The following is a 112,892-nucleotide window of genomic DNA, read 5'->3' on the forward strand; positions in this document are numbered from 1 at the left end:
CCTCTTACGCCCGAGATCGACCGCGCGATGGTCTGCGGCAACCTGGCCTTCAACCTCGAGATCAAGGAAATGCTGGAGGAATACGGCCTGCGCGAGGGTGCCAACTCCGATCCGAAGGAATACGTGGTCGAAAAAGCCTTTCTCGACTGAACCTCGTCAGCAAACACGAAAAAACCCGCGCTGATCGCAGCGCGGGTTTTCTTGTTTCAGCAGCCTGATACGATCAGATGTTCAGCGCTTCACGCACCGCGTCCAGCGCGCTGTCCAACATATCGGGATTGTCCCGCGCGGCTTCCAGGCTGGATTTCAGCCCTGTCTTCTGCACCGGGCCAAGGTCGGAATTGTCGATGTAGTCCGCAACCTTGTCGTAATCGAACCCCTCGGGCGTCAGCAACTGCTCGATGGAGGTCTCGGTCGCCTCGGCTGCGTCCCCGGCTTCGGTCGCGGCGTCTTCCGCGGCCTCTTCGGTAGCGCTCGCGGCGTCTTCTGCCGCGTTTTCGGTTGCAGCTGCCGCATCGCTCGTCGCATCCGCGGCCTCGTCAGCCGCATCCTCGGCGGTTGCTTCCGTCGCATCAGCCGCGTCGCTTGCAGTGTCGGCGGCGGCATCTGCGGCGTCCGAGGCGGCTTGCGTTGTTTCTTCGGCGACTTCCTCGGCTGTCTGCTCGGTCGCATCCGCGGCGTCGGCGGCGGCTTCCGCCGCATCATCCGCGGCTTCACTGGCCGTGTTGGCGGCATCCGACGCGGTGTCCTCGGCGAAATTGGCCGCATCGTCGCCGGCCTCGACCGCGTCCTGCGCCGCTTCATCGGCCGCGTCCCCGGCAGCATCGACAGCATCTTCTGCGGCCGCCGCGGCATCTTCGGCAGCCTCCTCGGTCGCCTCGGCAGCCTCGTCGAGCGCTTGGCCGGTGTCCTCGACGGCGTTCTCGACCGCTTCACCGGCGGCATCGCCGGCACTTCCCAGCTCCTCGGGTGTCGACACGGTCTCGGAGACCTCTTCCACGACCTCCTGCGGAGACTTGCCGGTGAACAGCATGTAGCCGCCGGCAAGAATGGCCAAGGCGACGATCAGCCACAAAATGTTTCTCATTGGTATTCCCCTCAACTGGCAGGTATCTAGAGACAGTCACAGCCTGCCTTAACGTTGCTTCGAGATGAAGCGTAAAATCGGCGTGCGCAAGGGGAAATTACCTTCGCTTGGGGCACTGACAGCCCATTTTGCCGCTTGAAACACCCCTTGGCCGCAGTTACCTTGCGACCTCAAACTTGTTGAACGATCGAAGGACAAAAACCATAGCCCGCAGACCACACAACGCGCCCCCGACGCGCGACACCGGCCCCCGCATCAACGATAAAATCCGCGTTCCGGAAATCCGCCTCATCGGCGCGGATGGCGAAAACGTTGGCGTTGTGACGCCAGAACGGGCCATGGGCATGGCGGAAGAGGCCGGTCTAGACCTCGTGGAAATCTCGCCGAACGCCAATCCGCCGGTCTGCAAGATCATGGATTACGGCAAGTACAAGTACGAACAGCAGAAGCGCGAGTCCGAGGCGCGCAAGAAGCAGAAGGTCATCGAGGTGAAGGAGGTGAAGTTCCGCCCCAACACCGATACGCACGACTATGACGTCAAGATGCGCAACGTCTTTCGGTTTCTTGAGAATGGCGACAAGGTGAAGATCACGCTGCGCTTCCGTGGCCGCGAAATGGCGCACCAGGACCTGGGCCGCGACCTGTTGCAACGCGTGGCCGAGGACATCAAGGAAATCGGCAAGGTCGAGAACATGCCGAAGATGGAAGGCCGCCAGATGATTATGATCATCGCGCCGGGCGCCAGGTAGATCCCATAATTTGCGCAGACAGGTTTTGTCGCGTCTTCGGTCTGCCCTGACCGGGCTGACCGCTTGATTTTCCGCCGGGCAAATGGTCAGATGCCGTCGTCATACGCCCGGACCCCGTCACTCACACGACCCAGGGGTTCACGACAGGCCATTGTCGGCGTCGTGGGAGGTGGCACGAACCAAAAGAGGACACGGGGATGCAGTGGGGACAGCTGACCGCGGCGGCGATGTTTGCATGTAGCGTCGCGCAGGTCTGCGCCGCGGAACGGGCAAGCGATGGACAGGTCAACGTTATCTTCTGGCAGGCCCCTTCGATCCTGAACCCCTATCTGACAGGCGGCATCAAGGACATCGAGTCCGCCAGCCTGGTCCTCGAGCCGCTGGCGCGCTACGACGAGACGGGCACGATGGTGCCGTGGCTGGTGGACGAGATCCCGACGCTGGAAAACGGCGGCGTCAGCGAAGACATGAAATCCGTCACCTGGACCCTGACCGACGGGCTGCTTTGGTCCGACGGCACGCCCGTCACCTCCAGCGATGTCCGTTTCACCTGGACATACTGCACCGCCGAGGGTGGCGGTTGCGCGCATGCCGACAAGTTCGCCGGGATCACAGGCATCGATACGCCGGATGACCGGACGGTCGTCATACGCTTCGACGAGGCAAAGCCGTTTCCCTACGACGCATTCGTGGGATCCTCGGCCCCGATCCTTCAGGCACGGCAATTCGCCGATTGCCTTGGCGACCGCGCGCCGACCTGCACAGACGCCAATTTCTATCCCATAGGCACCGGCCCGTTCGTGTTGGAGGAGTTCCGGGCGGGGGACATCGTCAAGATGTCCGCCAACCCGAATTTCCGGGAGCCCGAGAAGCCTGCCTTCGCCAGCTTGCTGATCAAGGGCGGTGGCACCGCCGAAAATGCGGGCCGGGCCGTGCTGGAAACCGCAGACTACGATTACGCCTGGAACCTGCAACTGCCGCCCGAGGTGCTGGACGGGATGCAGGCGGCAGGCAATGGCAGCATCGTCTCGGCGTTCGGGACGCTGGTTGAACGTGTCGTCCTCAATCTGACCGATCCCTCGGCCGCACTTGGGGACGAGCGTGCGACCCGGGCGCATGACCACCCGTTTCTGACCGATGTCGCCGTGCGCCAGGCCCTGAGCCTGGCGATCGACAGGGCGATCCTCGTCGAGATTGGCTATGGCGAAGCGGGTGCGATGACCTGCAACATCCTGCCTGCGCCGGAAATCTATGCCTCCGACGCCAACGAGGCCTGCAAGACCCAGGACATGGCAGGTGCGAAGTCGCTGCTGGACGCGGCCGGCTGGACCGACAGTGATGGCGATGGCATCCGCGACAAGGACGGGATCGATCTGCGCATTCTGTTTCAAACCTCCACCAACGCGGTCCGCCAGACCTTTCAGGCGGCGATCAAGAGCTGGTGGTCAGAGATCGGGGTCGAAACCGAGCTGCGCAGCATCGACGGGAACGTCTTTTTCGGAAGCGATCCCAACAGTCCGGACACTTATCAGAAGTTCTTTGCCGACGTGCAGATGTACGCCCAGATGTTCGATGGCACGGACCCCGAGGCGTATATGGCCAGCTGGACATGTGACCGCATTCCGACACCGGAAAACCAGTGGCAGGGCACCAACATGCCGCGCTATTGCAACGAGGCATACGACGCCCTGGTGCAAGAGTTTCGCGAAACCGCGGGCCTGGAAGCTCGTGCCGAACTGGCGCGGGCGCTCAACGACATGCTGATGCAGGATTTCGCGATTCTGCCGCTGGTACATCGCGGGCGGGTTTCGGCCCATGTAGACAGCCTGGGTGGTGTCGTCATGAACACCTGGGACAGCGAATTGTGGAACGCGGCGGACTGGTACCGCAAGTCGGCGGAGTGATCCCGAAAAGGCTACGATGGGGGCCGCCAATGGACATGGCTGAATGCTGACATTCGCTTTGCGCCGATTGCTGCTGTCGATACCGGCCCTGATCCTGATCGCGTTGATCATCTTTCTGTTGCTGGAGTTCGCGCCGGGCGACCCCATGGGCAACCTGCCCCAAACGATTTCGCCCGAGGTAAAGGCCCGGATGCGCGAGGCGCTCGGCCTTGGCGAGCCCGTGCATGTGCGGTTCTGGAAGTGGATGGTGCAATTCTTCTGGATCGAGCCGCAAGTGCTGTTGGATAGCGTGTTCGGAACATCCCTCGCCGACGGAAAGCTGCGTGTCCTGAGCTGGCAGAGCCGTGCGCCCGTCATGGCCGAGATCGCCCGCGCCCTGCCCCAGACCCTCTGGGTCGTCGGCACGGCCTATGTGGTCGGCATTCTCGTGGCGTTGCCGATCGGAATCTACTCGGCCTACCGGCAATACTCGGTCTTCGACAACGCCGGCACCTTCGTGACGATGCTGGGCTATTCCCTGCCACCGTTCCTGACCGGCCCCTTGGTCATCTATGTCTTCGCGGTTCAGCTCGACCTGCTGCCCTTCATCTACGAGACGACGCATAGCGTGAGGGATTGGGACAGCTTCATCTATCAGGTCCGGCAGATGGTCTTGCCGGTGCTGGTCTTGTCGGTGCAGACCACGGCGCAGATCAGCCGCTACCTGCGCTCTGCCATGCTGGACAACCTCGGCCAGGATTACGTGCGCACGGCGCGGGCCAAAGGGCTTGGAGAGTGGGCGGTGGTGATGGCGCACGTCCTGCGCAATTCGATGATCCCGGTCGTAACCGTCATTGCACTGGGCGCCCCGGCGGTGTTCGGCGGGGCCATCATCACCGAGCAGGTGTTCGCGATAAACGGCATCGGCGCGCAGCTGATCGGGGCGATCAAGGCCAACGACCTGCCCATGGTTCAGACGCTGACGTTCCTGTTCGCTGTCCTGATCGTCCTCGCCAACCTGGTTGCGGACCTGCTCTATGGTCTGCTCGATCCGAGAATCCGTTATGACTGACCGCGCGCCCGCGAAAACCGGCCTCTGGCGCGACGTCCGGCGCCAGTTCCTGCGCCACAAGGGCGCCGTCTTCGGCGCATATCTTTTTGCCGGTATCGTGCTGGCCGTACTGCTTGGCCCGGCCCTGTGGAGCATCGCGCCCGATGAGCTGGATTTCTCCGCCCGCAACGCGGCGCCGAGCCTGGCGCATCCCTTCGGCACCGATCAGCTGGGCCGGGACGTGCTGGCACAGGTGCTTCTGGGGGGACGCATCTCGCTGGCGGTCGGGTTGGCGGCCATGGTGCTGTCGGTATGTCTGGGCACGCTGGTGGGTGTGTCCGCCGGGTTCTTTCCCCGGCTCGACGGGCCGTTGATGCGGCTGACGGACCTGTTTCTGTCCCTGCCCCTTCTGCCGTTGCTGCTGGTCATCGTGATGCTGTTCCGCGAAGCGCTGAGTGCCGCGGTGGGGACGGAGATGGGAATTTTCCTTTTGGTCGTCGCCGCGATCGGACTGACCAGCTGGATGCCCGTGGCACGGATCGTGCGGGCCGACGTGCTGAGCGTGCGGGAGCGCGAATACATCCTGGCGGCACGCGCCGCGGGAACCACGCGCTTTCGCCAGATCACCCGGCACGTGCTGCCGAACGTCCTGTCGCCGGTGGTGGTTTCGGCCACGCTCGGGATTGCCAACGCGATCATAACCGAAAGCGCGCTGAGCTTTCTGGGCCTGGGTTTTCCATCCGATTTTCCCACCTGGGGGCGCCTACTGAGCGATGGCGTGGTCTATCTGGCAGAGTTCCCCTGGCGCGTGTTCTGGCCGGGTCTGATGATCTCGCTCACCGTCCTCAGCGTGAATTTCATGGGCGACGGGCTGCGCGATGCGCTCGACCCCAAGCTGCGCGCCCGAGCCGCGCGGCTTTGATCGCGATCAAGGCGGCACGGGCTTGGTTTGCGAATATGGAGCCCGCGAAAGGGAGGCCACCATGAAGCACGAAGCCCAGAAAATCGCGTTGTTAAAACGCCGAGAAACGCTGACCACGCATCTGAGCACCGTCGAACGCACGTTGGACGAGACACCACCCAAGGACTGGGAAGACCGCGCCTCGGAGCGGCAGGGTGACGAGGTGCTCGAGGCGCTGGGTTTGGCGGAACTGGAAGAGGTCCGCCGGATCGATGCCGCGCTGGAGCGGATCAAGGTGGGTACATATGGTATCTGCACTGCCTGCGGGGAGAGCATCCCGGAGGCCCGGCTGAAGTTCCTGCCGGACACACCGTTCTGCGCCCACTGCGCGGCCTGACCGAATCAGGCCGGCATCCGCTGTTCGATGATTTCGGCCCACCAGCTGCAGCCGGCGGGGATGACCTCGTCGTTGAAGTTGTACTCCGGATGATGAACCGGGGCCGAGGCGCCGTTGCCGACGAGGATATAGGCCCCGGGGCGTTCCTCGAGCATGAAGGCGAAATCCTCGCCGCCCATCACGAGCGGGGCCGTATCGCATTGACCTGACACCGATTTTGCCACCTCGGCGGCGAACTCCGTCTGTTCGTCATGGTTGGCCATGACCGGGTAATTGTACTCGTAATCAAGCGATATCTCGGCCCCGAAGGCCGCGCCGATATGGTCGCAGATGCCCTTCATCCGGGTCGCGGCCAGCTCTCGCGTCTCGTTGCTGAGAGTGCGCACGGTGCCCATCAGCGTGACGCGGGACGGAATCACGTTGAATGTATGCGACGAGGTTTCCATCGAGGTCACCGAGACAACGATTTGCTGGATCGGATCGGCATTGCGGCTGACGATGGTCTGAAGCGCGGTCACCAGGTGGCCCGTGACGACCGTGGGGTCGATGGTTTCATGCGGCTTGGCCGCGTGGCCGCCCTTGCCTTCGACCACGATATCGAACTTGTCGGTGGCGGCAAAGAACGGGCCGGGCCGGATGGCGAACTGGCCCGGTTCGACCCCCGGCCAGTTGTGCATTCCATAGACTTCCTGGATGCCGAAGCGTTCCATCAACCCGTCGTCGCACATCTCCTTGCCGCCGCCGCCGCCCTCTTCGGCAGGCTGGAAGATGATCACGGCGGTGCCGTTGAAATTGCGGGTCTCCGCAAGGTACCTGGCCGCGCCCAGCAGCATGGCGGTGTGCCCGTCATGGCCGCAGGCGTGCATCGCGCCGGGCGTCTTGGAGGCATAGTCGAGCCCCGTCGCCTCGTGAATCGGCAGCGCGTCCATGTCGGCGCGCAGGCCGATAGTGCGGCCTGAAGAGTTTTCGCGCCCTTTGATGACCGCCACGACGCCGGTGCGGCCCAGCCCGGTGACGACCTCGTCGCAGCCGAAACATTGCAATTTTTCGGCAACCAGGGCGCTGGTGCGGTGGGTATCGAAGAGGATTTCGGGGTTCTCGTGAATATCACGTCGCCATGCCGTAATCTCATCCTGCATTTCTGCAAAGCGGTTCTTGATGGGCATGGGCGGTCCTTTCAGTATCCACAATCCGAAGTCAGAACGACGTGATCCCGCGAAACCTCGCGATAGAGCGACGGGCCGGGGTCGTGATCCTTGGGGTGTATCGGAGACGGAATCTGTTTGGAACTCAAATCACTTATCTGCTGCCGTTGGGCCGGGTCGGCCACGGGGACAGCGCGCAGGAGCGCCCGCGTGTAAGGATGCCGGGGATTTTCCAACACGGCGGCACGGGGCCCGCGCTCGACGATGCGCCCGGCATACATGACCGCGACGTGATGGCTGACCCGCTCGACCACCGCCATGTCATGGCTGATGAAGAGGTAGGACAACCCCAGTTCGGCCTGCAATTCCATCAGCAGGTTCAGAACCTGCGCCTGCACACTCACATCGAGCGCCGAGACAGCTTCGTCGGCGACGATTAATTTCGGGTTAAGCGCAAGGGCGCGCGCGATTGCGACGCGCTGACGCTGGCCACCGGACAGCTCGTGCGGGTAGCGGTCGAGAAAGCTGCCTGGCAGACCGACCCGGTCGAACAGGGCTGTCACGCGGTCAGTGCGTTGCGCCTTGTTCTGATTGGTGAAATTGCGCAGGGGTTCGGCCACCTGCTCGGCCAGGCGCAGCACGGGATTGAGGCTGCCGTAAGGGTCCTGGAAGATCATCTGCATCTGCGCGCGTGCGCGGCGCAGGTCGGCGGCGGGCAAGGCGGTTATGTCCAGTCCGCCCAGCGAGATGCGGCCGCGATCGGGCTCGACCAGGCGCAGAAGAGAACGGCCCACGGTGGACTTGCCACAGCCGGATTCACCAACCAAGGCAAGGGTTTGACCGGCATTGATGCGGAAGGACACATCCTCGACCGCGTGAACACGGCCGACGATCTGCCGCAGAAGCCCACCCCTCACCGGAAACCGCGTGCTCAGGTGCTCGACCCGGAGAAGTTCGGTGCCCTGCCCCGGTATGGGCTTCGGCGACGCTTCGGGGTCGAGCGCGAACGGCTGTGGCGCAGGTTTTCCGCGCATGTCGCCCAGCCGCGGCACGGCGGCAAGAAGCCTGCGCGTGTAAGGATGCGAAGGCTCCGAAAAGACTTTCGAAACAGGGCCTTCCTCGACTTTTTCACCGTCCTTCAGGACCACGACGCGGTCGGCCACCTGGGCCACGACGGCCATGTCGTGGGTGATGAAAAGAACGGCGGTTCCGTGGTCGTGGCGGAGACGGTCGATGAGGGCGAGGATCTCGGCCTGGGTGGTGACGTCGAGGGCGGTGGTGGGCTCGTCGGCGATCAGGAGGCGCGGCTCGCAGGCCAGCGCCATGGCGATCATGACGCGCTGGCGCATGCCGCCGGAAAGTTCGTGGGGATATTGCGAGAGGCGGCGTTCGGGTTCGGACAGGCGGACTTCTTGCAGTAATTCCAAGGCCTTGGTGCGGGCGGCGGCGCGGCTGAGGTGCTTGTGCTTACGCAGACCTTCGGTCAGCTGACGGCCGATGGTGAAGACCGGGTTGAGGGCGGTCATGGGTTCCTGGAAGATCATGCCGATCCGGGCGCCGCGGAGGCTACGCATCTGTTTTTGCGTCAGTTTTCCGAGCTCGAGAGGCCCGGAACCGGCGTCGAACATCAACCGGCCGCCGGTGATCCGGCCCCCATCAAAGCCGACAAGACGCATCAGGGCGAGTGAGGTCACGGACTTGCCGGAGCCGGATTCCCCAACGATTGCAAGGGTTTCGCCGGGCAGAATGTCGAACGAGACGTCGCGCACGGCCACGGTGTCGCCGGCATCGGACCGGAACGTCACGCCGAGGTTTTCGATCTGGGCAAGAGGCATGTCGCGCATGTCAGGGAGTTAAGCAGCGGGTTCGGAAGAGGTCAATTTCACGATGCTCCTCGACACATTGCACGGCGAAAACCAGCGTCGGTATCGCGTCGGTATCCAAGTGGTATTGCGACGGTGCGATTTTCTGGATCACCGGAGCACCAGAGCGGCGCAGAATTTGCGCAAATTCTGCAACCGGAGAATATGTATTCTCCGGACCATTTTCTGCGCAGAAAATGGCGCGCGGACCATCAGGGGGCGGCGGGTGTCAGGCGGGTGATCCCGACCGACGCGGCGCGCGCGAGATCGGCGTCGAGCGACATCGGGATGTATTCCCCCCGGCGCCAGAGCTGGGCCATGTCGTCGTAGTGCCGGCTGAGAAAGTGGCCCGATTGCCCGGTCGCGGTGATGAACACGCTGCTGTCGGGATCGGCGAAATCGTAGACCCCGCGATAGCCCGCGCCGTGCACGTTCTGGAACGGGTCGGGTCCCTGCCCGCGCGTGCGCCCGCGCAGGAGCGTGTTGTCGCCGCCCGAGGTCGACTGGCGGATGTTGACGAAGTAGCGCAGCAGCGGCACCTCGCCCAGGACCTGATGATCGTGCGTGGCCTGGTGCGCGTCGCCCCAGCGCAGGCTTTCCAGCGCGCTGCCATAGCGTTCGTCGATCCAGATCAGCGCCGCGTCGAGCGCGATGCGGGCGACGTCGGAACAGGTTTCCTCGACCGTCGACTGTCGGATGTCACACCAGGCCGACGCGCCGTCGATATCGCGGTAGACACGCTCGATGAAGACCGGGTCGGGATGGGTGAACTCGTCCGCCAGGGGGCCGAGTTCGTCGACAATCAGGCGGCGCTGCAATTCGCGCAGCCAGGCGGCGTAGATCAGCGGCTCGGGCAGATGTTCGTTCATCTCGCCGTTCCATTCTGACAGGAGCGTGAGCGCGCGCTGGCGCTGGCGTTCGGGCGTGCCTTCGGGCGCGGCCTCGCCGGTGAACCACAGGTCCTTGCCGATGAGCGGCAGAAGCGAGCGGGCGGTGAAGCTGACCGTGTCGAGCTGCGCCTCGATGAAGCTGTCGCGGGTGTGCACCTCGCGGTTCTGCATCAGGCGGCGCCAGCGGAAGACGCGCTGCGTGTCGCCCCACTTGTAGCTGACATGGTTGGGAAAGGGGCGGTCCAGGGTCTTGTTGTTGGTGTTGCCCAGGATGCCACCGGCGGGGGCCGTGAACTCGGGGTTGGCGGAATAGGCCAGCGTGCCCTGCCAGCGGTTCTTGTCTTCCCATCCCCGCGAGGGGTAGCGGCCGCGGGTTTCATGATCGGCGTCGCGTCGGGGCATGGCGCCGATGGTCTTCATGGCGATGGTGGACTGGTCGACCAGCGTGAGGTTCTGCGAGGGAGCGATGTAGGATTCTCCCGCCGCGAGCGCCTCGTCCACCGAGGCGGCGCGCATCAGGGCCATGGCCGACGAGAGCGTCGTGTCGCTGTCGGAAAGCGCGGTCCAGCTGAGCGAGGCGACGTGCCCCGGGGGCGTCACGTCGGCGAGGTTGTAATGCGAGCCGGGCAGCACGGGGCCGTTCTCCGTCCAGCGCAGGGTCAGCGTGATTGGGGCGTTGTCCGAGATGCGGATGATGGTGCTTTCGGTACGGAAGGGCTTGTAGCCGTCGGGTGTGAGATATTCCTGCGGGTTGTCAGGATTTAGACGCTCGATGAAGAGGTCCTGATCGTCGAGATAGGAGGACGTGACCCCCCAGCCCAGATCGGCGCTGCGCCCGGCCATGACGATGGGCACGCCCGGGATGGTGGCACCGATGACGCCCCCCGTTTGAAGCTCCAGCCGGGCGAGATACCAGATAGCGGGCGCGGTCAGGCCCAGATGCGGATCGTTGGCCAGCAGCGTGCCGCCCGAGGCCGAGCGCTTGGGCGCGGCGGCCCACGCGTTGGAGGCGCCGGCGAAGGCCCGTTTCCTGAAGGGCGACAGCGGGTGGTCGGGGATTCCGGGGGCATTGTTATGGGCGAATTGCGTGCCCTCGGGGAAAAGGCTGGCATATTCGGGCAGCGCGGCGATGCCGGTGCCGGGCGCCAGCGGCATGATGTCGGCCAGGCGGTCGGCATCGTCCAGTTCGAGCGCTGCGTGGGCGTAGAGCACTTCCTCTTCCAGATGCGCGGAAAGCTGCACCGCCATGAGCTTGACGATGGCGATGGAATCGGCGGGCGTCCACGGGGCCACGGGGTTGTTGAAAAGGAACATCTCGGGCGCGCCGCGACCCAGGGCGGATTCGTTGATCTCCTTCAGCCGCGCGTTCACCCCGGCGGAATAGGCGCGGAGGGCGGCAAGCGTCTGGGTGTCCTGCGCCTCGACCGACCGCTGGGCGAGCGTGTAGAGGTCGAAGCGGCGCAGGATCTTGTCGATCTCGACAGTGCGGGGGCCGAACACCTCGGACAAGCGCCCCTGCACGGTGCGGCGCATCATCACCATCTGCCACAGCCGGTCCTGGGCATGGGCATATCCCAGCCCGTAGAACGTGTCGGGGTCGTTGGTGCCGAAGATATGCGGCACGTTGGCGTTGTCGCGGACGATCTCGACCGGCTCCAGGATGCCGATCACGTCGAGGTCCTTGGAATAGTCCGGCAGCGAGCGCGACAGCAGGAAATAGACGCCCAGCAGCGCGACCAGGCCGAGCAGGATCATCCCGCCCGCGATCCGCACCAGCCATTTGAACACTTGCGCCATGCCCCACCCACGTTAGGTTGCCATTCCGGTGGGGATAGTCACAAATCCCGGCATAGACAATGGGCCGCTCTTCACAATGCGGCGCGAAGGCACGAGGGAGATCAAGATGGCAAAGCTGGCATTTCTGGGACTGGGCGTGATGGGGTATCCGATGGCCGGGCACCTGGCCTCGGCGGGCCATGACGTGTGCGTTTACAACCGGACGGCGGCCAAGGCAGAGGCCTGGGTGAAGGCGCATGGCGGGCGTCATGCCCCCACCCCGCGCAAGGCCGCGGAGGGCGCGGAGTTCGTGATGTCCTGCGTGGGCAATGACGACGATCTGCGGTCGGTTTGCCTGGGCGATGATGGCGCGTTTGCGGGGATGGCGAAGGGGGCGACCTTTGTCGACCACACCACCGTATCGGCGCAGGTGACCGAGGAGCTTTATGCCGCCGCCAAGGAGGCCGGGATCGGCTATGTCGATGCGCCGATCTCGGGCGGTCAGGCGGGGGCCGAGAACGGGCAGTTGTCGATCATGTGCGGCGGCGATTCCGACGTTTATTCCAGGGCCGAGCCGGTGATGGAGACCTATGCAAAGCTCTGCCGCCGGATCGGCGAGAGCGGCGCGGGACAGATGACCAAGATGTGCAACCAGATCGCCATTGCCGGGCTGGTGCAGGGCCTGTCCGAGGCGCTGCATTTCGCCGAGAAGGCGGGGCTGGACGGGCGCGCGGTGGTCGAGGTGATCAGCCAGGGGGCGGCCGGAAGCTGGCAGATGGCGAACCGCTACGAGACGATGCTGGACGACCAGTTCGAGCACGGCTTTGCCGTGGACTGGATGCGCAAGGACCTGGGGATCTGCCTGAAGACCGGGGACGAGAACGGCGCGTCGCTGCCGGTGACGGCGCTGGTGGACCAATATTACAAGGACGTGCAGAACATGGGCGGCGGGCGTTGGGACACGTCGAGCCTGATCAAGCGGCTGCGCAAGCTGGGATAAGCGCGAGGCGGGGCCGGGATGCGTGGCCCCGCCTCGGGCTGTCTGTCGGGTGCGCCGCCGCGCGCCGTCATGCGCAACTTGGTGACGAAGCGGGCGGCTGGCCCGGCAGGGAGTGGTTTGAACCTAGGCGTCACAGCGGCGGACGTCGGTGACAAAGTCACGCAAGAGGCGGAAAGATGAGCGCGGACGGGACGACAGGCATCGCGGACTGGACCGAGCGGTTCCAAGGGACACGCGCCCTGCCCCGTGCCGTGCGCGACCGGCTGATCCGGGCGGCCCGGATCGTGCAGATCGACAAAGGCACCCAGGTTTTCGGGCCGGACAACGTGCCGGACCGGCTGTTCTTTCTCTACGATGGGCGCATTCGCGTGTCGCAAACCTCGGAAGGCGGACGCGAGATCGTGCTTTACCGGGTCGAGGCCGGGGACAGTTGCGTGCTGACGACCGCCTGCATGTTGGCCGAAGAAGCGTACAACGCCGAAGGGATTGCCGAGACGGACGTGACCGCCGTGGTGCTGCCGAAGCCCGAGTTCGACCGGCTGGTGGCCGAGGCGGAACCGTTTCGCAAGTTCGTCTTTGACGCCTATTCGCGGCGGCTGATCGACATGCTGCGCGTGGTGGACGACGTGGCGTTCGGGCGGATCGACGTGCGGCTGGCCGAACGGCTGCTGGCGCTGGCCGGCGACAGGAAGGAGGTCGCGGCCACGCACCAGGACCTGGCGAGCGAGTTGGGCACGGCGCGGGAGGTGATTTCGCGCGTGCTGGCGGATTTCCAGAAACGCGGGCTGGTGCAGCAGTCGCGGGGGCGGATCAGGCTGGAGGACAAGTCAGGTCTGAAGGCGCTGGCGGAGAGCGCGTGATGTACGCGTCGCTGCCCGTGCCAGCGCCCGGATTTGTGATATAGACGCCGAAACCTGCGCGATCTGTATGAAAGGATGCTGGCATGACGGCGTCGCACAAGGATTCCCGTATCGTCCGACTGGCCGGCGCGCTTTACCTTGTCATCATTTTGTGCGGGCTGACGGCCGAGCTGGTGCTACGCGGTCCGTTGTTGGAGGGATCCCCCGACGAGGTCACCCGTGCGTTACGTGCCGCTGTCGGGCAACTGCGTCTCAGTCTTGTTGCCGACACGGTGATGCTGTTGGCGGATGTGGCGCTTGCGCTGGTGTTCTTTGGCCTGCTGCGTCATATCTCGGCGCCGCTGGCTCTGGCGGCAATGGTGTTCCGATTGGGACAAGCGCTGCTGATCGGCGCGAGCCTGATGGCGCTTGGCAGCGTGCCGATGGTGCTGGCGGATGCGCCGCGCCTTGCGGTGCATATGACCGACCTGCACGCGATCGGATATGATGTCGGGCTGATCCTGTTCGCGGTGAACAGCGCGATCATGTCCGTGCTGCTGTGGCGGTCGGCGGTGCCGAACGTGATCGCGGGTGGCATCGCCGCGGCTGCCCTGGTTTACGCCGCGGGCAGCCTTGCGCGGCTTGTGGTGCCCGGTTGGGTGGACGTGATCGAACCCGCCTATGTGGTGCCGATGGTCGCCGAGAGCGCGCTGTGCCTGTGGTTGCTGGTCGCGGCGCGATTGTGAGGGGCGACGGCGTAGGTCGTTCGAAACTTGCCTCGTAATGAGGTTCGGAGTTCCGCAAGAGTGACTATGTCACTGACACGGGCGATGTCCGGCGGGCATGATCGGGGCATCATTTCCATGGAGGACACCATGACTGTAAATGTAGGCACCATCGACCGTATCCTGCGCGCCGCTTTGGGGGCCGTGCTGTTGTATCTTGCGTTCTTCAGCGGGTTGTCCGCGTTCGAGGCGCCGGTTTGGAAATACGGGGCCGCGATCGTCGGCGTCGTGATGCTGATCGTCGCAGCGGTCCGGGTTTGCCCCGTTTACTCCATCCTCGGCGTCCGGACCTGCGCGCGCTAGATGATGGAGACGGCGTTTACACCTTTCGCGTCGCTGGCCGGCGGCGTGCTGATCGGGCTGGCGGCGGTGATGTTGATGCTGGGGCTGGGGCGCATTTTCGGCGCGACCGGCATCCTGTCGGGGTTCGTCTTTGCCGAAGGGCGCGAAGAGGTGTCGTGGCGCGCGGCGCTGATCCTGGGGATGGTGCTGGTGCCGGGGCTGATGTTCCTTGTCACCGGGCGCTGGCCCCGGATCGACGTGCCAGTCAGCCCGGCGATGATTGTGATCGGCGGGATCGTCGTGGGATTCGGGGCGAGCCTTGGCTCGGGCTGTACCTCGGGGCATGGCGTCTGCGGGTTGTCGAGGTTGTCGCGCCGGTCCATCGTGGCGGTGCCGGTCTTCATGGGCACGGCGGTGGTCACGGTGTTCGTCCTCCGTCACGTGATGGGAGGCTGAGCGATGAGGCTTCTGTTCGCTGTCTTTACCGGCATGGTGTTCGGAGCGGGGATCACGCTGTCGGGGATGATCAACCCGGCGAAGGTTCTGAATTTTCTTGATATCGCAGGGACTTGGGACCCGAGCCTGATCTTCGTGATGGGGGGCGCCGTGGTGGTGACCTTTATCGGGTATCGGTTGGTCTGGCGGCGGTCTGCGCCGCTTTTCGCCGGGCGATTCCAAGTGCCCGGCTCGGCGGTGATCGACGGCAGGCTGGTGGGCGGATCGGCTCTGTTCGGGATCGGCTGGGGGATCGCGGGGTTCTGCCCCGGGGCGGCCATTCCGGCGCTTGGCACCGGCCGCTGGGAGGTTATCCTGTTCCTGGCCGCGGTGGGCGTGGGACTGGGGCTGGCGCGGCTGGCCAAGGGGTTGCCGCTGTGGCCAAGACGGGCGGAGACGTGAAGGGAGGCATGAGATGAACGATTATCCCGTGAACATGGGTGTGAGGCCTCAGGTGCAGGGCTTCTTCGACGCGGCGACCAACACGATCAGCTATATCGTCAAGGACCCCGGCAGCGACGCCTGTGCCATCGTCGACAGCGTGATGGACATTGATTACGCCGCCGGGCGGATCACCTATGACCATGCCGATGAACTGATCCGGCAGATCAAGGATCAGGGCCTGCGGCTGGACTGGATCATCGAGACGCATGTCCATGCCGACCACCTGTCCGCCGCGCCCTATATCCAGGAGAAGCTGGGCGGGAAGATCGGGATCGGGTCCAAGATCATGGTCGTGCAGGACACGTTCGGCAAGGTGTTCAACGAGGGCACCGAGTTTCAGCGCGACGGCTCGCAGTTCGATGCGCTGTTCGAGGATGGCGACACCTACCGGGTGGGCGAGATGGAATGTTTCGCCATGTACACGCCGGGCCACACGCCGGCCTGCATGGTGCATGTGATGGGCGACGCGGCCTTCGTGGGCGACACGCTGTTCATGCCCGATGGCGGCTCGGCCCGGGCAGATTTTCCGGGCGGCGACGCCGGGCAGCTGTATGACAGCATCCAGAAGGTGCTGACCCTGCCCGACGCGATGCGCCTGTTCATGTGTCACGACTATGGGCCGAATGGCCGGGATATCGCGTGGGAGACCAGCGTGGGCGACGAAAAGGCGCACAACATCCACGTTGGCGGCGGCAAGACGCGGGACGAGTTCGTCAAGTTCCGCACCGAGCGGGATGCGACGTTGGCGATGCCCAAGCTGATCATACCGTCCTTGCAGGTGAACATGCGCGCCGGAAAGGTGCCGACGGACGAACATGGGAACCCGGTGCTGAAAGTGCCGTTGAACGGGTTGTAGGGCCGCGTCAGTTCCACAGCATTCGGAAGGGAGAGGATGAGCGACGATATCCTGAGCAAGACATCCGCGTCGACCGGCGCCGGCAGCCCCGAGGTGATCGGGTTTTATGACGAGGATACAGGCAGTTGCCAGTATATCTGCATCTGCCCCGAAACCCGGAAGGCGGCACTGATCGACGTGGTGCAGACGCTGGACCCGAAATCTTTCTCCACCGGGTTCGCGCCGGCGCAATGGGCGCTGGACACTATCGCTGAACGCGGGCTGGAGCTGGAATGGATCCTCGACACGCATCCGCACGCCGATCACCTGATGGCGGGGGCCTGGCTGAAGGAGCAGACCGGCGCGCCGACGGGGATCGGCGAGAAGGTGCGCGAGATCGCGGCGCTATGGCGGGACTATTACAACGCGCCGCACGCCTTTCCGGTCGATCCGCATTTCGACCGCTTGTTTGCCGATGGCGACAGCTTCAACATCGGCAATCTGGACGTGAAGGTGATGCTGTCGCCGGGCCATACGCTGGGGTCCGTGACCTATATCGTGGGCGACGCGATCTTTGCCCATGACACGTTGATGATGCCGGACGCCGGAACGGCGCGCGCCGATTTCCCCGGTGGGACGGCGGCGGAACTTTATGACAGCATCATGCGGATCCTGGACCACCCGGACGGCTCCCGCGTCTTCATCGGGCACGATTACGGCACGGACAGCCGCGAAGAGCCTGCGTGGGAAAGCACGGTGGGGCAGCAGAAGCGCGAGAACATCCACCTGAAGGACGGGGCGAGCAAGGCCGAGTACGTGGCCCGGCGCGAGACCCGGGATGCGACGCTGGCCCTGCCCGACCGGATGCTGACGGCGTTGCAGGTCAACCTGCGCGGCGGGCGCCTGCCCGAGCCGGAGGAAGACGGCAGGAGCTATTTCAAGATCCCGGCGAACAGGTTCTAGCGATCCCCCGCGCGTGGGTTTTCACCCACCCTACGCGGATGTCTGCAGGGATGCGCGCCCTGCCCTTTTCCACGCAATGACCGCAATCGCGCCTCAAAATGGGGCGGCCCGCGTGGCATCCGACGCAGGCTGGAGATCACGGGGTTTGGCATGGACCGCATCGTAAACCGCATTTTCCTGGCCGTGACCGCGGCCATTCTTGCCTGGACCTGGGCCGCGCCGGCGGTCTCGTTGCGGCATTTCGCGGTGCCCTTGGTGCATTACACCGGGCTGGGCCTAAGCATGTGGGCGGCGGGGGCGCTGATCCTCTTGTGTTGCGGCCTGATCCGGCAGTCGGTACGCGGCCCGGCGCCTGTGGACCGGCTGGGGTTCGTGAAGGACTGGCTGGCGCATCAGCGGCGGGCCAGGTTTCTGAACGTGGTCGTGCCGCTGGTGGCGTTCATCGTGACGATGGCCAGTTTCACCGTGCACAAGACGGTTGTGCTGCCGAACTTTGGGTTCACGTGGGATGCGGATTTCATCGCGTGGGACCGAATGATGTTCATGGGGCATGACCCGTGGGTGCTGAGCCACGCGGTGTTCGGCAGCGCGGCGGCGACATGGTGGATCGACCAGTTCTACCACGCATGGTTCTATCCGATGATGATCGCCTATGTGATCTGCGGGCTGATGGTAACGGGGCCGCTGGCGCGGGCCTGTTACATCGGGACGTTCCTGATCAGCTGGTTCGTGATCGGCTGCGTGCTGGCGGGAATGTTTGCATCGGCGGGGCCGGTCTATGACGGGGCGCTGTTCGAGGCGGGCGTGTTCGAGCCGTTGAAAGTCCGGCTGGCGGAACAGGCGGCGGAGGTGCCGGGGATCGCCTCGCAGGTTTTCCAGGCGGAGTTGCTGGCGGGGTACAAGGCCGGGGCGATCGGGCTGGGATACGGAATCTCGGCGATGCCGTCGATGCATGTGGCGTTGGCGGCGATGTGGGCGCTGTTGTTCTTCGGGGTTGGCCGCTGGCTGGGGCTGGCGGGCGTCGTCTATACGCTCTTCATCTGGGTGGGGTCGGTGCACCTTGGGTGGCATTACGCGGTGGACGGGATTGTGTCCTCGGCGCTGGTTGTGGGGATCTGGGGGGCCTTGCGGGCGGTGATCCCCTGGTTGGCGTCGGACAAGGCGGTGGAGGACGGCGCTTTGCAGGGGGTGCCGGGGGAGTAGCCGGGGGATGCGTGGGTTTTCACCCACCCTACGCGGGGACGGCGAAACTGCGTTTGATTGCGCCAGATGAACGGCGAAACCGCGTCGGTTTCAGAGGCTGAGCTTGTCGCGCATGAAGGCGAGCGCCACGGACAGGCCATCGGGGGCGATGCCGTGGGCGGTGCCTTTCATCACATGGGCATAGACCTCTTTCCAGCCGGCGGATTGCAGCGCCTCGGCGGCTTCGGGTAGCGACTGTGGCGGCACCACGTCGTCGGCGTCGCCGTGGACCAGCAGGACCGGCGGGCGGCTGACCACCTCGTCGGCGAGGAGTTCGGGCTGTAGCAAGCGGCCGGAGAAACCGACGATGCCGGCGATCTCGTCCTCGCGCCGCGGGGCCACGTGCAGGGCCATCATCGTGCCTTGCGAGAAGCCGAAGAGCACGACCTGTTCGGGCAGCACGTCCTCGTCGACCATGAGCGCGTCGAGGAAGGCGTTGAGGTCTTCCGACGCCGCTTGCAGGCCGCGATGGGCCTCTTCCTCGCTCGATCCGTCGATCCAGGGGATCGGGAACCACTGGTAGCCGGTGGGCATCATCGGGATCGTCTCGGGCGCGTCGGGCGCGACGAAGAGCGTATCCGGCAGGTGTTCGACCAGCGGGTCGGCGAGGCCCAGAAGGTCGGCCCCATTGGCGCCGTAGCCATGCAGGAACACGACGACGGAGCGGGTCGTGCCAGAGAGAGGTTCCTTGCGGCCGGCCTGAAGTACGCGGGTCATCTGATGCCTTCCCTTTGTTTCGCCACACGGTAGTAGGCCCAGAGCTGGCGGGCTGCAACCGATCTCCATGGGCTCCAGGCGGTCGCCATGGCGCGCAGGGCGCGGTCGCGGGGGCGGTCGGGCAAGTCGTATAGGAGGCGCGCGGCCTCTTGCAGGGCAAGGTCGCCGGGGGCGAAGACGTCGGCGCGGCCGAGGCTGAACATGGCATAGATCTCGGCGGTCCAGGTGCCGATGCCGGGGACTTGCGTGAGGGTGGCGATAACCTCGTCCGTGGGAGTATCGCGGAGGGCCTTGAAGTTGATCCCGGCGTCCGAGAGCGCGCGGGCATAGCGGATCTTCTGGCGGCTGAGGCCGACGGCGCGGAGGTTGTCGTCACTGGCCCATTTGATCTTGCGCGGGCCAGTGAGACCTGCAGTTTTCATGCGGTCCCAGATGGCGGCGGCGGAGGCGGTGGAGACCTGCTGGCTGACGATGGCTGACAGAAGTTCCGCGAACCCGTCGAGTCTGCGGCGCAGGGGAAGCGGGCCGGTCTGGGCGTGGGCATGGGCCATGCGGGGGCAGATGGCGGTGAGATGCGCCACGCCTTCCGCCACGTCCGCATCGGTGCGGATGATGCGCCCCGTCACAGCGAACGCACCCATGCAAGGGCGTCCTCGACAGTTTCGACGCGGCGGGCGTCCGGCTGGGGCGGACGGTTGATCAGCGCGACGCGCAGCCCGAGGCGGCGGGCGGCGTCGAGCTTGGTGCGGGGTGTCGTGCCACCCGCGTTCTTGGCAATCAGCCAGTCGATGCCGAGGGATTTGAAAAGGTCGTATTCCTGGCGCTCCGAAAAGGGCGGATCGCCTTGCAGAAAGCGGCCGTTCGGGAAGGGAAAGGGCGTGTCGGGCACGTTGATCTGGCGGCTGATGACGGTGCAGGCGGACAGGTTGGCGAAACGGTGCAGCGTCTGGCGGCCGGTGGCGAGAAAGACGGTGGAGCCGGGCGGGATGTGGGCGGCGGCCTCTTCCTCGCGGTCCATCAGGGTCCAGTCGTCGCCCGGCCCCGGTGTCCAGGGCGGGCGCAGGACCTGGCAATAGGGAATCGATAGATCGTCGCAGACCCGGGCGGTGCGCTGCGAGATGCGATCGGCGAAGGGATGCGTGGCGTCGAGCACGGCAGTGATCGCCTGATCGCTCAGGTAGGTGCGGAACGCGGCCTCGCCCCCGAAGCCGCCGCTGCGCGTGGGCAGGGCCAGTGGTGCGGGCGCGCGGGAGGCGCCGGCGAGCGAGGCGGTGGCCGCGATGCCGCTTGCGTGCAGGCGGGCGGCGATGGTCTTGGCCTCGCCTGTGCCGGCGAGCAAAAGGAGCGTCACGGGCTGGGCCTTTGGTGTGAGGGAACGGGTCGTCCGGGCATGGTCGGGCGGACTATAGGGGGGCAAGCCCTTCGCGCCAATCGGGAATTTCGCATTGCGCGTTGCGCAATACGACCGATGCGAGGGGCGCTGCCCCTCGCGCTCCCCGGGATATTTCCGGCCAGAGGAAAAGCAGGGGCTGGGATTGATTTCGGGTCTTGTGGGCCTCTCGAGAGGGGTCTAGCAAGGCGGCATGACCGAGACCGCCCTGCCCCTTGAAGATGACCGCCGCGCGAAGCGTAACGTGATCGTGCTGGTACTGGCGCAGGCCCTCCTGGGGGCGCAGATGGCGATGATCTTCGTCGTCGGCGGGCTGGCCGGGCAGAGCCTTGCCAGCAACGTGTGTTTCGCCACGTTGCCGATTTCGCTGATCGTGCTGGGGTCGATGATTTCGGCCAACCCGTTGTCGATGGTGATGCAGCGGTTCGGGCGCAAGGCCGGTTTCCTGATTGGGGCCTTGGGCGGGGCCACCGGGGCGGCGATTGCGGGCTATGGCCTTTATCTGGCATCCTTTCCGGTTTACCTGACGGGCAGTTTCCTGACCGGCATCTACATGTCGGCGCAGGGCTTTTACCGCTTCGCCGCGGCGGACACGGCGAGCGACGAATTTCGGCCCAAGGCGATTTCCTATGTTCTGGCGGGCGGGCTGGCGAGTGCCATCATCGGACCCCAACTGGTGAAGGTGACGAGCCAGGCGATGGTCGTCCCTTTCCTGGGCACGTACCTGGCGGTGATCGCGATCAACCTTTTCGGCGCGCTGCTGTTCTTCTTCCTGGACATTCCGAAACCCCCGCCGCCCGCGCCGGACAGTCCCAGGGGGCGCACCCGGTGGGAACTGCTGACCACGCCGCGAATCGCGGTGGCGGTGATCTGCGCCATGGTGTCCTATGCGCTGATGAACCTGGTGATGACCTCGACACCGCTGGCGGTGGTGGGCTGCGGGTTCACCGAGAGCAACGCGGCGGACATCGTGACAGGCCACGTGCTGGCGATGTTCGCGCCTTCGTTCTTTACCGGGCATCTGATCGCGCGGTTCGGGGTGGAGCGAATCGTGGGCGCGGGCCTTGTGATCCTGGCCGCCGCGGGAATCGTGGCGCTGCAGGGGGTGGAGATCGAGAATTTCTTCATCGCCTTGATCCTGCTGGGGCTGGGCTGGAATTTCGGGTTCATCGGGGCGACGACCATGCTGGCGGGCGCTCATGACGTGCATGAGCGGGGTCGGATGCAGGGGATGAACGACCTGTTGGTCTTTGGCGGTGTCACGGTGGCGTCATTGGCCTCGGGCGGGCTGATGAACTGTTCGGGCAGCACGGCGGAGGCCGGATGGACAGCGGTGAACCTCGCGATGGTGCCACTTTTGACCTTGGCGGGTGGCGCGCTGATCTGGCTGGTGATGCGGCCGAAGACAGCCTGAGGCTTTTTCTTGCCGAAAATACTCCGGGGAGTTTGAGGGGCAGCGCCCCTCATTCCCCTATAGAGCGCGCCGCAGGCGCTCCGTTTACCAGCGTCCGGTCAGGGCCCGGTGCATCAGCCCGAGGCGGGAGCGGAAGGGCGGCAGGGTCAGGCGGTTTTCCGAGACGGCGGCGGGGTCGCGGCGGGCTTTTTTCAGGATCGCGTCGGTCTGCCAGAGGGCCAGCATGGCCGGACGTACTTCCGGCGCAGGGCGCGTGCGGCGGGCCTCTGCGAGGTCTGTCAGCGCATCGTCGGCCAGGGCGCGGATGGCGGCATGCGTGCCTTCGACGAGCGGGATGCGGCCCTGGCGTTCGAGTTCCGGCACGGCGCGCAGCCAGTTGGCGACGCCCTGAGCGTAGCCTGCTTTCAGGATCGGCTCTTCCGGCGCGTCGCCGAGGGTGCGGGCGGCGGCGAGCAGCAGCAGACCGGACGTGTTGGTGAGGTGGCCGCGGAAAGCGCTCATGTCCTCGAACGGGTCGCGGTAGATGTCCCAGCGGCGGGCCTCGACCAGCGCATCCAACCGTGCGGCCATGTCCGTGTCCAGCACCCTGGCAAGCGGCGTGGCGACCTCGTGGCGGCGGACCTCGGCGCCCGTGCGGATCTCTTCCAGCACGTCGCGCCACCATTGCAGGCGCATTTCGGCGATCATGCTCTCCTGCGTGACCCACGGAGCACGGGAAACCTCGACATTGAAGGCGTAGAGCGGAAAGAGCTTTTCGCGCGCGGGCACCGGGGCGGCCATGGTGGCGGCGAAACGCTCGGGGTCGCCGCGATGGACGAGGCCCGCGCAGGCCATGATGTCTGGGTCGAGCGCCATGACCGTCAGGTAGGCCCGAAACCGGGGCGCGCAAGGATGAGCGCGTAGGCGATATCGCCGGGGGCCTGCCGCCAGAGGGTGATTTCGCGCAGCGCGGTGTCGAGGACTTGGTCCAGCGCGGCGTCGGCATCGGGGCGTAGGGCGGCGATGCGGCCGCCGAGTTCGGCGTAATACTCCGCCCAGGCCCTGCCGGTGACAAGGCGGTGGTTCAGCACGTCGTAGCCGGCTGCCTCGACCCGCGCGGTGATGCCGTCAAGGTCGGAGATTGCCGGGTAGTCGGCCCAGAAATCGCGGGCGGCCTGCGGTGCCTCGGGGCTGAGGACGGGTTCGGAGAAGGCGATTGCGCCATCGGTCGTGAGGGCGCGCCTCCAGAGTGTCAGCCCTTCGGTGACGCCTAGGAAATAGAGCGCGCCGGCGCACCAGATGAGGTCGTAAAAGCCGGTGATCTGCGCCATGTCGCCGGTCGATACGGTGACGTTGGTGAAGCGGGCGGTGGCCGTGCGGGCCTCTTCGACAAGGTGGGGCAACTGGTCGATGCCTTCGATCTGCGCCCGGGGCAGACATTCGGCCAGGGTCACGAGATCCGCACCAGGACCGCAGGCGGCGTCGAGCACATTGGGCGCATCGGGCAGGTCAAGCTGGCTGAGGGCCCATCGGACATCCTCCGATGTGCCGGGGCCTTGACGCGTCATCTCGCGGTGGAGCGTCAGGAAGGCGTCGTCCACCGCTCAGGCCTCGCCGCCGTCGCGCAGGAGTTTCCAGTTTATCGCGTCGAGCAGCGCCTCGAACGACGCGTCGATTATGTTGGGCGACACGCCCACGGTGGACCAGCGCCGCCCCTGCCCGTCCTCACTGTCGATGATGACGCGGGTGACGGCCTCGGTTCCGCCTTGGGTGATGCGCACCTTGAAGTCCACCAGACGCATGTCGTCGATGGCGTCCTGGTAGCGGCCGAGATCCTTGGCCAGCGCCTGGGCGAGCGCGTTCACCGGGCCGCGGTCGGTGCCGGTTTCGTCCATCGACTCGCTGACCGACAGTTTCTTGATCCCGTCGACCTTGACCACCACGACGGCCTCGGACAGGGACACCATCTTGTTGTACTTGTTCTTGCGGCGCTCGACCGTGACCTTGTAGCGCTTGACTTCGAAGAATTCCGGCAGAAGGCCCAGTTCGCGGCGGGCGACCAGCTCGAAGCTGGCCTGGGCCATGTCGTAGGTGTAGCCGCGGTTTTCGCGGGTCTTGACCTCTTCGAGGATCCGCGGGAGCGCGGGATTGTCTTTTTCGATGTCCAGCCCGGCCTCGGCAAGGCGGTTGCGCAGGTTGGACTGGCCCGCCTGGTTGGACATGGGGATGATGCGGGCGTTGCCGACGGTGGCGGGGTCGATATGTTCGTAGGTGGTCGGGTCCTTGACGATGGCGCTGGCATGCAGCCCGGCCTTGTGGGCGAAGGCGGAGGCCCCCACGTAGGCGGATTGCTTCATCGGGACACGGTTGAGGATTTCGTCCAGTTGCCGCGAGGCCATGGTGATGCCTTCGAGAGCCTCTGGTGTGACGCCCGTCTGGTAGCGGCTGGCGTAGGGTTCTTTCAGCAGAAGTGTCGGGATGAGGGCGGTAAGGTTGGCGTTGCCGCAACGCTCGCCCAAGCCGTTGAGGGTACCCTGGATCTGGCGCGCGCCTGCGTCGACGGCGGCGAGGCTGCCCGCGACGGCGTTCTCGGTGTCGTTATGGGTATGGATGCCCAGCCGCTCGCCGGGGATGCCGGCGGCGATGACATCCGAGACCACGTCGGCGATGCGGTGCGGTAGCGTGCCGCCATTGGTGTCGCAGAGCACGATCCAGCGCGCGCCGGCGCCGCGCGCGGCCTTGAGGCAATCGAGCGCATAGGCGGGGTCGCGAGCGTAGCCGTCGAAGAAATGCTCGGCGTCCAAGAGCGCCTCGCGGCCCTGTTTGACGATATGGGCGATGGAGGCGGAGATGTTTTCGAGGTTTTCGTCGGGGGTGATCCCGAGGGCGGTTTCGACGTGGAAGATATCGGTCTTGCCGACAAGGCAGATCGAGGCGGTGCCGGCGTTCATGACCGCCGCCAGCACGTCGTCGTTTTCCGCGCTTCGTCCGGCCCGCTTGGTCATGCCGAAGGCGGTGAGGCGCGCGCGGGTCTCGGGGGCCGCGTCGAAGAAGGCGCTGTCGGTGGGGTTTGCCCCGGGCCAGCCGCCCTCGATATAGTCGACGCCGATCTGGTCGAGCGTGGTGGCGATGGCCTGTTTCTCGGACGTGGAGAATTGCACGCCTTGGGTTTGTTGGCCGTCGCGCAGCGTGGTGTCGTAGAGGCTGAGGCGGGTTTTGGTCATTGGGTGTTTCCCGTGGAGGGAAGGGCCGCGCCCGACCCTGGGAGGGCATGTGCAACAGGTGAGCGGCGCGAGGCGGGTGTCGCGCACACAACACTGGTTCGGAGCGTGACGTTACCCAAGCGCCCTCCCGGGGGGAGGGTCGGGCGCGGCCCGGCGTGCCGCCGGGCGAAACAGTTTGACGGCAGGATCATTTGAGGGCCTCCAGTTCGCGAATGATCTCTGAAGCCACTATTCCAACGTATCGATCTGCCGCCGCGCCCATGTCTAGCTCCCCTTTGGCGCCGAGCAAATCCCCAAATACTTCGCGCCTTTGCGCTTCCGACAGACTCTTCATGTAGGTGTCGACTTGATCAATCGAGGTTTTCGGCTGAACCATGCCATCCGGCATATCGACGATGGAAATACCTCTTTCGCTAAGGGCTTCTCTTATTCTGTCGGCAAGCTCATAATCTTTCGATTCCTTGGCCTTTTGACGCATTCGGAGCAAAAGCTTCAGTCGGTCGTGTGCTGCATAGTGTAGCTTTCTTTTAGAGTACCAAGCGCCATCTCCTTCCTGCAAAAGCCCTAGGAGGCGAGCATTAAACAAAAGCGCTCTCGGCTGGACTTCCAGCTTGTATAATTCGGAGATAGCAAGGGGCGTGTTAAGATCATCTGTTAGTGCCTCAAGGACTGTCTCTCGCGGCACGTTTGCTGATACAACGTCCTCGGTCAGCTTGCGCCATTTAAACAGGGTTTGTGCTGCTTCTTCTGCCTTCTCGGCCGTCCAGTCCATCGGCTTGCGGTAATGGGTGCTGAGAAAGACAAAGCGGATCACTTCGCCGGGAATGCCCTGATCGAGCAGATCTTTCACCGTAAAGAAATTCCCTAGTGACTTGGACATCTTCTTGCCCTCGACCTGAAGCATCTCGTTATGCATCCAGACCTGCGCGAAATTCCCCTCGGGGTGGGCGCAGCAGCTTTGGGCGATCTCGTTCTCGTGGTGGGGGAACATCAGGTCGTTGCCGCCGCCGTGGATGTCGAAGCTGTCGCCCAGAAGTTCATAGCTCATGGCCGAGCATTCGATGTGCCAGCCCGGACGGCCCCTGCCCCATGGGCTGTCCCATCCGGGCTGGGTGTCGTCCGAGGGTTTCCAGAGGACGAAGTCCATCGGGTCTTCCTTGAAGGGGGCGACCTCGACCCGGGCGCCGGCGATCATGTCGTCGACCGAGCGGCCGGAAAGCTTGCCGTAATCGGCGTATTTGCGGACGCGGAAGAGGACGTGGCCGTCCTTGGCGTAGGCGTATTCGTCCGCGATCAGTTTCTTGATCATCGCGACCATCTGCGGGATGTATTGCGTGGCCCGCGGCATCTCATCGGGTTCCAGCGCGCCCAAGCTGCCCATGTCGTCGAGAAACCATTGGGTCGTCTCGGCGGTGATGTCCCCGATATCCCGGCCCGTCTCGGCGGCGCGGGTGTTGATCTTGTCGTCCACGTCGGTGAAGTTGCGCACGTAGGTCACGTGATCGGCGCCATAGACATGCCGCAAGAGCCGGTAGAGCACGTCGAACACCACCACGGGGCGCGCGTTGCCCAGGTGGGCGCGGTCATAGACCGTGGGCCCGCAGACATACATGCGCACGTTTTCGGGGTCGATAGGCTCGAACACCTCTTTCTTCCGGGTGCGGGTGTTGTGGAGTTTTAGTGTTGTCATGGCGTCCTCGCGCGCGTGGTCCCGCGGCGGGCTTAGCAACTAACATTCAAGGATGGAATAGAAGACCGGCCCGCCTGACGATGTCAGCGGGTAATGCAGCAAATGGTGATGGGTGCAACGGTCATGGGGGCGACCATAGAAGGCCGCCCCCGCCCGGTCAAGCGCATCCCGCGGAGGGCGCCCGCCGGGGGACCTCCGGCGCCGGGGAGAGCTGCGCGCGGATGGTCAGGGCAATGCCGATGGCGACCACCGCCGCCCCGGCCCAGGTGAGCGGGGCATAGACCTCGCCCAGCAGCACCGTGCCGGCGGCCAGCCCCACGGCGGCGGCGACATAGCCGATCTGGCTGAGTAGGACCGGGCCGCCCGCGCGTTGCAGGGCGAAATAGGCCGGAAAGGTCAGGCCCGCGATCAGCATCTGCGGCAGGACGAGATGCGGCACGGCGTGAAGATGGTTGAGCGGCATCGTGCCGGTCAGTGCGATCTGCAAGGTCACGAGCGCCAGGAGCGCGAAGATATGGCTCCACGCCGCGAGGGCGGCGGGGTGTGCGCCCTCGGGCCAGTCGAGCGTGCGATAGACATTGCCGATGGCCAGGATCGCCGGAAGCGCGAAGCCCAGGACCGCCCAGCCCAGGCCCCCTGCCCCGTCCGTCCCAATCGCCCCGCCCCGCGTCAGCGCCACCAGCGCCGCACCGGCAAGGCCCAGACCGATGCCGATGATCCCCAGCCGGGGCGGCGTGGCAAGGCCTGCCATCGCCGTCACCGCCAGCGTCGCCACCGGCGAGAGGGCGAACATCAGCCCGGCATAGCCCGCGCCGACATGCGGGATCACCCAAAACAGAAGCGCGTTGACCGCAGCAAAGCTGAGCGTGCCGGATATGGCTGCATAGCGCAGCATCCGCCCCCGGGGCAGCGCGAAGCGCCGCTGGACCACCAGCACCGGCACCAGAACGCCGGCGGCCCCGGCGGAGATCACCATGGCCCAGACCAGCGGCGGCACCCCGGCCGCGGCGGCCAGCTTGCCCAGCGGCAGGCCGGCGCCCAGCAGCGCCCCGGTATAGAGCAAAAGGCCGATGGCGCGGGGGGTGTGGGCGCTGTCAGTCATAGGTCACCACCTCGAATTCGATCCCGTCGGGGCCGTCGAAATAGAAGCGCCGCCCCGGTTCGTAATCGGCGTGGTTGTGGGGCGTGTAGCCGGCGGCCTTGACCTTCGCCTCGGTTCCCCCGAGGTCGTCCACCGTGACGCCCACATGGTTCAGGCCGCCGATCCGTCCATAGGTCTCGCCCGTCGGCTGAAGGTCCTTGTCGGGCGCGTAGAGCGCGAGGTAGCTGTCGTCGTCGCCGACATGAACGGTAAAGCCGTTGTCCTTGGCCGCCCCCTGCCAGCGGACGTGCCAGCCGAAGAGATCGCACAGGATCGCGGCGCTGGCCCCGGGATCGGGGACGGTGATGTTGACATGTTCGAGTTTCATGGGGCGCTCCTTTGCAAGCTTGATTCCGTTGTGAAATCAGCGTAACTCTTCAAGTAAACTTGAAGCCAAGAGGGAAAATTCTCATGCCCGTCAGACCCTTGCCGGATCGCGGCCTGACGATCGGCTATGTCGCCGAGCGCACGGGCCTCGCGCCGTCGGCCATCCGGTACTACGAGGACGAGGGGCTGGTGCGCCCCGACCGCAACGACGCGGGGCACCGGCGCTATGCACGGTCGGACATCAGGCGGCTGAGCTTCGTGATGATCTCGCAAGGGCTGGGCTTCAGCCTGCCCGAGATCCGCGCGGCGCTGGCCGAGCTGCCCGAGCACCGCACGCCAGGCAAGGCGGACTGGGCGCGGATCTCGCGCCGGTTCGGGGCGGTGCTGGACCAACGGATCGCGCAGATGCAGGCGCTACGGGCCCGGCTTGACGGGTGCATCGGCTGCGGCTGCCTGTCGCTGAAGACATGCGCGCTTTACAATCCCAAGGACAAGGCGCGGGTGCGCGGGCCGGGGCCGCGCTATGTGATGGGCGACCGGTCGGACGAGATCTGAGAGGGCTGGCCACCTGCTTGACTTCGCGAAGGGTGCCGGGCCATGTGGCGGCGACCGAGCGAAGGAGGCTGGCATGGCATTGTCGAAGCGGATCACGGGGCTGACGGGCGGCGGATCGGACGGCTGGGACGTCTATTACAAGGCCAAGGACATGATGGACGCGGGCGAGGATGTCGCCATGCTGACCATCGGCGAGCACGATATCGGCACCGATGACAGCATCCTGGACGCGATGCATGCCGCCACCAAGGCGGGGCATGTGGGCTATTCGATGTTCAACGGCAACCTGAACCTGCGCGAGACCGTGGCCCGGCGGGTGACCGCGCGGACGGGTGTGGCGACCACGCCGGACAACGTCTTGGTCGTGCCGGGCGGCCAGGCGGGGCTCTTCGCGGCGCATCACGCGGCCTGTGACGAGGGTGACCGGGCGCTTTACATCGATCCGTTCTATGCCACCTACCCCGGCACGATCCGGGCGGTGGGCGCGAAGGATGTGGCGGTGGCCGCGCGGCCCGAGCGGATGTTCCAGCCCGATCCGGCGGATATCGCGGCAGCGGCGGCGCAGGGCGCGAAAAGCCTGCTGATCAACACGCCGAACAATCCCACCGGCGCGGTCTATGGCCGCGAGACGCTGGAGGGGATCGGTCGGGTTTGCCGGGAACACGACATGTGGCTGATCTCGGACGAGGTTTACGACACGCAGCTGTGGGAGGGCGACCACCTGAGCCTCCGGATGCTGGACGGGATGGCCGAGCGCACGCTGGTGATCGGGTCGCTGTCGAAAAGCCATGCGATGACCGGCAGCCGCATCGGCTGGGTCGTGGGACCGGAGGAGGCGATTTCGCATATGGGCAACCTGTCGACCCACACGACCTATGGCGTGGCCGGCTTCGTGCAGGAGGCGGCCTGCTACGCGCTCGGCAAGGGCGACGCGTTCGAGGCAGAGGTGGCCGCCCCCTTCCGGCGGCGGCGCGACCTGGTGCTGGGGCTGCTGGAAGGCCAGGACGTGGTGCGCCCGATCCCGGCGCAGGGGGCGATGTTCGTGATGCTGGACGTGCGGGCGACGGGGCTGTCGGGCGAGGACTTTGCGCTGCGCCTGCTGGAGCGGCACAAGGTGGCGGTGATGCCGGGCGAGAGTTTCGGCCGCGCCGCGGCGGGGCATGTGCGCGTGGCGCTGACGGTGGCGGATGACCGGCTGCGCGAGGCGTTGGCGCGGCTGGTGGAGATGGCGTCGGAGCTGGCGGGCGTGGCGGCCTGACGGAGGGGTGAGAGGTCCCGGATCAGGTCCGGGACGGCGGCGCTGCAAGACCGGCAAAACTGTTCCGGGAAACGGCGGGCATCGGCGTTTGCGCGCGGCCCCCTGCGACCGCCGGTCGCGTCGAAGCCCTTGGCGGAACGCACAAATCCAGCCTGTAACCTGGTTCAAGCGGAGGAAACACATGTTCAAGGGTCTGGGACTTTCGATGGCGATCATCCTTGGCGGCATGGTCGGGCTGCCCGCCGCGATCCTGGCGGCGCTGTAAGCGACCAAACAAACGACTTTGAGGCCCGCGAAACGCACGCGGGCCTTTTTCATGTTCGCTGCCCTGCGGCGTAAGATTCTGTCGTTTTTGGACCATGCGTCGCTTTCGGGACAGATCGGAGGCGAGCCTGCCGCCTTAAATCGGCCATTGGGCCCGGCGGTGCGGTCACGTGCGTGCGGGCTGGCGATGGAGGCCGCGCATGGCGCAGCGCTGCAAGATAGTTCTGAAGGTCCGCACCATCGGGGCGGAACGCGGACGGGCCGCACGGGGGCGGCCGGGACGGGGCTGAGACGCATCTCGCCTTCCCTTTTTCCCGCGATCCAAGGACCCAAGACATGAACAACCTTTCCCCCCGCCGTACCGGAGGCCGTGCCGCGCGCCGGGCCAGCCGGGCGGCCCCGCTCGATACCTTGATGCGCCCCGTACGCCCCGGACTGGAGGGCGGCACGCTGAAAGTGCTGAGCGACGCGCAGATTGCGCGCATTCACGAGGCGGCGCTTGATGCGCTGGACCGCATCGGGCTGTCGGGCGCGCCGGCAAGCGGGATCGCCTATCTGACCGCCGCCGGAGCCGTTCAGGGCGACGACGGGCGCATCCGCTTTCCCCGGGCGCTTGTGGAGGAGACCATTGCGCGCGCCAATCGCGAGATCACGCTTTACAGCCGCGACGGTCTGAACGACCTGCATCTGGGCGGTGCCCGTGTGCATTACGGCACCGCGGGGGCCGCGGTGAACATGGTGGATGTGGACGGGCGCAACTACCGCGAGAGCACGGTGCAGGACCTGCATGATGCGGCGCGGATCGTCGATGTGCTGGACAACGTGCATTTCTGCCAGCGGCCCATGGTGGCGCGGGACATTGCCGACAACATGGAGATGGAGCTGAACACCGTCTATGCCTGCTGCACGGGCACGACGAAGCATGTGGGCACGTCCTTTACCGAGCCGCATCACGTGGGTCCGGCGATGGAGATGCTCTATATGATCGCGGGCGGCGAGGAGAAATTTCGCGCGCAGCCTTTCGTGAGCAATTCCAACTGCTTCGTGGTGCCGCCGATGCGGTTCGCGACCGAGTCCTGCGAGGTGATGGAGCGCTGCATCGAGGGCGGGATGCCTGTGCTGCTGCTGTCGGCCGGGATGGCCGGGGCCACCGCGCCCTCGACCATCGCGGGGGCGATTATGCAGGCGACGGCAGAGTGCCTGGCCGGGCTGGTTTACGTGAACGCGGTGAAACCGGGGCATCCGGCGATCTTCGGCACCTGGCCGTTCGGATTGGATCTGCGCACCGGGGCGATGTCGATTGGCTCGGGCGAGCAGGCTTTGCTGAGCGCGGGCTGTGCGCAGATGCACCAGTTCTATGGCGTGCCCGGCGGAGCGGCGGGGGGTGCCTCGGACAGCAAGCTGCCCGACATGCAGGCCGGATGGGAGCAGATGTGCTCGAACGTGATGGCGGGGCTGGCGGGCGTGAACATGGTTTACGAGGCGGCGGGAATGCACGCCTCCCTGCTGGGGTTCTGTCACGAGAGCCTGATCCTGGGCGATGACCTGATCGGCCAGGCGCTGCGCTGTGTGCGCGGGATCGAGGTGGATGACGAGACGCTGGCGCTGGACCAGATGGAGGCGGTCTGCATCGGGGGGCCGGGGCATTACCTGGGCACCGAGGCGACGCTGGCGCGGATGCAGCGGGATCATTGTTATCCCAATCTGGGGGACAGGTCCTCGCCCAAGGAGTGGGTGGAAAAGGGCAAGCCGGACCTGGTGGCGAAGGCCGTGGCGCGGAAGGAGGAGATCCTGGCGCAGCGATCGGCGGCGCGGCTGAACCCGATGCTGGATGCGGAGATACGCAAGCGGTTCGCGATACATTTGAAGGGTTAGAGGCCGCGCGATGGCCAGACCGCGGGATGGCGAACTTACGGTTTTTCAGGGCACTTTATGGCTGCCCCATCCGCGAGACTTCTAATCGACGTGCACACGGAACACAATCGCCAGCCCGGGGGGCGGTCCCCCTTTCGGCGATTGCAGGCAATCGCCTTTCGGTCAGCGGCGATAGCGCGGCGGCGCGCAAAGCGCGCCTTGGTTCCGCGCGGGGCGTTTTGAGCAAGCGTTGACTTCGAGTTTTGACGACAGGAGGTCCCGGGTCAGGCTCGGGACGGGTGATCGGGGTGGCGAAGTCACGCGCATGTCAAAGGCGCGACGTCATCCCGGACCTGATCCGGGATCGCTGATAGCGGGAGATCCTCGGGTCAGGCCCGAGGATGACGGGCTACGGAAAAGCGCGTGAAGGCAGCGGTTCGCGTTTCATCTGAAGGTGTAGAGGTCCCGGGTCAGGCCCGGGACAGGTTGGCTTGGACGCAGAGATAAGGAGCCGCGGTGCGGCGATCCAAGCGTGGTTCGGGGCACTTTATCCCGGCCAAATCCGTAAGACACGCGATCGAAGCATCCGGCCTCACCAAATCGCCGTGCCATCGCACCAAAGGTGCGCCAATATTATCGGCACGCCTTCGGCGTGACGGGGCGGCCCGGCGATGCGCGGAGGCGCGGCAAGCCGCGCTTCTGTTCCGCGCGGGTGGGAGAACGTTCCGGGCCCGGGCCTGACCCGGGACCGCGTGGGCAAGAGATCCCGGATCAAGTCCGGGATAACGGCAAACAGTAAGTCCACTGAAGGCCCTAAAGCCGCGACAGGATCATGTCTGTGTCGACCGCGCCGATGGCGCCGGTGGTGCGGCCGCGCTCGCCCGCGAGCCGCGTGGCGACATAGGCTTCGGCCACCGCGGGGGGCGCGTGGCGGATCAGGACGGAAGCCGTCAGCAGCGTGGCGAGGCTTTCGACATACCATCGGGCCTGGGCCTCGTCCGGCAAGCGGGGAAAGCGGGTGATGTGGGCGTTGAGCGCCGCGTCATAGCGCCAGTATTGACCGGCCACCGCCCCCAGCTCGCGGCTGAGGACCTCCCCCGACAAAGGCACCTTGCGCAGGGTGCGCAGGATGTCGAGGCAGATCACGTTGCCCGACCCTTCCCAGATCGAGTTGAGTGGCGCCTCGCGGTAGAGAAGCGGAAGGCCTGAATCCTCGACATAGCCCATGCCGCCCATCGCCTCCATCGCCTCGTAGACCAGATTGGGACAGAGCTTGTTGCCCATGTACTTGGCGAGCGCCACGGTGACGCGGGCGAATGCGCGGGCCGCGTCGGTGTCGCGGTCGAACTGCGCCGCCACGAACATCCCAAGCGCCAGCGTGCCCTCCCAGTCGAGCGCGAGGTCCGCCAGCACCGAGCGCATCAGCGGCTGGTCGATCAGCGTTTTCTGGAAGGCCGTGCGGTGGCGGGCCCAGTGGACGGCATGGGACAGCGCGGCACGCATCAGGCCCGCCGGGGCCATGGCGGTGTCGAGCCGGGTGTGGTGGACCATGTCGAGGATGGTCTTCACGCCCTCGCCTTCCTCTCCCAGACGGTGGGCCACCGCGTCGGCATATTCGATTTCGGCGGACGCGTTGGCGCGGTTGCCCAGCTTGTCCTTGAGGCGCTGGATGTGGATCGTGTTGCGCCGCCCGTCCAGCCAGCGGGGCACGAGGAAACAGGTGAGGCCACCCGGCGCCTGCGCCAGCGTCAGGAAACCGTCGGACATCGGCGCCGAGCAGAACCACTTGTGCCCGCGCAGCACGTAGGCGTCGCCATCGGGCGCGGCGCGGGTGGTGTTGGCGCGCACGTCCGAGCCGCCCTGTTTTTCCGTCATGGCCATGCCGAGCGTCGCGCCGGCCTTGCGCGCCAGCGGCTTGGGCGCGGGATCGTAGGCGCGGCTGAGCAGCTTGGGCACCCATGCGTCGAAGAGCCCGCTATCTGCCTGAAGCGCGGGCACGGCGGCATAGGTCATGGTCATGGGGCAGCACACGCCGGGTTCGACCTGGCTGGTCAGATAGACCATCGCGGCATGGGTTGCGTGCCCGCCCGCCGCGCCCTCCCAGGCGATGGCGGCATAGCCCGCGCCGATGCCCGCGCGCATGAGGTCGTGATAGGCGGGATGAAACCGGACCTCGTCCAGCCTGCGCCCGCCGGTGTCGAAAAGCGCCAGCTCGGGCGGGTTCCGGTTGGCCGCCCGGCCCGCCTCGGCCATGGCGGCGGTGCCGATGGTTTCACCATATGCGGCCAAGTGGGCGGTGTCGGCCCCTGCCGCCCCGGCATGGTCGGCCAGGGCCGGATCGGTGGCAAAAAGGTCCACGTCGCCACGGGCCGCGGGCTGGTTCGTCACGTCATGGGTGAGCAGCGCGGCGTCGGGGGGCAATTGTGGCATGAATGACTCTCCTCAAGGACGAGTAGTAGCCTTTAAGCGCTTAGATGTGAAAGGGGATTCACAAAGCGATTCGCCTGTGTCATTGTGCACGGGCACCGCACGCAAAGAGGCGGGCACCAGAGGCAGAAAGAGCAGTCATGAAATCGCGCAGGCGCCCCGCATTCGGTGTGTTGATCTATTTCGCCATAGCCTTCGGGCTGGGGGCGTATTTCACGTTCGCGGCCGTGCAGGGCGATTACGGCGTGTTCCGCCGCGCCGAGATCGAATCGGGCGAGGCGGAATTGCGCGAACAGCTGGCCGTGCTGGATGCCAAGGTCGCGCGGATGGAGAACCTGACGCGGCGGTTGTCGGACACGTACCTGGATCTCGACCTGCTGGACCAGCAGGCGCGTGAGGTGCTTGGGATGCTGCGGGCCGACGAGATCGTGATCCGCTGAGACCCGCCCTGCCCCGGTATCCGGCCGGTGCTTATGGAATTTTCAGGCAAGCGGAAGATCGTGGCGGATCGAGCCAGGCACGAGCGCATGGGTTTCCTTCGTGGCGCCGGTGATTTCCAGCACGCCCCCTGGCGGCGGTTCCCCTTGCTCGGCGCGCGCGACGCGCATGGTGCAGGTCACATCCTCGGCCCTGAGCGAGAGGGACGCCCACGCGGCGCCGTCGATCCATACCCAGTCGTAATCTCCGGCGACGTGCATCCCATCGACGCTGAACGCGATCCTCGGCGGGCCGGTGGGCGCGCCGAGGGAGAACCCGTAGACCAGGCCCGGCTGCAGGCTGACGCACAGGGTCTCGCCGGTCTCGGCGAGCCGCGCCAGCAAGACGATGTGTTCCTCCGGTCCGCAGGGCGGGTCAACGCAGTCGGGGCTTGCGGAGGATGGGCACATGATGTCACTTTCGAAATCGCCGGTGCGCTGCACGGCCCCGGTCGAGTGCTGGACGTGTTGCAAGCGTAGGCTAGGTGATTGGACACGAGCAAGTGTGCATGCGGGAACGGGATCCGACCGCCCGCGTGCGGGAACGGCAAGGAGAGGAGAGCAAGAAATGAGTGCGCAACTGTTGGCGGCCCTGATCGTCTCGCCCTTCGCGCTGGCCTTCGTATATGCCGGGTACCACGAGTATTCGCGCTACAAATCCGAGGGCCGCGCGACTTATGGGCTGGCCTATGACGAGGAAAGCGGCACGACCCACGTGACCGGGATCGGCGACGATGAAGAGGCCTATGATCCCGAAGACTTCGATCCCAACGGGTACAGGGATCCCGATATCAAGGACGACGGGCAAGCCTGACCCGGGTCTTCGCAGCGGGGACGCGGCCCCGCCTGCCGGATCTGACGCTGCGTCAAAAACCCTCTCGAAAAATCGGAGCGAGTCCTGTATAAGATAGTTTAACGCTAAACTATTCTTTTCAGCACAGGAGCCCGCCCGCATGGCTGCCAGGAAAACGACAAAGAAACCAAACGTTTCCGCCGACGAGTTGAAGAAATACTACCGCGACATGCTGCTGGTCCGTCGATTCGAGGAAAAGGCCGGCCAGCTGTATGGCATGGGTCTGATCGGCGGGTTCTGCCACCTCTACATCGGGCAGGAAGCAGTGGTCGTCGGGCTGGAGGCCACCGCCGAAGAAGGCGACAAGCGGATCACGACCTATCGCGACCATGGCCACATGCTGGCCTGCGGGATGGACCCCGATGGCGTGATGGCCGAGCTGACGGGCCGCGAGGGCGGCTATTCCAAGGGCAAGGGCGGCTCGATGCACATGTTCAGCCGCGAGAAGGATTTCTACGGCGGGCACGGCATCGTGGGCGCGAACGTGCCGCTGGGCGCGGGGCTGGCATTGGCCGACCAGTACAAGGGCAACGGGCGCGTGACCTTCACCTATTTCGGCGACGGTGCTGCGAACCAGGGCCAGGTCTACGAGACGTTCAACATGGCCGCCCTGTGGAAGCTGCCGGTGGTTTTCGTGATTGAAAACAACCAGTACGCCATGGGCACGTCGCAGAAACGCTCGACCTCGACGCCCGATATCTACACCCGAGGCGAGGCGTTCGGCATCCCCGGCGAGGCGGTGGACGGCATGGACGTTCTGGCCGTCAAGGAAGCCGGGGCGAAGGCCGTGGCGCACTGCCGCAAGGGTGACGGGCCGTATATCCTGGAAGTGAAGACCTATCGCTATCGCGGGCATTCCATGTCGGACCCGGCGAAGTACCGCACGCGCGAGGAAGTGCAGAAGATGCGCGACGAGAAGGACTGCATCGAGCATGTGCGCGAGCTGCTCTTGGAGGGCAAGCACGCCAGCGAGGAGGACCTCAAGGCGATCGACAAGGAAATCAAGGATGTGGTGAACAAGTCCGCCGAGTTCGCCAAGGAAAGCGCCGAGCCGGACGTGTCCGAGCTGTGGACGGACATTTACGTGGAAGCCTGAGCGACGGGTTGCGAGGAGACATAAAGACATGCCTACAGAAATTCTGATGCCCGCCCTGTCGCCGACGATGGAGGAAGGCACCCTGGCCAAGTGGCTGGTCAAGGAAGGCGACACGGTCAATTCCGGCGACATCATGGCCGAGATCGAGACCGACAAGGCGACGATGGAGTTCGAAGCCGTCGACGAGGGCACCATCGGCAAGATCCTGATCGAGGAAGGCACCGAAGGGGTGAAGGTGAACACGCCCATCGCGGTGCTGCTGGAAGAAGGCGAGAGCGCGGACGATATCGGCGAGACGTCGTCGGGCGGTGGTGAATCCTCCGCCAAGGAGGAAGACAGCGGCGGCGATGGCGACGATGAGAGCCGGGCGAAATCCGAGCCGGTCGCGGCCTCGCCCGCAGCCCCCGTGCCGCAGCCCGACGCCAGCCCCGACTGGCCCGAGGGCACGGAAATGACCAAGATGACCGTGCGCGAGGCGATCAACGCGGCCATGGCCGAGGAGATGCGCAACGACGAGCACGTCTTCATCATGGGCGAGGAGGTGGCCGAGTACCAGGGCGCTTACAAGATCACCCAAGGTCTGCTGGACGAGTTCGGCGCCAAGCGGGTGATCGACACGCCCATCACCGAGCACGGGTTTGCCGGGATCGGCGTGGGCGCGGCCTGGGGCGGGCTGAAGCCCATCGTGGAATTCATGACCTGGAACTTCGCCATGCAGGCGATCGACCAGATCATCAACTCGGCTGCCAAGACGAACTATATGTCCGGCGGGCAGCTGGGCTGTTCCATCGTGTTCCGTGGCCCCAACGGCGCCGCCGCGCGCGTGGCCGCGCAGCACAGCCAGGATTACGCGGCGTGGTATTCGCACGTACCGGGCCTGAAGGTGGTACAGCCCTACTCTGCCGCCGATGCCAAGGGCCTGCTGAAAAGCGCCATTCGCGACCCCAACCCGGTGATTTTCCTGGAAAACGAGATCCTCTACGGCCGCAGCTTCGAGGTGCCGGTGCTGGACGATTTCACCATTCCCTTCGGCAAGGCGCGCATCGCGCGGCCCGGGGACGACGTGACCATCGTCAGCTTCGGCATCGGCATGACCTATGCGCTGGAGGCGGCGGACAAGCTGGCCGAGGACGGCGTGAATGCCGAGGTGATCGACCTGCGCACGCTGCGTCCGCTGGATTATGACACGGTGCTTGCGTCAGTGATGAAGACCAACCGCTGCGTCACGGTCGAGGAAGGTTTCCCGGTGGCCAGCATGGGCAACCATCTCAGTGCCGTGATCATGGAGCGGGCGTTCGATTACCTCGATGCGCCGGTGATCAACTGCACGGGCAAGGATGTGCCGATGCCCTATGCCGCGAACCTTGAAAAGCTGGCGCTGACCTCGACCAAGGAAGTGATCGAGGCCGTCAACAAAGTGACCTACCGGTAAGGAGAGAGCGCAATATGCGAATAGCGTTTGCGAAATTCACAGATTTCGGATGGCACATAATGCTAGACCAAAATCAACGGCCCTTTTCGCTAAGACTGTCGGCAAAGGACGTCAACGCAGAAATGCGAAAAGAAGTGGATGCGTCTGATTTTGCCGATGTGGAGGCCGCTCTAGAAACAAGCAAAGACTTCGTCAATGATTACAGGTCTATGTGCTCGGGACTGCCTCATCCTAAATTTCCGTCCATGAAGGAGTGGGACAATGCCGACTGAAATATTGATGCCCGCCCTTTCCCCGACGATGGAGGAAGGCACGCTGGCGAAATGGCTGGTCAAGGAAGGCGACACGGTGAATTCCGGCGACCTGCTGGCCGAGATCGAGACTGACAAGGCCACGATGGAGTTCGAGGCAGTCGACGAAGGCACCATCGGCAAGATCCTGATCGAGGAAGGCACCGAAGGGGTCAAGGTGAACACCGCGATTGCCGTTCTGCTGGAGGAAGGCGAAAGCGCGGATGATATCGGTGACGTGGGCGCGTCTGGTGGTGGAGGCGACAAGGCCGAGGCCAAGGACGACAAGCAGGAGGCGGCCCCGAAGAAAGAGGCCGAAGCCAGCAAGCCCGAGAGCGGCGACGTGACCCCTGCCCCGGCAGCGCCCAAGAAAGATGGCGAGCGTATCTTCGCCTCACCGCTGGCGCGGCGGATCGCCAAGCAGAAGGGCATCGACCTAACCGAGTTGAAGGGCTCGGGCCCGCATGGGCGGATCGTGAAGGCGGACGTGGAAAGTGCCAAGGCCGGTGCGGCGAAGCCTGCCGAAGAGAAGGCGGCACCTGCCGCAAGCGGCGGACAGGCGGCCCCTGCCCCGGCTGGCCCCAGCACCGATGCGGTCGTGGCGATGTACAAGAACCGCGAGTTCGAAGAAGTGAAACTCGATGGGATGCGCAAGACCATCGCCGCCCGCCTGACCGAGGCCAAGCAGACCATCCCGCATTTCTACCTGCGGCGGGATATCCAGCTGGATGCGCTGCTGAAATTCCGCGGACAGCTGAACAAGCAGCTTGAAGGCCGCGGCGTCAAGCTGTCGGTGAACGACTTCATCATCAAGGCCTGCGCGTTGGCCTTGCAGGCGGTGCCCGATTGCAATGCGGTCTGGGCCGGCGACCGGGTGCTGAAGCTGAAGCCGTCGGACGTGGCCGTGGCCGTGGCGATCGAAGGCGGGCTGTTCACGCCTGTCCTGAAGGACGCCGAGATGAAGTCGCTGTCGGCCCTGTCGGCGGAGATGAAGGACCTTGCCACCCGCGCACGGGAGCGCAAGCTGTCGCCCGAAGAGTATCAGGGCGGGACATTCGCGATTTCCAACCTCGGGATGTTCGGGATCGACAATTTCGACGCGGTGATCAACCCGCCGCATGGCGCGATCCTGGCCGTTGGTGCGGGTGTGAAAAAGCCTGTGGTCGGCGCGGATGGCGAACTGACGGTGGCGACGGTGATGTCAGTGACGCTGAGCGTGGATCACCGGGTGATCGACGGGGCGCTTGGCGCGGAGCTGCTCGACAAGATCCGGGAGAACCTGGAGAACCCGATGGTGATGCTGGCCTGAGGGCGCGGCTTGGCAAAAATGTAGGCCGGGGATTTCCCCGGCCTTTTTCGTTCAGGGCGGTGGTGGGTTGAAACCCACCCTACGCGGCGCGGGAAATGGGTTCAGAACGCCGGCGTACCCGTCTGCTTGGCCTTCTGCGCCTTTTTCCAGGCGAAGACCTTGCTGCGCTCGGTCCAGTCGTAGCGGCCATCCTCGCGCACGAGGCCCCAGTAAAGCTCGCCCGCACCGCGCCACGGATCGAGCACCAGGCTGTTTTCCATCGAGTCGCCGCGGCGGCCCAGGATCGTGGTGCTGTGTTCCAACCGGATGCTGTCGTAATTGGCGATGGCCCGGTGAATTTCCAGTGTCTTGAAGTTCTCGCGCTGCAGGCGGGCGTCCATGTCATGCGCCCAGTGCCAGCAGAGACCGCGCGGCTTGGTGCCGAAATTCACCCGCGTGTTGTGGGCGAGTGCGCCGCTGTCGATCTCGTATTCGACGACCAGCTGCGCGACATAGGTGTAGGCCACGTAGGCGGCGCGCCCGGCCTCTTCGGGATCGACACCGGGGCCGAGATCGAGAAACGCCTGCTTCAGCGCGGCGATATTGGCCGCCTCGCGCTGTGCGGCGGCCTGGTAGAACGCCTTGTCGAAGCTGTGGCCATAGCGTGCCAGTTGCGCCGAGCGTTGCCATACCGCGTCGGGCATGGAAATCGCCTCGGCCAGCACAGCGGGCGGCAGGCTCATGTTGTCGGTCGCGTTGCGCGACGAGGCGAAGGACGAACCGCTGTCCTCGGGAACCTCGGTGCAGGCGCCCAGAAGCACCGCGAAGGCCAGGGGCAGAAAGCTGATGGTCTTTGATATCATGGAGCGACACCTCCCGTGGGCAGACAGGCCCGTTTTCGATCTCTTTGGCGGGCTGTCTACTGTCCGGTCGTGGCGATGTCGACAGAGGGCACCATGCGATGCGGCACCGAAGCCCCTTTTGTGCGTCTCTTTTGCATCACGCCGGTGCAGATGCCCTTTCTTGAGTTCTGCGCGCCGGGTGGCGCCACATCTTCACGTATTACCCGAAAGGGTGGCAAGATGTTCCGGGATCGCTCATTGCCCGTTGCGCGCGTCGCTGGCGGGGCCTTTCACGATGAGTACAACGCGTTCCAAGGGGCCATGCGGCGATCATGCTGCTGGGAAAGGCGCAACAGCCCAGCGCGCGATGCGCCCGACCGCGCCGCTCGACCTCACGAAAACAGCGGCGCACCGGGCGCCGCTGTCGGAACAAGAGTCATGATGGTCCGGCGAAGGCGCGCCTCAGCGCACGCCCAGAAGCTGGTCCATGGCCACGGAAGGCTGATCGCAGCCCGCCTCGCCCACGATCTTGGCCGGAACGCCGGCGACGGTCTTGCAGGGCGGCACCTCCTGCAACACCACGGAACCGGCGGCGATGCGGCTGCAATGGCCGACCTTGATGTTGCCCAGAACCTTGGCCCCGGCCCCGATGAGGACGCCGTCGCCGATCTTGGGATGGCGGTCTTCCTCTTCCTTGCCGGTACCGCCAAGCGTAACGGAGTGCAGCATCGAGACGTTGTCGCCCACCACCGCCGTCTCGCCGATGACGATGGAGTGGGCGTGGTCGATCATGATGCCCTTGCCGATACGGGCGGCGGGGTGAATGTCGACGCCGAAGACCTCGGAGCAGCGCATCTGGAAGAAACGCGCCATGTCGCGGCGGTCGGTCCGCCACAGCCAGTTCGCCACGCGGTAGGCCTGGATCGCCTGGAATCCCTTGAAGAACAGCATCGGCAGGATGAAACGGTCGCAGGCCGGGTCGCGGTCGTAGACGGCGACGATATCGGCGCGCGCGGCCTGCCCCAGTTCTGGGTCGTCCGCATAGGCCATATCGCAGATCTCGCGCAAAAGCTGCTCGGGCATCTCTTCCGCGCCCAGCTTCATCGACGTGCGATAGGCCAGCGCGGCCTCGATCGTCTTGTGGTGCAGGATCGAGGAATGGATTAACCCGCCCAGGAGCGGCTCGTCCTTGATCGCGGTTGTCGCCTCGGTGTTGATCCGGGCCCAGACCGGGTCAAGCTCTGCCAGCTTTGCATGTGTTTCGGCCATGTGCATGCTCCTTGGTGCGCCTATCGGTTATACCAGATATGCTCGATCCGTAAAATGCAAAGGCGTCATGGGTGGGTTCACGAAAATGAATGAAGCAGAGCGACAGGATTTCCGGGCGCTGATAAAGACCCGGCTGGCGGAATTGAGCGAGGAGGATGCCCGCGGCGCGGCGGGCAAGGCGACGGTGGAGCTGGACCAGCAATCTGTGGGGCGTCTGAGCCGGATGGACGCGCTGCAGAACCAGGCGATGGCCAAGGCCACCGATGCGCGGCGCGCGGGAGAGCGGGCGCGGCTGGCGGCAGCCCTCGCCCGGATGGACGAGGGCGAATACGGCACTTGCGAGGATTGCGGCGAGGAAATCGCCCCGGGCCGGCTGCGTCTGGACCCCGCCGCGACGCGCTGCGTGGACTGCGCGCGGGGCTGAGGTCGCCGCGTCAGCCGGGCACTGTCAGGCGGGAAAAACGCCCAGGCCCGAAGCGGGCCGACAGCTGGGCCACCTGCAACTCGTAAAGGCCGCTCAGCGCGTCCGCGGCCTGCGCGGCGGCGCTGTAGGTCCAGGTTGGCGCCGCGACGGTGACCTCGCGGATCACCGCGTCTGACTGGACCACGCGCACGACATATTCCTCCTTTTCCTCGCCCAGCGGCACCTCGGCGGTGTCCCAGCGGTCGCCGTCGATCCGCGTGCGCCGGATCCAGTTGAGCGACAGGTCGCCCCCCTGGCCGGGCGCGAGCCGCAGGTGCACCGGGGACAGCGGGCGCAGGCCCAGCCCATCGAAGGCCAGCCGCACGGCGCTGAAGCTGGGATCGTCCACCGGACGCCCCGCAGGGCCGATCCGATAGTAGCGCGCCAGCCCGCGCTTGGCCTCGGCCAGGTCGATCTGCTCGGCGGTGCCATCGAGGCGCACGAGGTAGCTGCCCTCCGGCCAGGGCGCGGCGCGCTCGGTGCCCACCTGCCCGCGCAGACGATGCCGCAGAAGGTACGTGTCTGTGTCCACCAGTTCGGCCTCGCGGAACTGGATGAGCTCCCACCCGTCCGGTGTTCCGTCGCCGATGGCGCAGAGGTTGCCGCCGTTCAGCAGCGCCAGGTCGCTGATGCTTTGCAGCGTGCCGGCCAGCATCCGCACCTGAAGGTCCGAACCCCGGTCGATGCGGCCCGGATCCGCGGGAAACAGAGGTGTTTCGAGCACGCCCACGGGGGTGCGGGCCGTGACCAGCGAATTCAGCGTGTAGTTCGCATCCTCGTCCGACGCATAGAGCGCCACCGATCCCGGCCATGGCCGGGCCGTGACCGCGAGGTGCGGCGCGTGCGGCACCTCTTCGCCCGTCAGCAGCGGCAGATCTAGGAAGAACGGCGCGACCGGGGACGGTGGCACGAAGGGGCGCAGGGTGACAGCCTCCTCCGCGAAATCGGCGGGGCGATAGCTTTCGGGTTCGATACGCACCGCTTCGAGTTTCTGCGCGGCGGCCATCTGGTCGATCCGGTCGATGCGAAAGAGACCGCGCCCCTGCCCTTCGGGCAAGGCGATGACATCGCCCGCGCCGGTGTCCAGCTGCGACGGCGGCAGGGTCAGCTGGACCGTGTCGGTGGCCACGCGCGCCTCGGACAGCCAGCGTTCCACCGTCTGACGCCCTTCGGCGCGGGTCATGGCCAGAGGAAATTCCGAGGTCGAGACGGCGTGGGTGGCGTCATCGGGCAGGATCGCCTCTTCGGCGATGACTTCGAAATCGCCGTCGGCCTCGACGAACCGCAGGCGGACGCGGCCCGCCAGTTCCACGGTGCTACCGCGGGTTTCCTCCAGCACGCCGTCACGCTCGGGGTCGCGGACCAGCGTGTCGAGGTCGATCAGCCTGTCGCTCTGACCGTCGCGCATCACGAAATGCAGGCGCCCGTCGCGATCCACCGCGTCGACGCCATAGCGCAGCATCAAGGGTTGCAGGGCGCCGCGGGCCTCGGACACCTGATCGATCGTATAGCCGCGCACCAGACCGTGGGCGCGGGAGGTGTCGCAATGTTCCAGCCCGGTACGCAGGCAGATCTCGTCGATCACCGACGACAGCGTACGCGAGGAGACGCGGCCGTTCAGCCAATGGCCCCGGGTGTAGTTCTCGCCATCGCTCCAGAGCCCGCGGTTGTTGGGGAAATAGGGATAGGGCCGCATGTCCCAGGCCCAGGCATAGGCGTGATCCATGTCCAGCATCGCACCCTCGTAGACATCCGATTGCGGATTGTTGTCGGGATCGTTCCAGTAGCCGAGGAAGGCGCGCAGGTATTGCTGCTGGATCAACTCGTCGCGGCGCCCGTCCGAGAAATGCGGCAGAGTGGATTCGGAGGATTTAGGATCGAGGAACTTGTTGGGCTGGTTGGTGCCCTTGTCCACGGCGGCGCAGCCATACTCGTCCACCCAGGCGCCGTCGAATTGCGGCCCGCGCAGGCTTTCCGGGTCATGCGCCGAGAACACCTGTGCGGTGGCCCCGTTGGGCCAGATCAGCCGTTTGCGCGTGGCTTGCCAGACCGGGCGGCGGTCGGGGGGCGAGCAGGCCAGGATGCCGCTTTCGCCAAAGATCATCACGTCGCGGACCTGGTCGATGGTCTCGCCCACCAGCGCCAGGCGATGGCAATGCCCGGCATCCAGCGGGCGCGCGCCCTCGACCTGGCTGCGCACCCATTCGGCACCCGCCCGCGTCTTGCCCGCGCCACGCCCGCCCAGGATGACCCAAGCGCGCCAGTCGCCTTCCGGCGTGCGCTGGTGGTCCATCGCCCAGAAATCGAACAGGTAGGGCAGCGACAGGATCTCGCCGTCACTCAGGCTGTCCAGAAACTCTTTCTGCGTCTCGGGCCCTGCGGAGACGAGCCAGTCGACATCCGATGCTTTCGCGGGCTTCATCGAGGTCGAGGGCATAGGCACCGGCGACACCAAGCTCTTTTTCTCTTCGTTTTTCAAGTTGTGTCTCCGCTTCTATCGCGATCCTCAGCCACTGCCGGATCTCCGACGTGGCGCGTGTGGCGTTTCTCAGGTCCTCGAACTTCCCTTCCCTGATCTGGGAATAGAGCGCCTCCAGATCCGCGCGCATGTCCGCCAGTTGCGCCTCGAGCGCATCTATGGACAGCGTCACGTTGGAAGGGGTCCGATCGTGCGTGATCAGTGGCATGCGGGCCGGTACCTCGAAGTTCTTGCATCGCGGAAAAAGTGTCTCTCAAAGCAAACAGGCGACCGATGGTCATGCCACGGGTCGCCTGCAGTTTCAGAGATCTCGGTTAAACAGTCGTCGCAGCACCGTGCGGTGCCGCGCCTGCCGCCAGCTTTGGCCTACTGATTGGCGCGCTCCGCCTCCAGCGCGCGATAGGCCGCGACGTTGCGATTATGCTCTTCCAGCGTTTCGGCGAAGAGGTGGCCGTCGCGCGGGTCCAGCGTACGGGCCACGAAGAACACGTAATCCGTGTCTTCCGGGTTTACCGCCGCCTCGATGCTGGCACGGCCCGGGTTGGCGATGGGCGTGGGCGGCAATCCGTCGATGACATAGGTGTTATAAGGCGTCTCGGCGCGCAGCTCGCTCTGGCGCAGGCCGCGGCCCAGCACGCCCTCGCCATTCGTGATGCCATAGATCACGGTCGGGTCGGTCTGCAGGCGCATCCCTTGCAGAAGGCGGTTGGTGAAGACGCTGGCCACCTGCCCGCGCTCGGTGGGCACGCCGGTTTCCTTTTCGATGATCGAGGCAAGGATCAACGCTTCCTCGGGGGTCTCGACGGCGATATCCGACGCCCGGTTCTGCCAGGCTTCGGTCAGGATCAGGTCCTGCGCCTCGCGCATCCGGGTCAGGACGCTCTCGCGGGTGTCGCCCAAGCTGAACTCGTAACTGTTCGGCGCAAGGCTGCCCTCGGGCGGCACCGCTGCCACCTCGCCGTCCAGCGCGTCGACCGCCCCCAGCGCGTTCACCACCTGCCAGCTGGTCACGCCTTCGGCGACGGCCACGCGGTAGCGGGTGTCGGCCTGCTCACGCACCTCGGTGAACTCGGCGGGCGGCGTGACCTCCTCGGCCTGCGGATCGAAGGCCGCGACCTCGACAAAGCGGTTCGTGGCCGGGTCCAGTTCGCGAACCTCGACTTCGCTGGCGTTGACGCCGATCCGGTACACCACCTCGGTGCCACAGGTGCTGGCCCCGCCGCGGGTCACGATATCGGCGATCTCGTCCATGCTGGACCCCTCGGGAATCAGCCAGCTTCCGGCTTTCAGCAACTGGGTCTTTTCACCGTAATCCGTACCGATGCGAAAAATCCGCTCACTGGTGATCGCGCCCTGCGCGGCCAGATCACTGGACACGGCCCTCATGGAACTGCCGCGCGGCACCTGCAGGCAGATGGGATCTTCCAGCGGGCCGGTGGCCTGGTACTGGTTCTGCCCCCACAGGATGACCCCGCCCAGCAGGAAGATCATCACCACCAGGAAGGTCAGGAAGTTCGACGCGATATGCCGCCACATCAGCGCACGGCCCCCAGGCAAAGACAGGCATTGGTGCCGCCAAAGCCGAAGCTGTTGGAAATCGCCACCTTGATCTCGCGCTCGTGCTTGGCGTTCGGCGCCAGGTTCAGCGGGGTGTCCACCGCCGGGGTATCGAGGTTGATGGTGGGCGGTGCCACCTGGTCACGGATTGCGAGGATCGAGAAGATGCCCTCGATCGCCCCCGCCGCGCCCAGAAGGTGCCCGGTCGAGGATTTGGTCGAACTCATCGTCGCCGTCGAGGCCGCGTCGCCCAGCAGTTTCTCCACCGCCTTCAACTCGATCGTGTCGGCCATGGTGCTGGTGCCGTGGGCGTTGATGTAATCCACATCCGCCGGCGCGATGCCCGCATTGCGCAGCGCGCCCTGCATGGCGCGGAAGCCGCCATCGCCGTCCTCTGCGGGCGCGGTGATGTGATAGGCATCGCCCGACAGGCCATAGCCCAGCACCTCGGCATAGATCTTGGCGCCGCGCGCCTTGGCGTGCTCGTATTCCTCCAGCACCACCATGCCGGCGCCCTCGCCCATCACGAACCCGTCGCGATCCGCATCATACGGCCGGCTGGCCGCCTGCGGGTCATCGGCGCGCTTGGTGGAAAGCGCCTTGCAGGCGTTGAACCCCGCGATGCCGATCTCGCAAATCGCCGCCTCGGCGCCGCCCGCGATCATCACGTCGGCATCGCCATGCTGAATGAGCCGCGACGCGTCACCGATGGCGTGGGCGCCCGTGGAACAGGCCGTCACCACCGCGTGGTTCGGCCCCTTGAAGCCGTAGCGGATGCTGACCTGGCCGCTGATCAGGTTGATCAGCGCGCCCGGGATAAAGAACGGCGACACCCGCCGCACGCCACGGTCGCGGATCAGCAGCGTCGTTTCCTCGATCGAGCGCAACCCGCCGATGCCGGAGCCGATCATCACGCCGGTGCGCAGGCGGCTTTCCTCGTCCTCGGGCAGCCAGTCCGCATCGCGCACCGCCTGTTCCGCCGCCGCCACGCCGTAGAGGATGAAATCATCCACCTTCCGGCGCTCTTTCGGCTCCATGTAATCGTCCGAGTTGAACGTGCCGTCGCTGCCATCGCCCAGCGGCACTTCGCAGGCGTATTTCGTGGCCACGTTCACAGGGTCGAACCGGGTGATGGTGCCCGCCCCGGACTTGCCATCCAGAATGCGGCGCCAGCTCTCCTCCACGCCAGATGCCAGCGGGGTCACAAGACCCAGACCTGTCACGACCACTCGACGCATGATACCTGCCCTCTTGTCCTACCTTCGTCGGTGTCCATACCGCGCCTTGGCCACCGGGGGCAAGGCCAACGACAAGGGGGCGCGGCCTTCCGCGCCCCCTTTTTCGAACCCGGGCTTCGGCTTACTGGAACGCGGCGACCGGCTCGCGCTCGCCCTGCGCCACCTCCAGCGCCTCTTGCAGCGACACGTCGCGCGACAGAAGCGCCCGGCCGATCATCGTGCCCGAGATGTTGGGCACGTATTTCAGGCGCGACACGTCATCGACGCTGCGCACCGTGCCGCGCGCGATGACGGAGTGCCGGGTCAGCCCGGCAAGCCCGCTGATCACCCCCAGCGTGCCGTCGCTGTCCTCGATATCGGCGTCGATATCGGTCAGGATGATACCGGCCAGCGGCGCGTCGTCGAACGCCGCGATATAGCTTTCTGGCGTGAACGCGCTTTTCGTGCGCCACCCTTCCGTCATGACCGAGCCCTGGAAGATATCGACAGCCAGCACGATCTGGTCGGGATGGAACTTTGCCAGTTCGCGCAGCGTGTCGGGGTCATAGGCGGCCATGGTGCCGACGACGATACGGCCCGCGCCCTTGTCGATCCATTTCGTGACGCTGTCGCGCGACCGGAAACCGCCGCCGACCTGCACCGGAATGCCGACCGTGCGGATGATCTGCTCGATCAGCGCGCTGTTGTCGCCTTGCCCCGCCAGGGCGTCGATGTCGGTGACATGCATCCACGACGCGCCCGACGCCACGAAGGATTTCGCGGTCTCGACAGGGTCGACATGCCAGATGACGGGTTCTTCGAGACGACCGCGCGTCAGCGACACGCATTTGCCTTTGTGCAGTTCGATGGTGGGGTAGATGATCATGCGTCAGTCACCTTCTGATTCGGGCGGGTCCCGCCTTGTGTACAGGCTCCGGCCCTGTTTAGACCGGCGGCCCGGGCACGCTGGTCTCAAATCGGCATGATACAGTCTGTTCCCGAAGTTTTCTAACCCGCAAACGAAAAGACCCCGCCATCGCGGCGGGGCCTTTCCTGAAATCTGTCGCTCGTCGCGGCTTACGACGCTTCCTTGATGAACTTCACCGCATCGCCGAAGGTCTGGATGTTCTCGGCCGCGTCATCGGGGATCTCGATGCCGAATTCCTCTTCGAACGCCATGACCAGTTCGACCGTGTCCAGGCTGTCCGCGCCCAGGTCGTCAATGAAAGAGGCGTTCTCGGTGACCTTGTCCTCTTCGACGCCCAGGTGTTCCACCACGATCTTCTTTACGCGGTCTGCGATATCGCTCATGTTTCGTTCCTCATCTTCAGCCGGGTCATTCGCCCGTTTTATGTGCCCCCGCCCGACCGGACAAGCGGCTAAGTATGCCCCTGTATCGGGCGGCTTGCATGACCCGTATAACGGGCATTTGCGGAGTAATACAGTATTACCCCAGCGTAAACTGCGCCGCCTATAGCATATGCGGCGCGATTGGCAAATGGATTCCCCTGCCCTTGTTTCGTAACGGCGCGGCGGCGCGTCAGAGCATCGCCATGCCGCCGTTCACGTGCAGCGTGGCCCCCGTGACATACCCCGCCTCCGGGCTGGCAAGATAGAGCACGGCCGCGGCGATTTCCTCTGGCGTGCCCATGCGGGCGGCGGGAATCTGCGCGTTGATCTTGTCCTTCTGATCGTCGCTCAGCTTCTCGGTCATCGCCGTCGCGATAAAGCCCGGCGCGACCGCGTTGGCGGTGATCCCGCGGCTGGCCACCTCATAGGCGATGGACTTGGTCATACCCACCATCCCGGCCTTAGAGGCGGCATAGTTCACCTGGCCGGGGTTGCCCGTCGCGCCCACGATCGAACTGATGTTGATGATCCGCCCCCAGCGCGCCTTCATCATCGGACGCATCACGCCCCGGCAGAGGCGCATGGTAGCGGTCAGGTTCACGTCGATAACGCTCTGCCATTCCTCGTCGGACATGCGCATGAAGATCTGGTCGCGGGTGATCCCCGCGTTGTTCACCAGGATGTCGACGCTGCCCATGGCCTCGGCGGCCTGTTTCGGCAGCGCGTCCACCGCCTTTGGGTCGCTCAGATTGCAGGGCAGCACATGCGCCCGCTCGCCCAGCTCGCTCGCCAGCGCCTCCAGCGGCTCGACCCGCGTGCCCGACAGGCCCACCGTTGCCCCTGCACTATGCAGCACCTTGGCAATCTCTCCGCCGATGCCTCCCGATGCGCCGGTCACCAGCGCTGTCTTTCCCGTCAGGTCGAACATATGTCTCGTTCCTTCTCGTCTGGCGCCAAATTTCTTTCACAAAGAAATTTGACAAGAATATCCCATTTTCTTGGTCCCGGCTCAGCCGGCCATCGACTCCGCGGCCGCTGTCAAGTCCTCGGGCGTGCCGACCGCACGGGTGGCGATGTCGCGGTTGATCCGGCGGACCATGCCAATGAGCGCCTTGCCCGCGCCGATTTCCCAGATATCGTCGACACCTTGCGCGCCCATGTATTCAACCGACTCGCGCCAGCGCACCGATCCCGTCACCTGCTTGACCAACAGCTCGCGTATCTGGGCCGGATCTTGCACCGCGCCGGCCGTCACGTTGGCGACCACAGGCACGCGCGGCGCCTTGATCGTGACCTCCGACAGGGCGGCGGCCATCGCATCGGCGGCAGGCGCCATCAGCGCGGAATGGAACGGCGCACTGACCGGCAGCAGCATCGCCCGCTTGGCGCCCTTTTCCTTGGCCAGCTCCACCGCTTTTTCCACCGCGGCGGCGTCGCCCGAGACCACGACCTGCGCCGGATCGTTGTCATTAGCGGCCTGCACCACGCCGCCATTCGCGGCGGCGGCTTGGGCCACCTCGCTCACGGTGGCGAAATCCAGCCCCAGGATCGCGGCCATTGCGCCTTCGCCCACAGGCACGGCGGCCTGCATCGCCCGGCCCCGCGTGCGCAAGAGACGCGCGCAATCGCTGACGCTCAGCGCCCCGGCCGCGGCCAGCGCGGAATATTCGCCCAGCGAATGCCCCGCCACCAGCGACGCGGCCTCGATGCTCACGCCCTCGGCCTCCAGCGCCCGCATCGCGGCCAGCGACGTGGCCATCAGCGCCGGCTGCGCGTTCTGCGTGAGTGTCAGCGTCTCCTGATCGCCCTCCCAGATCAGATCGCTCAACTTCTCGCCCAATGCCTCGTCGACCTCATCGAACACCGCCTTTGCGCCCGGATAGGCGTCGGCCAGCGCCTTGCCCATCCCGACCGTCTGCGCACCCTGCCCGGGAAATACGAATGCCTTGCTCATGATGCGTGAACCCTCCCATTCATCGCACCCGGATAGCGTGACGCGTCGGGCGGTGCAATGACGCGGGCCGAAAAACCGACCCTGCCGCACGTCCGCTGTGCGCAGGCTATCATTGCCCCTGCCCCGCGCTCGGCTAGATTGCAGACGAACTTTCCGCCAAAGCAGAGCCATCACCATGCCCCTCGCCAATGCGCACGACCGTTACGGTGCCGTTACCAAGACCTTCCACTGGCTGACCGCGCTACTGATTCTCTCGGCCATCCCGCTCGGTCTTATCGCCAACGACCTCGCCCATGCGGTCCGCAACCCGGACATCGCCACCACCGACGCCGACGTCTCGCGCGCGGCCTTCCTGTTCTCGCTGCACAAGACCATCGGCGTCACGGTCTTCTTCGTGGCCGTGCTGCGCAGCCTCTGGGCCATGGGCCAGACCAAGCCCGGCCTGCTGAATGGCGACAAGCCGGTCGAGGCACGGGCCGCCGAAACGGTGCACTGGCTGCTCTACGGCTCTCTGGTGGCCGTGCCGCTGACCGGCTGGATCCACCATGCGGCCACCACCGGCTTCGCGCCCATCTGGTGGCCGTTCGGGCAATCGCTGCCCTTCGTGCCCAAGAATGACAGCCTGGCTCATACCTTCGCCTCCCTGCACTATATCCTGAACTGGGTGCTGTGGATCAGCCTCGCCGCCCATGTCGCCGGGGCCCTGAAACACCACGTGATCGACCGCGACGCCACCCTGCGCCGGATGCTGCCGGGTCGCACCACGGCGGAGCCGACGGTGCGTCAGCCGGGGCATGTCCTTCCCGCCGTCGCCGCGCTGGTGATCTGGGCCGCCGCCCTGGGCATGGGGAGCGCATCGGGCTATTTCCCGCACGAAACCGAACCCGCGCAGAGCGCCGGGGCCGACACCGCCGAACCGGCCGCCAAGACCGCCGGCGCAGAGACCGAAAGCGCCGACACCACCGCCCCAGCCGGGACCGCCGAGAACGCCTGGACCGTCACCGACGGCACGCTTGGCCTGACAGTGGTCCAGATGGGCTCCGAGGTGACGGGCCAATTCGAGGACTGGACCGCCGACATCGTCTATGACGAGACCGCCGACAGCGACGGCAAACACGGCATTGTCGACGTGACCGTCACCATCGCCTCGCTCACGCTGGGCTCGGTGACCAGCGACGCCAAGGGCTCCGACTACCTCGCTGCCGAAGACCATCCCACGGCCACCTTCTCTGCCGAAATTGTATCGCGCGACGCCGGGCATGTCGCCACCGGGACGCTGACGATAAAGGGCAATTCCGTTCCGGTCGAGATGCCTTTTGATCTCACCATCGACGGCGACACCGCCACTGCCTCGGGCGGGCTGACCGTGGACCGGCGCGATTTCGGCGTCGGCGGACAAAGTGAAGGCAATGTCGGCGCCTCGGTCGAGATCCGCTTCGATCTGACCGCCGAACGCTAGGCCAAGTCACCCCCCGTCCCGGGCTTGACCCGGGACCTCCCCCACCACCCGCACGCATGAAAAAGGCCCGCATCCTCGGATGCGGGCCTTGACCGTACTGGAATGACCTGCAGGCTTATTCCGCCTTCTCGGCCTCGATCGAGATCATCACCTGAACCTCGTCGCTGACCGCCGGCGCGGCATAGTCCAGCCCGTAATCCGAGCGCATCAGAGTTGTCGTGGCATCGAACCCCGCCCACTGCTTTTCCTGCATCGGGTGCGCATCGGCCTTGTTCAGTTCAGCGTCCAGCACGACCGATTTGGTCACGCCATTCATCGTCAGGTCGCCGGTGATCTCGGCGGTCGTGTCGCCGGTCACCTCGATGCCGGTCGAGGTAAACGTGATCATGTCGCCCTCTTCCGCACCGAAAAAGTCATCGCCCATGAAGTGCTCCAGCCGCTTTTCCCAGCCGGTATACATCGACATCACAGGGATCGAGACCGAGACGCTGGAATTCGCCGGGTCTTCCTGATCGAACATGATCTCGCCCTCGAACCCCGTGAAAACGTTGTAGGTGGTCGAAAAGCCCAGGTGCTCGTAGGTGAACACCACCTGGCTGTGGCTGGGGTCCAGGTTGTATTGCTCCGGCGCGGCCAGTGCGGCGGTGCCGAGGCCCGCAAGGGCCATCGAGGTCGCGAATGCGATGGATTTCATGAAGTGCTCCTTCCGTGGTGCGTTGAATATCCCGACGGAAGATGATGCATTTGACGCATCACGCAAGGCGCAAGAATTGAACATTTCGTGTGGAGCGATGAACAGCTCCGCCCCGCGCGGGCGCACACCGTGTCAGCTGGAGCGCGGCATCGCACTGCGGATGGCGCTGGCTTCCTCGTCCGAGCCGAGCGGCATTTCCAGCACCAGCACGCCGGACGCATCGCGCGCCCGCAACTTGCGCCGGTTGACGGAAAGCTCCTGCAGCGCGTCGATGTCGTGGCAGGTTTTCAGGGTCGAACGGCCCTTGGCGTCGTATTCATAGACCCGCAGCTGGCGCTTCACCGGGTCGATCTGCACCTCCGGCCCGGGCGCCTCGCGGTTCAGGCCGTTGAACAGGATCAGCCCGCCCAGCAGCAACACGACCGAGGCCAGAAGCTTGATCAGCTGCATAGCCGCATCCTCGGACGGCATCAGCCACAGCCCCCCCGCCGACATGCAGAGCGCCGCCCCGGCGAATGCGGTCAGCGCCCGGCGCGCCGCGCCTTCGGGGGCATCGGCCACCGCGCTGTCGTCTGCCGTTCTGGTGCTCTGAAAGCGCGCGTCGAGTGCATGTGTCATAGGCCTGTCCTTGCCCGGTTCGGTGTCAAGGCCAGCCTGCGCAGCAATCGCGACCAAAATGCGGCAGACCCTCGGCTGCATCAGGGCAGAGCGCGGGCAATTTCGCGGCGGCCAACGCCCCTTGCCAAGCGCAGGGATGCGTCGTATACGCCCACTTCCTTTCGCACGTATATCGAACCGCGCAGTCTCTCGTGGACGGGCCGCGAAAGGATCCAAGGCCCGCCTTTGAAATGCGCCCAGACAGAAGTGGAATCCACATGCCGCTCTACGAGCATGTTTTTATCTCGCGTCAGGACTTGTCCAACACGCAAGCCGAAGGCCTTGTCGAACATTTCAGCACCGTGATCACGGATAACGGCGGCACGATCGTCGAATCCGAGTACTGGGGCGTCAAGACGATGGCCTACAAGATCAACAAGAACCGCAAGGGCCACTATGCCTTCCTGCGCACCGACGCCCCGTCGGAAGCCGTGCAGGAAATGGAACGCCTGATGCGCCTGCACGAGGACGTGATGCGCGTTCTGACCGTCCGGGTCGACGAACACGAGGAAGGCCCCTCGGTCCAGATGCAGAAACGTGACGAGCGTGGCGACCGCCGCGAACGTCGCCCCTGATCGGCTTGAAGAAAGGACACTAACCCATGGCTGCAAAACCGTTTTTCCGTCGCCGCAAGGTCTGCCCCTTCTCGGGCGACGATGCACCCAAGATCGACTACAAGGACACCAAGCTGCTGCAACGCTACATTTCCGAGCGTGGCAAGATCGTGCCCTCCCGTATCACCGCCGTCTCGGCCAAGAAGCAGCGTGAACTGGCCCGCGCCATTAAGCGCGCCCGCTTCCTCGCCCTGCTGCCCTACGCCGTGAAATAAGGAGAAAGACCCATGCAAGTCATCCTTCTCGAACGCGTGGCCAAGCTGGGCCAGATGGGCGATGTGGTCGAGGTGAAGCCCGGCTTCGCCCGAAACTACCTGCTGCTGCAAGGCAAGGCGCTGACCGCCTCGAAAGAGAACATCGCCTCCTTCGAAGAGCAGAAGGCACAACTCGAGGCGCGCAATCTGGACTCCAAGAAAGAGGCCGAGGCCCTGGCGGCCCGTCTCGACGGACAGAAGTTCATCGTGATTCGCCAGGCCTCCGATGGCGGCAACCTCTACGGCTCGGTCTCGACCCGTGACGCCGCCGCCGTCGCCACCGAGGAAGGCTACTCGGTCGACCGCAAGCAGGTCCTGATCCGTCAGCCGATCAAGACGCTCGGTCTGCATGACGTCGAGGTGCACCTGCACCCCGAGGTCGAGGCGCATATCGTCCTCAACGTCGCCCGCTCGCCCGAAGAGGCCGAGCTTCAGGCGTCTGGCCGCACCATCCAGGACGTGGCCGCCGAGGAAGAGGAAGCCGCCGATTTCGAGATCGCCGAGCTTTTCGACGACATCGGCGCCGCCGCCTCCGAGGACGAGCACATCGCCGAAGCGGTCGAGGAAGAGACCGCGTCGGACGACGCCGGCTCGGACGACGAGAGCGAAGACAAGTAAGCGCAGGCATATCGCCGCGATTTAGGGCCGCCCGCTTAGCGTGGGCGGCCTTTTGCGTCGACGGTCGGGTTCTGCGCGGCCCCTGAGGCGAAAGCGGGGCATCATCCCGGATCAGGTCCGGGACGGGTCGGCAGTGAGGGAAGAAGTTGACGGTGGTTCGTTGTCGCCGCGCATCGCGCCATTGGCGCGTGATTTAATATGCGCGCCTCCGGCGCGACGGGCCGCGGCACGGCGATTCAACGACGGTTCTACAGCACTTCATTCCCGCCAACTCCGCAAAACCTCCAAGCGGCGCACCCGGCCTCACCAAATCGCCGTGCCGGTGAGGCGGCCCGTCGCGCCAAAGGCGCGCATATAAAGTGACACGCCTCTGGCGCGATGCGCGGCGGTGCAGCAAGCTGCACCTTGATTCTGCGCGGGTGCTTCGTTTGCAAGGTCGGCAGTGCGGACGGAACTGCCATTCGCCGCAGTTTTTCAATGTCGGCATTGCAGTGCTGGGGGGCGTGTAGGATTCGTTGTTTTATATCTCCAACACGACATCCGTTAACTGTGCGACTGTGAATTCTTCAATCACAAAGCTTACACCCTGCTCCGAAAATATCACATCCGCTCCAGTTTGTGTCATATGCGCAAGCGCCTCGGTGTTTGATGCATAGCCGAAACCCTCCAACCTGAGAATATCCCACTCCTCAAAATCCAGTACTCGGTTTCCGGTGTCCGAATTAAGATCAAAAACAAAGACATCGCTAAGAAGGCCGCCAGTCATGATATCGGCCCCTTGGCCAGAAACAAGCACATCGTCCGGGCCAATCTCCTGCAACCACGCCAGAAGGCCGGGTACGCTACTAGCCGTGAATTCCTGGCTTTGCGCAAACCCTTCAACAATATCAGCTCTGCTTTGGCCTTCTGCCAGCCTGCCTAGCCAATCAGCCGCCCCGTCGGGATCCGCAGGGCGGCCCAATACGTTCAGATAAAGCAGATTGACGAAATCGTTGTCACTGGTCCCTCCATACTTGGCCAGGAACTCTGGACTGTTGATAAAGCCAGCAACAATATCAGTATAGTCGGTGTCGCCTGCCAAACGGAATGTCCAATCCTTCAAGCCCGCTACGTCTGGATCACGACCCAAAGTGGCGTGATATAGCCGGAAGACATCATCGAACAAAAGTTGCGGATCGGTCTCTGCCAAAAATGTGGTCGTTGCGGCCTTTGTGTTGGTTTTGAACTCAATCGATTCACTGAAACCAAGGATGACTTTCGCTCGACTGGCGCCCGCATCCAGTTGCCCAACCCAATGAGCTGAACCGGCCTGATCAGCTTCACGTTCGAGCACGTTGCGGTAGAGCAAATCCACAAAGGCATCATTGTTGAGAGCGCCGTAGGTGTTTGTGAAATCGGGGCTGTTGACGATCGCAACAGCCATATCTTTGATGCTATCTCGCCCGGTCAGCATCTTTTCCCCCCAGTTGGCGCGGTCCGTCGCGTCGGGCATACGGTCCAGAGCAGCGAGGTACAGCCGTGCGATCTGGGCGGCTTCATCAGGGTTATCGCCGGTCGAATAGCCATCGCCCAGCAGAGTGTCGTCCCCCCAAGAACCTTCCAGAACATTACCAGCCGCATTGCCGACGAGCACATCGTCGTACCGGCTGCCGACGATGTTGTTCTCTGCATCTGCGGTCAACCGGATCTGATCCCAAACACCCCTGGCCTTGAGATCGGTTAGAAAAAGGGTTTCGCTAAATAGGTTGTTTATGCCGGAAATATCTGGATCTGGGCCACTGACGACACGGTCATTCGGCACAAAAGACTTTGAGGATTGCCAAGCGACAAAACGCCCGTCAGCTGAAAGCGTGGCTGAACTCGCACCAGGTATGAGAAGGCCATTTTCATCCGACGAAACGATATGACGCGTACCGGAATACATATCCCGCTGGACAACGTGCCCTTCCAAATCTTGGTAAATGACGAAGCGCCCATCCTGTGATATGCCGCCTGTGAACGCGTCGTAAAAACCGCCTGACGACCCAACGTATTCTGCGTCGCTCACCCACGTCACATCATCCGTTTGCATGTCACGCAAATACAACTGACTGGAGCCGTCGGCAGAATAATTGGTAGACAGGACTTCTTCTGTGGCTCTTCCAGAACTTGTGAACAGAACAAACAAATTGTTGTCGCTGCTTGCAATGACGTCGTTCACGCCTTGCTCGGAAACACTGCCGGCACCCGACCATCCGGCATCTCTTGCCAGGGTTTCGCTTTGCTGTGTCGCGGTATCATAGCGGATAACGTTCTGACTGGTTGCCTCGGACTCCGGTGCAACAAAAAGATATCGGGCGTCATCTGACACATGCAATAATCGCTCGTACCCACCGGGTAAGGGGACTGGTTGCGCCCCGTTGGCAGATGTCCACAGAAACGGACCATTGGGATACTGGTCTTGTGTCGCATCAGAGCCGTCCAGATCGCGCACAAAGTAAACGCTGTCTGAAACTCTGTTATGCGACACGAGCACGGAATCATCGCTCGGCCCATATGACGCTTCGCCTTGCAAGGGGCCGCCGCTGATATTCAGCCAGCCAGAAGCGCCGGGCACATAAATGCCATCGTCGATGTGGACTGGGATCGGGTAACCATAGCTTTCTGTGATGATTGAGCCACCGGCAACCGCAACCACCTGTCCCTCATCATTAATTTGGAAATCGTCAATGGAGCGATCGCCTACGATGTAGAATTGCGCATAAAACTCATTACGCAGGGATCCCAAGTCAATTCCCGGTGTAACGTCACGGCTTTTTCCCGTGTCAAGATTGATTGCAGCAACGGTCATGCGGTCCGCCTCACCGCCGAAAACCTCGGTCCAGGATGTCGTGAAATAGAGAATTTTCCCATCTGGCGAGAAGTGCATCGTGTTTCCGTGCACCCTGTTGTCGATCCCAGTCGACGGCGAAGCGGCTTGGGCATAAAGCGTACCGGTCACGCTTACAATCATGGGATTTCCGGGTAGATCAAATAGGGACATCTGAACTCCTTAATTCAAGAAACTTTCCGTTACCCTATTCTGACGAGACTAGAAACATGCGTACCCGCTCATTGGGATAGACTAGCACGCTATGGCGTAGGTCGGTTACAGCAGACCGTCGCGCAGCCTACAGCATCCGTCAATATGGGCTCGAAGCGGCCATCGCTAACAGACCCCTCGCCTGCCCCAGAAACAAAAGGGCCGCCCCACCGGACGGCCCTTCCCTATCCCTCAAACCGGCAGACGTCAGTCTTCCAGCTTCTCGACCTCTTTCTCCAGCTCGTCCTTGGACACCTCTTTCTCGGTGATCTCGGCCTCGCTGGCGATGTGGTCGATGACCTTGTCCTCGAAGATCGGCGCGCGCAACTGCTGGCGCATCTGCGGGTTCTTCTGCACGAACTCGAAGAATTCGCGCTCCTGCCCCGGATATTGCCGCGCCTGCTCCATGACGGCCTGCGTCATTTCCTGGTCGGTAACCTGCACCTCGGCCTTCTGGCCCAGGTCGGCCAGCAACAGGCCCAGACGCACGCGGCGCTCGGCCAGTGTCTTGTGCTCGTCCGTCGGCTCGATCTCGGGGTGATCGTGGCCTTCGACGTCGGGGTTTTCCTCGTGCCACAGCTGGTGCGCGATCTGGTTCGCCTCGGCTTCCACCATGCTCGGCGGCAGCTCGAAACTGACCAGCCCGTCCAGCTGATCGAGGATGCCACGCTTCATCACCGCGCGGGCGGCACCGGCATACTCGGCTTCCAGCCGCTCGGCGATCTGCTCTTTAAGCGCATCCAGGCTCTCTGCCCCGAACTTCTCGGCCAGCGCGTCGTCGATCTCGGCGGCCACCGGCTCCTTCACCGCCTTCACGGTGCAGGTGAACTCGGCATCCTTGCCCGCCAGGTGCGGCGCCTGGTATTCGTCGGGGAAGCTGACCTTGACCACCTTCTCCTCGTCGACCTTCACGCCGACCAGCTGTTCCTCGAACCCGGGGATGAAGCTGTTGGAGCCGAGCGTCAGCGGATAATCCTCCGCGCTGCCACCCTCGAAGGCCTCGCCGTCGACACGGCCCACGAAATCGATCGTGACCTGGTCGCCGTCCTTGGCCTTGGTGCCTTTCTTGCGGTCCTTGAAGTCCTGCGCGCTGGACGCCAGGTTCTGCAGCGCCTCGTCGACCTCTGCGTCACCAGCCTTCACGACCAGCTTCTCGGCCTTCACCTTGCTGAGGTCCACCTCGGGGATGTCCGGCAGCGCCTCGTAGGTCATCTCGACCTCGACATCGTCACCCGGCTTCCAGTCCTCGTTGACCATCTTGACGGCCGGCTCGGCCGCGGGGCGCTCGCCCTTGTCCTCGAAGTGCTGGCTCATGGCGCCGTCGACGGCTTCCTGCATGGCCTCGCCCATGACACGCTCACCGAACTGCTTTTTCAGCAGCGGCAGCGGCACCTTGCCCTTGCGGAACCCTTTCATCTCGACATCGGGTTGCGCTTCTTTCAGCTTGTCCATGACCTTGTCGTCCAGCTCCTTGGCCGACAATTTCATCGTGTAGCCGCGTTTCAGCCCTTCATTGAGCGTCTCTGTGACCTGCATGTTCGTCCTTCCATTGCAAAAAGGCCGCGGAGGCGTCCGCGGCGGTCAAAATCACTCCGGCTATCTATTGATGGTGGCTGGGGCGTGCAAGCGGAGTCTTGGGCTGCTGGCCAAGACCCAGTCCCGGACTTGATCCGGGACCTCTCACCCTCCCACGTATTTCCGCACGATCGCACTCACCTGCTCTGGTGGCAGCACGGGCGGCACCTGCGTCAGCACCTCGCCAGCGGGGTCCAGCAGGTAGATGAAACTGCCGTGACTGTAGATCGGCCCGTGCTCGGGGTCGTCGAACAGGTGCTCGAACTCCACCCGGAACGCCTCATAGGCCACACCCAGCGCCTCGGGCGTGCCGGTCAGGCCCAGCAAATCGTCCGACACCTTCGCCAGCGACGGCCCCATCGTCTCGACCGTGTCCAGTTCGGGGTTGATCGTCACCACCAGTGCCGCCGTCTCGACGCCGTCCGCCTCCAGTTCCGCCACCGCGTCCGCCATGAGCGGCAGCGCCGCGCTGCAGATCCCCGGACAGTTGGCATAGCCGAAGAACAAGAGCTGATGCCGACCCTCGGGATCGGCCTGCGTCCGCACCCGTCCGGTGTGGTCGACCAGTTCGAACGGCCCGCCAACCTCCCACGGCAGCGCGACCGGCGCCTCCTTCAGCGCCGCCGCCAGCCGGTCGTCGGGCAAAGCCTTCGCGCCCTGCCCGTGGTCCTCGCCGTCATGGGCCTGCGCCGCAGCCGCCAGCAGAAACGCCGCGGCAGCCAGCCTGGCCCGCATCAGAACCACTCCTCGATAAAGGCCGCGTCCGCCTCCAGCCCCAGCCCCAGGTACCCGCTGTCCTCGATCATGCCGTTCACCCGCGGATCGCGCCGGAACCACGGCCGCTTCCCCCCGGCATCCGGATGCGCCTCGGCCCATTTCTTCGTCCAGTTGTTGGCGGTGACCCATTCGCTTTCGCCGACCTCGCGGATCTTCTGCACAAGGTAGATATTCGTGGCCCCCAGCTCCGGGTCCTCGATCATCAGCCCGTCCACCTCGACCGTCACGCCGCAATAGGGCGCCAGTTCCAGCGCCGCGCCGGTAAAGGCGGGCTGATTGTTCTTGTTCGGATAGACCAGCACACCGTCGACCGACCGCAAGAGCCCCAGCTGCCGCTTGCCCCCGCCGCAATTCTCGGCGCAGTCGCCGGTCAATTCGCACAGCATGTCCACCACCGTCGCCTCGAACCGCGCCGGTTTCTCGGCGGCGAGGTTCCAGGTCTTCGCCTCGGAGCCTTCCGAGAAATCCTGCGCCGCCGCGGACAGGCCCAGGCAAAGCGCGGCCGTTGTCATGGCAATCCGTTTCATGGTCACACTCCTCATTCCGCCGGCTCGGGGATGGCAAAGCCCGGCACCGGGCCATAGACGTCGTGGCTCAGGTTGGTGATGCCGTGATCCGTAACCACCTCCTCGACCACCAGGTAATTCAGCCCGTCACGACGGTAAAGCATGCCGTCCGCCGTCACCTCGTGGCTCGCCAGCCGCAGCTGGGTGTCCCCACTCGCCGAGGCGTCGTCGCCCTCGATCTTGAGAACCATGTAGACTTCGCCATCCTCGCCCAGGAGTCCCACGGGGATGCCCCCGGCTGAGCACCACAGCGCGCAGGTGTGATGCGCCGTGCCGACCACCGCGTCGGGCCCGCCCATGACGCCGGAATAATAGCACCAGGTGTCGATGATCTCGCCCCTGACCTCGACCCTTTCGCCCTCGGCGGCAATTGCCGAGACCGGGGCCGAACAAGCCAGCGCCACACTCACCCAAAATCGCTTCATCCCATGATCCTCCGCGAAATGACTTGATCCCTGAACACGCCGATTAAGCCCCGGGAGCCGATCACGCGTCCAATCACATTTTCGGAAAGACTTGGTGAAGACACGCGCCGCGCTTGTGCGTGACGCTCATTTCATGGGGGAATGGTGCGGGTGAAGGGACTTGAACCCCCACGCCTTGCGGCGCCAGAACCTAAATCTGGTGCGTCTACCAATTCCGCCACACCCGCATCGAGCCGGGTCTTAGCAAAGCCCGTGAAGGGATGCGAGGGGAAAGTGTCGGGCAACACGCGCCCTGAATCGTCCCCGAACCTCAACAAAAAGCGCGACATTTGCAAAATGTTAACGTAAGCTGTCCAACAATCTGAGGCAGAAAACAGAGCGAGATAGCCCATGGAACCGAAAACGGTCGGGGGCACAGGCGGGATCAACCCGTCCGGAGCCAGAGTGCAGGCCAGCGGCTTTGCCGCAGGTGCCATCGTCATGACATTGGACGGCGAGAAAGCGATCGAGGATCTTCGGCCCGGCGACCGCGTGATCACGCGCGACACCGGCATGGCGGTGCTGCGGGGCGTGGCGTCGGCCACCCTGCGGACACGCGCCATCCGCGTGCAGGCCGGCTCGCTGGGCCACACGCGCCCGGTGCGCGACGTGCTCTTGCCCGCGGGGCAACTGCTGCTGATCCGCGACTGGCGGGCCGAGGCGATGTTCGGCGCGAAACGGGCCGTGGCCGCGGTGTCGCGACTGGTCGACGGCGAATTCATCACCGACGAGGGCGAGGCTGACATGACGCTCTTCACCCTCGAGTTCGACACGCCACACGTGCTCTATGTCGACGGGCTCGAAGTCGCCAGCACGGCCGATATCGCGGCGCTGTCCCAAGCGGCCTAACCCCTCTGTCACCGGCCGTCCCAGGCCTGTCCCTCACGTGTCCCGGGCCTGACCCGGGACCTCTCAGCCGACCCCGTCCCGCAGCACCCTGGGCAGTTCCTCCGGCAAATCCTCCGCGATCAGGCCGGCGCCGAAACTGCGCGCGCAGTCCACGTGCAGCCAGGCCGCGGCCTCCGCCGCCTGCATCGGCTCCACACCCCGCGCCAGAAGCCCCGCGATGAAGCCGGCCAGCACGTCTCCCGCCCCGGCCGTCGCAAGCCACGGCGCCGCACGGTCGTACTGCGCGGAATTGATGCTGCACCGCCCGTCCGGCGCGGCGATCACGGTGTCCGCGCCCTTGAACAGCACCACGCAGCCGGCCCGCGCCGCGGCGTCCCACGTCGCGTCCACCTTGGAATAGGCCGGGCCTTTCACCGGGGTCGCGTTCAACCGCTCGGCGATATCGGGAAAAAGCCGCGCAAACTCGCCCCCATGCGGCGTCAGCACGCACGCCGCGTGCAGCATCCCGAACAGCTCGTCCGGCGCTTCGGCAAATGCCGTCAGCGCATCCGCATCCAAGACCATCGGGCGGGGCTCCACCCCGCCACGCCCCAACGCGACGGGCACCAGCTCCCGCGCCCGCTCCACGCCCAGGCCCGGCCCCAGGCAGACCGCGCTCAAACGCACATCCTGCAGGACGTCCGCCAGCCCGTCGCCGCCCTCGACCCGGGCCAGCATGATCGACGTCACCTGGCAGGCCGCTTCCATCTGCGCGGAGGGCGGCACCCCCAGCGTCACCAGCCCCGCCCCGATCCGCAGCGCCCCGCGCGCTGCCAATCGTGCGGCCCCGGTGCGCCCCGCGCCGCCCGACAGGACCAACGCGTGACCGTGGCCGTATTTGTGTCGTTCCGCGCGCTTCTCCAGATGACCGCTGCAAGGCCTCTCGACCAGACGCACCACGCCCTCGGCGCCCGCCCCCGGCTCCAACCCGATGCCCTTGACCCTCAGCTTCCCCGATTGGTGTGGCCCGCGCGACAGGTAATGGCCCAGCTTGGCGTCGTGAAAACTTACCGTCAAATCGGCGGTCGCAAAGGTGCCCATCGCGCGACCGCTGTCGGCGCACAGGCCCGACGGCATGTCCACCGCCACGGTTCGAACATGCCTTACTGCACGAAATCCATCGAACGCCGCCAGGACCTGCGCAAGCTTTCCCTCCACCGGGCGCGAAAGCCCTGTTCCGAACACGGCATCCACGAACAGGTCAGGTGTTGCCCCATGCGCGATGTCACGGCTCATGTCGCCAACCGCCCCCACCTCCGACCACCGTTCGTAGTTCACTCGCGCATCCGGCGGCAGCTTGACCGGATCGCCGTAGAGAAACACCGCAACATCCCAGCCGCAGTCCTTCAACAGCCGCGCCACCACGAACCCGTCGCCACCGTTATTCCCCGGCCCGCACAGAACCACCGCCCGGTGCGACGTCGCGGCCAGGTCGGGCCATTCCTCGAACACCGCCTCGACCACGCCGCGTCCGGCGCGCTCCATCAGCTCCAGCCCGGTCACCTCGCCGGACGCCATGGCGGCCTCTTCGACGGCCCGCATCTGGGCCGCTGTCAGCAATTCGGTCATTCCCGCCTCACTTCGATTCATTTGAGCACAAAATTCAGGCATTCTGCCTAAATTTTAATCACGCAAATTTATCACCCTGCCACATGCCCGCCCAAGCTCCCTATCCGATTGTGCCGCGTTAACAGAAATGATCTTCAAATCCCGCAAGTCAGTCGGAGGAGTCGACCCATGAAAAAAATCGAGGCGATCATCAAGCCCTTCAAGCTCGATGAAGTCAAGGAAGCGCTTCAGGAGGTGGGTGTGCAGGGCCTCTCGGTGATCGAGGTCAAGGGCTTCGGCCGCCAGAAAGGCCACACCGAACTTTATCGCGGTGCCGAGTACGTGGTCGACTTCCTGCCCAAGGTGAAGATCGACGTCGTGCTGGACGACGATCAGGTCGACGCCGCGATCGAGGCCATCGTCGATGCCGCCAAGACCGACAAGATCGGCGACGGCAAGATCTTCGTCAGCCCCGTCGAACAAGCCATCCGCATCCGCACCGGCGAATCCGGTTCGGACGCGCTTTAATCTACACCTGGAACCACAACGAAGGGATCAATGGACATGAGCGCAAAAGATCTGCTCAAGACGATCAAGGACGAGGAGGTCGAATATGTCGACATCCGTTTCACCGACCCGCGCGGCAAGCTGCAGCACGTGACGGTCATCGCCGACGAGGTCGACGAGGATTTCCTCGAAGAAGGCTTCATGTTCGACGGCTCCTCGATCGCCGGCTGGAAATCGATCGAAGCCTCGGACATGAAACTGATGCCCGACACGACCAGCGGCTACATCGATCCCTTCTACGCCGAGAAAACCATCTGCGTGCATTGCTCGATCGTCGAACCCGACACCGGCGAAGCGTATGAGCGTGACCCGCGCGGCACCGCCGAAAAGGCCGAGGCCTACCTGAAATCCAGCGGCATCGGCGACAGCGCCTTCATGGGCCCCGAAGCGGAATTCTTCCTCTTCGACGACGTGCGCTTCTCGAACTCGATCAACAAGGTCTCCTACGAGGTCGACGCGATCGACGCCTCCTGGAATACCGACACCGAGTACGAGATGGGCAACATGGGCCACCGTCCGGGCGTCAAAGGCGGCTACTTCCCGGTGAACCCCACCGACGAGGCGCAGGACATCCGCTCGGAAATGCTCTCGACCATGAAGCGGCTGGGCATGAAGGTCGACAAACACCACCACGAGGTGGCGTCGTGCCAGCACGAGCTTGGCCTGATCTTCGGCACCGTGACCAAACAGGCCGACGAGCTGCAGAAATACAAGTACGTCATCCACAACGTCGCCGCCGCCTACGGCAAGTCGGCCACGTTCATGCCCAAGCCCATCGCGGGCGACAACGGCACCGGCATGCACGTCAACATGTCGATCTGGAAGGACGGCAAGCCGCTATTTGCCGGCGACAAGTACGCCGACCTGTCCGACGAGGCGCTGTGGTACATCGGCGGCATCCTGAAGCACGCCAAGTCGCTCAATGCCTTCACCAACCCGTCGACCAACAGCTACAAGCGCCTGATCCCCGGCTTCGAGGCTCCCGTGCTGCGCGCCTACTCGGCCCGCAACCGCTCGGGCTGCGTCCGGATCCCGTGGACCGAGTCGCCCAAAGCCAAGCGCGTCGAGGCCCGCTTCCCCGATCCGTCGGCCAACCCCTACCTGTGCTTTGCCGCACTCCTGATGGCCGGCCTCGACGGCATCAAGAACAAGATCGACCCGGGCGAGGCGATGGACAAGAACCTCTACGATCTGCCCGCCGAAGAGCTGGAAGGCATCCCGACCGTCTGCGGCAGCCTGCGCGAAGCCATGCAGGAACTTCAGGCCGATCACGACTACCTGCTGGCCGGTGACGTGTTCACCAAGGACCAGATCGACGGCTATATCGAGCTCAAGATGGAAGAGATCGAAAAGTACGAACACACGCCGCACCCGGTGGAGTTCGGCATGTATTACAGCTGCTGATCCGGCAGACATCCTGTACCGACGCGGGCGCCTTTTCCGGAAGGCGCCCGTTTTCTGTCCTGCCCGTCCGAAATCACGCGAAAAACTGCCCCAGACAGGCGGAATCCCGCCCGTTTCCGAAAAGTGCCCAATCGGTTCCATATTTGAAACACACTGTCTCCATTAACTCTTCGGATGATCCAGGTGTGAGAGTGAACAACCGGGGAGTGAAAGATGGCACAGAGCGATACCCGCGTCATGGCGGGGCTGATCTTCATGGAAGAGAAATCGATCGACCTCCTGGATGCGGTCACGCGCACCGCCGAGGCGTTGAAAGGCCTCTGCGAGGACGTCCGGTCGCTCGGGTTTCTGTCCGACAGGGACGCCGGGGTCGAGACCGAGCAATACCGGGTCTGCCTGACACTCAGCGACAATGTCGTGCTGCCGGGCCTGGAGGAAGAGGCGAACACCCTGCTGCGGATCGACGTCTGCCGACGGGACCCGGCGGCACCCGACTCCGGCCCGGCGATCGACGCCGTACTGGCCCGCGTGGCCATCGACCTCAGCGATCACCTGCGCCCGAAGCACCTGCAATGGGTCGAGCAAGAGGCGATCCTGTCGACCGAAGAGGTCTTCGAGGCCCGCGAGCCTGCGGCCTGCGATACGCCCGAAGCCGACACGCTCAGAGACCAGACCTTGCGCGCCCGCAGCGCCCTGACCGGAATAGGCGAGCTGCACAGCAGGCTGGACGAACAGCTCGAGCGCACGCCCCCGCCGGAAATGCCGGTCCTGCCCTGGAAGGATTTCCTGGGCGAATCCGAGGGCATTATCGAAGACACGCCGCAGATGGTCGTCCCCGCCATCGAGAACATCGCCGAAGAGACCGATCGCTTGCGCCTGTCGGCCTGGCTTCTGTCCCTCGCGGTGGCCTGCATCGCACTGCCGGTCGGTGTGGCGCTGGTGATCATCAATCTGGTCAAGGGCGAGAACCTGCGCCTCGCCGGACAGGCGGCGGCGCTGTCGGGGCTCTTCGTGTCGCTTCAGGCGAACGGCGCCACCGCCGCCGCCGCGCAGGTGATCCAGTCCGTTCTGGGCTGACCGGCCCGCCTCCCGCACCCATGGATAACGTGCAGGAGGCATCTTCGCGGAACACACGCGCCCGATCGACCGTTGTCGTCCCGCACGGGCGCTCGCTGAACGCCCGTTCCGATGTGCCGAACCTCTTGGAGAATTGACTTTGTTCCCCTGTCCGGCTCGGCTAACATCCCGCTTGTCTGACCTGGAGCTGCTCAATGTCTTTGAAATTCAAATCCCGTTTTCTTGCGCTTGCCGTCGCCGGCGCCGCCACCTTGACCGCCGCAGCGGCGGCCCATGCCCAGTGCGGCAATAACGCCAGCGGGTTCGAACAATGGAAAGCGGGCTTCGCCCAGCAGGCCCAGGCCGCGGGCGTCGGCCAACGCGGCCTCCAGGCGCTGGCCCAGACCAGCTATGCCTCCGGCACCATCGCCGCCGACCGCAACCAGAAAAGCTTTCGCTACTCGCTCGACAAGTTCATGCAGGTGCGCGGCGCCAACACGATCATCGCGCAAGGCCGCAAGCGCAAGGCGCAGAACCCCGGTTTCTACAACTGGATCGAACAGAATTACGGCGTCCCCGCCGGCGTCATCATCGCCATTCACGGCATGGAAACCGGCTTTGGCGGCTTCATGGGCGACAGCTCGGTCGTCTCGGCCATCGTCACTCTGACCTACGACTGCCGCCGCTCGGATTTCTTCCGCCCGCACGCCATCGGCGCGCTCAAGCTGGTGGATCGCGGCTCGATCACCATCAACACGCGCGGGGCCAAGCATGGCGAGCTGGGCCATACCCAGTTCCTGCCCGGCAACGCGCTCGCCTACGGCGTCGACGGCAACGGCGACGGGCGGGTGGATTTCTACAATCAGGCCGACGCGCTGGTCTCGACCGCCAACTTCCTGCGCCAGAAGGGCTGGCGTCCGGGTGCCGGCTACCAGCAGGGCCAGCCCAATTTCAACGTGATCAAGCAGTGGAACGCGGCCACCGTCTATCAACAGGCCATCGCCATCATGGCGGCCAAGATCGACGGCTGACGGCCCCGGGGCTTGACGCAACGGCACGGCGCCCCTATCTGCGGCATTCACGGGGCGTCAGGCCCCCGCCGCCCGCAGGCCGTCGCGCCATGGTGAAGCCCTGACAGATCATTGCATTGACCCGGGGCTTCGACCGGGCAGCAACGCGGGCCCTGCCGATCCGATTTCGCCCCATCTGGGAAAACTGCAATGACACAGACCATCCTGCCGTCGCGCGACGTGCTCAAAGGGCATGCGCGCAAACTTCGTGACACTCTCGCCCGCGCCGGAACCCCGGTCAGCCACTCCGCCGCGCTGGAACACCTGGCGCATCAATGGGGCTACCGCGACTGGAACAGCCTGTCCGGGGCCGCCACGCCCCCGCCAAACCGTGCCTGGACCCTCGGCCAGCGCGTCTCGGGACGCTACCTGGGCCACGCCTTTGCCGGCACGGTCAGGTCGGCCACGGCCAAGGGGCCGGATCATGTCGAGTTGACCATCGCCTTCGACACCCCTGTCGACGTGGTCGAGTCGCCCCGGTTCAGTTCCCTGCGCCGCCAGGTGTCCTGCACCCTCGGCCCCACCGGCCGCACGGTCGAGAAAACCTCCGACGGGCAGCCTCACGTCGTGCTGGACCTGCCCTGACACCCCCCGCGCCGCGCCACCAAAAGGCGCGGCGCGCCTTCCTCGTGCACGCCCCACAGTCCCCTATACGGGACGGCGTTCTTGATTTTGCCGCAGATTCTTCCAACGCCGGACGCAGTTGCTCCCTATTCGTGAGACTCTCCCGGATTGTCGCAAAGACCGTTCACCACGGAAAAAGAATGTTCCAAGACCAGCAGGCTTCCATCGCTCTGTTCAGCTATCGCCGCGCGCCCGCGGCGCAGGCCGGCGACATCGTGCGGGCCATCGACGGGATGCTGCAAGGCACCGACGCCCAGCCGCGCCGGATCAACTGGGTGGATGACGGCGTCGCGATGATCGACCGCATCGGCGTCCGCATCGCCATTGCCCTTCTGACGCCATGCCCGGAGGATCGCTATGCCCATCTCGTGCTGGCCGTGGGCGCCCCGCCCGACGCGCACGAAACGGGTGATCACTTCGACGTCTCCTACGCGCATCTCGCCGACCGGCTGGTCTACCGCGTCAAAGAGGACATGCCCTATGACGCGATCATGCGCGGCGAGACCCCCGAAGCGGTCGATCACGCCCTCGTCCTGTCGCTCTACGATCTTCTGCGCCAGTCCTCCCCCGTCGCCTCCCCCGTCGCCCCGCCCGCCGGCCTGGCCAATCTCGGCGCGCGGCCCCGGCCCGACGCGCCCAGCGCGTCATCGCACCCCCCGGTCGAAGAGCGCTTCGACATCATCCTGTCCGAAGACGTGCCCGGCATGACCACCTCCCCGCCGGAGTGGCTCCGCAAACGCGCCGCGCCCACCAAGCCGCTGCGCCTGACCGTGCACACCATGGCGCTTTCGATCATGCTCGTTACGCCGCCCCTGGGCGCGTTTCTCTTCACCTATTCCATGCTGCGGGACATCACTGGCGACAATTGACACCCCTGCTCCGGTGCAGGTCGCAGTGAAACGGGCGGCACCGACGGGTGCCGCCCTGCCTGTATGAAGCCTCTGTATCCGGCTTTATTCTGTGCCTGGCTCGGGTCGGATGCCATGCCCGCCCGGCTCTTGTTTTTGCTATTGTCTCTCGTACCGAAACAATTTGGCCGAAATAAGGCGTGTTGTTCGCCTTCACGGTCCCGTCAAGCGGGTGAACCGGCTAACCATCCGGTATTCCTTGCGCGGCCCGCGCACCTGCCACCGCGCGCTCCAGTCCGGCCAGTCCTCGAAATCGTAGCGAACCTCGTACATGTCCGGGTCGCACCAGTGCTGCGCCGCGCCGCCTTCGGTGATGCTGTGAAAGAACCGGCCATCCTCGAACGCCACGTCGATCCCGCCGCCTTCCCGCGCCCGCCACAGATACCCCCGCTCGGCCCGCATCGGCGGTTGTCCGGCCATGCTCAGCACACCCGCCTCGCGATAGACCAGCCCGCCCTTCCCCGGCACAAACCGCGCCTCGCCCTCGAACCGCGCCGGCGCCGCACCCGCGTGCACCACGTCGCGCTCCAACCGCCATGCGCCTTCGAACTCTGCCAGGTCCGGTACCAATCGCCACGCCCGTCTTGCCGCCATCCGTTCCTCCGTCTAAACCGCGCCCGACAGCCATTCAATCCAAAGGTCCGTTCGCATGATCCCTCGCTATTCCCGCCCCGACATGGTCGCCATCTGGGACCCCGCCACCAAGTTCCGCATCTGGTACGAGATCGAGGCCCACGCCTGCGACGCCATGGCGGATCTGGGCGTGATCCCGCGCGAGAATGCCCAAGCCGTGTGGAAGGCCAAGGATGTGGACTTCGACGTTGCCCGAATTGACGAGATCGAGGCCGTGACCAAGCATGACGTCATCGCCTTCCTTACCCACCTGGCCGAGCATGTGGGCTCCGAGGAAGCGCGTTTCGTCCACCAGGGCATGACCTCCTCGGACGTCCTGGATACCTGCCTGAACGTCCAGCTTGTCCGCGCCGCCGACCTTCTGATCGCCGATATGGAAGGGTTGCTTGCCGCCCTCAAGAAACGCGCGTTCGAGCACAAGATGACCCTGCGCGTCGGCCGCTCGCACGGCATCCACGCCGAACCCACCACCATGGGCCTGACCTTCGCGCGCTTCTATGCCGAGATGGACCGCAACCTGACCCGCCTGCGCACCGCCCGGGCCGAGGTCGCCACCGGCGCCATCTCCGGCGCGGTCGGCACCTTCGCCAATATCGACCCGCGGGTCGAAGAACATGTCTGCGCCCAACTGGGCCTCACGCCCGAGCCGATCAGCACGCAGGTCATCCCCCGCGACCGCCACGCCGCCTTCTTCGCCACGCTTGGCGTCATTGCCTCCTCGATCGAGAACGTCGCGATCGAGATTCGCCACATGCAGCGCACCGAGGTCCTCGAAGGCGCCGAATTCTTCTCGATGGGCCAGAAAGGCTCGTCGGCCATGCCGCACAAGAAGAACCCGGTCCTGACCGAGAACCTCACCGGCCTCGCCCGCCTCGTGCGTATGGCGGTGATCCCGGCCATGGAAAACGTGGCTCTCTGGCACGAGCGCGACATCTCGCACAGCTCGGTCGAGCGGATGATCGGCCCCGACGCCACCGTGACGCTCGATTTCGCCCTCGCCCGTCTCACCGGTGTGGTCGACAAGATGATCATCTTCCCCGAGAACATGCTGGAAAACATGAACAAGTTTCCGGGCCTCGTGATGTCTCAACGCGTCCTTCTGGCCCTCACCCAAGCCGGCGTCAGCCGCGAGGATGCCTATGCCATGGTCCAGCGCAACGCCCTCAAGGTCTGGGAGCAGCGTACTGATTTCAAAGAGGAATTGCTCGCCGACGCCGATGTCGTCGCCGCCCTGGGCACCGACCAGATCGAAGAGAAATTCGACATGGATTACCACACCAAGCATGTCGACACGATTTTCACCCGCGTCTTCGGGGAAAGCTGAATTTCCGGGCAGAACGGGCCATCCAATGCGACAAATGGCCGGAAACACTGGCCCGGACGCGTTTTCGTGTTACCATCGGGGTTCTAGTGAAAAGGAGTTCAACCCATGAAGTCCAAGACCATTACCACGTCCCTGGCCCTCGTTCTGGCCTCCACCCTTTCCGCCGCCGCGATGTGCCCCGGCAAATCGCACCAGGCCGCGTCCTGCGCCGAAGGCATGGTGTGGGACCGCGCATCCGGTACCTGCGTCGAACAAACGATGAGCTGACCGGCGGGCCATATCCCAAGTCGAGGCGGCGCACCCGGGGACCGGGCGGCGCCGTTTCAAATTTTAGCTTTAGACATTTCTTCACCACTCCCGCCCTAGGTTGCCGGAACGTCATCCGGGGACTGGAATGAGCAGCAGCAATTTTGGGCAACTGGCGCTTCCGGGGCCGTCCGCAAACGCGGCGGCCCAGCTGACCCGCCGGCAGAAGGCCGCGATCATCGTGCGCTTTCTCATCAACGAAGGCGCGGATGTGCCGCTTCAGGACCTGCCCGACGAGCTGCAGCGCCGGCTGACCCAGCAGATGGGCACGATGCGCTATGTCGACCGCTCGACGCTCGCCGATGTCGTCGCCGAATTCGCCTCCGAGGTCGAGGCGATGGGCCTGACCTTCCCGCGCGGTGTCGCCGGGGCCCTCACCGCCCTGGATGGGCGCATCAGCCCGCAAACCGCCTCGCGCCTGCGCAAGGAGGCCGGCGTGCGCCAGTTCGGCGAGCCGTGGGAGCAGGTCCGCACCGCCGACACCGACGACCTCCTGGACATTCTGCAATCCGAAAGCACCGAGGTGGCCGCCGTCCTGCTCTCCAAGCTCGACGTGGCCCGCGCCGCCGAACTCCTGGGCAAACTGCCGGGCGACACCGCCCGCCGCATCGCCGTCGCCATGTCCCAGACCGGCGCGGTGACGCCCGATGCCGTGGACCGGATCGGCCTGTCGCTTGCCGCCCAGCTTCACAACGTGCCGGAAACCGCCTTTCCCGACAGCGCGGTGGACCGCGTGGGCGCGATCCTCAACTTCTCTCCCGCCGCCACCCGCGACGACGTTCTGATCGGTCTCGACGAAAGCGATGAAAGCTTTGCCGCCAAGGTGCGCAAGGCCATCTTCACCTTCGTCAACATCGCCGACCGGCTCAACCCGATCGACGTGCCCAAGATCACCCGCGACGTGGACCAGGCCGCGCTGGTTCAGGCGCTGGCCCACGCCCGGACAGCCGAAGACACCAGGGCGTCCGCGGATTTCATCCTCGAGAACATGTCGAAACGCATGGCCGACGCCCTGCGGGAAGAGGTCGAGGCCCTGGGCAAGGTGAAACCCAAGGACGGCGAGGCGGCGATGACCGATGTGGTCAACGTCATCCGCACGCTCGAGGCCAGCGGCGAGTTGCAGCTGATCGTCCCGGACGACGAAGAAGAGGACAACGCCTGAGGTTCAGTCCACCGGGAAGATGAAACATTTGTCGCGGCGAATGGTCAGCCACATCGGCGTGCCCGCCTTGGGCAGGAACACCGCCGGCACCGTCACCTTGAAGCGCGGCCCGCCGAACGCCATGTCGAATTCCACCAGGCTTTCGCCGCCCATGAACCGCGCCCGCTTCACCACCCCGCGCACCGCCGTACCGTCGCTGATCGTGGGCGCCGGGCCCTTGCCCGCCCGGTCGAAATCCAGCTTCACATGCTGCGGGCGCACGACAATCTCGACCACCTGGCCATCGTCCACCCCGGGCGCAAGGAACTGACCGAAGGGCGTTTCGGCCAGCGCGCCATGCACCTCGCCGCGCACCACGTTGACGTCGCTGAAGAACGACACCGCCGCACCGTCCGCCGGTGCGTTGTAGATGTTGTAGGGCGCGCCCTGCTGCACGATCCGGCCATCGCGCATCAGCGCGATCGTGTCGGCCATGCGCATCGCCTCCTCCGGCTCGTGCGTCACCAGCAGAACGGCGGTGTCCTGCTCGCGCAGAATGTCCAGCGTCTCGTCCCGTATCCCGTCGCGCAGACGGTTGTCGAGGCCCGAGAACGGCTCGTCCATCAGCATGATGCTGGGGCGCGGCGCAAGCGCGCGGGCCAGCGCCACACGCTGCTGCTCGCCTCCCGACAGCTCATGCGGAAAATTCTGCGCGTAGCCGCCCAGCCCGACGCGCTCCAGCAACTCGGCGACCCGGACGGCTTTCTCGTCCGCCGTCCCGCTCAGGCCGAACGCCACGTTTTCGCCCACCCGCAGGTGAGGAAACAGCGCGAAATCCTGGAACATCAGCCCGATATGCCGCCGCTCTGGCGGCACGCGGTACACCGTGTCGCAGACCAGCTTGCCGTCGACCCAGATCTCGCCCGCGTCCTGCATCTCGACGCCCGCGATCATCCGCAGCGTCGTCGACTTGCCACAGCCCGACGGCCCCAGAAGGCACGTCACCTGCCCCGGCAGCACGGACAGCGACACGTCGTCCACAACCGTGCGCCCGTCATAACGGCGCACCAGGTTCCTTGTCTCAAGGCGCGGAATCACATCTTGCACGTCTGCCTCGTCTTTTTCCCGACTGAATGCGTCGGACTTGATGTCGCAAATAGCAATCCCGCATGGTCCGCGCAAGATACCGCCGCCACCACGGCAAACACGCGAAAGTGTGCCAAGCGGTGGAAATCCTGACTATCGCGGCGCGACGACTGGGCCTAACTGAATCGTACTAACGAGCAGCAACGACAAAAAACGACGGAGCCTACCGATGCGGAAATTCATTATCGCGATACAGGTCGCCCTGATCGCCCTTCTGGCCATAACCGGCGCCCTGGCCGGCCCGGATACACGCCCGGCCTGCCCCCTCGGGGACCAGGCCACAGCCGCGCAGACCTGCGAAAAGTAAACCGGCCTCAGCCGCCCTGCGCGCGTTCGATCGCAGGGCGGATCTGGCTGTCCATGACACGCTGCGTGATCGGCCCCGGAAAGCGCAGCACAACCCGCCCCTCGCCGTCAATCACATAGGTCTCCGGCACACCGTACAGTCCCCAGTCCAGCGCCATGCGCCCGTTCGGATCGGCCCCGATGGCCGTGTAGGGATCGCCCAGTTCCTCCAGGAAGCCCAGCGCATTGCCCGGCTGATCCTTATAATTCACGCCGTAGATGGTGACGCCTTCTTCGGCCAGCGCCTCCAGATGCGGATGCTCCACCCGACACGGCGCGCACCAGCTGGCCCAGTAATTCACCAGTTTCACACCGCCGCTGCGCAACTCCGCGTCGGTGAACGGCGTCTTGCCCTCCAGCGCGGTTAGTGCGACGGCGGGCGCTGGTTTACCCTCAATGGCTGACGGCAGCGCGTCGGGGTCCTCGCGCTGCATCCCGATATAAAATACCGCGGCCAGCGCCGCGAAGATCACCGGCGGCAACACCATCAGGAACGAGGTCTTAGACATCCGTTTTCCGCTTTCTTTCAACGTCTTTCAGCGCGTTCTTGACGCGCACGGACCGCCGCCAGCTGAAGACGACCAGCGCGATCAGCAGCACCAGCGACACCGCGTAGGACGACAGCACCGCCTCGGCGTATTTTCCAAGCTCGGGCATCACGCCTCCATCCGATCGCGGGCCAAAAGCGCCCGCATCCGCCGCGCACGGATTTCCGTCTGCGTGCGCAAAAACACCAGCGCGATGAACAGGAACACGAACCCCGCGATGCTGACCAGCAGCGGGAAATAGAACACATCCGCCACGTTCTCTTCCTTGTCCAGGCTCAGCGACGCCCCCTGATGCAATCCCTGGTTCCAGAACAGCACAGCGTAACGGCTCAAAAGGGCAAAAACCGACCCCACGATGCACAGGATCGAGGTCAGGTCCGCTGCCGTGTCGTCATTCTCGATGGCTTCCCACAGGGCGATATAGCCGAGGTAGAACAGGAACAGGATCAGGAACGACGTCAGCCGTGGGTCCCACGCCCACCAAGTGCCCCACATCGGCTGGCCCCAAATCGCCCCCGTGGCCAGCGCGATCACCGTCATCACCACGCCCACGGGCGCCGCCGCACGTGCCGCCAGCGCGCTCACATGGTGCCGCCGCACCACCCAGATCAGCGAGGCCACCAGCATCATGATCCACGCGTTGATCGCCATCAGCGCGCTTGGCACGTGCAGGTAGATGATCTTGACGGTCGAGCCCTGCCGGAAATCGTCCGGCGTGAAGAAGAACCCCCAGACCAGCCCCGTCGCCAGGCACAGCACCGCCAGCACCGACACCCACGGCAGAACCTTGTCCGTCGTGTCGATGAACTTCTTCGGGTTGGCGTATTCCCAGAGTGATGCCACGCGCGCAGATCCTTTCGTTAACGCAGGTTGACCCTCAATACCGCAGCCGATGCAAAAGGCAAAAGCGCGATGGTGCCGCAGGTGATTCCCGCCAGCATCAGCATCGGCGTGGTGTAATCCTGCCCGTCCACGCCCCGCCGCGCCATCTCGGCGCCAAAGATCAGCGTCGGCACGTAAAGCGGCAGCACCAGCAGGCTCAGCAAGAGCCCGCCCCGGCGCAGCCCCACCGTCAGCGCCGCCCCGAACGCCCCGATCATGCTCAACGCCGGCGTGCCCAAAAGCAGCGACAGCACCAGCGGTCTGTAGCCCTGCACAGGCAGGTTCAGAAGCACGCCCAGCACCGGTGCCGCCAGCACCAGCGGCAGGCCCGTGGTGATCCAGTGCGCCAGCCCCTTCACCGCCGCCACCGCCTCCATCGGCAGCGGGGCCGTGGCCAGCAGGTCAAGGCTGCCGTCCTCCCAATCCAGCGCGAAGATCCGGTCGAGCGACACGAGGCAGGCCAGCAGCGCCCCGATCCACAGGATGCCCGCCGCGATCCGGGCCAACAGCTCCGATTGCGGCCCCACGCCAAACGGCACAAGCACCACGACGATCAGGAAGAATGCAAGGCCCAGACCGAACCCGCCCCCGGCCCGCACCGCCAGACGGATGTCGCGCAGCAGCAGCGCGGTCACAGGAACGCCTCGTCGAAATCGTCCAGCTCCTGCCGCACGGCCCGAAAGGGCGCCACGTCCAGCACCGTCGCCTCGTCCAGGCCCAGGTCGATATGCGTGGCCAGCACCGCGATGCCGCCTTCGGCCAGATGCGCCCGCACCACGGCGGCGAACATCGCCACCGCGCGCGCGTCCAATGATACCGTCGGTTCGTCCAGGATCCAGATCGCGCGGCCCGTCACCAAAAGCCGCGCCAGCCCGAGCCGCCGCTTCTGCCCCGCAGACAGGAATCCCGCCGGCCGGTCGGCCAAAGGCTCCAGTTCATAGGCCGCCAGAGCCCGGGAAATGTCTTTTCGACCAAAGACCTGCGCCCAGAAGCTCAGGTTCTCCGCCACGCTCAGCGCCGGCTTTATCCCGTCCGCATGTCCTGCATACACAACGCTGTCCGCCGGATACTCGACGCCGCCCGACACCGGCGGCTGCAACCCGGCCAATGTGCGCAAGAGCGTCGTCTTGCCCGCGCCGTTCGGCCCGCGCAGCACCAGCGCCTCGCCCGGCGCCACGGCAAAGCTCAGACCGTCCAGCACCCGCACGCCGCCGCGCGCCACGCAAAGGTCCCGAACCGTCAGGCGCATCGCCGGCCCACCGCTCTCAGACCGGCAACAGGGCCACGGCCACGCGCCGCCCCTCGGATATCAGCACGTTGTAGGTCCGCGCCGCGGCGGGCGAGTTCATCGCTTCCACCCCGAGGCCCGCCTCCTCCAGCGCGGTGCGGAAATCACCCGGCACATGCGCGGTCTCGGCGCCCGTGCCGATGAACAGCACGTCGATCTCGCCCGCGAGATCCACCAGCGACGCGCTGTCCTCGTACCCGCCCCAGGCACGCACGCCGTCGGGGCCGGCGCAGATCGCGCCCTCGATCGCCTCTCCGCCCACGCGGAAGAAACCCGGCCCGTAGCCGTCGATCGGTTTCACGCCGGAAAATGTTACCTCGTTCAGGCGCATCGCGTCCTCCTCAGTCCCACAGCGGCAAGCCCGAGATGACCGCCAGCGCGATCACCCCGTAGGCGGCCCAGCGATACAGGCGCTCGCGCGTGGGGTCAAACAGGGCCTGCCCGATCAGCGTCGTGATCAGGTAGGGCACCGCCATCACCACGGCCAGCAGGGTCAGCTCCCAGGTCACCACGCCCTGCCACAACAGGTTGGCGATCAGCACCACGTCGAGCGCGGCAAGGAACAGGATCGTGTTGCCCCTGACCGAGGACACCGCCGCCTGCCCCGACAGGTAGAACAGGATCACCACCGGCCCGGTCAACCCCGTCAGCCCGCCGACGATCCCCGCCGCGGCCCCGATGGCCAGCAGCCCCGGCCGGGTGATGACCCGGGCATAGCGCCAGCCCGCGATCAGCGCGGCCAGCATGCCGCCGGCGACGCCGGTGATGATCCAGCGCACCGTGTCGTTGTCCAGAAGGTCCAGCAGCGCCAGGCCCAGCGGCACGGTGACCAGCGCGGCCAGCACCAGTACGCCCACTTCCTTGGGCTGCCCCTGCTGCCACGCCCGGCGCAGGATCACCGCGTTGCTGGCAATGCCGGTCAGCATGATGACCACGATCACTTCCTTGGGCGACAGGAAGATATTGGCCACCGGCACCACGATCAGCGCCGTGCCGAACCCGGTAAAGCCTCGCACCAGCCCCGCGACCCCGATGGCGAAGCACAGCCACACCAGTCCCGGTGTGGCCAGCACTCCGCTCAGGAGTTCAGGCATCTATGTTCGCGAACTGCGTCCCTGCATTGGCGTCGGGCTTGGACCAGTCGCGCTTGACCCCGAGCCACATCAGCACCGTGCTGGCCACGAAGATCGAACTGTAGGTGCCCACGATCACGCCCCAGATCATCGCGAAGACAAAGCCGCGGATCACGTCGCCGCCCAGCGTGAACAGCGCCAGCAGTGCCAGAAGCGTGGTGACAGAGGTCATCATGGTCCGGCTCAGCGTCTCGTTGATCGAGATGTTCAGGACTTCCTTCAACGGCTTCTTCTTGTATTTTCGCAGGTTCTCGCGCACTCGGTCAAAGACCACCACCGTATCGTTCAGCGAATAGCCGACGATGGTCAGAAGCGCCGCGATGATGGCCAGGTCGAACTGGATCTGCACTTCCGAGAATATGCCGATGGTCAGCACCACGTCATGCACCAGGGCTATGACCGCGCCCAGCGCGAACTGCCACTCGAACCTCAGCCAGATATAGATCAGCACCGCGGCGATGGCCAACAGCACCGCGATCACGGCGGTCTGAATGAGCTCGCCCGACACTTTCGGCCCCACGCTTTCCACCGAGGTGAACGTGATGTCCGGCACCGCCTCCTGCAACGCCCCCTCGACCGCCGCGATCGTGTCCTGGGTCACCGCCTCCTGGTCGTCCTGCGCCTGGATGCGGATCATGGTCACGTTCTGGTCCGGGCCGAAGGTCGGGTCGAACACCTCGGTGATGCTGATATCGCCCAGCTCCAGCGGCGCGATGGCGTCGCGGTACTGCCCCACGTCCACCGTCTCGGTGCTCTGCGTGCGGATGGTCGTGCCGCCGCGGAAATCGATGCCGTAGTTCAGCCCCTGCAACAGGAACGATCCCAGCGCGATCACGATCAGAAAGCCGGACAGCCCCAGCGACAGCTTCCACCGCTTGAAGAAATCCCAGTTGGTGAAGGTCGGCACCAGCTTCAGCGACCGGCCCTGCAACACCGTCTTGGGCCGCTTGCGCTCGAACCACATGACCGCGATCAGGCGGGTGACGAAAATCGCCGTGAAGACCGAGGTGATGATGCCCAGCCCCAGCGTGATGGCAAAGCCCCGCACCGGGCCAGAGCCCATGGCGTACAGGATCAGCGCCGTGATGAAGGTGGTGATGTTGGCATCCGTGATGGCGCTCAGCGCCTTTTCATACCCCAACTCGATCGCTCGCGCAGCGCCCTTGGCCGTCTTCATCTCCTCGCGGATCCGCTCGAACACTAGCACGTTGGCGTCCACCGCCATCCCGATGGTCAGCACGATCCCCGCGATGCCCGGCAAGGTCAGCGTCGCCCCGATCATGCTCAGCAGTCCGAATATCAGCCCCACGTTGATGATCAGCGCGATATTGGCAAAAAGCCCGAAAATGCCATAGCTCGCCCACATGAAGGCCAGCACCAGCACGAAGGCCACGATACAGGCGATCTGCCCCGCCGCGATGCTGTCGGCCCCCAGTTCCGGCCCGATCGTGCGCTCTTCCAGGAACGTCAGTTCGGCAGGCAACGCGCCCGCGCGCAGAAGCACGGCCAGGTTGGTGCTGTCCTCGACGGTGAATTGCCCGGTGATGATGCCGGTGCCGCCGGCGATATGTGCCTGGATCACCGGCGCGCTGATCACCTCGTTGTCCAGCACGATGGCAAACGGGTTGCCGATGTTCTCGGCGGTGTAATCTCCGAACTGCCGCGCCCCCGTGGGGTTGAAGCGGAACGACACCGCCGGCCGCCCGTTCTGGTCGAAATCCGGCTGCGCATCCACCAGCTGTTCGCCCGTCACCACCGGCGCGCGTTCCAGGATATAGAACACGCCCTCCTCGTCCACCGAGGGCAGGATCTCGTTGCCGCCGCCGGGGGTCTCGTTGCCGTTGGTGGTCCGGCTCACCACCGGCTGGAATGTCAGCTGCGCCGTGGTGCCGATGATGTCCTTCAGCTCCGCCGCGCTGCCCACGCCCGGCACCTGGATCAGGATACGGTCCGCGCCCTGCCGCTGGATCGTCGGCTCGCGCGTACCCATCTCGTTGATCCGGCGTTCGATGATCTCGCGCGCGGTGCGCACGGTCTGCTCGTCGCTGGCCTGCCGCTCGGCCTCGCTCAGCGTGACGACGATGGCGTCGCCATCCACATTCACCGCGATATCGTTCTGCCCCGCGCCGGTGACACTGGCGACCGGCCGCGCCAGACCACGCACCAGGCTCGCCGCATATTCGGCCTCGTCCGCCTTCTCCACCAGACGCACGCGCAGCTCCGGCGCATCGGTGTCCTGCAACCGGATCGGGCCGACCCGGTCGCGTTCCTCGCGCAGCAGGTCGCGGATCTCCGGCCACATCGCCTCGATCCGCGCCTCGTAGACATCCTCGACCTGCACTTCGGCCAGCAGATGCGCCCCGCCCCGCAGGTCAAGGCCAAGGTTCACCAGCCCCGAGGGCAGCCAGTCCGGCCACATCTCGGCCTGCTCCTGCAACCCCTCGCCCTCGCCGCCCATCTCCAGCGCCATGGTGGCGTCGTTATGGGTCTCGACGCGGGTGTAGAACGCGTTGGGCATCGCCAACAGCAGCCCCAAGGCCACCAGGCCCCAAATCACCACGCGTTTCCAAAGGTCGATCTGAAGCATCTGAAGTGCCTTTTATGTCTGTCTTGTATCTATCGAAGGGGCGGAACGCGCCCCGAAATCAGGCGGCCGGCTCGGTCTTCGACAGGACCTGGGCGACGGTATTGCGCACGACACGCACCTTCACGCCCTCGGCGATCTCCACCTCGATCTCCTCGCCCTCTTTCACGCGGGTGACTTTGCCGATCATCCCGCCCTGCGTGACGATCTGGTCGCCCTTGCGCAGCGCCGCCACCATCGCCTGGTGCTCTTTCAGCTTCTTCTGCTGCGGACGGATCAGAAGGAACCACATGATCGCGAAGATCAGGATGAGCGGGATGAACTGGCCAATGGCTTCCATGCGAATCTTATTCCTTTTCGGGCTTTGCAGGCCCCCCGGCCCGCGTTTGCGCGAACCTAAGTCCGGCTTTTGGGTTTTGCAAGGCGCGAACCGGCGGGCCTGCGGCAATGTCGCAGGGGCGCGTCAAACGCCTCCATGCAGAATAAATCGGCTGTTATACCGCGCGCTTTACTTGCTACAACCCACCCCACGACTCAACCTGACCCCGAGGACCAAGACGATGCACGACATCCGCGCCATCCGCGAAAACCCCGCCCAGTTCGACGCCGCCATGGCCCGTCGCGGGGTGTCGAACGCGTCGTCCGAGATCCTCGCGCTGGACGAGGACCGCCGCGCCAAGATCCAGGCCGCCGAAACCGCGCAGGCCGATCAGAACAAGGCCTCCAAGGAGGTGGGTGCCGCCAAGGCCAAGGGCGACGAGGCCGAGTTCGAACGCCTGCGCGCCCTCGTGTCCGAGAAAAAGGCCGAGGTCGCCGCGATGCAATCCGAGGCCAAGGCGCTCGATCAGAAGCTGGCCGATCTGCTGATGACCCTGCCCAACCTCGCGCTCGACGATGTGCCCGAGGGCGAGGACGAGGACGACAATGTCGAGCTGAAACGTTGGGGCACGCCCCGCGAGTTCGATTTCACCCCGGTCGAGCATTACGACCTCGCCGGCGTCAAGCCCGGCATGGATTTCGAGCTGGCCGCGAAACTCTCCGGCTCCCGCTTCGTGGTGCTGTCGGGCGGCGTCGCGCGCATCCACCGGGCGCTGGCGCAGTTCATGATCGACACCCATGTCGAGGAGAATGGCCTGTCGGAAACCTGGACCCCCGTGCTCGTCCGCCCCGAAATGATGTACGGCACCGGGCAACTCCCCAAGTTCGGCGAGGACAGTTACGAGACCACCAATGGCTGGTGGCTGGTGCCCACCGCCGAAGTGACGCTGACCAACATCGTCAACGGCCTCGTGGTCGACGAAGATTACCTGCCGCGCCGCTATGTCGCGCACACGCAGTGCTTCCGGTCCGAGGCGGGCAGCGCGGGCAAGGACACCGCCGGAATGCTGCGCCAGCACCAGTTCGAAAAGGTCGAGATGGTCTCGGTCACCCATCCCGACAAATCTCTCGAAGAACACGACCGCATGACGGCCTGCGCCGAAGGCATCCTCGAACGGCTCGGCCTGCCCTACCGCACCATCGTTCTCTGCACCGGCGACATGGGCTTCGGCGCGCGCAAGACGCACGACATCGAGGTCTGGCTGCCCGGCCAGAACACATATCGCGAGATCAGCTCGGTCTCCGTCTGCGGCGATTTCCAGGCCCGTCGGATGAACGGTCGGTTCAAGCCCGCCAACGGCGGCAAACCGCAATTCGTGCACACGCTTAACGGCTCGGGCCTCGCCGTGGGCCGCTGCCTGATCGCGGTGCTGGAAAACGGCCAGCAGGCGGACGGCTCGGTCGACCTGCCCGAAGCGCTGCACCCCTACCTGCGCGGCAAGACCCGGCTGCTTGCGGACGGTTCGCTGGGCTGAGGCGGGTACACGCCCCGTCCCGGGCCTGACCCGGGACCTCTCCGACTCAGAGAGCCTCGGGTCTAGCCCGAGGATGACGTCGTGTCTGTAGCGGGGCACGCGGAACCAAGGCGCGGCACGCCCGCGCCGCCGCGCGATCGCCAGACCGCCCCCCGGGCTGGCGATTGGGTGACGTGGGCGCGTCGATCATAGGTTATGCGAGAACTCGGAAATTAAGTGCCCTGAACGGTGGTCGGCTCGCCATCCCGCGGTCTGGCAATCGCGCGGCCACCTTTAAACGTCATCCTCGGGCTTGACCCGAGGATCTCTCACCCCTCCCCCATTGACCAATCCTTAATCACCCCGCGGCATCCTTACCGCCATGAAACAAATTTTGTATATACGCCGTATTGACGCAAAATATACACGCGTCATAAATTCGTTACATGACAAATGAAAAGCACACCCTGGCGGCGGCGGCTTTTCTGATAACGAGCACGCTGGCCGCTCCATCGAACGCCCTCAGCCTTGCAGAGCAGGCAGAGGCCTTCGCCACCTGCGCCGGGCGCTACTCCGCCATGGCCACCCGCCAAAGCGCGACCCACAACCCCGACAGCGACGCGACCCGGGCATTGCAAAGCAGCTTCGAGTCGCTGCTCGAAGCCATGCTGCCCCATGCCGCCGAGGCCGGCATCGACCCGCGCCGCGCCCGCAGCTGGCAGGCCTCCGGCTGGTCCGAAATGGCGCAGCTCATGCGCCTGCAACAGCGCAGCGCCGACGCCACCCATGCCGACCGCGCCTCCCGCGACATGCACAGGCGCCTGTCGACCTGCCGCCAGCTCATCCTCTGACGCGGGGCAATTTCCGCCCCGCGCCCACTGGTCATTCCGCGCCCGTCAGCCTAGGTTGCATCCCTGAAACCGCAGCGTGACAGGGTCCCCACAGAATGGCGCACTCCGACAACCCCGCCGATCCCTTCAAAAAGGCGCTGGCAGAGGCCACCAAGGTGCTGGCGGACGACCCCGACCTTAACGTCTCCTACTCGGTCGATCCCGCCGGGGTGTCGGGCGATTCCATGCGCCTGCCCCAGATCAGCCGCCGCATGACCAAGGACGAGGTTTTGCAGGCCCGCGGCACCGCCGACGCGCTGGCCCTGCGCCACAAGTATCACGATGCGGGCACCCACACCCGCTACTGCCCTCCCGGCGACATGGCCCGCGATCTTTACGAGGCGATGGAAACCGCCCGGTGCGAGGCGATGGGCGCGCGCCACATGCCCGGCACCGCCGGCAATATCGATGCCAAGATCGGCGCCGAAGCCCGCCGCCGCGGCTATGATCAGATCACCGACGCCGCCGAGGCACCCCTGGCCAACGCCGCGGGCTATCTCATCCGCCACCTCGCCACCGGGCGCGACCTGCCCGACGGCGCGCGCAATGTCATGGAGCTCTGGAAAGGCTTCATCGAGGAGCAGGCCGGCGGCACCCTCGAGGACCTGCAGAGCAAACTGTCCGACCAGTCCGAATTCGCCCGCTTCGCCCGCCAGATCATCGACGACCTGGGCTATGGCGACCAGCTGGGCGACGACCCCGACGCGCTCGACGACGAGGACGAGACCGAGGCCGAGGCGGACCAGGAGGAAGAGGAACAGCCCGACAGCACCGGCGAGGATGACAGCGACGAGGCCGAGGCCGACGCCGATCCCGAGCAATCCCAGGATCAGCAGCAGGACGAGGCCCAGGCCCAGGTCAGCATGGACGACATGGCCGACCAGGAACAGGGCGACGAAACTGAAATGCCCGAAGGCGAGGCCCCGCTCGATCCCCCGCCCCCGCTGCCCATCTCGGACGCCGACCCGAATTACGCCGTCTACAATTCCGCCTTCGACGAGGAAATCCACGCCGAGGACCTGGCCGAGCCCATCGAGCTGGAACGCCTCCGCGCCTTCCTCGACCAGCAGCTGGAACCGTTGAAAGGCGCCGTCAGCCGCCTTGCCAACAAGCTGCAGCGCCGCCTTCAGGCACAACAGAACCGCTCGTGGGAATTCGACCGCGAAGAAGGCATCCTCGATGCCGGCCGCCTCGCCCGCGTCGTGGCAAACCCCACCACGCCGCTCAGCTTCAAGGTCGAAAAGGACACTGAGTTCCGCGACACTGTCGTCACGCTGCTCTTGGACAATTCCGGCTCCATGCGCGGGCGTCCCATCTCCATCGCCGCAATCTGCGCCGACGTGCTCGCGCGCACGCTTGAACGCTGCAACGTCAAGGTCGAGATCCTCGGATTCACCACCCGCGCGTGGAAAGGCGGCCAAAGCCGCGAGAGCTGGCTGAACGAAGGCCGCCCGCAACTGCCCGGCCGCCTGAACGACCTGCGCCACATCATCTACAAATCCGCCGACGCACCCATGCGCCGCACCCGTTCCAACCTGGGCCTGATGATGAAAGAAGGGCTCCTGAAGGAAAACATCGACGGCGAGGCGCTGGAATGGGCGCACCGGCGGCTTGCCGGCCGGCGCGAGGCGCGCAAGATCCTGATGGTCATCTCCGACGGCGCCCCGGTGGACGATTCCACCCTGTCGGTGAACCCCGCCAACTATCTCGAAAAGCACCTGCGCGACGTGATCGCCATGGTCGAACGCCGCAAGCAGGTGGAACTTCTGGCCATCGGTATCGGCCACGACGTGACACGCTATTACAACCGCGCCGTCACCATCACCGACGCCGACCAGCTGGCCGGGGTGATGACCGAACAGCTCGCAGCGCTCTTCGACAGCGACCCGCGCGCCCGCGCCCGCGTCATGGGGATGAAGCGCGCCAGCTAGGCATCTGAAGCGGCTACGGATTTCACCTCTGGCGCATGCGGAATTTTGCAAAATTCCGCGCTGGAAAATTCCAATTTTCCAACCCGATTTCTTGCAAGAAATCGGCTCCCCTCACCGCCGCACTTGCACTTCACCCCGCGCGGCCCTAGCACTTTGCCCATGACAGATCTGCCCGACACCGTCTTCCAGTCCTTCACCGAAACGTCTTCGCCCGAGCAGGGCCCGCCGCGCCTGAAACTCCTGCGCGCGGAACTGGAGCGCGAGGGCGTCGACGGTTTCATGATCCCCCGCGCCGACGCGCATCAGGGCGAATACGTCGCGGCGGGCGACGAGCGTCTGGCCTGGCTCACCGGCTTCACCGGCTCGGCGGGCTTTTGCATCGTGCTGCAGGACATCGCCGGCGTCTTCATCGACGGCCGTTACCGCGGCCAGGTCCGCGCCCAGGTCGACACCGATCACTTCACCCCTGTGGACTGGCCCGAGACGCGGCCTGCCGGATGGCTGAAGGCGCACCTGCCGAACGGCGGAACGGTCGCCTACGACCCTTGGCTCTACACGCCCGAACAGATCACCGCGATCGAGGACGGCCTCAAGGACACGCGGATCACGCTCACCCCCACCGAAAACCTTCTCGACCGCACCTGGCCCGACCGCCCGGCCCCGCCCACGGGCGCGGTGCGCGTCTATCCCGACGACCTCGCCGGCAAATCCCACGCCGACAAGCGCCGCGAGCTCGCCGAGACCCTGGCGGAGGACGGCCACCGCGCCGCCATCCTCACCCTGCCCGATTCCATTGCGTGGCTTCTGAACATCCGGGGCAGCGACATCCCCCGCAACCCGATCCCGCACGCCTTCGCAATCCTGCACGACGACGCCAAGGTCGATCTCTACATCGACCCCGCTAAACTCGACGACACTGTGCGCACCCATCTGGTCGAGGACATCACCCTTGCTCTGCCGCAGGATTTCGAACCCGCCATCAGCGCCCTCTCCGGCCCCGTCCGGCTCGACCACGGCTCGGTGCCCCTGCGCATCGTGACGCTGCTCGAAGACGCCGGCACCGACACCGCCTATGCCGGCGATCCCTGCATCCTGCCCAAGGCCTGCAAGACCGACGCCGAGATCGCCGCCACCACCAAGGCGCATCTGCGCGACGCCGCCGCCATGTGCACCTTCCTTGCGTGGTTCGACGCCCAGGCCCCCGGCACGATCACCGAAATCGACGTGGTGAAAAAGCTCGAGGCCTGCCGCCGCGACACCGGCGCGCTCCTGGATATCTCCTTCGACACCATCGCCGGCTCCGGCCCGCACGGCGCCCTGCCGCATTACCGCGTCTCGGAGGCGACCGACCGCACGCTTCAGGACGGCGACCTGCTCGTCCTCGACAGCGGCGGGCAGTACCAGGACGGCACCACCGACATCACCCGCACGCTCGCCATAGGTCAGCCCGGCGACACCGAGCGCGCCGCCTTCACCCGTGTGCTGCAAGGCATGATCGCCATGAGCCGCGCGCGCTGGCCCAAGGGCCTTGCGGGCCGCGATCTTGACGCCATCGCCCGTTACCCCCTCTGGCTCGCCGGGCAGGATTACGATCACGGCACCGGCCACGGCGTCGGCGTGCACTTATGCGTCCACGAAGGCCCGCAGCGCCTGTCGCGCGCCTCGACCGAGCCCTTGCAACCCGGCATGATCCTGTCGAACGAGCCGGGCTACTACCGCGAAGGCGCCTTCGGCATCCGCATCGAAAACCTCGTGGTGGTCACCCCCGCCCCGGCCCTCCCCGATGGCGACGATACCCGCCAGATGCTGCACTTCACCACGCTCAACTACGTGCCCATCGACCGCCGCCTGATCGACGCAGCCGCGCTCTCGGACCCCGAACGCGATTGGCTCAACGCCTATCACGCCACCTGCCGCGACCGCATCGGGCCGCGTCTCGACGACGCCTCGCGCGACTGGCTGACCGGGGCCACCGCGCCCCTCTGACATGAAACTGTGACATGCCTGCGCGACACCGCACAGGCCAACAGCTTGACACCGGGGCCTGTCCCGGTGCCTAAAGTGGCTTCACGAGGGAAGGAAAAGACATGGCAAAGATCACGATCCACAAGGCAGACGGCACATGGACGGTCCGCGCAGGCGGCGCGGTGCTGGTCGAAAGCAGGAACGCATTGGTTCTGGCCGAGGAGGGCCTGAACGACGTGATCTATTTCCCGCGCGAAGACATCGCCATGGCCTTCCTCGACGAAAGCGATCACCGCACCACCTGCCCGCACAAGGGCGAGGCCAGCCATTTCTCGATCGTCACCAAGAGCAAGACCCTGGAAAACGCCGCCTGGAGCTACGAGGACCCCAAGCCCGACGTGGCCCGGATCAAGGACCACCTCGCATTCTACTCCTCCGACGATGTCACCGTCGAACAGGTCTGACGCGCCAGATTATTCGTGCGAATAATCTCACCTGAAATTCTTCGTACGAAGAATTTCAGGCCCCCACCGCCGCCTCGCGCGGGCTGCGGCGGCGCGGAAACGGCACCAGTTTGCCGCTCTCCTCGTCCCACAGTTTCAGCCGGAAACTGGCCAGCGCCTCGCGCCAGCGGATCTCGTCATGCACGCGCAGGTCGTCGGGCAGGTTCTTCTGCGCCCGGCGCAGGTTGTAGGACGGGATCTGCGGGTTGTAATGGTGCAGATCGTGATAGGCGATGTTGCCGGTCCCGATATCCCACCAATGCCCCAGGTCCAGGCTCGACGAACCTTCCAGCGTCGCCTTGCGGAAATCAAGGTCCGGCTTGCGATCCCAGTAGGTGTCCTCGAAATTATGCTGCAAGTAGACAAGGAACACCCCGATCACGCCGGCCAGCACCGCGCTTGCGCCCAGCACCACCAGCCCAGGCACCCCAAGCAGCGCCCAGACCGCCGCGACATAGGCGGCGACCGCGATGTTGTGCGCCACCACGCCCCACGGGCCCACCTTCATGGTGTTCACCGGCCAGCGATAGGCGATGAAATAGGCATAGATCCCGCCCAGGCTCAGCATCACGACCGGGTTGCGATAGATCCGGTACCACACCCGCGTCCAGGCTCCGGCATCCCGCCATTCCTGCAAGGTCATGGTATAGACCTCGGTGGTCTCGCGATGCTCCAGATTGCCCAGATAGGCATGGTGCTGGTTGTGATTGAACTGCATCACCCGGTAGGGCGTCAGCGAAAACACCGACAGGACATGCCCCGCCACGTCGTTCGCCCACCGCGTCGCGAACAGCGAATAATGCCCGCAATCATGCTGCAACACGTAAAGCCGCACCGACGCGAAGGACAACACCACGACACACGGCAGCACCGCCCACCAGGCCGGCCAGGCCCACGCGCCGAGGCCCAGAGCAGCGCCATAGACGGCGAAGGTCGCGCCAAGGCTCAGCGCGCCCATCCCGTCGGACTTTTGCGCATAATCCCTAAGATAGTCTCGGATGGTCATGATCGACTGCCCCTCAAAGGACGGACAAGAAAAAACGACACAACAGGAATGATACCGTGGACAAGTGTAATTTGAAACTATTTCAGTGATTTGCAAGGGTCGTTCGTGAAATTTCATCGCGCGCGTCGCGGCGCCGAAAACAAGGAGGCAACATGCACAAGGTCAAGGCAATCTTCGCGTTGGTGGCCGCCATTCTCTTCGCCATGTCTCCGGTCTACAGCAGCGGGTTCAACGGCTTCAGCGCCGGGCAGTTCCCGATCCCCCAGGACACCCCCCCGGTTCAGCCTGCCGGCTATGCCTTCTCCATCTGGGGGCTGATCTACATCTGGCTTCTGGCAGGGGCGCTGTTCGGATTGATCAACCGCTACGACGACCCGGCCTGGGACGCGATGCGTTGGCCCTACATCGTCAGCCTCGTCCTCGGCTCGGCCTGGATCCCGGTGGCCAATATCAGCCCCGCCTGGGCCACGGCGCTGATCTGGCTGATGTGGGGCACCGCTGCGCTGGCGCTCATGCGGGCGGGCACGCGCGACAGGATCTGGCTGCGCACGCCGATCGCGCTCTATACCGGCTGGCTGACCGCCGCGTCCTGCGTGGCGCTCGGCCTCCTGCTGCCGGGCTACGGGGTCCTGTCCCAATCGACGGCCGCCCTGCTGATGATCGCGCTGGCGCTGGCCCTGTCGGCGGCAATGCTGGCCCTGCGTCCCGACACGCCGGAATTCGCCGCCGCGGTCGTCTGGGCGCTGGTCGGCATCGCCGTCACCAACGCCGATCCCGTCAACTGGCCGGTGCTCGCGCTCAGCGGCGCGGGGGTGGTCGCCCTCGCGCTCCTCGTGCTGCGCGGCCGGCCCGACCGCCTCAGCTAGGGCCCCGCCCCTTGATGTGCTTGCGCAGCTTCGACGGCCCGGCCTTCTTCTTGGCCTTGTAGGGGTTCTTGTCCGATTGCGACCGCAGGGTCAGGCGAATGGGCGTGCCCGGCATGTCAAAGTCTTCCCGCAACCCGTTGACAAGATAGCGCGAATAGCTCGCCGGCATCTTGTCGGGATGGCTGCACATCACCACAAATCCCGGCGGCCGCGTCTTGGCCTGGGTCATGTAGCGCAGCTTGATCCGACGCCCGCCCGGCGCGGGCGGCGGGTGCGCCTCCAGCACGCCGGTCAGCCAGCGATTGAGCCGCGCCGTGCTGACCCGCCGGTTCCACACGTCATAGGCCTTCTCGATGGCGGCGTGCAGCCGGTCCAGCCCTTTGCCCGTCTTGGCCGAGACCGTCACCAGAGGCGCGCCGCGCAGCTGCGGCAACAGCCGCTCGAACGCCTCGCGCAGGTCGCGCAGCTTGCCCTGCTTGTCGTCCTCGATGTCCCACTTGTTCACCGCCACGACCACCGCGCGCCCCTCGCGCTCCGCGAGGTCGGCGATGCGCAGATCCTGCTGCTCGAATGGAATGGCGGCATCCAGCAGAACCACCACGACCTCGGCGAACTTCACCGCCCGCAAACCGTCGCTCACCGACAGTTTTTCCAGCTTTTCCTGCACCTTGGCCTTCTTGCGCATCCCGGCGGTGTCGAAGATCCGCATCGGCAGCCCGTCCCAGTCCATCTTGACCGAAATGGCATCCCGCGTGATCCCCGCCTCGGGCCCGGTCAACAGCCGGTCCTCGCCCAGGATCTTGTTGATCAGCGTGGACTTGCCCGCGTTGGGCCGCCCCACCACCGCCACCTGAAGGGGGCGCGCCTTGGTGGGCTTGCGCACGCCCTCGGGGTCCGCCTCGCCATCTTCGTCCACCGCCACGTCCACCTCGGGCGCCTCCGCCTCGGCCCGCTCGGCGTACCCGTCGGCCAGCGGCAACAGCGCCGTGTAAAGGTCGTGCATCCCCTCGCCATGCTCGGCGGACAGGCGGATCGGCTCGCCCAGCCCCAGGCTGTAGGCCTCCAGCACGCCGGCATCAGCGGCGCTGCCCTCGGACTTATTGGCGGCGACAAAGACGTGATCGGCCCGCTTGCGCAGGATCTCGGCGAACATCTCGTCCAGCGCCGTCACCCCGGCCCGCGCGTCGATCAGGAACAGGCACACATCGGCCATGTCCACCGCCCGCTCGGTCAGCTTGCGCATCCGGCCCTCGAGGCTGTCGTCGGTGGCATCCTCCAGCCCGGCGGTGTCGATCACCGTGAACCGCAGGTCGGCCAGCCGCGCATCGCCCTCGCGCAGGTCGCGCGTCACGCCCGGCTGGTCGTCGACCAGCGCCAGCCGCTTGCCCACCAGCCGGTTGAACAGCGTGGATTTGCCCACGTTGGGGCGGCCCACGATTGCCAGTGTGAAACTCATCTTGTCAGGCTCCGGATCGGATGAACCGCGCGGACCCTGCGCATCAGGGCCCCTGCGAAAGCGCCCTGTTACACCATGTCCGGCTTAACGGAAAGCCATCAACTGGCCCTTGGACGACACGACATACAGCGTGTTTCCGGCCACCACCGGGTTGGTCGTCGCCCCGCCCGGCATCTGCACCTGTCCCAGAGATGCGCCATTGGTCGGGTCGAAGAACCGCATCAGCCCGTCGCTCGACGCGATGATCAGCCGGCCCCCGGCGATGATCGGCCCGTGATGGGCAAAGATCCGCGCCTGTTTCTTGGGCTTCGACTTGGTGAAGAACGGCAGCTTCACGCCCCACAGGCGCCGCCCGTCGGATTGCGCCAGCCGCAGAAGCTCGTTGCGGTCCGACACCATGAAGATCGAGTCGCCCGCGGGCCACACCCGATAAAGCGGCCCGTCTGCGGCGGTCCACAGCCGCTCGCCATTGCCAAGGTTCAGCGCCACGGTCCGTCCGCTGTGGTTGCCGGCAAAGATCGTGTTCCCCTCGATCACGGGCTCGCCGGTCACATCCTCGATGATCCCCGAGGAATAGCCCCGCCGCTTGCCCGCGATCTGCGTGGTCCAGCGGCGCAGGCCGCCCTTCAGGAACGCGCCTTGCACCTCGCCCGAGCCAAAGCCGAAGACCACGTACTTGTCCGAAACGGCGGGCGACGGCGCGCCCAGCACGTTGCGGATGTCCGAAGTCGCCTCCAGCTGCCACGCGATGCGCCCGTCCGTGCGGTCCAGCGCCCAGGCCAGCTCGTCGCCCGCGACGGCATAGACAAGGTCCCCGGCCACGGTCGGGCTGCCCGATCCGGTGGCCCGCAGGTTCTGCTGCCACTGGACCTGCCCGGTGGCGGCGTCGATCGCCGTCAACAGGCCAAAGCCCGACGACACGAACAGCTGTCCGTTGTCATAGGCCAGACCGCCGCCGCTGCCGTCGATGGCACCGTCATTCGCGGGCACCAGGTCGCGGGTCCAGATCACCTGGCCCGAAGTGCTGACCGCCGTCACCTGGGCGCGGGAATCCAGCGTGTAGACACGACCGCCCCCGACCACCGGATCGGCGGTGATGCGCGACTTGCGGCTGTCGCCCTGCCCGATATTCGCCGTCCAGGCCAGCTGCGGCGTGCCGCGTAGCGCCGGATGCGCCACCCGCGTGCGGGCATTGGAAATGCTCTGGGCCCAGCTGGCGTTGCTGCGGGCCGCCGGCAGCGCCAGCGGCGGTACCGCGCCCGAGACCGCCTGCGGCGCCAGCGCCGAGTCACCCGGCTCGGTCTGCAGGATGTCGCTGATCTCCTGGCGCTCGCCGGTCAGGATGTTTTCCTTCTTCGCACAGGCCGCAACAAGGCACAGCGCACTCAGGCCAATCACTCCCGCTAACGTCTTCACCGCCATCGCCCCCGTACTTTTCAGCCGGCGTCGCCCTCTGGGGCCGCCGGAACGCTTAGTTGCCGTCGGTCTCGCCGACCGGCTCCTCTTCAATGTCACCGTCAAGCGCAACAATCAACTGCTCGACGCGCCGACGCAAGCCCGCTGTGGCTTCCGCGCTTTCATAGAGGCCGCGCAGCCGCTCCAGCGCCGCGTCCCGGTCGCCCGCCTCCAGGTCGACCAGCGCCAGCTGCTCCTCGGCCAGAAGCCGCACGATGCCGCCGCTCGCCGCCATGCCCTCCAGCCGGGCGCGCTTGTCCTCGGGGCTCAGGCCCGATCCGGGCAGCGCCACGGCCTTCAGCGTCGCGATCTGCCGATAGACCAGCGGCACGTCGGCCGAGTCGGCCAGGCGCAATAGCTGATCGGCGGTCTGGGGTGCGTTGTCGGCCCCGCCCTCGCCCGCCGCCAGCAGACCCACGATGGCACGCGCCCCGCCGGTTTCGGGCTGGATGGCGTCCAGCGCGGCATTGCGCGCGGCCGCGTCCTCCTCGCCCAACGCCGCGATGATCGCGTCGCCCAGCGCCTCGGCCTCGGCACGCTCCTGCGCCTTGCGCCACTCGTTGAAGGCCGCGCCCGCCACCAGCAGCAGCACCGCCAGGATGCCGATCCAGCCATACCGCTTGAAATTGCGGTACAGCCGGTCGCGGCGGACCTCCTCGGTCACCTCGTCGATGAAACTGTCAGACTGGCTCACTGCGCATTGCCCTTCTTCGAAATTTCGCCCCTCTTACCGCGTCACTCCGGCCCTGCCAAGGGGCGCCCCGCCACATCGCGCACGCGCGCGGGCGCCCACGCGTCGCGGCGGGTTGAACAATGCCGGCAAAGAGACTAATCTAAACCGGACAGTTCAGCGTAAACCGCGTTAAAGACGCATGGCGATCGACGCCAAGCGCCCGTAAACTCACGCAAACGACTCTCGGAAAGTTATTTCATGCGCCTGTTTCCCATCTTCGCCGCCATCCTGGTCTGCGCGGCCATCTACGCGCTCGTGATGGAACGCGACAGCATCGCGGCGCTCTTCGCGCCGGTCGAGGACACCGAACTGGCCGAGGCGGTCGCGCCGGACACCGATCAGGGCGACGACCCCCTGGCCGAAACCCCCGAGGAACGCGAAGGCACCGTCGGCGTCGTCGCCCTGCGCTCCACCGCGCGCACGATCGACACCGCCGTCACCGTGCGCGGCCAGACCGAGGCCGACCGCCAGGTCGAGCTGCGGGCCGAAACCCCCGGCCAGATCGTCTCGGAACCCATTCGCAAGGGTGCCTTCGTCGAAGAGGACCAGACGCTTTGCCAGATCGACCCCGGCACGCGCGAGGCCAACCTGGCCGAGGCGCTGGCCCGCCTGGCCGAGGCCCGGTCCCGCATCCCCGAGGCAGAGGCCGCCGTCCCCGAGGCCGCCGCCCGCGTCGAGGAAAGCCGCGCCCGCCTGGTCGAGGCCCGCGCCGTGCTCAGCGAGGCCGAGATCAACGCCAACGCCGCCGACAAGCTCTCGACCGACGGGTTCGCCTCCCAGACCCGCGTGGCCCAGACCAAGGCCGCCGTCGAAGGCGCCAAGGCCCAGATCACCAGCGCCGAGGCCGCGCTCAAGGCCGCTGAATCGGGCCAGGAAACCGCCGCCGCGGGCATCGAGGCCGCCCGCTCGGGCGTCGAAAGCGCCCAGGCCGCCGTCGCCTCCGCCCGCAAGGAAATCGAGCGCCTGACGATCAAGGCCCCGTTCTCGGGCCTGCTGGAATCCGACACCGCCGAGCTTGGCAGTCTTCTTCAGGCCGGATCGCTCTGCGCCACCGTGATCCAGCTCGATCCGATCATGCTGGTCGGCTACATCCCCGAAACCGAAATCGCCAAGGTCAGCGCCGGCGCGCCCGCAACCGCGCGGCTCGCCTCCGGCGGCACGGTCGAGGGCGAGGTCACCTTCATCTCCCGCGCCGCCGACCCCACCACCCGCACCTTCCGTGTCGACATCCGCGTCCCGAACGAGGATCTCGCCCTGCGCGACGGCCAGACCGCCGAGATCCGCATCGAATCGGAGGGCGTGAAGGCGCACCTGCTGCCGCAATCGGCGCTCACGCTCGACGATGACGGCGCCCTGGGCGTGCGTATCGTCAGCCCCGACAAGACGGCACAGTTCAAACCCGTGACCCTGCTGCGCGACAGCCCCACCGGCGTCTTCGTCGCCGGCCTGGAAGAAACCTCGGACGTCATCATCCTGGGCCAGGAATTCGTCGCCGACGGCGTCCCTGTCGAACCCGCCTTCAGGGAGACCATACAATGACCGGCATCGTCGACTGGGCCTCGCAACGCGCCCGGATGGTGATCGCCTTCATCATCCTGTCGATCGTCGCGGGCACCACCGCCTACATCTCCCTGCCCAAGGAAGGCGAACCGGATATCGAGATCCCGGCCCTTTTCGTCTCGGTCAACTTCCCCGGCATCTCGGCCGAGGATTCCGAGAAGCTGCTGGTCAAGCCCATGGAAACCGAGCTGTCGGATCTCGACGGTCTCAAGGAAATGACCGGCACGGCGGCGGAAAACTACGCCGGCGTGGCGCTGGAATTCGAATTCGGCTGGGACAAGACCCAGATCATGGCCGACGTGCGCGACGCCATGAACGCCGCCGAGGCCGACTTCCCCGAAGGCGCCGAGCAATACACGATCAACGAGATCAACTTCTCTGAATTCCCCATCATCATCGTGTCGCTCTCCGGCCCGGTCCCCGAACGCACGCTGGCCCGCATCGCCAAGGACCTGCAGGACCGGCTCGAAGGGCTGGAGCCCGTGCTCGAGGCCGGCATTGCCGGCAACCGCGACGAGATGGTCGAGGTGGTCATCGACCCCCTGCGACTCGAGGCCTACAACGTCACCGCCAACGAGCTTCTGAATGTCGTCCAGAACAACAACCAGCTGATTGCGGCAGGCGAGGTCGACAGCGCCCAGGGCGCGTTCTCGGTCAAAATCCCCTCGTCATTCGACGACACCGGCGACATCTACGACCTTCCGGTCAAGACCAATGGCGACCGCGTCGTCACGCTGGGCGATCTGGCGCGCATCAACCTGACCTTCGAGGACCGCGCCGGCACCGCCCGCTTCAACGGCGAGACGGCGATTGCCCTGCAGGTGGTCAAGCGCAAGGGCTTCAACATCATCGACACCGCCGCCCTGGTGCGCGACACCGTGGCCGAGGCCGAGGACACCTGGCCGTCCGAACTTCAGGTCGCGGTGCAGGTCGACACCTCCAACGATCAATCCCGCATCATCGCCTCCATGGTCTCGCAACTCGAAGGCTCGGTGCTGACCGCCATCGCGCTGGTGATGATCGTCACGCTGGCCGCGCTCGGCATCCGCCCCGCCCTTCTGGTGGGTTTCGCCATCCCCACCTCGTTCCTGCTTTGCTTCGCGCTCCTGGCGGTGATGGGCGTGCCGGTGTCGAACATCGTCATGTTCGGCCTGATCCTCGCCGTGGGGATGCTGGTCGACGGCGCCATCGTCGTGGTCGAATACGCCGACAAGAAAATCGCCGAGGGCGAAGGCCCGATGCACGCCTATGTCGCCGCCGCCAAACGCATGTTCTGGCCGGTGGTCAGTTCCACCGCCACCACGCTCTGCGCCTTCCTGCCCATGCTCTTCTGGCCCGGCGTGCCGGGACAGTTCATGATGATGCTGCCCGTCACGCTCATCTTCGTGCTGTCGGCCTCGCTGCTGGTCGCGCTGGTCTACCTGCCCGTCATGGGCGGCGTCACGGGCCGCATCGAGCGTTGGTTCACCCAGCGGATCGAATCCATCGCCACCACCCGCTGGTATCTGCATATCGCGCTCGCCGTGCTCGCCGTGGGCGGCCTCATGCTGGCCGGTCAGGCCATCGGCCCCCTTGCCCGGCAGGCCGGGGCACAGTTCGCGGGCATGGACGGCGGCGACATCCTCGGCTCCGTCATCCCGTCGCTTCTGACGGCCTTCGGCCTCGGCCTCGGCATGGTTCTCGCCGGCGGCGTGGCCCTCGCGGGCGCACTCACCGCGCTCCTCTGCGTGCTGGCGCTTTTCCGCCGCCTGTCGCTCCTGTGGCAAAGCGTTGACGCCTGGCAGGCCCGCAAGCTGCCCTTCCCCATGGCCCGCGGCCTGATCTTCGCGGCGGCCGCCATCGGCGCCGCCTGGGCCTCCGGGATCGGCTGGGCCGCCGCCATCGTGCTCGCGCTCATCGTCTTCGCCGCCATCGCGATCCGGCAATATACCCGCCTGCACCGGGCGCAACGCATCGACGCGGGCTATCGCCGCTCGCCCTTCGGCTGGGTGATCCACGCCATCGCCGCCAACCCGATCATGCCGCTGGTGGCCTTCTGCGCCATCTTCGTCTTCGTCGGCTCGGTGCTGATGTTCTACATCAACAACAACAACGGCACCGAGTTCTTCGTCGACTCCGAACCCGAGAACGCCATCGTCTATGTCCGCGCCCGCGGCAACCTGTCGATCGGCCAGAAGGACGCGCTCGTGCGCGAGGCCGAGGAGGTCGTGCTGGAGCATCCCAACGTCCTCTCGGCCTTCTCCTTTGCCGGCGACGGCGGGCTGAACAACAACACCGGCGGCGCCGCCCCCCCGCTCGACACGATCGGCCAGGTCCAGTTCGAACTGATCAAGTGGGAGGACCGCCCGACCACCTTTGAGACCTGGTTCACCATCCCGGTCCTCGGCTACGACGTGCAGCGCCGCGTCAACGACCCCGTGGCGGGCGGTGAACGCACCATCGACGAACTGACCGCCCGGCTCGAACGGATCCCCGGCATGAAGGTCGAGATCCTGTCGCTCGAACAGGGCCCCGCCTCGGCCAAGCCCGTGCACCTGCGGCTCAAGGGCGACAACTGGCAGGAGCTTCAGGACTTCACCGCCCGCGCCCGCGAAAAGTTCGAAGAGACCCGCGGCCTGGACCTGGTCGAGGACACGCTCCCCCTGCCCGGCATCGACTGGCAGATCGACGTCGACGTGGAAAAGGCCGGCCGCTTCGGCGCCGACGTGGCCACCGTGGGCGCGATGGTCCAGCTGGTGACCCGCGGCATCCTGCTCGACACCATGCGCGTGCCCTCCTCGGACGAGGAAATCGACATCCGCGTCCGCCTGCCCGCCGAGGACCGCGTTCTGTCTACCCTGGATGAACTCAAGGTGCGCACCGATGACGGCCTCGTGCCGCTGTCGAACTTCATCACCCGTCAGCCGGTGCCCAAGCTCGCCCAGATCGACCGCGTCGACCAGACCCGCTATTTCGACGTCAAGGCCGCCGTGGTGGACGGGCTCACCGTCACCACCACCGGCGAAAACGGCGAGGAAACCCAAGCACCCCTCACCGCCAACGAACGCATCGAAACCCTGACGGCATGGCTCGAAAGCGCCGACATGCCGCGCAGCGTCTCCTACGAATGGACCGGCGACGCCGAGGACCAGGAAGAATCCGGCGCCTTCCTGCAACAGGCCTTCCTGGGCGCCCTGGGCCTGATGTTCATCATCCTGCTGGCGCAGTTCAACTCGGTCTACAACGCCGTGCTGGTGCTTCTCGCGGTGATCCTGTCCACCACCGGCGTGCTGATCGGGATGCTGGTGATGAATCAGCCGTTCTCCATCATCATGACCGGAACCGGCATCGTGGCGCTGGCGGGCATCGTGGTGAACAACAACATCGTGCTGATCGACACCTACCAGGAATATTCCCGCTACATGCCGCGGATCGAGGCCATCACGCGGACGGCCGAGGCGCGCATCCGCCCGGTCCTGCTGACCACGATCACCACCATGGCGGGCCTCGCGCCGATGATGTTCGGCCTCAGCCTCGATTTCTTCGCCGGCGGCTACACCTTCAACAGCCCCACCGCGCTGTGGTGGAAACAGCTGGCCACCGCGGTCGTCTTCGGCCTGGGCATCGCCACGGTACTGACGCTGGTCTTCACGCCTTCGATGCTGGCGCTGCGCATCTGGGCCACGACCTACGTGCTCTGGGGCGCCCAGCTGCTGGCCAAGCTCTCTTTCGGCCGCTCCAGCCGCGCCGCCCGCGACTGGGCCCTCTCGCGCCAGGCCGCCCGCGTACGCGCGCCCGAGATCATCTGGACCGAAGGCATCCCCGATATCGCCGCCTACGAGGACGACACCACCCAGCCCGAACTCGCCCTCGAAGACGTCAAGGGCGTGCTGGCCGACCGCAAGGCGGCGCAGTCCGGCTCGGACGACGACGACGACACACCGCCCAAGGACAAATCCCTCCGCGCCGCCGAGTAAGCCCGCGTAGGGTGGGTGAAAGCCCACGCGCCACGACGCCCGGAGGCGCGCCGCGAGCAAGCCCGCGTAGGGTGGGTGAAAACCCACGCGCCGCAACGCCCGGAGGCGCGGCGCTCACCCCTCGTCCTGCGGCGCGATCTCCAGCGTCACGACCGTTTGCGCCTCGTCCGTCCCGGTGCTGCCGACGACGGTCACCACCATACCGACCCGCAAGTCCGGCCATAGGTCGGGAAAATCGGACGCCCGCGCCCGGAACAAGGGGTTGCCGGCCTTCGCACACCAGATATGCGCGACGCCTCCGTCATCGGAAAAATACAGGATCGTACCGCGGAACATGTCGTCTCTTGCTTTGCGCGTCTTCAGCGTCGGCCGCTCGCACCAAAACCAGAAAGAACTCTTGAAAAACGGGCCGTGAAGCACCGCTTTAACGCAGGTCGCCCACCCACTTCCACAAGGAAATAGACGCCTGACGCGACGTATCCAGAAAAGAAATTAAGGCCGCGCGTCCCGGGCAAAACCGTCCCCCGGAACACAAGCCGAACAGGGCGCCGTCCACGGGTCCGTCGCGTCCATCAGGCTGCCTCCGCCCCCCCCGCAAGGCGAGGCAGAGACAACGCCGCCCCGCGCGCCACAAGCCGCCTCAGGCCGCGCGCTCGCGTTCGCTGGCCTGCCGCGCCCAGAGCCCCGCATAGCGCCCCTCCCGCGCCAGCAGCTCGGCATGGGTGCCTTCCTCCACGATCCGCCCGTCTTCCAGCACCACGATCCGGTCCGCATCCGCCACCGTCGACAAACGGTGCGCGATGGTGATCACCGTGCGCCCCTCGCCCGCCCGGCGCAGCGCGTCCTGGATCTCTCGCTCGGTCTCGGTGTCCAGGGCACTCGTCGCCTCGTCCAGCAGCAGGATCGGCGGGTCCTTCAGCAGGGTGCGCGCGATGCCCACCCGCTGCTTCTCGCCACCCGACAGCTTCAGGCCCCGCTCGCCCACCTGCGTCTCGTACCCCTTGGGCAGGCGCGCGATGAACTCGTGGATCTGCGCCGCCTTCGCCGCCGCCTCGATCTCGTCCTGCGTGGCCCCGTCGCGGCCATAGGCGATGTTGTACCCGATCGTGTCGTTGAACAGCACCGTGTCCTGCGGCACCACGCCGATGGCGGCGTGCAGGCTCTCCTGCGTCACGCCGCGCACGTCCTGCCCGTCGATCTCCAGCGCGCCGCCGCTCACGTCATAGAACCGGAACAGCAGCCGCCCGATGGTGGACTTGCCCGACCCCGACGGGCCGACCAGCGCCACCGTCTCTCCCGCCGCAACGCTCAGCGACACATCGTGCAGGATCGGTCTTTCCGGGTCATACCCGAAGGAAACCTCGCGAAACCGCACCGACCCACCTTCGATTTTCAAACCTTTTGCATCCGATCCGTCAGTCACATCCGGCGTTTGCTCTAACAAATCGAACATTTGCGCCATGTCGACCAGGCTCTGCCGGATTTCCCGGTAAACCGTGCCAAGAAAGTTCAGTGGCATGGTGATCTGGATCATGTAGGCGTTGACCATCACGAAATCGCCCACCGTCAACGCGCCGCTCTGCACGCCCATCGCCGCCATCACCATCACCGCCACCAGCCCGCCGGTGATCAGGAAGCTCTGCCCGACATTCAGGAAAGCCAGCGAATAGGACGTCTGCAAGGCCGCGCTCTCGTAGCCTTCCATCGCCCGGTCATACCGCGCCGCCTCGCGGCCCTCGGCGCCGAAATACTTCACCGTCTCGAAATTCAGCAGGCTGTCGATGGCCTTCTGGTTGGCATCGGTGTCCTGCTCGTTCATCCGCCGGCGCAGCTTGACCCGCCATTCCGTCACCTTGAAGGTGAAGACCGCGTAGGTCGCGATCACGCCCATCACCACGGCAAGATAGGAGAAATCGAACAGCGTCCACAGCACGACGCCGATCATCAGCAGTTCCAGGATCAGCGGCCCGACCGAGAACACCAGGAAGCGCAGCAGGAACTCCACGCTTTTCACGCCGCGCTCTATGATCCGGCTCAGCCCCCCGGTCTTGCGCGTCATGTGAAAGCGCATGGACATCTGGTGGATATGCTGGAACGTCTCCAGCGCCAGCCGCCGCAGACCGCGCTGCGCCACGGGTGCGAATATCGCGTCGCGCAACTGCTGGAAGCCCACGTTCATCAGCCGCGCCATGCCATAGGCCACGGTCAGCCCGATGGCCCCCGCGCCCAGCATCCACGCCGCCTCCTGGCCCTCTCCGGACAGCGAATCCACCGCCGCCTTGTAAAAGAACGGCGTGCCCACCGCCACGACCTTTGCCAGCACCAGCGCCATGAGCGCCAGCACCACCCTGCGCTTGGCCCAGCTCTGCCCCTCGGGCCACAGGTACGGCGCCACGCGCCGGATCACCTGAAGCGCGTTGTCCGGCATTTCCGTCGCTGTCGTGGGTCTGCGCCGCATCTGGTCTCCTTGGTTCCTCCGCTGACATAGGCCAAGCCCGCGCCCAAGGCCAGACGTGCCGCCGCACACTTGTGTCGCAGTTTCTGCAATCGCGTTGGAACCAAACCCGCCGCGCTGCGTTTCACCGCCAACGGCAAGCAACGTGCCCGTTTAAATGGAGAAAAAACATGCGTTTCATCGCAGCACTCACCGCCCTCTTCGCCCTCGCCGCGTGCGAGACGACCGAAGGGTTCGGGCGCGACCTGTCGAATCTCGGTGACAACATCGAGGAAGAGGCTGAAGAAAACGATTGAGCCCTCTTGTAAGCGGCGTCGTGGCCCCCGATCCAAACTTCGTCACGACGCTTGCCAAGGAAAGTTGCAAGGCCCCGGCGCGCACCCCGCGTCGGGGTTTTCCTTTTGCGGGCCTATTGTACCGCCACCTGGTCGGGAATGGTAAAGACCTGGCCCGGATAGATCAGGTCCGGGTCGCGGATCCGGTCGCGATTGGCCTCGAAGATCCGCACATATTCGATCCCCTCGCCGTAATTGCGCCGTGAAATCCCCCACAGCGTGTATCCCGGCTGCACCGTCACCGCCTGCACCAGCTTGCCCGCCTGCGTGGCGTCCGCCAACAGCGCCTCGTCCTCGCGCTTGAAAGGGGTCTCGACCCGGCTGGTGACATTGCCATCGGCATCCACCTCGTCGATCCGCAGGGTATAGACGCCGGTATCCACCTCCGGCAGGTCCGATTGCCAGCTGCCATCGGCGGCAATGCGCGAGGTCGTGACCGGCGTGTTGTCCAGGTAGACCCGCACGAACCCGTCGCTGGCGCCCCGCCCCGACAGTTCCACCGCGCCGGTGTCGGAATAGCTGATCGCATCCAGCGCCACCACCGCCATCACCTCGGGGCTGGCATCGCCCGGCGCGGGCTGGATCACCCGCACGCCATCCGCGTCCGACATCAGCACCGCGGCCCCCGGCGCAGGATCGGGCTGATCGGTCGCGTCATCGCCCGTCCCGCCGCCCACACGGTCGGCCGCGCTGTCGGTCGCGCTGTCGGTCGCGCTGTCGGCACTCTGGCCGCCGCTCGCGGCGTCCGTCCCCTGCCCCGTAGCGGCCCCGCCTGTCGCCCGGGCGGTCTCCGCGTCGCCAGCTCCACCCCCCGTGGCGGCCTGTTCTGTGTCGGCCTGGGCGGACGCTCCCTCATCGCGTCCGGTCCCCGCGGCGGACGGCCCGGCGTCGTCCCCTGCATCCCGCGCGGTGGCCTGCTGCGTGCTAGCCTCATCCGCCGCAGCGCCCTCGCCAGCGGCCCCGACACTCTCGGTGCCTCCGTCAGACCCGCCGCCGTCGACCTGCTCGGGCGCGGCCGTCCGCGCCACGTCAGAGCCTTCGGTGCCGCTCTCCGGCACGCCCTGCTGATCCTCCTGCGCCGGTTCCGCCGGATCCGACAACGCGGCCGTCTCGACCCCGCCCGCAGCCTCCTCCGCCGCGCGCTCCTTGGTCATTTCCGCGGCCGTTTCCTCGGGCGCAATCGCCTCGACCGCCTCCGCCGCCTGCGTCACGGACCGATCGCCAGCGCCCGCTTGCCGCACCGCGGCGTCAGGCGTCACGCTCTCCGCTTCGCTCATCCCGGCGGTCTCCAGCGCCGCGACCGTATCCCCCGGCGCGGCCTCTGCCACGTCCCCCTCGGCCACGTCCGGCGGGGCCGGCGCGCGCAGCGGCGCGATGATGATTTCCCCTTGGCTTTCAATGTCTTCGCCGGTCTCGGGCGAGGTCATGCTCAGCGACAGAACCCGCGGTTCGGCGCTCGGATCGACGGTCACGAACTCCACGAACTGGCCATCGCCCTCGGGCACGAAACTGCGCAGCACGTTCCGGTCCAGACGGATCGCGGTTTCCCAGCCCGGCTCGGCCCGCCCGGCCACCAGCATCCGGCCATCGGGATCCAGCCGAAAGGTGCTGACCCTGGGCGGCGCCGGCGTTCCGGGCGCTGTGTCGGCGGTCTCGGCATCCGGTGTCTCCGCCGCGTCGGTTTGGGCCGTGTCGGTCGCCGCCTCGCTCCCGGCGTCGGGGGCCTGATCCGCCCCGGTCTCCTCCGCCTCAATCTCCTCCGCCCCGGTCTGGCCCGCCCCGGCCTCGGGCGCGGCAGCGCTCTCTCGGGAGGCGCCCGTCTCCGGCGTCGGCGCGTCCACCTCCCGGTCGAACACCCCCCCGGCGAAAAGGCCGATCACCACAGCCAGCGTCCCGGCCGCCGCCGCGATCGCGGTGCCGTATCCTCCGGTCAGGCCAGACAGTTTGCTCATGGTTTTCGTCCCCCGGGCCGCAGGACAGCTCTGCGGTTGCAGGAGTTTAGCAACACCGGCTAGAACGGTCAAAAGAAGCCCCGTCAGCCATTGGTGATTTTCATGCCCAAGCGTTCCGTCTGTGTCTTTTGTGGCTCACGCAAGGGGCGCAACCCGGCCTACGAGGCCGCGGCGAAAGCGCTTGGCACGGCTCTCGCGGAACACGACATGCGGCTGGTCTACGGCGCGGGCGACGTGGGCCTGATGGGCGCCGTCGCGCGCGCGGCCCAGGCCGCAGGCGGCGAAACCTTCGGCGTCATCCCCGATCACCTCGTGAAATGGGAAGTCGGCAAGACCGACCTCACCCGCTACATCGTCACCGAGACGATGCACGAGCGCAAGAAAGTCATGTTCATGAACTGCGACGCGGTGGTGGTCCTGCCGGGCGGCGCAGGGTCATTGGACGAGTATTTCGAGGTCCTCACCTGGCGCCAGATCGGCCTGCATGAAAAGCCGGTTTTCCTTCTTGATACCGAAGGTTACTGGACGAGGCTCATCCAGTTGATCGACCATGTCATCGATGAAGGATTCGCCGACGCCTCCCTGCGCGACTACACCCAGGTCGTCGACACGGTTCAGGACCTGATGGACGGCCTCGGCGCGACCGGCCGGTAACGCCAGCGCGCCACGCTGTAAAGCGCCAGCGCGCCCCAGATCATGGCAAAGGCGATCATGTGCCAGCCCGTGAAGGGCTCGGCAAAGATCACGACCGCTACGGCGAATTGCAGGCTGGGGTTGAGGTAGGACAGCACGCCGACACTCGCCAGGTCGATCCGCCGCGCGCCATAGCTGAACAGGATCAGCGGCGTCGCCGTCATCGGCCCCGCCAGCATCAGGGTCAGCGCCAGCGGCCATGACCCGCCCAGCACCGCCCCGCCCTGCGCCGCCTGCCACGCCAGCCAGCCCAGCGCCGGCCCGACCAGCAACAGCGACTCCGCCGTCACCGACACGACCGGCCCCATGTCCAGTCGCTTTTTCACCGCACCATAAGCGCCGAAACTCAGCGCGATGCCCAACGCGATCCACGGCGCCACCCCCAGGCCCGCGGTCAGCACGATCACCGCCAGCGCCGCCAAGAGCACCGCCAGCGTCTCGCCCCGGCCCAGCCGTTCGCCAAAGAACATCAACCCGAACAGCACCACGACCAGCGGGAAGATGTAATAGCCCAGCGACGCCTCCAGCGCCTGGTCCGACTTGATGGCCCAGACGAACAGCATCCAGTTGAACCCGATCAGCAGCGACGCCGCCGCCAGGACCCGCAACGTGCGCCCCGCACCCAAGGCCCGGAACGGCACCGCCACCCGGCCCTGCACGCCCAGGATGAGCAGAAAGAACACCGCGCCCCAGATCGTGCGATGCGCCAGCACGTCCAGCACGGGCAACCCGGCCAGCAGCTTGTAGAACAGGCCCGACAGCCCCCAGATGGTACAGGCCAGAACTATGGCGGCAACGCCCTTGGCGGTTTCGGTCATGCGGGAAGGCTCCGACAAGAAAACCCCCGGCCATCCGGCCGGGGGTTGAAATCAGATTTTCTGGACTGTCGCCGGCACCTACATGCGGCTTGCGACGTTTTCCCAGTTCACGAGGTTATCGAGGAAATTCGCCAGATAATCGGGCCGCTTGTTGCGGAAGTCGATGTAGTAGGAATGCTCCCACACGTCACACCCCAACAGCGCCGTCTGGTTGAAGCACACCGGGTTCACGCCGTTCTCGGTCTTGGTGACCTTCAGGCTGCCATCGGTATCCTTGACCAGCCACGCCCAGCCCGAGCCGAACTGACCGCCGCCGGCGGCCTTGAACTCGTCCTTGAACTTGTCGACCGAACCGAAGCTGTCATTGATCGCCTTTTCCAGCTCACCCGGCATCTTGCTGTCCTCGGGGGTCATCATCTCCCAGAACTGGTTGTGGTTCCACAACTGGCTGATGTTGTTGAAGATGCCCGACTGCGCCACGGCATTGGGATCATAGGTGCCCTTGATGATCTCTTCCATGGACTTGCCGTCCCACTCGGTCCCCTCGATCGCCTTGTTGCCGTTGGTGACATAGGCGTTGTGGTGGATGTCGTGGTGGTATTCCAGCGTCTCCTTCGACATGCCTTTGCTGGCAAGCGCGTCATGTGCGTAAGGAAGGTCGGGAAGTTCAAAAGCCATTTCGGGCCCCCTTTTCTTTGAGGTGATATTTCGCGACTACATGGTAGCGTTAAGGGATCAACGTCAAGGCTGATGTTTTGTTCCTGCGCTGCGGGCGGGCTGTGAAGGGGTGCAGAAGAGAAGTAAGCTGCGCGATCGCCAGACCGCGGGATGGCGATCCAACGGCCTTTCAATGCACTTTATCTTGTCAACTGCCGGAAGACCTCAGATCGAAGCGCCAACGGCACCCAATCGCCAGCCCGTCCGGGCGGCCCCCCTTCCAGCGATTGCTTGCAATCGCCTTTCGGTCAGCGGACGATCGCGCGGCGGGCCTGAAGGCCCTTGATTCCGCGCGAACAAAGCATCTGACCCGAAACCTCGTAGGGTGGGTTTTCAACCCACCCTTGTCCAAACCACCTATGCTGCGCGAACCCTTACGCGAAGAGCCCGGTCTCGCCGCCCGGCTCCGCCGCATCCTTCAACAGGTTGAACGCATACTCCGCCACCGAGCGGAAACAGACCACCCGGATCGTCTCGGCATCCACCATCCAGAACGCCGCCGCGATCTGCGCCATGCGCGTCCGCCGGATCTGCCCCGGCTCGAACGCGCCGGGTGCCATGTCCACCGGGCACAGCTTGGCGATGATCTCGCGGGCCGACGCGCCCTGCACCTGGAACACCGCCCGCGCGTCCGACACATTCACGGCCAGAAAATGCTCGCCTGACAACGCCTTCTCGACCGCCGCGAGTGCATCCCCGACGCCCTCGTAAGGAACCATCAGCAACAGCTCATCCGGCGACATCCACGCCGCGCCTTTGTCCCCGGCGACCGCGATCTCGCGCTGACCGGGCAGGTCCACGCCACACGCGTCCTTCACGGCTTTCTTCATCTTGGCCGAGGACAGATCCCCGCGCAGCGTTATCATGCCCTGAAGGCCCATCTCCCGGACCTCCACGTATCCTTGATAAACTGCGCCTTGCAAAGCACTGACAGCCTTAGACATTCTGCTTCTCCCCTTCAGGGTCATAGAAGACCGCGCTGACGATCCGGGTGGGCACCGTGGTGCCGTCCACCTTGGCGAATTCGATCACCTCGTCCATCCGGTCGGTCCCGTATTTCACCAGGCCCATGGCGATGCCGCGATCCAGCGTCGGCGAATAATAGGTCGAGGTCACCCGCCCCTGCACGTTGCGCTGCCCGTTGGCATTGTCGCCCTCGGCCACGCAATAGGCCCCGTCGGGCAGGACCGATCCGTCGACCGTCTGCAAGCCCACCAGCTGCCACCGCTCGGGATCGGCCATATGGCTGCGCTGCTGCGCCCGCTTGCCGATATAGTCGTCCTTCTTCTTCGAGATGGCCCACTGCATGCCCAGGTCCTGCGGAATGACCGTGCCATCCGTCTCGTCCCCGATCATGATGAAGCCCTTCTCGGCCCGCATCACGTGCAGCCCCTCGGTGCCATAGGGCATCACGCCGAACTCCTTGCCGGCCTCCAGCAGTTGATCCCAGAACGCCCGGCCCTGGCTCGCCGGCACCGCGATCTCGTAGCTCAGCTCGCCCGAGAACGAGATCCGGAACACCCGCGCCTTGACGTCGCCAAAGTCGATGTCCTGCCACGCCATGAACGGCAGCGCCTCGGCGCTCAGGTCCGCATCGGTCAGCTTCTCCAGCGTCTTGCGGGCTTTCGGCCCGACCACGCCGATCTGCGCGTATTGCTCGGTCACGTTGGCGACATAGACCTTCCAGTCCCACCACTCGGTCTGCAACCACTCTTCCATGTGGGCATGGATGCTGTCCGCACCGCCCGTGGTGGTGTGGCACAGGAAGGTGTCGTCATCCAGCCGCGCCACCACGCCGTCATCCATCAAAAACCCGTTCTCGCTGCACATCAGGCCATAGCGGCAGCGCCCCGGCTTCAGCGTGCTCATCATGTTGGTATAGAGCATGTCGAGGAACCTCCCCGCATCCGGCCCCTTCACGATCAGCTTGCCCAGCGTCGAGGCATCCAGAAGGCCAAGGCTCCCGCGCGTCTGGTTGATCTCGCGCTTGACGGCTGCCGAAATCTCCTCGCCCGGGTTCTGCCGGAAGGTATAGGGACGCCGCCAATGGCCCACCGGCTCCCAGTAGGCGCCGTTCGCCTCGTGCCAGTCATGCATCGGCGTCTTGCGCAGCGGCTGGAAAATCTCGCCCCGCGCCTCGCCCGCGATCGACGCCATGGAAATCGGCGTATAGGGCGGGCGGAACGTGGTCGTCCCGGTCTGCGGAATCGGCTGGTTCAGCGCATCCGACAAGATCGCCAGACCGTTGATATTGCTCAGCTTGCCCTGGTCCGTCGCCATGCCCAGCGTGGTATAGCGCTTGGCGTGCTCGACGCTTTCATAACCTTCGCGCGCCGCCAGCTGCACGTCGCTGACCTTCACGTCGTTCTGGTAATCCAGCCACGACTTCATCCGCAGCTTCACGTTGGCGCCCTGCGGCATCATCCAGATCGGCTGAATGACGTTGCACTGCACGCCCTCCGCCGTCGGTTTCTCGGCCTTCTTCGGCGTCTTGCCAACGGCCTTGGCCGCCGCACGCCCCGCCTCCTCGGCATCGGCCAGAACCGCGCCCAGATCCAGTTCACCACTGGCGGTCCCGGCGGTCGAGACATAGGCCTCGCCCGCCGCACCCGTGGGGGCCTTTTCCGGGTCGGGCCGGAACATCGCCTGCGTCTCGTCCCACAGCAACTTGCCGCCGCAATGCGACCACAAATGCACCACCGGCGACCAGCCGCCCGACATCGCCACCGCGTCGCAGGCGATCTCTTCCAGGGCCGAGCCTTCGCCGGCTTGTGCACAGATACCCACACCCGTCACGCGCTTGCCGCCCCTGACCTTCGCGATGCCCTTGCCGGTCTCCACGCGGATGCCCGCCGCCTTGGCCTTCTCGGCCAGCACGCCCGCGCCCGCCGCCCGCGCGTCAATGATTGCAGGCACGTCGAGCCCCGCCGCCTTCAGCGCCAGCGCGGTCAGGTAGGCGTCGTCGTTGTTGGTCACCACGACCGTACGGTCCCCGACGGAAACCCCATAATTCACGACGTAATCGCGCACCGCCGAGGCCAGCATCACGCCCGGCACATCGTTCCCGGCAAAGCTTAGGGGCCGCTCGATCGCGCCTGTCGCGGTCACGATCTGGCCTGCACGAATCCGCCACAAACGATGCCGCGGGCCCTTGGCTTTGGGGGTGTGGTCGTTCACCCGCTCGTATCCCAGCAGATAGCCGTGGTCGTAAACGCCCGCGCCCATCATGCGCAGCCGCATCTCGACATTGGACATTTCGTCCAGTTCGGCGACCAGTTCATCCACGAACTTATCCACAGGCCCGTCATTGACAGTCGCGCTGTAAAGCGGCCCATCCACCGGCGTCCGTCCGCCCCAGGCGGCGGTCTGCTCCATCAACAGCACCTTGGCACCCGCAGCCCCCGCCGCGCGCGCCGCCATCAGCCCCGCGACACCGCCGCCGATCACCACCACGTCGTAGAACGCGTAAAGATGCTCGTACTTGTCGCCGTCCTTGTCCTTCGGCGCCTTGCCCAGCCCCGCCGACTGGCGAATGAACGGCTCGTAGACATGCTTCCACAAGGGGCGCGGATGGATGAACATCTTGTAGTAGAACCCGGCGGGCAGGAACCGCGAGAACTTGGCGTTGATCGCGCCCACGTCGAACTCCAGGCTCGGCCAGTGGTTCTGGCTCGTCGCCTCCAGCCCGTCGAAAAGCTCGGTGGTCGTGACCCGCTGGTTGGGCTCGAACGACTCGCCCCGGCCCATGTTGACCAGGCCGTTGGGCTCTTCTCCCCCCGACGCCACGATCCCGCGCGGGCGGTGATACTTGAACGACCGGCCCACCAGCATCTGGTCATTGGCCAGCAGGGCCGACGCCAGCGTGTCGCCCTCGTACCCCTTCAGCCGCTTGCCGTTGAAGGTGAATTCCATCGCGTGCGCCTTGTTAACAAGACGCCCGCCATTTGCCAGACGCGTGCTCATGAAAACTCTCTCCAGCTCCAGCCCGGCACCTTCGCCGAGATCTTGTCCTTGATGTCCTTCGGCGGCTCGGTGGTCTGCGCCGAATAGGTCCCGTAAACCTCCAGCGTCACCGTGTTGCGCGCGGCGTGAAACCACTTGCCGCAACCGTTGGTGTGCCGCCAGCGTTCCAGGTGCACACCCTTGGGGTTCTCGCGCTTGAACAGGTAGGCGTGGAAATCGTCATCGCTCGAGTCCGGTCCGAAACGCTTCAGATGCGCCTCGCCGCCCCCCGCGAACTCGGTTTCCTCGCCCTTCACCCCGCAATAGGGACATTCCAGGATCAGCATGCCATCCACCTTTCCATGTTGCCTGCACCGGGCAGGACGTCGATTCCGCGTGCCTCCGGCACATCTTTGAGTCCGCGTGCACGTCGCACGACAAGGGCGGGCGCCGAGTGGCACCCGCCCATAACGTTGCGATCACATCCGCCGAAGCGGAGCGTTTTATTCTTCGACAGCAGCCGTGCCTGCCACGCCGTCCGCGGACGTGTCGGGCACGATGAAACCTTCCGGTACATCGGACAGGTCCGGCGCGGTGCCGTTGCCCAGCGATCCGGCAAAGACCAGCGCCCCCAAGGCGACGACGACGACGAGGACCCAGAAGAGGCCCGCACTGCCCGCGTCATGGACGGGCATCCCGTAGCCGCGCCTTTGCTGCCATTGTTCTTGGTCAGACATCTCTCGAACTCCTCATGGTGGAAGTTCGACAATGCGCCCCTAGGGGCATGCGCGGAAGAACCGGCAAAACCCCGCGCAGGGTTTGGGCCGGTTCCCGCAACTTCGGCGCGATTGCGTGGGCCGCTTTCCGCCACGTGTGCACGCGGCGACACAGGGGCGTCACACGCCCCTGCGGTCCGCCATGTTGCAGGCGCGAGGCCGACTGCTGCCCCGCAAGCGTTATTGCTGAGTTTCGCCTTCGACGTTGTCAGCCGCGTCCTCGACGTCCTGGGCAGCCCCTTCGACGTCCTCGGCAGCGCCCTCGACGGCGTCAGCCGAGTCTTCGGCAGCGTCGGCCACGTCATCGGCCGCGTCATCGGACGTCTCGACAGAGACATTGACGTCCGACGGCTCCGAACCACCGATGAGGTCATCGCCGCCGCCGCCGCTGTCACCGAACATGACCCAGGCGATGACGCCCACCGCGACGACCAGTCCGCCGACGATGAAAGCCATCGTTGCGCCGCCTCCGCCACCGCCGGAATGCTGTGGCGGCGGGGTGTGGTTATTGTTGTTGTGATCGGACATGTCGGTTCTCCGTTGCTTTTGGATTCCGACACTTCAACGCCCGATATGCCGAGGCGGTTCCCCATCAGTGCGCGACCCCCGCGGCGACGCTTTCGTCGATGAACCGGCCCTCGTAGAACCGCTCCAGCCCGAATTCGGCCGTCAGCGGCGAATAGCCCTTCGCCATCAGCTCGGCAAAGCCCCAGCCACTGCCCGGGATCGCCTTGAATCCTCCCGTGCCCCAGCCGCAGTTGATGAACACATTGTCCACCGGCGTCTTCGACAGGATGGGCGAGCGGTCGCCGGTCATGTCCACGATCCCGCCCCATTGCCGCAGCATCTTCAGCCGCGAAATCATCGGGAAGGTCTCGATCAGCGCCCGCACCGTCTCCTCGATATGATGGAAGCTGCCCCGCTGGGTATAGTTGTTGTAGCCGTCGGCGCCGCCGCCAATCACCATCTCGCCCTTGTCGGACTGGCTCATGTAGCCGTGCACGGTGTTGGCCATCACCACCACGTCCATGCAGGGCTTGATCGGCTCGCTCACCAGCGCCTGCAACGCCACGCTCTCGATCGGCAGGCGGAAGCCCGCCATGTCCGCCAAATGCCCCGAATGCCCTGCCACTACGATGCCCAGCTTGTCACAGGCAATGTCACCGCGATTGGTGCTCACACCCGTGACCTTGCCGCCCTCGCTGCGGATGCCCGTCACTTCGCATTTCTGGATCACGTCCATGCCCATGGCCGAGCACGCCCGCGCATAGCCCCAGGCCACCGCGTCGTGCCGCGCCGTGCCCGCGCGCGCCTGCCACAGCCCGCCCAGCACCGGGTAACGCGGGCCCTCCAGATTGATGATCGGGCACAGTTCCTTGACGCGGCTCGGGCTGATGAACTCGGTCTTCACGCCCTGCAATGCGTTGGCATGGGCCGTCCGCTCGTATCCCCGCACCTCGTGCTGGGTCTGCGCCAGCATGATCA

109 protein-coding genes and 1 tRNA gene (2 of these 110 running past the window's edge) are annotated in these 112,892 nt (G+C 65.4%); 50 read left to right on the forward strand and 60 right to left on the reverse strand.

All coding sequences use genetic code 11. The annotated features are described in order from the left end of the window. On the forward strand, positions 1 to 150 hold the 3' portion of the coding sequence (locus FIU85_RS03000; protein WP_152495798.1) for a ferredoxin--NADP reductase. Its footprint begins 696 nt before the window's first position; the window shows 150 of its 846 coding nt (coding positions 697-846); the start codon falls outside the window, past its left edge; the stop codon is at positions 148 to 150. Positions 151 to 223: 73 nt separating this feature from the next. On the opposite strand, the gene FIU85_RS03005 is transcribed toward FIU85_RS03000, so the two are convergent. Continuing rightward, positions 224 to 1,087, reverse strand: coding sequence for a translation initiation factor 3 (locus FIU85_RS03005; protein ID WP_152495799.1), 864 nt, complete (start codon positions 1,085 to 1,087; stop codon positions 224 to 226). Between the two features lie 203 nt (positions 1,088 to 1,290). Between FIU85_RS03005 and infC the strand changes: the two genes are divergently transcribed. From infC to FIU85_RS03030, 5 genes are all read left to right on the forward strand, one after another. Beyond that, complete coding sequence (gene infC / locus FIU85_RS03010) at positions 1,291 to 1,836, forward strand: translation initiation factor IF-3 (RefSeq protein WP_216647080.1); 546 nt, start codon at positions 1,291 to 1,293, stop codon at positions 1,834 to 1,836. Positions 1,837 to 2,063: 227 nt separating this feature from the next. Beyond that, positions 2,064 to 3,740: a peptide ABC transporter substrate-binding protein gene (locus FIU85_RS03015; protein ID WP_254703043.1), complete on the forward strand. Its 1,677-nt coding sequence runs from the start codon at positions 2,064 to 2,066 to the stop codon at positions 3,738 to 3,740. A 43-nt stretch (positions 3,741 to 3,783) separates the two neighbouring features. Next, the gene (locus FIU85_RS03020) at positions 3,784 to 4,791 is read left to right on the forward strand and encodes an ABC transporter permease (RefSeq protein WP_152495801.1); all 1,008 of its coding nucleotides are present in this window, start codon (positions 3,784 to 3,786) and stop codon (positions 4,789 to 4,791) included. Further along, entirely contained in the window at positions 4,784 to 5,692 is a 909-nt protein-coding gene (locus FIU85_RS03025) for an ABC transporter permease (RefSeq protein WP_254702995.1), read from the forward strand. The genes FIU85_RS03020 and FIU85_RS03025 overlap by 8 nt, the downstream gene beginning before the upstream one ends. Before the next feature lie 61 nt (positions 5,693 to 5,753). After that, complete coding sequence (locus FIU85_RS03030) at positions 5,754 to 6,068, forward strand: TraR/DksA family transcriptional regulator (protein WP_152495803.1); 315 nt, start codon at positions 5,754 to 5,756, stop codon at positions 6,066 to 6,068. 5 nt (positions 6,069 to 6,073) lie between these two features. Here the strand turns inward: FIU85_RS03030 and FIU85_RS03035 are convergent, their stop codons facing one another. The 3 genes from FIU85_RS03035 to FIU85_RS03045 form a co-directional block, all read right to left on the reverse strand. Further along, complete coding sequence (locus FIU85_RS03035; RefSeq protein ID WP_152495804.1) at positions 6,074 to 7,234, reverse strand: M20 aminoacylase family protein; 1,161 nt, start codon at positions 7,232 to 7,234, stop codon at positions 6,074 to 6,076. 11 nt (positions 7,235 to 7,245) lie between these two features. Beyond that, positions 7,246 to 9,057 carry an ABC transporter ATP-binding protein gene (locus tag FIU85_RS03040; RefSeq protein ID WP_152495805.1) on the reverse strand — a complete coding sequence of 604 codons (1,812 nt, stop codon included), beginning with the start codon at positions 9,055 to 9,057 and terminating at the stop codon, positions 7,246 to 7,248. Positions 9,058 to 9,287: 230 nt separating this feature from the next. Then, entirely contained in the window at positions 9,288 to 11,762 is a 2,475-nt protein-coding gene (locus FIU85_RS03045; protein WP_152495806.1) for a penicillin acylase family protein, read from the reverse strand. 106 nt (positions 11,763 to 11,868) lie between these two features. On the opposite strand from FIU85_RS03045, the gene FIU85_RS03050 reads away from it, so the two are divergent. The 9 genes from FIU85_RS03050 (at position 11,869) to FIU85_RS03090 (ending at position 18,587) form a co-directional block, all read left to right on the forward strand. After that, the gene (locus tag FIU85_RS03050; protein WP_172978783.1) at positions 11,869 to 12,741 is read left to right on the forward strand and encodes an NAD(P)-dependent oxidoreductase; all 873 of its coding nucleotides are present in this window, start codon (positions 11,869 to 11,871) and stop codon (positions 12,739 to 12,741) included. A gap of 176 nt (positions 12,742 to 12,917) precedes the next feature. Beyond that, the gene (locus FIU85_RS03055; RefSeq protein WP_152495807.1) at positions 12,918 to 13,601 is read left to right on the forward strand and encodes a Crp/Fnr family transcriptional regulator; all 684 of its coding nucleotides are present in this window, start codon (positions 12,918 to 12,920) and stop codon (positions 13,599 to 13,601) included. 83 nt (positions 13,602 to 13,684) lie between these two features. Continuing rightward, positions 13,685 to 14,326, forward strand: a complete 642-nt coding sequence (locus tag FIU85_RS03060; protein ID WP_152495808.1) for a DUF4386 domain-containing protein — start codon at positions 13,685 to 13,687, stop codon at positions 14,324 to 14,326. Positions 14,327 to 14,392: 66 nt separating this feature from the next. Next, positions 14,393 to 14,668 (forward strand): DUF2892 domain-containing protein, encoded by a 276-nt coding sequence (locus FIU85_RS03065; protein ID WP_368372974.1) that lies wholly within the window; start codon positions 14,393 to 14,395, stop codon positions 14,666 to 14,668. Between the two features lie 3 nt (positions 14,669 to 14,671). Next, positions 14,672 to 15,103, forward strand: a complete 432-nt coding sequence (locus FIU85_RS03070; RefSeq protein ID WP_152498166.1) for a YeeE/YedE family protein — start codon at positions 14,672 to 14,674, stop codon at positions 15,101 to 15,103. Between the two features lie 3 nt (positions 15,104 to 15,106). Beyond that, on the forward strand, positions 15,107 to 15,544 hold the full coding sequence (locus FIU85_RS03075; protein ID WP_152495809.1) for a DUF6691 family protein: 438 nt from the start codon (positions 15,107 to 15,109) through the stop codon (positions 15,542 to 15,544). A 13-nt stretch (positions 15,545 to 15,557) separates the two neighbouring features. Beyond that, positions 15,558 to 16,442 (forward strand): MBL fold metallo-hydrolase, encoded by an 885-nt coding sequence (locus FIU85_RS03080; RefSeq protein WP_152495810.1) that lies wholly within the window; start codon positions 15,558 to 15,560, stop codon positions 16,440 to 16,442. Between the two features lie 36 nt (positions 16,443 to 16,478). After that, entirely contained in the window at positions 16,479 to 17,384 is a 906-nt protein-coding gene (locus FIU85_RS03085) for an MBL fold metallo-hydrolase (RefSeq protein WP_152495811.1), read from the forward strand. 150 nt (positions 17,385 to 17,534) lie between these two features. After that, positions 17,535 to 18,587 (forward strand): phosphatase PAP2 family protein, encoded by a 1,053-nt coding sequence (locus FIU85_RS03090; RefSeq protein WP_152495812.1) that lies wholly within the window; start codon positions 17,535 to 17,537, stop codon positions 18,585 to 18,587. A 90-nt stretch (positions 18,588 to 18,677) separates the two neighbouring features. Here the strand turns inward: FIU85_RS03090 and FIU85_RS03095 are convergent, their stop codons facing one another. From FIU85_RS03095 to FIU85_RS03105, 3 genes are read right to left on the reverse strand one after another with little or no spacing between them, the layout of a single operon-like run. Then, a complete protein-coding gene (locus tag FIU85_RS03095; protein WP_152495813.1) occupies positions 18,678 to 19,343 on the reverse strand; it encodes an alpha/beta hydrolase in 666 nt (221 codons plus the stop codon). Continuing rightward, positions 19,340 to 19,984: a DNA-3-methyladenine glycosylase gene (locus tag FIU85_RS03100; protein ID WP_172978060.1), complete on the reverse strand. Its 645-nt coding sequence runs from the start codon at positions 19,982 to 19,984 to the stop codon at positions 19,340 to 19,342. The genes FIU85_RS03095 and FIU85_RS03100 overlap by 4 nt, the downstream gene beginning before the upstream one ends. Continuing rightward, entirely contained in the window at positions 19,966 to 20,694 is a 729-nt protein-coding gene (locus tag FIU85_RS03105; protein ID WP_152495814.1) for a cobalt-precorrin-6A reductase, read from the reverse strand. Before FIU85_RS03105 ends, FIU85_RS03100 begins: the two co-directional genes overlap by 19 nt. Before the next feature lie 232 nt (positions 20,695 to 20,926). Here FIU85_RS03105 and FIU85_RS03110 point away from each other — a divergent pair, with 232 nt between their 5' ends. After that, entirely contained in the window at positions 20,927 to 22,147 is a 1,221-nt protein-coding gene (locus tag FIU85_RS03110) for an MFS transporter (protein ID WP_152495815.1), read from the forward strand. An 84-nt stretch (positions 22,148 to 22,231) separates the two neighbouring features. On the opposite strand, the gene FIU85_RS03115 is transcribed toward FIU85_RS03110, so the two are convergent. The 6 genes from FIU85_RS03115 to FIU85_RS03140 form a co-directional block, all read right to left on the reverse strand. Beyond that, positions 22,232 to 23,002 carry a squalene/phytoene synthase family protein gene (locus tag FIU85_RS03115; RefSeq protein WP_152492128.1) on the reverse strand — a complete coding sequence of 257 codons (771 nt, stop codon included), beginning with the start codon at positions 23,000 to 23,002 and terminating at the stop codon, positions 22,232 to 22,234. Positions 23,003 to 23,007: 5 nt separating this feature from the next. Continuing rightward, a complete protein-coding gene (locus FIU85_RS03120; protein ID WP_254701826.1) occupies positions 23,008 to 23,727 on the reverse strand; it encodes a trans-aconitate 2-methyltransferase in 720 nt (239 codons plus the stop codon). A 3-nt stretch (positions 23,728 to 23,730) separates the two neighbouring features. Continuing rightward, positions 23,731 to 25,350 carry a citramalate synthase gene (gene cimA / locus FIU85_RS03125; protein WP_152495816.1) on the reverse strand — a complete coding sequence of 540 codons (1,620 nt, stop codon included), beginning with the start codon at positions 25,348 to 25,350 and terminating at the stop codon, positions 23,731 to 23,733. Between the two features lie 187 nt (positions 25,351 to 25,537). Beyond that, on the reverse strand, positions 25,538 to 27,040 hold the full coding sequence (cysS, locus tag FIU85_RS03130; RefSeq protein WP_152495817.1) for a cysteine--tRNA ligase: 1,503 nt from the start codon (positions 27,038 to 27,040) through the stop codon (positions 25,538 to 25,540). A 157-nt stretch (positions 27,041 to 27,197) separates the two neighbouring features. Next, the gene (locus FIU85_RS03135) at positions 27,198 to 28,142 is read right to left on the reverse strand and encodes a DMT family transporter (protein ID WP_152495818.1); all 945 of its coding nucleotides are present in this window, start codon (positions 28,140 to 28,142) and stop codon (positions 27,198 to 27,200) included. Continuing rightward, positions 28,135 to 28,509 carry a VOC family protein gene (locus tag FIU85_RS03140; RefSeq protein WP_152492124.1) on the reverse strand — a complete coding sequence of 125 codons (375 nt, stop codon included), beginning with the start codon at positions 28,507 to 28,509 and terminating at the stop codon, positions 28,135 to 28,137. The genes FIU85_RS03135 and FIU85_RS03140 overlap by 8 nt, the downstream gene beginning before the upstream one ends. Before the next feature lie 83 nt (positions 28,510 to 28,592). On the opposite strand from FIU85_RS03140, the gene soxR reads away from it, so the two are divergent. The 3 genes from soxR (at position 28,593) to FIU85_RS03155 (ending at position 32,460) form a co-directional block, all read left to right on the forward strand. Beyond that, entirely contained in the window at positions 28,593 to 29,063 is a 471-nt protein-coding gene (soxR, locus tag FIU85_RS03145; RefSeq protein ID WP_152495819.1) for a redox-sensitive transcriptional activator SoxR, read from the forward strand. Positions 29,064 to 29,136: 73 nt separating this feature from the next. Continuing rightward, complete coding sequence (locus FIU85_RS03150) at positions 29,137 to 30,321, forward strand: pyridoxal phosphate-dependent aminotransferase (RefSeq protein WP_152495820.1); 1,185 nt, start codon at positions 29,137 to 29,139, stop codon at positions 30,319 to 30,321. A 600-nt stretch (positions 30,322 to 30,921) separates the two neighbouring features. Beyond that, positions 30,922 to 32,460 (forward strand): trimethylamine methyltransferase family protein, encoded by a 1,539-nt coding sequence (locus FIU85_RS03155; protein WP_152495821.1) that lies wholly within the window; start codon positions 30,922 to 30,924, stop codon positions 32,458 to 32,460. A gap of 792 nt (positions 32,461 to 33,252) precedes the next feature. On the opposite strand, the gene FIU85_RS03160 is transcribed toward FIU85_RS03155, so the two are convergent. Further along, complete coding sequence (locus FIU85_RS03160; protein ID WP_152495822.1) at positions 33,253 to 34,869, reverse strand: acyl-CoA dehydrogenase family protein; 1,617 nt, start codon at positions 34,867 to 34,869, stop codon at positions 33,253 to 33,255. Positions 34,870 to 35,006: 137 nt separating this feature from the next. Between FIU85_RS03160 and FIU85_RS03165 the strand changes: the two genes are divergently transcribed. Beyond that, positions 35,007 to 35,306 (forward strand): septum formation initiator family protein, encoded by a 300-nt coding sequence (locus FIU85_RS03165; RefSeq protein WP_152492119.1) that lies wholly within the window; start codon positions 35,007 to 35,009, stop codon positions 35,304 to 35,306. 42 nt (positions 35,307 to 35,348) lie between these two features. Here the strand turns inward: FIU85_RS03165 and FIU85_RS03170 are convergent, their stop codons facing one another. Then, positions 35,349 to 35,816 carry a hypothetical protein gene (locus tag FIU85_RS03170; RefSeq protein ID WP_172978784.1) on the reverse strand — a complete coding sequence of 156 codons (468 nt, stop codon included), beginning with the start codon at positions 35,814 to 35,816 and terminating at the stop codon, positions 35,349 to 35,351. Positions 35,817 to 35,910: 94 nt separating this feature from the next. On the opposite strand from FIU85_RS03170, the gene FIU85_RS03175 reads away from it, so the two are divergent. The 4 genes from FIU85_RS03175 to FIU85_RS03190 all read left to right on the forward strand — a co-directional run bounded on the left by FIU85_RS03175 (position 35,911) and on the right by FIU85_RS03190 (position 40,322). Next, positions 35,911 to 36,156, forward strand: a complete 246-nt coding sequence (locus FIU85_RS03175) for a hypothetical protein (RefSeq protein WP_152492117.1) — start codon at positions 35,911 to 35,913, stop codon at positions 36,154 to 36,156. Between the two features lie 139 nt (positions 36,157 to 36,295). Continuing rightward, on the forward strand, positions 36,296 to 37,291 hold the full coding sequence (pdhA, locus tag FIU85_RS03180) for a pyruvate dehydrogenase (acetyl-transferring) E1 component subunit alpha (RefSeq protein ID WP_152495824.1): 996 nt from the start codon (positions 36,296 to 36,298) through the stop codon (positions 37,289 to 37,291). 28 nt (positions 37,292 to 37,319) lie between these two features. Next, a complete protein-coding gene (locus FIU85_RS03185) occupies positions 37,320 to 38,723 on the forward strand; it encodes a pyruvate dehydrogenase complex E1 component subunit beta (protein ID WP_152495825.1) in 1,404 nt (467 codons plus the stop codon). A gap of 261 nt (positions 38,724 to 38,984) precedes the next feature. Then, positions 38,985 to 40,322 carry a pyruvate dehydrogenase complex dihydrolipoamide acetyltransferase gene (locus FIU85_RS03190; protein ID WP_152495826.1) on the forward strand — a complete coding sequence of 446 codons (1,338 nt, stop codon included), beginning with the start codon at positions 38,985 to 38,987 and terminating at the stop codon, positions 40,320 to 40,322. Between the two features lie 101 nt (positions 40,323 to 40,423). Here FIU85_RS03190 and FIU85_RS03195 read toward each other — a convergent pair whose 3' ends face one another. Further along, complete coding sequence (locus FIU85_RS03195; RefSeq protein ID WP_152495827.1) at positions 40,424 to 41,164, reverse strand: hypothetical protein; 741 nt, start codon at positions 41,162 to 41,164, stop codon at positions 40,424 to 40,426. Positions 41,165 to 41,605: 441 nt separating this feature from the next. After that, a complete protein-coding gene (gene cysE / locus FIU85_RS03200) occupies positions 41,606 to 42,412 on the reverse strand; it encodes a serine O-acetyltransferase (RefSeq protein WP_152492111.1) in 807 nt (268 codons plus the stop codon). 85 nt (positions 42,413 to 42,497) lie between these two features. Here cysE and FIU85_RS03205 point away from each other — a divergent pair, with 85 nt between their 5' ends. Further along, positions 42,498 to 42,836: a TraR/DksA C4-type zinc finger protein gene (locus FIU85_RS03205; protein ID WP_152495828.1), complete on the forward strand. Its 339-nt coding sequence runs from the start codon at positions 42,498 to 42,500 to the stop codon at positions 42,834 to 42,836. A 10-nt stretch (positions 42,837 to 42,846) separates the two neighbouring features. Here the strand turns inward: FIU85_RS03205 and FIU85_RS03210 are convergent, their stop codons facing one another. The 8 genes from FIU85_RS03210 to fabD all read right to left on the reverse strand — a co-directional run bounded on the left by FIU85_RS03210 (position 42,847) and on the right by fabD (position 51,432). Then, the gene (locus tag FIU85_RS03210) at positions 42,847 to 45,312 is read right to left on the reverse strand and encodes a glycoside hydrolase TIM-barrel-like domain-containing protein (protein WP_216648903.1); all 2,466 of its coding nucleotides are present in this window, start codon (positions 45,310 to 45,312) and stop codon (positions 42,847 to 42,849) included. Then, positions 45,212 to 45,562, reverse strand: a complete 351-nt coding sequence (locus tag FIU85_RS03215) for a hypothetical protein (RefSeq protein ID WP_152492108.1) — start codon at positions 45,560 to 45,562, stop codon at positions 45,212 to 45,214. Before FIU85_RS03215 ends, FIU85_RS03210 begins: the two co-directional genes overlap by 101 nt. 158 nt (positions 45,563 to 45,720) lie before the next feature. After that, entirely contained in the window at positions 45,721 to 46,890 is a 1,170-nt protein-coding gene (gene mltG / locus FIU85_RS03220; RefSeq protein ID WP_152495830.1) for an endolytic transglycosylase MltG, read from the reverse strand. Continuing rightward, positions 46,890 to 48,149 carry a beta-ketoacyl-ACP synthase II gene (gene fabF / locus FIU85_RS03225; RefSeq protein ID WP_152495831.1) on the reverse strand — a complete coding sequence of 420 codons (1,260 nt, stop codon included), beginning with the start codon at positions 48,147 to 48,149 and terminating at the stop codon, positions 46,890 to 46,892. Before fabF ends, mltG begins: the two co-directional genes overlap by 1 nt. A gap of 121 nt (positions 48,150 to 48,270) precedes the next feature. Beyond that, a complete protein-coding gene (locus FIU85_RS03230; RefSeq protein ID WP_152492105.1) occupies positions 48,271 to 49,014 on the reverse strand; it encodes a 1-(5-phosphoribosyl)-5-[(5-phosphoribosylamino)methylideneamino] imidazole-4-carboxamide isomerase in 744 nt (247 codons plus the stop codon). A 191-nt stretch (positions 49,015 to 49,205) separates the two neighbouring features. Then, a complete protein-coding gene (locus FIU85_RS03235; protein ID WP_057794165.1) occupies positions 49,206 to 49,439 on the reverse strand; it encodes an acyl carrier protein in 234 nt (77 codons plus the stop codon). Between the two features lie 229 nt (positions 49,440 to 49,668). Next, on the reverse strand, positions 49,669 to 50,406 hold the full coding sequence (gene fabG, locus FIU85_RS03240) for a 3-oxoacyl-[acyl-carrier-protein] reductase (protein ID WP_152495832.1): 738 nt from the start codon (positions 50,404 to 50,406) through the stop codon (positions 49,669 to 49,671). Between the two features lie 81 nt (positions 50,407 to 50,487). Continuing rightward, on the reverse strand, positions 50,488 to 51,432 hold the full coding sequence (fabD, locus tag FIU85_RS03245; protein WP_152495833.1) for an ACP S-malonyltransferase: 945 nt from the start codon (positions 51,430 to 51,432) through the stop codon (positions 50,488 to 50,490). A gap of 175 nt (positions 51,433 to 51,607) precedes the next feature. Here fabD and FIU85_RS03250 point away from each other — a divergent pair, with 175 nt between their 5' ends. After that, a complete protein-coding gene (locus FIU85_RS03250; protein WP_152495834.1) occupies positions 51,608 to 52,891 on the forward strand; it encodes a cytochrome b/b6 domain-containing protein in 1,284 nt (427 codons plus the stop codon). Between the two features lie 115 nt (positions 52,892 to 53,006). Here the strand turns inward: FIU85_RS03250 and FIU85_RS03255 are convergent, their stop codons facing one another. Then, positions 53,007 to 53,585: a YceI family protein gene (locus FIU85_RS03255; protein ID WP_152495835.1), complete on the reverse strand. Its 579-nt coding sequence runs from the start codon at positions 53,583 to 53,585 to the stop codon at positions 53,007 to 53,009. 132 nt (positions 53,586 to 53,717) lie between these two features. Beyond that, positions 53,718 to 54,203 (reverse strand): hypothetical protein, encoded by a 486-nt coding sequence (locus FIU85_RS03260; RefSeq protein WP_152492100.1) that lies wholly within the window; start codon positions 54,201 to 54,203, stop codon positions 53,718 to 53,720. 257 nt (positions 54,204 to 54,460) lie between these two features. Here FIU85_RS03260 and rpsF point away from each other — a divergent pair, with 257 nt between their 5' ends. Genes rpsF through rplI form a run of 3 tightly spaced genes read left to right on the forward strand, consistent with a single transcriptional unit; the run spans position 54,461 to position 55,728 of the window. Then, positions 54,461 to 54,817, forward strand: coding sequence for a 30S ribosomal protein S6 (gene rpsF / locus FIU85_RS03265; RefSeq protein WP_152495836.1), 357 nt, complete (start codon positions 54,461 to 54,463; stop codon positions 54,815 to 54,817). Between the two features lie 26 nt (positions 54,818 to 54,843). Beyond that, entirely contained in the window at positions 54,844 to 55,071 is a 228-nt protein-coding gene (gene rpsR, locus FIU85_RS03270) for a 30S ribosomal protein S18 (protein ID WP_093029287.1), read from the forward strand. A 12-nt stretch (positions 55,072 to 55,083) separates the two neighbouring features. Then, entirely contained in the window at positions 55,084 to 55,728 is a 645-nt protein-coding gene (rplI, locus tag FIU85_RS03275; RefSeq protein ID WP_152495837.1) for a 50S ribosomal protein L9, read from the forward strand. Between the two features lie 520 nt (positions 55,729 to 56,248). On the opposite strand, the gene FIU85_RS03280 is transcribed toward rplI, so the two are convergent. From FIU85_RS03280 to FIU85_RS03305, 6 genes are all read right to left on the reverse strand, one after another. Next, a complete protein-coding gene (locus FIU85_RS03280; protein WP_152495838.1) occupies positions 56,249 to 58,750 on the reverse strand; it encodes a DUF4214 domain-containing protein in 2,502 nt (833 codons plus the stop codon). 246 nt (positions 58,751 to 58,996) lie between these two features. Then, complete coding sequence (tig, locus tag FIU85_RS03285; protein WP_152492096.1) at positions 58,997 to 60,325, reverse strand: trigger factor; 1,329 nt, start codon at positions 60,323 to 60,325, stop codon at positions 58,997 to 58,999. A gap of 144 nt (positions 60,326 to 60,469) precedes the next feature. Continuing rightward, entirely contained in the window at positions 60,470 to 61,099 is a 630-nt protein-coding gene (locus tag FIU85_RS03290; RefSeq protein WP_152495839.1) for an SCO family protein, read from the reverse strand. Continuing rightward, positions 61,099 to 61,668, reverse strand: coding sequence for a hypothetical protein (locus FIU85_RS03295; protein ID WP_152495840.1), 570 nt, complete (start codon positions 61,666 to 61,668; stop codon positions 61,099 to 61,101). The genes FIU85_RS03290 and FIU85_RS03295 overlap by 1 nt, the downstream gene beginning before the upstream one ends. Positions 61,669 to 61,679: 11 nt before the next feature. Then, positions 61,680 to 62,132 carry a hypothetical protein gene (locus tag FIU85_RS03300; protein WP_152495841.1) on the reverse strand — a complete coding sequence of 151 codons (453 nt, stop codon included), beginning with the start codon at positions 62,130 to 62,132 and terminating at the stop codon, positions 61,680 to 61,682. 142 nt (positions 62,133 to 62,274) lie between these two features. Beyond that, a tRNA-Leu gene (locus tag FIU85_RS03305) sits at positions 62,275 to 62,359 on the reverse strand. A 163-nt stretch (positions 62,360 to 62,522) separates the two neighbouring features. Here FIU85_RS03305 and FIU85_RS03310 point away from each other — a divergent pair. Then, on the forward strand, positions 62,523 to 63,020 hold the full coding sequence (locus tag FIU85_RS03310; protein ID WP_152495842.1) for a Hint domain-containing protein: 498 nt from the start codon (positions 62,523 to 62,525) through the stop codon (positions 63,018 to 63,020). A gap of 63 nt (positions 63,021 to 63,083) precedes the next feature. Here the strand turns inward: FIU85_RS03310 and FIU85_RS03315 are convergent, their stop codons facing one another. Then, positions 63,084 to 64,628 (reverse strand): NAD(P)H-hydrate dehydratase, encoded by a 1,545-nt coding sequence (locus FIU85_RS03315; RefSeq protein ID WP_152495843.1) that lies wholly within the window; start codon positions 64,626 to 64,628, stop codon positions 63,084 to 63,086. A gap of 168 nt (positions 64,629 to 64,796) precedes the next feature. On the opposite strand from FIU85_RS03315, the gene FIU85_RS03320 reads away from it, so the two are divergent. From FIU85_RS03320 to FIU85_RS03345, 6 genes are all read left to right on the forward strand, one after another. Beyond that, entirely contained in the window at positions 64,797 to 65,135 is a 339-nt protein-coding gene (locus FIU85_RS03320) for a P-II family nitrogen regulator (RefSeq protein ID WP_103764005.1), read from the forward strand. A gap of 36 nt (positions 65,136 to 65,171) precedes the next feature. Then, a complete protein-coding gene (gene glnA / locus FIU85_RS03325) occupies positions 65,172 to 66,578 on the forward strand; it encodes a type I glutamate--ammonia ligase (RefSeq protein ID WP_152492091.1) in 1,407 nt (468 codons plus the stop codon). A gap of 213 nt (positions 66,579 to 66,791) precedes the next feature. Then, positions 66,792 to 67,655, forward strand: coding sequence for a hypothetical protein (locus FIU85_RS03330; protein WP_152495844.1), 864 nt, complete (start codon positions 66,792 to 66,794; stop codon positions 67,653 to 67,655). 194 nt (positions 67,656 to 67,849) lie between these two features. Further along, positions 67,850 to 68,665, forward strand: coding sequence for a lytic transglycosylase domain-containing protein (locus tag FIU85_RS03335; RefSeq protein WP_152495845.1), 816 nt, complete (start codon positions 67,850 to 67,852; stop codon positions 68,663 to 68,665). Between the two features lie 189 nt (positions 68,666 to 68,854). Then, entirely contained in the window at positions 68,855 to 69,289 is a 435-nt protein-coding gene (locus tag FIU85_RS03340; protein ID WP_152492088.1) for a glyoxalase superfamily protein, read from the forward strand. 179 nt (positions 69,290 to 69,468) lie between these two features. Continuing rightward, positions 69,469 to 70,197 (forward strand): hypothetical protein, encoded by a 729-nt coding sequence (locus FIU85_RS03345; RefSeq protein ID WP_152492087.1) that lies wholly within the window; start codon positions 69,469 to 69,471, stop codon positions 70,195 to 70,197. 192 nt (positions 70,198 to 70,389) lie between these two features. On the opposite strand, the gene FIU85_RS03350 is transcribed toward FIU85_RS03345, so the two are convergent. Further along, entirely contained in the window at positions 70,390 to 70,830 is a 441-nt protein-coding gene (locus FIU85_RS03350; protein ID WP_152495846.1) for a DUF6314 family protein, read from the reverse strand. A 55-nt stretch (positions 70,831 to 70,885) separates the two neighbouring features. On the opposite strand from FIU85_RS03350, the gene purB reads away from it, so the two are divergent. The 3 genes from purB to FIU85_RS03365 all read left to right on the forward strand — a co-directional run bounded on the left by purB (position 70,886) and on the right by FIU85_RS03365 (position 73,661). Beyond that, the gene (gene purB, locus FIU85_RS03355) at positions 70,886 to 72,193 is read left to right on the forward strand and encodes an adenylosuccinate lyase (protein WP_152495847.1); all 1,308 of its coding nucleotides are present in this window, start codon (positions 70,886 to 70,888) and stop codon (positions 72,191 to 72,193) included. Between the two features lie 105 nt (positions 72,194 to 72,298). Continuing rightward, a complete protein-coding gene (locus FIU85_RS03360; RefSeq protein WP_152492084.1) occupies positions 72,299 to 72,460 on the forward strand; it encodes an adenylosuccinate lyase in 162 nt (53 codons plus the stop codon). 127 nt (positions 72,461 to 72,587) lie between these two features. Further along, positions 72,588 to 73,661, forward strand: a complete 1,074-nt coding sequence (locus tag FIU85_RS03365) for a flagellar motor switch protein FliG (RefSeq protein WP_152495848.1) — start codon at positions 72,588 to 72,590, stop codon at positions 73,659 to 73,661. Positions 73,662 to 73,664: 3 nt separating this feature from the next. On the opposite strand, the gene FIU85_RS03370 is transcribed toward FIU85_RS03365, so the two are convergent. Then, positions 73,665 to 74,747, reverse strand: coding sequence for an ABC transporter ATP-binding protein (locus FIU85_RS03370; protein ID WP_152495849.1), 1,083 nt, complete (start codon positions 74,745 to 74,747; stop codon positions 73,665 to 73,667). Between the two features lie 208 nt (positions 74,748 to 74,955). On the opposite strand from FIU85_RS03370, the gene FIU85_RS21900 reads away from it, so the two are divergent. Then, positions 74,956 to 75,093 (forward strand): hypothetical protein, encoded by a 138-nt coding sequence (locus tag FIU85_RS21900; protein WP_172978785.1) that lies wholly within the window; start codon positions 74,956 to 74,958, stop codon positions 75,091 to 75,093. A 7-nt stretch (positions 75,094 to 75,100) separates the two neighbouring features. On the opposite strand, the gene FIU85_RS03375 is transcribed toward FIU85_RS21900, so the two are convergent. Genes FIU85_RS03375 through yajC form a run of 9 tightly spaced genes read right to left on the reverse strand, consistent with a single transcriptional unit; the run spans position 75,101 to position 81,906 of the window. Continuing rightward, the gene (locus FIU85_RS03375) at positions 75,101 to 75,640 is read right to left on the reverse strand and encodes a DsbE family thiol:disulfide interchange protein (RefSeq protein WP_152495850.1); all 540 of its coding nucleotides are present in this window, start codon (positions 75,638 to 75,640) and stop codon (positions 75,101 to 75,103) included. Beyond that, positions 75,633 to 75,791 (reverse strand): heme exporter protein CcmD, encoded by a 159-nt coding sequence (gene ccmD / locus FIU85_RS03380; protein WP_152492081.1) that lies wholly within the window; start codon positions 75,789 to 75,791, stop codon positions 75,633 to 75,635. Before ccmD ends, FIU85_RS03375 begins: the two co-directional genes overlap by 8 nt. Further along, positions 75,788 to 76,522 carry a heme ABC transporter permease gene (locus FIU85_RS03385; protein WP_152495851.1) on the reverse strand — a complete coding sequence of 245 codons (735 nt, stop codon included), beginning with the start codon at positions 76,520 to 76,522 and terminating at the stop codon, positions 75,788 to 75,790. Before FIU85_RS03385 ends, ccmD begins: the two co-directional genes overlap by 4 nt. 17 nt (positions 76,523 to 76,539) lie before the next feature. Continuing rightward, positions 76,540 to 77,196, reverse strand: coding sequence for a heme exporter protein CcmB (gene ccmB / locus FIU85_RS03390; protein WP_152495852.1), 657 nt, complete (start codon positions 77,194 to 77,196; stop codon positions 76,540 to 76,542). Further along, positions 77,193 to 77,810: a heme ABC exporter ATP-binding protein CcmA gene (gene ccmA / locus FIU85_RS03395; RefSeq protein WP_152495853.1), complete on the reverse strand. Its 618-nt coding sequence runs from the start codon at positions 77,808 to 77,810 to the stop codon at positions 77,193 to 77,195. Before ccmA ends, ccmB begins: the two co-directional genes overlap by 4 nt. A gap of 16 nt (positions 77,811 to 77,826) precedes the next feature. Then, the gene (locus FIU85_RS03400; protein ID WP_152492077.1) at positions 77,827 to 78,180 is read right to left on the reverse strand and encodes an Mth938-like domain-containing protein; all 354 of its coding nucleotides are present in this window, start codon (positions 78,178 to 78,180) and stop codon (positions 77,827 to 77,829) included. A 10-nt stretch (positions 78,181 to 78,190) separates the two neighbouring features. Next, a complete protein-coding gene (locus FIU85_RS03405) occupies positions 78,191 to 78,943 on the reverse strand; it encodes a sulfite exporter TauE/SafE family protein (protein WP_152492076.1) in 753 nt (250 codons plus the stop codon). Beyond that, a complete protein-coding gene (gene secD, locus FIU85_RS03410) occupies positions 78,936 to 81,569 on the reverse strand; it encodes a protein translocase subunit SecD (RefSeq protein WP_152495854.1) in 2,634 nt (877 codons plus the stop codon). The genes FIU85_RS03405 and secD overlap by 8 nt, the downstream gene beginning before the upstream one ends. Positions 81,570 to 81,627: 58 nt before the next feature. Continuing rightward, on the reverse strand, positions 81,628 to 81,906 hold the full coding sequence (gene yajC / locus FIU85_RS03415) for a preprotein translocase subunit YajC (protein WP_152492074.1): 279 nt from the start codon (positions 81,904 to 81,906) through the stop codon (positions 81,628 to 81,630). Positions 81,907 to 82,126: 220 nt separating this feature from the next. Between yajC and serS the strand changes: the two genes are divergently transcribed. From serS to FIU85_RS03440, 5 genes are all read left to right on the forward strand, one after another. After that, positions 82,127 to 83,419 carry a serine--tRNA ligase gene (gene serS, locus FIU85_RS03420; protein ID WP_152495855.1) on the forward strand — a complete coding sequence of 431 codons (1,293 nt, stop codon included), beginning with the start codon at positions 82,127 to 82,129 and terminating at the stop codon, positions 83,417 to 83,419. Between the two features lie 425 nt (positions 83,420 to 83,844). Beyond that, positions 83,845 to 84,249, forward strand: coding sequence for a hypothetical protein (locus tag FIU85_RS03425; RefSeq protein WP_152492072.1), 405 nt, complete (start codon positions 83,845 to 83,847; stop codon positions 84,247 to 84,249). Positions 84,250 to 84,344: 95 nt separating this feature from the next. Next, the gene (gene cobT / locus FIU85_RS03430) at positions 84,345 to 86,219 is read left to right on the forward strand and encodes a cobaltochelatase subunit CobT (RefSeq protein WP_152495856.1); all 1,875 of its coding nucleotides are present in this window, start codon (positions 84,345 to 84,347) and stop codon (positions 86,217 to 86,219) included. Positions 86,220 to 86,378: 159 nt separating this feature from the next. Beyond that, a complete protein-coding gene (locus tag FIU85_RS03435; protein ID WP_152495857.1) occupies positions 86,379 to 88,205 on the forward strand; it encodes an aminopeptidase P family protein in 1,827 nt (608 codons plus the stop codon). Between the two features lie 101 nt (positions 88,206 to 88,306). Further along, positions 88,307 to 88,648, forward strand: coding sequence for a DUF427 domain-containing protein (locus tag FIU85_RS03440; protein ID WP_152495858.1), 342 nt, complete (start codon positions 88,307 to 88,309; stop codon positions 88,646 to 88,648). Positions 88,649 to 88,703: 55 nt separating this feature from the next. On the opposite strand, the gene FIU85_RS03445 is transcribed toward FIU85_RS03440, so the two are convergent. Continuing rightward, positions 88,704 to 89,693, reverse strand: a complete 990-nt coding sequence (locus FIU85_RS03445; RefSeq protein WP_152495859.1) for a fatty acid desaturase — start codon at positions 89,691 to 89,693, stop codon at positions 88,704 to 88,706. A 152-nt stretch (positions 89,694 to 89,845) separates the two neighbouring features. Here FIU85_RS03445 and FIU85_RS03450 point away from each other — a divergent pair, with 152 nt between their 5' ends. After that, a complete protein-coding gene (locus FIU85_RS03450) occupies positions 89,846 to 90,559 on the forward strand; it encodes a TspO/MBR family protein (RefSeq protein ID WP_152495860.1) in 714 nt (237 codons plus the stop codon). On the opposite strand, the gene der is transcribed toward FIU85_RS03450, so the two are convergent. The 3 genes from der to FIU85_RS03465 form a co-directional block, all read right to left on the reverse strand. After that, positions 90,552 to 92,015 (reverse strand): ribosome biogenesis GTPase Der, encoded by a 1,464-nt coding sequence (gene der / locus FIU85_RS03455; RefSeq protein ID WP_152495861.1) that lies wholly within the window; start codon positions 92,013 to 92,015, stop codon positions 90,552 to 90,554. The genes FIU85_RS03450 and der overlap by 8 nt on opposite strands. A gap of 84 nt (positions 92,016 to 92,099) precedes the next feature. Beyond that, the gene (locus tag FIU85_RS03460; protein ID WP_152495862.1) at positions 92,100 to 93,437 is read right to left on the reverse strand and encodes a PQQ-like beta-propeller repeat protein; all 1,338 of its coding nucleotides are present in this window, start codon (positions 93,435 to 93,437) and stop codon (positions 92,100 to 92,102) included. Positions 93,438 to 93,486: 49 nt separating this feature from the next. Further along, positions 93,487 to 94,164, reverse strand: coding sequence for a hypothetical protein (locus FIU85_RS03465; RefSeq protein ID WP_152495863.1), 678 nt, complete (start codon positions 94,162 to 94,164; stop codon positions 93,487 to 93,489). A gap of 237 nt (positions 94,165 to 94,401) precedes the next feature. Here FIU85_RS03465 and FIU85_RS03470 point away from each other — a divergent pair, with 237 nt between their 5' ends. Together FIU85_RS03470 and FIU85_RS03475 are read left to right on the forward strand one after the other, a co-directional pair. After that, positions 94,402 to 95,742 carry an efflux RND transporter periplasmic adaptor subunit gene (locus FIU85_RS03470; protein WP_152495864.1) on the forward strand — a complete coding sequence of 447 codons (1,341 nt, stop codon included), beginning with the start codon at positions 94,402 to 94,404 and terminating at the stop codon, positions 95,740 to 95,742. Beyond that, positions 95,739 to 99,719 (forward strand): efflux RND transporter permease subunit, encoded by a 3,981-nt coding sequence (locus FIU85_RS03475; protein ID WP_152495865.1) that lies wholly within the window; start codon positions 95,739 to 95,741, stop codon positions 99,717 to 99,719. Before FIU85_RS03470 ends, FIU85_RS03475 begins: the two co-directional genes overlap by 4 nt. Before the next feature lie 114 nt (positions 99,720 to 99,833). Here the strand turns inward: FIU85_RS03475 and FIU85_RS03480 are convergent, their stop codons facing one another. Further along, positions 99,834 to 100,055, reverse strand: a complete 222-nt coding sequence (locus FIU85_RS03480) for a hypothetical protein (RefSeq protein ID WP_152492061.1) — start codon at positions 100,053 to 100,055, stop codon at positions 99,834 to 99,836. Positions 100,056 to 100,359: 304 nt separating this feature from the next. Then, positions 100,360 to 102,177, reverse strand: a complete 1,818-nt coding sequence (locus FIU85_RS03485; RefSeq protein WP_152495866.1) for an ABC transporter ATP-binding protein/permease — start codon at positions 102,175 to 102,177, stop codon at positions 100,360 to 100,362. A 167-nt stretch (positions 102,178 to 102,344) separates the two neighbouring features. Between FIU85_RS03485 and FIU85_RS03490 the strand changes: the two genes are divergently transcribed. Then, entirely contained in the window at positions 102,345 to 102,470 is a 126-nt protein-coding gene (locus FIU85_RS03490; protein ID WP_152492059.1) for an entericidin A/B family lipoprotein, read from the forward strand. 113 nt (positions 102,471 to 102,583) lie between these two features. Here FIU85_RS03490 and FIU85_RS22480 read toward each other — a convergent pair whose 3' ends face one another. Then, positions 102,584 to 104,461: a LysM peptidoglycan-binding domain-containing protein gene (locus FIU85_RS22480; RefSeq protein WP_302849163.1), complete on the reverse strand. Its 1,878-nt coding sequence runs from the start codon at positions 104,459 to 104,461 to the stop codon at positions 102,584 to 102,586. A 102-nt stretch (positions 104,462 to 104,563) separates the two neighbouring features. Between FIU85_RS22480 and FIU85_RS03500 the strand changes: the two genes are divergently transcribed. After that, positions 104,564 to 105,115 carry a TIGR00730 family Rossman fold protein gene (locus FIU85_RS03500; RefSeq protein WP_152495867.1) on the forward strand — a complete coding sequence of 184 codons (552 nt, stop codon included), beginning with the start codon at positions 104,564 to 104,566 and terminating at the stop codon, positions 105,113 to 105,115. On the opposite strand, the gene rarD is transcribed toward FIU85_RS03500, so the two are convergent. From rarD to FIU85_RS03540, 8 genes are all read right to left on the reverse strand, one after another. Continuing rightward, on the reverse strand, positions 105,076 to 105,972 hold the full coding sequence (rarD, locus tag FIU85_RS03505) for an EamA family transporter RarD (protein WP_152495868.1): 897 nt from the start codon (positions 105,970 to 105,972) through the stop codon (positions 105,076 to 105,078). The two genes, FIU85_RS03500 and rarD, sit on opposite strands and share 40 nt — an antisense overlap. A 78-nt stretch (positions 105,973 to 106,050) precedes the next feature. Beyond that, a complete protein-coding gene (locus tag FIU85_RS03510) occupies positions 106,051 to 106,650 on the reverse strand; it encodes a superoxide dismutase (protein WP_152495869.1) in 600 nt (199 codons plus the stop codon). Positions 106,651 to 107,063: 413 nt separating this feature from the next. After that, entirely contained in the window at positions 107,064 to 107,633 is a 570-nt protein-coding gene (locus tag FIU85_RS03515; RefSeq protein WP_152495870.1) for a sarcosine oxidase subunit gamma, read from the reverse strand. Beyond that, entirely contained in the window at positions 107,626 to 110,652 is a 3,027-nt protein-coding gene (locus FIU85_RS03520; RefSeq protein WP_152495871.1) for a sarcosine oxidase subunit alpha family protein, read from the reverse strand. The genes FIU85_RS03515 and FIU85_RS03520 overlap by 8 nt, the downstream gene beginning before the upstream one ends. Next, positions 110,649 to 110,978, reverse strand: coding sequence for a sarcosine oxidase subunit delta (locus FIU85_RS03525; RefSeq protein WP_152492053.1), 330 nt, complete (start codon positions 110,976 to 110,978; stop codon positions 110,649 to 110,651). Before FIU85_RS03525 ends, FIU85_RS03520 begins: the two co-directional genes overlap by 4 nt. A 156-nt stretch (positions 110,979 to 111,134) precedes the next feature. Beyond that, positions 111,135 to 111,368 carry a hypothetical protein gene (locus tag FIU85_RS03530; protein WP_152492052.1) on the reverse strand — a complete coding sequence of 78 codons (234 nt, stop codon included), beginning with the start codon at positions 111,366 to 111,368 and terminating at the stop codon, positions 111,135 to 111,137. A gap of 219 nt (positions 111,369 to 111,587) precedes the next feature. After that, a complete protein-coding gene (locus FIU85_RS22190) occupies positions 111,588 to 111,935 on the reverse strand; it encodes a hypothetical protein (protein ID WP_216648885.1) in 348 nt (115 codons plus the stop codon). 64 nt (positions 111,936 to 111,999) lie between these two features. Continuing rightward, positions 112,000 to 112,892: the 3' portion of a sarcosine oxidase subunit beta family protein gene (locus tag FIU85_RS03540; RefSeq protein ID WP_152495872.1), read on the reverse strand. 352 nt of this gene lie beyond the right edge of the window; 893 of the gene's 1,245 nt are visible here — the last part of the coding sequence; its start codon lies beyond the right edge, outside the window — the gene reads right to left on this strand; the stop codon is at positions 112,000 to 112,002.

The organism is Roseovarius sp. THAF8, assembly GCF_009363735.1.
GTDB lineage: Bacteria > Pseudomonadota > Alphaproteobacteria > Rhodobacterales > Rhodobacteraceae > Roseovarius.

Coding starts and splice junctions, on each gene's coding strand:
- FIU85_RS03070 (WP_152498166.1), top strand. CDS start 14,672: ATGGAGACGGCGTTTACACCTTTCGCGTCGCTGGCCGGCGGCGTGCTG.
- cysS (WP_152495817.1), bottom strand. CDS start 27,040: ATGACAACACTAAAACTCCACAACACCCGCACCCGGAAGAAAGAGGTG.
- fabG (WP_152495832.1), bottom strand. CDS start 50,406: ATGTTCGACCTGACGGGAAAGACAGCGCTGGTGACCGGCGCATCGGGA.
- FIU85_RS03525 (WP_152492053.1), bottom strand. CDS start 110,978: ATGCTGATCCTGGAATGTCCCTATTGCGGGGTGAAGGGCGAGGAAACC.
- FIU85_RS03490 (WP_152492059.1), top strand. CDS start 102,345: ATGCGTTTCATCGCAGCACTCACCGCCCTCTTCGCCCTCGCCGCGTGC.
- FIU85_RS03290 (WP_152495839.1), bottom strand. CDS start 61,099: ATGCGGGCCAGGCTGGCTGCCGCGGCGTTTCTGCTGGCGGCTGCGGCG.
- FIU85_RS03065 (WP_368372974.1), top strand. CDS start 14,393: ATGTCACTGACACGGGCGATGTCCGGCGGGCATGATCGGGGCATCATT.
- FIU85_RS03425 (WP_152492072.1), top strand. CDS start 83,845: ATGACAAATGAAAAGCACACCCTGGCGGCGGCGGCTTTTCTGATAACG.
- FIU85_RS03235 (WP_057794165.1), bottom strand. CDS start 49,439: ATGAGCGATATCGCAGACCGCGTAAAGAAGATCGTGGTGGAACACCTG.
- FIU85_RS03135 (WP_152495818.1), bottom strand. CDS start 28,142: ATGACTGACAGCGCCCACACCCCCCGCGCCATCGGCCTTTTGCTCTAT.
- FIU85_RS03080 (WP_152495810.1), top strand. CDS start 15,558: ATGAACGATTATCCCGTGAACATGGGTGTGAGGCCTCAGGTGCAGGGC.
- FIU85_RS03055 (WP_152495807.1), top strand. CDS start 12,918: ATGAGCGCGGACGGGACGACAGGCATCGCGGACTGGACCGAGCGGTTC.
- FIU85_RS03165 (WP_152492119.1), top strand. CDS start 35,007: ATGAAATCGCGCAGGCGCCCCGCATTCGGTGTGTTGATCTATTTCGCC.
- FIU85_RS03035 (WP_152495804.1), bottom strand. CDS start 7,234: ATGCCCATCAAGAACCGCTTTGCAGAAATGCAGGATGAGATTACGGCA.
- FIU85_RS03050 (WP_172978783.1), top strand. CDS start 11,869: ATGGCAAAGCTGGCATTTCTGGGACTGGGCGTGATGGGGTATCCGATG.
- FIU85_RS03375 (WP_152495850.1), bottom strand. CDS start 75,640: ATGTCTAAGACCTCGTTCCTGATGGTGTTGCCGCCGGTGATCTTCGCG.
- rpsR (WP_093029287.1), top strand. CDS start 54,844: ATGGCTGCAAAACCGTTTTTCCGTCGCCGCAAGGTCTGCCCCTTCTCG.
- FIU85_RS03510 (WP_152495869.1), bottom strand. CDS start 106,650: ATGGCTTTTGAACTTCCCGACCTTCCTTACGCACATGACGCGCTTGCC.
- FIU85_RS03360 (WP_152492084.1), top strand. CDS start 72,299: ATGAAGTCCAAGACCATTACCACGTCCCTGGCCCTCGTTCTGGCCTCC.
- FIU85_RS03015 (WP_254703043.1), top strand. CDS start 2,064: ATGTTTGCATGTAGCGTCGCGCAGGTCTGCGCCGCGGAACGGGCAAGC.
- FIU85_RS03500 (WP_152495867.1), top strand. CDS start 104,564: ATGCCCAAGCGTTCCGTCTGTGTCTTTTGTGGCTCACGCAAGGGGCGC.
- FIU85_RS03350 (WP_152495846.1), bottom strand. CDS start 70,830: ATGGCGGCAAGACGGGCGTGGCGATTGGTACCGGACCTGGCAGAGTTC.
- FIU85_RS03470 (WP_152495864.1), top strand. CDS start 94,402: ATGCGCCTGTTTCCCATCTTCGCCGCCATCCTGGTCTGCGCGGCCATC.
- FIU85_RS03340 (WP_152492088.1), top strand. CDS start 68,855: ATGACACAGACCATCCTGCCGTCGCGCGACGTGCTCAAAGGGCATGCG.
- ccmA (WP_152495853.1), bottom strand. CDS start 77,810: ATGCGCCTGACGGTTCGGGACCTTTGCGTGGCGCGCGGCGGCGTGCGG.
- soxR (WP_152495819.1), top strand. CDS start 28,593: ATGCCCGTCAGACCCTTGCCGGATCGCGGCCTGACGATCGGCTATGTC.
- FIU85_RS03400 (WP_152492077.1), bottom strand. CDS start 78,180: ATGCGCCTGAACGAGGTAACATTTTCCGGCGTGAAACCGATCGACGGC.
- tig (WP_152492096.1), bottom strand. CDS start 60,325: ATGCAGGTCACAGAGACGCTCAATGAAGGGCTGAAACGCGGCTACACG.
- FIU85_RS03445 (WP_152495859.1), bottom strand. CDS start 89,693: ATGACCATCCGAGACTATCTTAGGGATTATGCGCAAAAGTCCGACGGG.
- rplI (WP_152495837.1), top strand. CDS start 55,084: ATGCAAGTCATCCTTCTCGAACGCGTGGCCAAGCTGGGCCAGATGGGC.
- FIU85_RS03060 (WP_152495808.1), top strand. CDS start 13,685: ATGACGGCGTCGCACAAGGATTCCCGTATCGTCCGACTGGCCGGCGCG.
- FIU85_RS03475 (WP_152495865.1), top strand. CDS start 95,739: ATGACCGGCATCGTCGACTGGGCCTCGCAACGCGCCCGGATGGTGATC.
- rpsF (WP_152495836.1), top strand. CDS start 54,461: ATGCCGCTCTACGAGCATGTTTTTATCTCGCGTCAGGACTTGTCCAAC.
- FIU85_RS03460 (WP_152495862.1), bottom strand. CDS start 93,437: ATGGCGGTGAAGACGTTAGCGGGAGTGATTGGCCTGAGTGCGCTGTGC.
- FIU85_RS03045 (WP_152495806.1), bottom strand. CDS start 11,762: ATGGCGCAAGTGTTCAAATGGCTGGTGCGGATCGCGGGCGGGATGATC.
- FIU85_RS03435 (WP_152495857.1), top strand. CDS start 86,379: ATGACAGATCTGCCCGACACCGTCTTCCAGTCCTTCACCGAAACGTCT.
- cobT (WP_152495856.1), top strand. CDS start 84,345: ATGGCGCACTCCGACAACCCCGCCGATCCCTTCAAAAAGGCGCTGGCA.
- FIU85_RS03090 (WP_152495812.1), top strand. CDS start 17,535: ATGGACCGCATCGTAAACCGCATTTTCCTGGCCGTGACCGCGGCCATT.
- pdhA (WP_152495824.1), top strand. CDS start 36,296: ATGGCTGCCAGGAAAACGACAAAGAAACCAAACGTTTCCGCCGACGAG.
- purB (WP_152495847.1), top strand. CDS start 70,886: ATGATCCCTCGCTATTCCCGCCCCGACATGGTCGCCATCTGGGACCCC.
- FIU85_RS03195 (WP_152495827.1), bottom strand. CDS start 41,164: ATGATATCAAAGACCATCAGCTTTCTGCCCCTGGCCTTCGCGGTGCTT.
- FIU85_RS03365 (WP_152495848.1), top strand. CDS start 72,588: ATGAGCAGCAGCAATTTTGGGCAACTGGCGCTTCCGGGGCCGTCCGCA.
- secD (WP_152495854.1), bottom strand. CDS start 81,569: ATGCTTCAGATCGACCTTTGGAAACGCGTGGTGATTTGGGGCCTGGTG.
- FIU85_RS03100 (WP_172978060.1), bottom strand. CDS start 19,984: ATGGGTGCGTTCGCTGTGACGGGGCGCATCATCCGCACCGATGCGGAC.
- FIU85_RS03020 (WP_152495801.1), top strand. CDS start 3,784: ATGCTGACATTCGCTTTGCGCCGATTGCTGCTGTCGATACCGGCCCTG.
- FIU85_RS03085 (WP_152495811.1), top strand. CDS start 16,479: ATGAGCGACGATATCCTGAGCAAGACATCCGCGTCGACCGGCGCCGGC.
- FIU85_RS03345 (WP_152492087.1), top strand. CDS start 69,469: ATGTTCCAAGACCAGCAGGCTTCCATCGCTCTGTTCAGCTATCGCCGC.
- FIU85_RS03150 (WP_152495820.1), top strand. CDS start 29,137: ATGGCATTGTCGAAGCGGATCACGGGGCTGACGGGCGGCGGATCGGAC.
- glnA (WP_152492091.1), top strand. CDS start 65,172: ATGAGCGCAAAAGATCTGCTCAAGACGATCAAGGACGAGGAGGTCGAA.
- FIU85_RS03315 (WP_152495843.1), bottom strand. CDS start 64,628: ATGACCGAATTGCTGACAGCGGCCCAGATGCGGGCCGTCGAAGAGGCC.
- FIU85_RS03515 (WP_152495870.1), bottom strand. CDS start 107,633: ATGTCTAAGGCTGTCAGTGCTTTGCAAGGCGCAGTTTATCAAGGATAC.
- FIU85_RS21900 (WP_172978785.1), top strand. CDS start 74,956: ATGCGGAAATTCATTATCGCGATACAGGTCGCCCTGATCGCCCTTCTG.
- FIU85_RS03530 (WP_152492052.1), bottom strand. CDS start 111,368: ATGTCTGACCAAGAACAATGGCAGCAAAGGCGCGGCTACGGGATGCCC.
- FIU85_RS03300 (WP_152495841.1), bottom strand. CDS start 62,132: ATGAAGCGATTTTGGGTGAGTGTGGCGCTGGCTTGTTCGGCCCCGGTC.
- FIU85_RS03330 (WP_152495844.1), top strand. CDS start 66,792: ATGGCACAGAGCGATACCCGCGTCATGGCGGGGCTGATCTTCATGGAA.
- FIU85_RS03480 (WP_152492061.1), bottom strand. CDS start 100,055: ATGTTCCGCGGTACGATCCTGTATTTTTCCGATGACGGAGGCGTCGCG.
- FIU85_RS03115 (WP_152492128.1), bottom strand. CDS start 23,002: ATGGCGCTCGACCCAGACATCATGGCCTGCGCGGGCCTCGTCCATCGC.
- FIU85_RS03005 (WP_152495799.1), bottom strand. CDS start 1,087: ATGAGAAACATTTTGTGGCTGATCGTCGCCTTGGCCATTCTTGCCGGC.
- FIU85_RS03335 (WP_152495845.1), top strand. CDS start 67,850: ATGTCTTTGAAATTCAAATCCCGTTTTCTTGCGCTTGCCGTCGCCGGC.
- FIU85_RS03110 (WP_152495815.1), top strand. CDS start 20,927: ATGACCGAGACCGCCCTGCCCCTTGAAGATGACCGCCGCGCGAAGCGT.
- FIU85_RS03260 (WP_152492100.1), bottom strand. CDS start 54,203: ATGACACATGCACTCGACGCGCGCTTTCAGAGCACCAGAACGGCAGAC.
- FIU85_RS03175 (WP_152492117.1), top strand. CDS start 35,911: ATGAGTGCGCAACTGTTGGCGGCCCTGATCGTCTCGCCCTTCGCGCTG.
- cimA (WP_152495816.1), bottom strand. CDS start 25,350: ATGACCAAAACCCGCCTCAGCCTCTACGACACCACGCTGCGCGACGGC.
- yajC (WP_152492074.1), bottom strand. CDS start 81,906: ATGGAAGCCATTGGCCAGTTCATCCCGCTCATCCTGATCTTCGCGATC.
- FIU85_RS03095 (WP_152495813.1), bottom strand. CDS start 19,343: ATGACCCGCGTACTTCAGGCCGGCCGCAAGGAACCTCTCTCTGGCACG.
- FIU85_RS03185 (WP_152495825.1), top strand. CDS start 37,320: ATGCCTACAGAAATTCTGATGCCCGCCCTGTCGCCGACGATGGAGGAA.
- FIU85_RS03320 (WP_103764005.1), top strand. CDS start 64,797: ATGAAAAAAATCGAGGCGATCATCAAGCCCTTCAAGCTCGATGAAGTC.
- serS (WP_152495855.1), top strand. CDS start 82,127: ATGCACGACATCCGCGCCATCCGCGAAAACCCCGCCCAGTTCGACGCC.
- FIU85_RS03520 (WP_152495871.1), bottom strand. CDS start 110,652: ATGAGCACGCGTCTGGCAAATGGCGGGCGTCTTGTTAACAAGGCGCAC.
- FIU85_RS03210 (WP_216648903.1), bottom strand. CDS start 45,312: ATGCCCTCGACCTCGATGAAGCCCGCGAAAGCATCGGATGTCGACTGG.
- FIU85_RS03025 (WP_254702995.1), top strand. CDS start 4,784: ATGACTGACCGCGCGCCCGCGAAAACCGGCCTCTGGCGCGACGTCCGG.
- FIU85_RS03215 (WP_152492108.1), bottom strand. CDS start 45,562: ATGCCACTGATCACGCACGATCGGACCCCTTCCAACGTGACGCTGTCC.
- FIU85_RS03230 (WP_152492105.1), bottom strand. CDS start 49,014: ATGATCATCTACCCCACCATCGAACTGCACAAAGGCAAATGCGTGTCG.
- FIU85_RS03485 (WP_152495866.1), bottom strand. CDS start 102,177: ATGCGGCGCAGACCCACGACAGCGACGGAAATGCCGGACAACGCGCTT.
- FIU85_RS03190 (WP_152495826.1), top strand. CDS start 38,985: ATGCCGACTGAAATATTGATGCCCGCCCTTTCCCCGACGATGGAGGAA.
- rarD (WP_152495868.1), bottom strand. CDS start 105,972: ATGACCGAAACCGCCAAGGGCGTTGCCGCCATAGTTCTGGCCTGTACC.
- fabF (WP_152495831.1), bottom strand. CDS start 48,149: ATGCGTCGAGTGGTCGTGACAGGTCTGGGTCTTGTGACCCCGCTGGCA.
- der (WP_152495861.1), bottom strand. CDS start 92,015: ATGAGTTTCACACTGGCAATCGTGGGCCGCCCCAACGTGGGCAAATCC.
- FIU85_RS03205 (WP_152495828.1), top strand. CDS start 42,498: ATGAATGAAGCAGAGCGACAGGATTTCCGGGCGCTGATAAAGACCCGG.
- FIU85_RS03155 (WP_152495821.1), top strand. CDS start 30,922: ATGAACAACCTTTCCCCCCGCCGTACCGGAGGCCGTGCCGCGCGCCGG.
- FIU85_RS03440 (WP_152495858.1), top strand. CDS start 88,307: ATGGCAAAGATCACGATCCACAAGGCAGACGGCACATGGACGGTCCGC.
- FIU85_RS03280 (WP_152495838.1), bottom strand. CDS start 58,750: ATGTCCCTATTTGATCTACCCGGAAATCCCATGATTGTAAGCGTGACC.
- FIU85_RS03250 (WP_152495834.1), top strand. CDS start 51,608: ATGCCCCTCGCCAATGCGCACGACCGTTACGGTGCCGTTACCAAGACC.
- FIU85_RS03140 (WP_152492124.1), bottom strand. CDS start 28,509: ATGAAACTCGAACATGTCAACATCACCGTCCCCGATCCCGGGGCCAGC.
- FIU85_RS03160 (WP_152495822.1), bottom strand. CDS start 34,869: ATGCCACAATTGCCCCCCGACGCCGCGCTGCTCACCCATGACGTGACG.
- FIU85_RS03255 (WP_152495835.1), bottom strand. CDS start 53,585: ATGAAATCCATCGCATTCGCGACCTCGATGGCCCTTGCGGGCCTCGGC.
- cysE (WP_152492111.1), bottom strand. CDS start 42,412: ATGGCCGAAACACATGCAAAGCTGGCAGAGCTTGACCCGGTCTGGGCC.
- FIU85_RS03295 (WP_152495840.1), bottom strand. CDS start 61,668: ATGAAACGGATTGCCATGACAACGGCCGCGCTTTGCCTGGGCCTGTCC.
- FIU85_RS03310 (WP_152495842.1), top strand. CDS start 62,523: ATGGAACCGAAAACGGTCGGGGGCACAGGCGGGATCAACCCGTCCGGA.
- FIU85_RS22480 (WP_302849163.1), bottom strand. CDS start 104,461: ATGAGCAAACTGTCTGGCCTGACCGGAGGATACGGCACCGCGATCGCG.
- fabD (WP_152495833.1), bottom strand. CDS start 51,432: ATGAGCAAGGCATTCGTATTTCCCGGGCAGGGTGCGCAGACGGTCGGG.
- FIU85_RS03030 (WP_152495803.1), top strand. CDS start 5,754: ATGAAGCACGAAGCCCAGAAAATCGCGTTGTTAAAACGCCGAGAAACG.
- FIU85_RS03405 (WP_152492076.1), bottom strand. CDS start 78,943: ATGCCTGAACTCCTGAGCGGAGTGCTGGCCACACCGGGACTGGTGTGG.
- FIU85_RS22190 (WP_216648885.1), bottom strand. CDS start 111,935: ATGTCCGATCACAACAACAATAACCACACCCCGCCGCCACAGCATTCC.
- FIU85_RS03075 (WP_152495809.1), top strand. CDS start 15,107: ATGAGGCTTCTGTTCGCTGTCTTTACCGGCATGGTGTTCGGAGCGGGG.
- mltG (WP_152495830.1), bottom strand. CDS start 46,890: ATGTGGCGGCATATCGCGTCGAACTTCCTGACCTTCCTGGTGGTGATG.
- FIU85_RS03450 (WP_152495860.1), top strand. CDS start 89,846: ATGCACAAGGTCAAGGCAATCTTCGCGTTGGTGGCCGCCATTCTCTTC.
- FIU85_RS03040 (WP_152495805.1), bottom strand. CDS start 9,057: ATGCGCGACATGCCTCTTGCCCAGATCGAAAACCTCGGCGTGACGTTC.